81 protein-coding genes (1 of these 81 cut by a window edge) are annotated in these 90,409 nt (G+C 53.3%); 57 read left to right on the plus strand and 24 right to left on the minus strand.

Annotated features, from left to right (window positions below; translation table 11 throughout):
* Together CLV58_RS11380 and CLV58_RS11385 are read left to right on the plus strand one after the other, a co-directional pair.
* Positions 1-1,691 carry the 3' portion of a glycosyltransferase gene (locus tag CLV58_RS11380; protein WP_106137935.1) on the plus strand. 169 nt of this gene lie to the left of the window's left edge, so only the last 1,691 of its 1,860 coding nucleotides appear in the window; its start codon lies off the left edge, out of view; it ends in the stop codon at positions 1,689-1,691.
* Positions 1,688-3,283, plus strand: coding sequence for a hypothetical protein (locus CLV58_RS11385; protein WP_106137936.1), 1,596 nt, complete (start codon positions 1,688-1,690; stop codon positions 3,281-3,283). The genes CLV58_RS11380 and CLV58_RS11385 overlap by 4 nt, the downstream gene beginning before the upstream one ends.
* 14 nt (positions 3,284-3,297) lie before the next feature.
* Here the strand turns inward: CLV58_RS11385 and CLV58_RS11390 are convergent, their stop codons facing one another.
* Positions 3,298-4,092: an NUDIX hydrolase gene (locus CLV58_RS11390; RefSeq protein WP_106138007.1), complete on the minus strand. Its 795-nt coding sequence runs from the start codon at positions 4,090-4,092 to the stop codon at positions 3,298-3,300.
* Positions 4,093-4,183: 91 nt separating this feature from the next.
* Between CLV58_RS11390 and CLV58_RS11395 the strand changes: the two genes are divergently transcribed.
* The 3 genes from CLV58_RS11395 to CLV58_RS11405 all read left to right on the plus strand — a co-directional run bounded on the left by CLV58_RS11395 (position 4,184) and on the right by CLV58_RS11405 (position 8,297).
* Positions 4,184-6,943 (plus strand): PQQ-dependent sugar dehydrogenase, encoded by a 2,760-nt coding sequence (locus CLV58_RS11395; RefSeq protein WP_170108684.1) that lies wholly within the window; start codon positions 4,184-4,186, stop codon positions 6,941-6,943.
* Positions 6,944-7,019: 76 nt separating this feature from the next.
* Complete coding sequence (locus CLV58_RS11400; protein ID WP_106137937.1) at positions 7,020-7,871, plus strand: ThuA domain-containing protein; 852 nt, start codon at positions 7,020-7,022, stop codon at positions 7,869-7,871.
* A gap of 54 nt (positions 7,872-7,925) precedes the next feature.
* Positions 7,926-8,297, plus strand: a complete 372-nt coding sequence (locus CLV58_RS11405) for a DUF3471 domain-containing protein (protein ID WP_106137938.1) — start codon at positions 7,926-7,928, stop codon at positions 8,295-8,297.
* A gap of 147 nt (positions 8,298-8,444) precedes the next feature.
* On the opposite strand, the gene CLV58_RS11410 is transcribed toward CLV58_RS11405, so the two are convergent.
* The gene (locus CLV58_RS11410; RefSeq protein ID WP_106137939.1) at positions 8,445-11,384 is read right to left on the minus strand and encodes a glycosyl hydrolase; all 2,940 of its coding nucleotides are present in this window, start codon (positions 11,382-11,384) and stop codon (positions 8,445-8,447) included.
* Positions 11,381-12,508, minus strand: coding sequence for a glycoside hydrolase family 88/105 protein (locus CLV58_RS11415; RefSeq protein ID WP_106137940.1), 1,128 nt, complete (start codon positions 12,506-12,508; stop codon positions 11,381-11,383). The genes CLV58_RS11410 and CLV58_RS11415 overlap by 4 nt, the downstream gene beginning before the upstream one ends.
* 392 nt (positions 12,509-12,900) lie before the next feature.
* Here CLV58_RS11415 and CLV58_RS11420 point away from each other — a divergent pair, with 392 nt between their 5' ends.
* Entirely contained in the window at positions 12,901-13,197 is a 297-nt protein-coding gene (locus tag CLV58_RS11420; protein WP_146141417.1) for a hypothetical protein, read from the plus strand.
* Between the two features lie 72 nt (positions 13,198-13,269).
* A complete protein-coding gene (locus CLV58_RS11425) occupies positions 13,270-13,845 on the plus strand; it encodes a DUF3109 family protein (RefSeq protein WP_106137942.1) in 576 nt (191 codons plus the stop codon).
* Positions 13,846-13,989: 144 nt separating this feature from the next.
* On the opposite strand, the gene CLV58_RS11430 is transcribed toward CLV58_RS11425, so the two are convergent.
* The 3 genes from CLV58_RS11430 to CLV58_RS11440 form a co-directional block, all read right to left on the minus strand.
* Positions 13,990-14,382, minus strand: a complete 393-nt coding sequence (locus tag CLV58_RS11430; RefSeq protein ID WP_146141418.1) for a hypothetical protein — start codon at positions 14,380-14,382, stop codon at positions 13,990-13,992.
* A gap of 30 nt (positions 14,383-14,412) precedes the next feature.
* Entirely contained in the window at positions 14,413-14,622 is a 210-nt protein-coding gene (locus CLV58_RS11435) for a hypothetical protein (protein WP_106137944.1), read from the minus strand.
* Positions 14,623-14,742: 120 nt separating this feature from the next.
* Positions 14,743-14,985 carry a helix-turn-helix domain-containing protein gene (locus CLV58_RS11440; RefSeq protein WP_106137945.1) on the minus strand — a complete coding sequence of 81 codons (243 nt, stop codon included), beginning with the start codon at positions 14,983-14,985 and terminating at the stop codon, positions 14,743-14,745.
* Between the two features lie 148 nt (positions 14,986-15,133).
* On the opposite strand from CLV58_RS11440, the gene CLV58_RS11445 reads away from it, so the two are divergent.
* The 20 genes from CLV58_RS11445 to CLV58_RS11520 all read left to right on the plus strand — a co-directional run bounded on the left by CLV58_RS11445 (position 15,134) and on the right by CLV58_RS11520 (position 33,783).
* Positions 15,134-15,907, plus strand: a complete 774-nt coding sequence (locus CLV58_RS11445) for a LytR/AlgR family response regulator transcription factor (protein WP_106137946.1) — start codon at positions 15,134-15,136, stop codon at positions 15,905-15,907.
* A 368-nt stretch (positions 15,908-16,275) separates the two neighbouring features.
* Complete coding sequence (locus CLV58_RS11450) at positions 16,276-17,187, plus strand: sensor histidine kinase (RefSeq protein ID WP_170108685.1); 912 nt, start codon at positions 16,276-16,278, stop codon at positions 17,185-17,187.
* 15 nt (positions 17,188-17,202) lie between these two features.
* On the plus strand, positions 17,203-18,384 hold the full coding sequence (locus CLV58_RS28640) for a sensor histidine kinase (protein WP_106137948.1): 1,182 nt from the start codon (positions 17,203-17,205) through the stop codon (positions 18,382-18,384).
* 650 nt (positions 18,385-19,034) lie between these two features.
* Positions 19,035-22,151: a lantibiotic dehydratase gene (locus tag CLV58_RS11460; RefSeq protein WP_106137949.1), complete on the plus strand. Its 3,117-nt coding sequence runs from the start codon at positions 19,035-19,037 to the stop codon at positions 22,149-22,151.
* 242 nt (positions 22,152-22,393) lie between these two features.
* Positions 22,394-22,609, plus strand: a complete 216-nt coding sequence (locus tag CLV58_RS11465; protein ID WP_106137950.1) for a hypothetical protein — start codon at positions 22,394-22,396, stop codon at positions 22,607-22,609.
* 139 nt (positions 22,610-22,748) lie between these two features.
* Positions 22,749-22,904, plus strand: a complete 156-nt coding sequence (locus CLV58_RS28340; RefSeq protein ID WP_211300847.1) for a hypothetical protein — start codon at positions 22,749-22,751, stop codon at positions 22,902-22,904.
* Between the two features lie 24 nt (positions 22,905-22,928).
* Complete coding sequence (locus CLV58_RS11470; RefSeq protein ID WP_106137951.1) at positions 22,929-23,138, plus strand: hypothetical protein; 210 nt, start codon at positions 22,929-22,931, stop codon at positions 23,136-23,138.
* Positions 23,139-23,413: 275 nt separating this feature from the next.
* Positions 23,414-23,644 carry a hypothetical protein gene (locus CLV58_RS11475; RefSeq protein ID WP_106137952.1) on the plus strand — a complete coding sequence of 77 codons (231 nt, stop codon included), beginning with the start codon at positions 23,414-23,416 and terminating at the stop codon, positions 23,642-23,644.
* Between the two features lie 21 nt (positions 23,645-23,665).
* Positions 23,666-23,827: a hypothetical protein gene (locus CLV58_RS28345; protein ID WP_170108688.1), complete on the plus strand. Its 162-nt coding sequence runs from the start codon at positions 23,666-23,668 to the stop codon at positions 23,825-23,827.
* Positions 23,828-23,864: 37 nt separating this feature from the next.
* On the plus strand, positions 23,865-23,993 hold the full coding sequence (locus CLV58_RS28965) for a hypothetical protein (protein ID WP_281257903.1): 129 nt from the start codon (positions 23,865-23,867) through the stop codon (positions 23,991-23,993).
* Positions 23,994-24,241: 248 nt separating this feature from the next.
* Positions 24,242-24,367, plus strand: coding sequence for a hypothetical protein (locus CLV58_RS28970; protein ID WP_281257904.1), 126 nt, complete (start codon positions 24,242-24,244; stop codon positions 24,365-24,367).
* A gap of 52 nt (positions 24,368-24,419) precedes the next feature.
* Positions 24,420-24,596, plus strand: a complete 177-nt coding sequence (locus tag CLV58_RS28350) for a hypothetical protein (RefSeq protein WP_170108689.1) — start codon at positions 24,420-24,422, stop codon at positions 24,594-24,596.
* 672 nt (positions 24,597-25,268) lie between these two features.
* Positions 25,269-25,514: a hypothetical protein gene (locus tag CLV58_RS11485; RefSeq protein ID WP_211300848.1), complete on the plus strand. Its 246-nt coding sequence runs from the start codon at positions 25,269-25,271 to the stop codon at positions 25,512-25,514.
* Between the two features lie 850 nt (positions 25,515-26,364).
* Positions 26,365-27,003: a CPBP family glutamic-type intramembrane protease gene (locus tag CLV58_RS29135; RefSeq protein ID WP_425443510.1), complete on the plus strand. Its 639-nt coding sequence runs from the start codon at positions 26,365-26,367 to the stop codon at positions 27,001-27,003.
* 75 nt (positions 27,004-27,078) lie between these two features.
* Positions 27,079-27,432, plus strand: a complete 354-nt coding sequence (locus CLV58_RS11495) for a hypothetical protein (RefSeq protein ID WP_106137955.1) — start codon at positions 27,079-27,081, stop codon at positions 27,430-27,432.
* Between the two features lie 116 nt (positions 27,433-27,548).
* Entirely contained in the window at positions 27,549-28,097 is a 549-nt protein-coding gene (locus CLV58_RS11500; protein ID WP_170108690.1) for a DUF3267 domain-containing protein, read from the plus strand.
* Positions 28,098-28,286: 189 nt separating this feature from the next.
* Positions 28,287-29,465 (plus strand): HlyD family secretion protein, encoded by a 1,179-nt coding sequence (locus tag CLV58_RS11505; RefSeq protein ID WP_106137957.1) that lies wholly within the window; start codon positions 28,287-28,289, stop codon positions 29,463-29,465.
* Positions 29,466-29,587: 122 nt separating this feature from the next.
* Positions 29,588-31,849 carry a peptidase domain-containing ABC transporter gene (locus CLV58_RS11510; RefSeq protein WP_106137958.1) on the plus strand — a complete coding sequence of 754 codons (2,262 nt, stop codon included), beginning with the start codon at positions 29,588-29,590 and terminating at the stop codon, positions 31,847-31,849.
* Positions 31,846-33,312, plus strand: a complete 1,467-nt coding sequence (locus CLV58_RS11515) for a TolC family protein (protein WP_106137959.1) — start codon at positions 31,846-31,848, stop codon at positions 33,310-33,312. The genes CLV58_RS11510 and CLV58_RS11515 overlap by 4 nt, the downstream gene beginning before the upstream one ends.
* 138 nt (positions 33,313-33,450) lie before the next feature.
* Positions 33,451-33,783 carry an MGMT family protein gene (locus CLV58_RS11520; protein ID WP_106137960.1) on the plus strand — a complete coding sequence of 111 codons (333 nt, stop codon included), beginning with the start codon at positions 33,451-33,453 and terminating at the stop codon, positions 33,781-33,783.
* Positions 33,784-33,888: 105 nt separating this feature from the next.
* On the opposite strand, the gene CLV58_RS11525 is transcribed toward CLV58_RS11520, so the two are convergent.
* The 7 genes from CLV58_RS11525 to CLV58_RS11555 form a co-directional block, all read right to left on the minus strand.
* Complete coding sequence (locus tag CLV58_RS11525) at positions 33,889-35,310, minus strand: glycoside hydrolase family 125 protein (RefSeq protein WP_106137961.1); 1,422 nt, start codon at positions 35,308-35,310, stop codon at positions 33,889-33,891.
* A 147-nt stretch (positions 35,311-35,457) separates the two neighbouring features.
* Entirely contained in the window at positions 35,458-36,318 is an 861-nt protein-coding gene (gene mtgA / locus CLV58_RS11530; RefSeq protein WP_245882304.1) for a monofunctional biosynthetic peptidoglycan transglycosylase, read from the minus strand.
* A 92-nt stretch (positions 36,319-36,410) separates the two neighbouring features.
* Positions 36,411-37,538 carry a radical SAM family heme chaperone HemW gene (gene hemW, locus CLV58_RS11535; RefSeq protein WP_106137962.1) on the minus strand — a complete coding sequence of 376 codons (1,128 nt, stop codon included), beginning with the start codon at positions 37,536-37,538 and terminating at the stop codon, positions 36,411-36,413.
* Between the two features lie 54 nt (positions 37,539-37,592).
* Positions 37,593-38,045 (minus strand): GNAT family N-acetyltransferase, encoded by a 453-nt coding sequence (locus CLV58_RS11540; protein WP_106137963.1) that lies wholly within the window; start codon positions 38,043-38,045, stop codon positions 37,593-37,595.
* Positions 38,046-38,392: 347 nt separating this feature from the next.
* On the minus strand, positions 38,393-39,196 hold the full coding sequence (locus CLV58_RS11545; RefSeq protein ID WP_106137964.1) for a PhzF family phenazine biosynthesis protein: 804 nt from the start codon (positions 39,194-39,196) through the stop codon (positions 38,393-38,395).
* A gap of 31 nt (positions 39,197-39,227) precedes the next feature.
* Positions 39,228-39,917 (minus strand): hexitol phosphatase HxpB, encoded by a 690-nt coding sequence (hxpB, locus tag CLV58_RS11550; protein WP_106137965.1) that lies wholly within the window; start codon positions 39,915-39,917, stop codon positions 39,228-39,230.
* Positions 39,918-40,011: 94 nt separating this feature from the next.
* On the minus strand, positions 40,012-40,299 hold the full coding sequence (locus tag CLV58_RS11555; protein ID WP_106137966.1) for a YciI family protein: 288 nt from the start codon (positions 40,297-40,299) through the stop codon (positions 40,012-40,014).
* Positions 40,300-40,485: 186 nt separating this feature from the next.
* On the opposite strand from CLV58_RS11555, the gene CLV58_RS11560 reads away from it, so the two are divergent.
* Complete coding sequence (locus tag CLV58_RS11560) at positions 40,486-42,879, plus strand: S9 family peptidase (protein WP_106137967.1); 2,394 nt, start codon at positions 40,486-40,488, stop codon at positions 42,877-42,879.
* Positions 42,880-42,968: 89 nt separating this feature from the next.
* Here CLV58_RS11560 and CLV58_RS11565 read toward each other — a convergent pair whose 3' ends face one another.
* From CLV58_RS11565 to CLV58_RS11575, 3 genes are all read right to left on the minus strand, one after another.
* A complete protein-coding gene (locus CLV58_RS11565) occupies positions 42,969-44,186 on the minus strand; it encodes an alpha/beta hydrolase (protein ID WP_106138010.1) in 1,218 nt (405 codons plus the stop codon).
* 161 nt (positions 44,187-44,347) lie between these two features.
* On the minus strand, positions 44,348-45,436 hold the full coding sequence (locus CLV58_RS11570) for a DegT/DnrJ/EryC1/StrS family aminotransferase (RefSeq protein WP_106137968.1): 1,089 nt from the start codon (positions 45,434-45,436) through the stop codon (positions 44,348-44,350).
* On the minus strand, positions 45,433-45,840 hold the full coding sequence (locus tag CLV58_RS11575) for a sugar 3,4-ketoisomerase (RefSeq protein ID WP_106137969.1): 408 nt from the start codon (positions 45,838-45,840) through the stop codon (positions 45,433-45,435). The genes CLV58_RS11570 and CLV58_RS11575 overlap by 4 nt, the downstream gene beginning before the upstream one ends.
* Positions 45,841-46,054: 214 nt before the next feature.
* Here CLV58_RS11575 and CLV58_RS11580 point away from each other — a divergent pair, with 214 nt between their 5' ends.
* The 10 genes from CLV58_RS11580 (at position 46,055) to CLV58_RS11625 (ending at position 58,255) form a co-directional block, all read left to right on the plus strand.
* Positions 46,055-46,717 (plus strand): DUF1684 domain-containing protein, encoded by a 663-nt coding sequence (locus tag CLV58_RS11580; RefSeq protein WP_106137970.1) that lies wholly within the window; start codon positions 46,055-46,057, stop codon positions 46,715-46,717.
* Positions 46,718-46,864: 147 nt separating this feature from the next.
* Positions 46,865-49,309 carry a phenylalanine--tRNA ligase subunit beta gene (gene pheT / locus CLV58_RS11585; RefSeq protein ID WP_106137971.1) on the plus strand — a complete coding sequence of 815 codons (2,445 nt, stop codon included), beginning with the start codon at positions 46,865-46,867 and terminating at the stop codon, positions 49,307-49,309.
* A 59-nt stretch (positions 49,310-49,368) separates the two neighbouring features.
* Entirely contained in the window at positions 49,369-49,719 is a 351-nt protein-coding gene (locus tag CLV58_RS11590; protein WP_106137972.1) for a hypothetical protein, read from the plus strand.
* A 20-nt stretch (positions 49,720-49,739) separates the two neighbouring features.
* The gene (gene zapA / locus CLV58_RS11595) at positions 49,740-50,042 is read left to right on the plus strand and encodes a cell division protein ZapA (protein ID WP_245882306.1); all 303 of its coding nucleotides are present in this window, start codon (positions 49,740-49,742) and stop codon (positions 50,040-50,042) included.
* A 213-nt stretch (positions 50,043-50,255) separates the two neighbouring features.
* Positions 50,256-51,866, plus strand: a complete 1,611-nt coding sequence (rny, locus tag CLV58_RS11600) for a ribonuclease Y (RefSeq protein ID WP_211300849.1) — start codon at positions 50,256-50,258, stop codon at positions 51,864-51,866.
* Between the two features lie 102 nt (positions 51,867-51,968).
* The gene (locus tag CLV58_RS11605) at positions 51,969-52,646 is read left to right on the plus strand and encodes a DUF4230 domain-containing protein (protein ID WP_106137973.1); all 678 of its coding nucleotides are present in this window, start codon (positions 51,969-51,971) and stop codon (positions 52,644-52,646) included.
* A 25-nt stretch (positions 52,647-52,671) separates the two neighbouring features.
* Positions 52,672-54,699 (plus strand): M1 family aminopeptidase, encoded by a 2,028-nt coding sequence (locus tag CLV58_RS11610; RefSeq protein WP_245882307.1) that lies wholly within the window; start codon positions 52,672-52,674, stop codon positions 54,697-54,699.
* Between the two features lie 14 nt (positions 54,700-54,713).
* The gene (locus CLV58_RS11615) at positions 54,714-55,160 is read left to right on the plus strand and encodes a VOC family protein (protein ID WP_106137974.1); all 447 of its coding nucleotides are present in this window, start codon (positions 54,714-54,716) and stop codon (positions 55,158-55,160) included.
* Between the two features lie 145 nt (positions 55,161-55,305).
* Positions 55,306-56,907 (plus strand): sensor histidine kinase, encoded by a 1,602-nt coding sequence (locus CLV58_RS11620; RefSeq protein ID WP_106137975.1) that lies wholly within the window; start codon positions 55,306-55,308, stop codon positions 56,905-56,907.
* A 154-nt stretch (positions 56,908-57,061) separates the two neighbouring features.
* A complete protein-coding gene (locus tag CLV58_RS11625) occupies positions 57,062-58,255 on the plus strand; it encodes a glycosyltransferase family 1 protein (RefSeq protein WP_106137976.1) in 1,194 nt (397 codons plus the stop codon).
* 62 nt (positions 58,256-58,317) lie between these two features.
* On the opposite strand, the gene CLV58_RS11630 is transcribed toward CLV58_RS11625, so the two are convergent.
* Positions 58,318-59,961, minus strand: a complete 1,644-nt coding sequence (locus tag CLV58_RS11630; protein ID WP_106137977.1) for an NFACT RNA binding domain-containing protein — start codon at positions 59,959-59,961, stop codon at positions 58,318-58,320.
* A 494-nt stretch (positions 59,962-60,455) separates the two neighbouring features.
* On the opposite strand from CLV58_RS11630, the gene CLV58_RS11635 reads away from it, so the two are divergent.
* From CLV58_RS11635 to CLV58_RS11645, 3 genes are all read left to right on the plus strand, one after another.
* Positions 60,456-63,752, plus strand: coding sequence for a SusC/RagA family TonB-linked outer membrane protein (locus CLV58_RS11635; RefSeq protein WP_106137978.1), 3,297 nt, complete (start codon positions 60,456-60,458; stop codon positions 63,750-63,752).
* 76 nt (positions 63,753-63,828) lie between these two features.
* On the plus strand, positions 63,829-65,571 hold the full coding sequence (locus CLV58_RS11640) for a RagB/SusD family nutrient uptake outer membrane protein (RefSeq protein WP_106137979.1): 1,743 nt from the start codon (positions 63,829-63,831) through the stop codon (positions 65,569-65,571).
* 119 nt (positions 65,572-65,690) lie between these two features.
* A complete protein-coding gene (locus CLV58_RS11645; RefSeq protein ID WP_106137980.1) occupies positions 65,691-65,870 on the plus strand; it encodes a hypothetical protein in 180 nt (59 codons plus the stop codon).
* Positions 65,871-65,992: 122 nt separating this feature from the next.
* Here the strand turns inward: CLV58_RS11645 and CLV58_RS28645 are convergent, their stop codons facing one another.
* Complete coding sequence (locus CLV58_RS28645) at positions 65,993-66,205, minus strand: hypothetical protein (protein WP_211300850.1); 213 nt, start codon at positions 66,203-66,205, stop codon at positions 65,993-65,995.
* 141 nt (positions 66,206-66,346) lie between these two features.
* On the opposite strand from CLV58_RS28645, the gene CLV58_RS11655 reads away from it, so the two are divergent.
* From CLV58_RS11655 to CLV58_RS11675, 5 genes are all read left to right on the plus strand, one after another.
* Positions 66,347-66,913 carry an RNA polymerase sigma factor gene (locus tag CLV58_RS11655; protein ID WP_106137982.1) on the plus strand — a complete coding sequence of 189 codons (567 nt, stop codon included), beginning with the start codon at positions 66,347-66,349 and terminating at the stop codon, positions 66,911-66,913.
* A gap of 5 nt (positions 66,914-66,918) precedes the next feature.
* Positions 66,919-67,941 carry a S1C family serine protease gene (locus CLV58_RS11660; RefSeq protein WP_106137983.1) on the plus strand — a complete coding sequence of 341 codons (1,023 nt, stop codon included), beginning with the start codon at positions 66,919-66,921 and terminating at the stop codon, positions 67,939-67,941.
* A gap of 63 nt (positions 67,942-68,004) precedes the next feature.
* Positions 68,005-68,352, plus strand: a complete 348-nt coding sequence (locus CLV58_RS11665; protein ID WP_106137984.1) for a hypothetical protein — start codon at positions 68,005-68,007, stop codon at positions 68,350-68,352.
* A 124-nt stretch (positions 68,353-68,476) separates the two neighbouring features.
* Positions 68,477-68,725, plus strand: a complete 249-nt coding sequence (locus CLV58_RS11670) for a MoaD/ThiS family protein (protein ID WP_106137985.1) — start codon at positions 68,477-68,479, stop codon at positions 68,723-68,725.
* A gap of 42 nt (positions 68,726-68,767) precedes the next feature.
* On the plus strand, positions 68,768-69,178 hold the full coding sequence (locus CLV58_RS11675; RefSeq protein ID WP_106137986.1) for a molybdenum cofactor biosynthesis protein MoaE: 411 nt from the start codon (positions 68,768-68,770) through the stop codon (positions 69,176-69,178).
* A gap of 13 nt (positions 69,179-69,191) precedes the next feature.
* On the opposite strand, the gene CLV58_RS11680 is transcribed toward CLV58_RS11675, so the two are convergent.
* Positions 69,192-70,310, minus strand: coding sequence for an endonuclease/exonuclease/phosphatase family protein (locus CLV58_RS11680; RefSeq protein WP_106137987.1), 1,119 nt, complete (start codon positions 70,308-70,310; stop codon positions 69,192-69,194).
* 192 nt (positions 70,311-70,502) lie between these two features.
* On the opposite strand from CLV58_RS11680, the gene CLV58_RS11685 reads away from it, so the two are divergent.
* The 5 genes from CLV58_RS11685 to CLV58_RS11705 all read left to right on the plus strand — a co-directional run bounded on the left by CLV58_RS11685 (position 70,503) and on the right by CLV58_RS11705 (position 78,833).
* Positions 70,503-71,012 (plus strand): ribosome maturation factor RimP, encoded by a 510-nt coding sequence (locus tag CLV58_RS11685; protein WP_106137988.1) that lies wholly within the window; start codon positions 70,503-70,505, stop codon positions 71,010-71,012.
* Positions 71,013-71,067: 55 nt separating this feature from the next.
* Entirely contained in the window at positions 71,068-72,312 is a 1,245-nt protein-coding gene (nusA, locus tag CLV58_RS11690; protein ID WP_106137989.1) for a transcription termination factor NusA, read from the plus strand.
* 148 nt (positions 72,313-72,460) lie between these two features.
* On the plus strand, positions 72,461-75,745 hold the full coding sequence (gene infB / locus CLV58_RS11695) for a translation initiation factor IF-2 (RefSeq protein ID WP_106137990.1): 3,285 nt from the start codon (positions 72,461-72,463) through the stop codon (positions 75,743-75,745).
* Positions 75,746-75,984: 239 nt separating this feature from the next.
* The gene (locus CLV58_RS11700; protein WP_106137991.1) at positions 75,985-76,686 is read left to right on the plus strand and encodes a metallophosphoesterase; all 702 of its coding nucleotides are present in this window, start codon (positions 75,985-75,987) and stop codon (positions 76,684-76,686) included.
* A gap of 71 nt (positions 76,687-76,757) precedes the next feature.
* Positions 76,758-78,833, plus strand: a complete 2,076-nt coding sequence (locus tag CLV58_RS11705; RefSeq protein WP_106137992.1) for a BatA domain-containing protein — start codon at positions 76,758-76,760, stop codon at positions 78,831-78,833.
* 86 nt (positions 78,834-78,919) lie between these two features.
* Here the strand turns inward: CLV58_RS11705 and CLV58_RS11710 are convergent, their stop codons facing one another.
* Positions 78,920-79,342 carry a DUF2141 domain-containing protein gene (locus CLV58_RS11710; protein ID WP_106137993.1) on the minus strand — a complete coding sequence of 141 codons (423 nt, stop codon included), beginning with the start codon at positions 79,340-79,342 and terminating at the stop codon, positions 78,920-78,922.
* A 40-nt stretch (positions 79,343-79,382) separates the two neighbouring features.
* On the opposite strand from CLV58_RS11710, the gene recJ reads away from it, so the two are divergent.
* Positions 79,383-81,128, plus strand: coding sequence for a single-stranded-DNA-specific exonuclease RecJ (gene recJ, locus CLV58_RS11715; RefSeq protein WP_106137994.1), 1,746 nt, complete (start codon positions 79,383-79,385; stop codon positions 81,126-81,128).
* A gap of 45 nt (positions 81,129-81,173) precedes the next feature.
* Here recJ and CLV58_RS11720 read toward each other — a convergent pair whose 3' ends face one another.
* A complete protein-coding gene (locus CLV58_RS11720; RefSeq protein ID WP_106137995.1) occupies positions 81,174-82,400 on the minus strand; it encodes a DUF2252 domain-containing protein in 1,227 nt (408 codons plus the stop codon).
* A gap of 139 nt (positions 82,401-82,539) precedes the next feature.
* Between CLV58_RS11720 and lptB the strand changes: the two genes are divergently transcribed.
* Positions 82,540-83,271: an LPS export ABC transporter ATP-binding protein gene (gene lptB, locus CLV58_RS11725; RefSeq protein WP_106137996.1), complete on the plus strand. Its 732-nt coding sequence runs from the start codon at positions 82,540-82,542 to the stop codon at positions 83,269-83,271.
* Here lptB and CLV58_RS11730 read toward each other — a convergent pair.
* Both CLV58_RS11730 and recO read right to left on the minus strand, forming a co-directional pair.
* Positions 83,268-83,621, minus strand: coding sequence for a DUF1493 family protein (locus CLV58_RS11730; RefSeq protein WP_106137997.1), 354 nt, complete (start codon positions 83,619-83,621; stop codon positions 83,268-83,270). The genes lptB and CLV58_RS11730 overlap by 4 nt on opposite strands.
* A gap of 15 nt (positions 83,622-83,636) precedes the next feature.
* The gene (gene recO, locus CLV58_RS11735) at positions 83,637-84,329 is read right to left on the minus strand and encodes a DNA repair protein RecO (RefSeq protein WP_106137998.1); all 693 of its coding nucleotides are present in this window, start codon (positions 84,327-84,329) and stop codon (positions 83,637-83,639) included.
* A gap of 262 nt (positions 84,330-84,591) precedes the next feature.
* Between recO and CLV58_RS11740 the strand changes: the two genes are divergently transcribed.
* From CLV58_RS11740 to CLV58_RS11755, 4 genes are all read left to right on the plus strand, one after another.
* The gene (locus tag CLV58_RS11740; protein WP_106137999.1) at positions 84,592-85,413 is read left to right on the plus strand and encodes a fumarylacetoacetate hydrolase family protein; all 822 of its coding nucleotides are present in this window, start codon (positions 84,592-84,594) and stop codon (positions 85,411-85,413) included.
* Positions 85,414-85,457: 44 nt separating this feature from the next.
* Positions 85,458-86,558, plus strand: a complete 1,101-nt coding sequence (locus CLV58_RS11745) for a Nif3-like dinuclear metal center hexameric protein (protein ID WP_106138000.1) — start codon at positions 85,458-85,460, stop codon at positions 86,556-86,558.
* Between the two features lie 38 nt (positions 86,559-86,596).
* On the plus strand, positions 86,597-87,352 hold the full coding sequence (locus CLV58_RS11750; protein ID WP_106138001.1) for a zinc ribbon domain-containing protein: 756 nt from the start codon (positions 86,597-86,599) through the stop codon (positions 87,350-87,352).
* 67 nt (positions 87,353-87,419) lie between these two features.
* Positions 87,420-88,895: a tetratricopeptide repeat protein gene (locus tag CLV58_RS11755; protein WP_106138002.1), complete on the plus strand. Its 1,476-nt coding sequence runs from the start codon at positions 87,420-87,422 to the stop codon at positions 88,893-88,895.
* Between the two features lie 88 nt (positions 88,896-88,983).
* Here the strand turns inward: CLV58_RS11755 and CLV58_RS11760 are convergent, their stop codons facing one another.
* Positions 88,984-90,303, minus strand: a complete 1,320-nt coding sequence (locus CLV58_RS11760) for a caspase family protein (protein ID WP_106138003.1) — start codon at positions 90,301-90,303, stop codon at positions 88,984-88,986.
* Positions 90,304-90,409: the final 106 nt, after the last annotated feature.

Raw genomic sequence — 90,409 nt, forward strand, 5'->3', positions numbered from 1 at the left:
GCGTGCTGGCGACGAACGGCCACACGCTGGTAGCGATTCGGGAGGAAGCCTATACCATGGACGTGGTCAGTCAGCTCGATCTGCGCGTGGCCGACCGCTTTCTGGGCATGCCGCTGCGCATCGAAAACGGGCACGTCGTGGTGGCGATGGCCGACCCAACCGACGAAACGTACATCGCGCTCGTTCGCGATACATTCAACCTGCCGCTAACCATTCTGCCCGCGTCGGACCTCGACATTATCTGGCTGAGCCATAAGTTGCTGGGCGAACCGTACGTCAAGAAAGCCGTCTTCGACCTGGTGCAGCGCGACCCGGAAAGCTCGGCGCTGGTAACGTTTACCAACAGTCAGTTGGTCGTCATTTTCAGCCTGATCGCCGTCGTCGTCACCCTGCTCTGCCTGAATTTCGTCGATACGTCAATCACGATCAACGTGCTGATGAGTACGTTCTTTCTGATTTCGATCGGCTTCAAGCTGTTTCTGGCCCTGGTCGGTTCGCGGTTCGAGTTGTTTCAGGCCGTTACGAAAGAGGAAGTCGCGCAGGTACGCAACGAGGACTTACCGGTCTACACCATTCAGTTGCCGGTTTACAAGGAAGACAAGCTGATTCGGAAACTGATCTGGAACCTGCAGAACCTCGACTATCCCAGTGAAAAACTGGACATCAAACTGCTAATCGAGGAAGACGATGACAAGACGCTCAATGCCGTCCGGGCACTTGATTTTCCGGCCAATTTCGAGGTAATCGTGGTTCCCTTCCACATGCCGAAGACCAAGCCCAAAGCCTGTAACTACGGCCTGCATTTTTCGCGCGGGGAGTTCCTGACCATCTACGACGCCGAAGATATACCCGACGCCGATCAGCTTAAAAAGACGGTCTTTCTGTTCAACAAGCTGCCCAAGAAGTTTATCTGCCTGCAAGGGGCACTGAACTACTTCAACCGCAACGAGAACATGCTCACACGGATGTTCACGCTCGAATACAGCTACTGGTTCGACTACATGCTGCCGGGCCTGGGAACGCTCGACATTCCCATTCCGCTGGGTGGTACGAGCAATCATTTCAAGCTCGATATCCTGCGCGAACTGGGCGGCTGGGACCCGTTCAACGTTACTGAAGATGCCGATCTGGGCGTGCGCGCCTTTGCCAAAGGCTATAAGGTGGCCATCGTCAACTCGACCACTTACGAGGAAGCCAATAACGAACCGTTCAACTGGATTCGGCAGCGGTCGCGGTGGATCAAAGGGTACATGCAGACGTACCTCGTTCACATGCGCAACCCGCGTCGACTGGTGCAGAAGATCGGCTGGAAAGGCTTTATCGGCTTTAACTTCTTTATCGGCGCGACGTCGATGACCTTTCTGCTGTACCCGATCCTACTGGCCTTTTTTCTGGCTTACCTCGTGTTCGATCTGAAAGCCATCCGCCCGCTTTTCCCCGACTGGGTGCTGTACATCTCGACCTTCAACCTGATCGCGGGGAATATGCTGATGATTTATATCAACATGCTGGCCGTGTTCAAGCGCCGGTTCTACGAACTAATCTGGTTTGCCCTGCTCAATCCGGTATACTGGCTCATGCACTCGATTGCGGCTTATAAAGGACTCTGGCAGTTGATTACCAAACCGTTCTACTGGGAAAAAACCAACCACGGCCTGAGCAAAACCAACGCCGTAACCGCCAAATCATGACCGCGTACTCCCAGCGTCCGCTGCTCGGGGCAACCCTGCTGCTCGCGGCCTATTACGTCTTACTGGCACTCAATGGGCAACGGCTGGGCTTTCACACGCCCGAAGCCTTGTTTCTGAGCGAAAAGTCGCTGATTATCTGGCAGGGTGTGGGCGACAAGGTAGCCGTGCTGGGGCTTACGTTTCCGGTCGTTCCGTTTTTTGTCAGCCTGCCGTTCTGTGCGTTGTTTCCGCTGGCGGGGCCGGTCATCGCGTCGTCGCTGGGGATGGCGCTGCTCTTCTTTCTGATTCTCGACGATCAGCGACGGCTGACCATGCCCCTACTGGTTCAGGTCGGTACGGCGCTGTCGTTTGTGGCGCATCCGGGGCTACTGTTTTCAGCAACGTCGGGGCAGGGTACCTATACCGTACTGCTGTTCGGCTACCTGTTTTTTCGCAGCCTGCTGACGTACTACCAGTCGAACACAACCTATCACGTATCGATGGCCAGCCTGTTTCTATTGGGACTGGTATTCAGCGAAGTCGACTTCAGCTGGCTGTGTCTGTTTCTGCTGCCGCTCGTGCTGTTCATTTCGTTGCAAAGCCTGTCGCTGCGGGGTGAAGACACCTTATCGCGGCTGGGACTGGCGTTCAACAACGTCTCGCTTCGCCGTAAGCTGATCAACAAATCGCTGGCGCTGGTCATTCTGTTGTTTATGCTGCCGCTGGCCAGCCTGTTCATTTTCAGTCTGCTCAACAGCGTGTATGCCGGCGATCCGCAGTACTTTCTCGATAACCCGTATGCCAATGCCAGTGTCGTAACGAGTCAACTATTTCGCCAGCAATTTGCCAACTATACCGCCGATCTCGTACAAACGGATACGTCGGTGCTTATCTCGATCCGACGGCTGCTCTATGCCCCGTTGATCCTACTAAGTCTGCTCAGCGTTCGCGGACGCTCTTACCAGTTACTGACCCTGCTTAGCCCACTGTTGCTGGTGGAGTTTCTGCACGTGAAAGACCCGTCGGTACCGACGCAGATTGAATTTTACCAGATTTTTCTGGTGCTCGGCTGGGCGGGCCTGACCGTTATTCCGGTGCCCCGGCTACGGGCGGTGAACGGATTGGCCTTTACACTGCTACTCGTTCAGATCGGCGTCAGTGGCTTTCGACTGCTCAATTCGTCATACCCCATCGAACGCTCCTTCCTGCGCGACGTGCTGGTGCTAAACCCCAGCCGACAACCGGAAGCGCCTGACGACGACAAACTCGTTCAGTTTGTCCGGCAACTGCCAGAAACCACCCGCATCCTGACCGACGACGCGACGGCCTATTCGTTCATTGCCCGCACCGAACGGGTTCGTCCGTTTCTGCTTGCCTATCAGCAGAGCTACCTGTCGGCCTACGACAATCCGGCGCCTTTCGTCCAATACATTCTGGCCCACAACACGGCCAACGATCCGCAAGCCCAGTTTTCCATGACCAACACCCGGTACGTCGATGCCATTCAGCGCCGGACGGGCCGACGTCTGTCACTGGTCATGAAAAGCACCGACTGGTCGATCTACGCGCTCACGCCCAACCGCACGGCAGCCGCTTCGCTAGCGGCCAAATAACACATGCTGGCGTATCAGCCAATCCAGAAGTCTTCGCTGTCGAGCAGTTGCTCGTACCGTTCCCTGTTGAAGCGATACAGATACGGTGCTTTGCTGGACGGAATCGTCGGGCGTTTGTCGAGCCGGTCCAGCACGTTGTAGTTCATCAGCTGCTTGTAGAAGTTGCGTCGGTCCAGACTACGCCCCAGAATGGTTTCGTACAGGCGTTGCAGTTCCGACATGGTAAACGAGTCGGGCAGCAGGTTATAGCCGATTGGCTGATAGCTCAGTTGCCGACGCAGGGTTTTGAGCGCCATCCGAATCATGGCGTTATGATCGAACAATAACTGGGGCACCTGATCGATGTCCCACCAGCGGCACTCGTCGGTCAGCAGGTCGGGCGTCGGGCTAACCTGCGTGTAGTCGACCAGCGCGTAGAAGCCGACCGACACGTCGCGGTGGTTTTTCAGGGCGCTGTCGCCCTCCAGCAGTCGAGCCGCCATCTCCTTCATTCCCAGCCGGGACAGGGTTTCGTGCCAGGAAAAATAAGTCAGCCGGTTCAGGTTGCCGAAGGTGTGAAACTGCTGTAGAAACAGGCGGTCCAGTCCCGTCCGCTCCCGCAGCGACCGATAGGCCGCATCGTCCAGATTCTCCCGGTTTCCCACGCGCCCGCCCGGCAGCAGCCAGTCTTCCGACTCCTTGAAGCGCAGCAGCAATACCTTTAGCTGCCCTTCGTGAAAGCCAAAAATCACCAGATCGAGCGACACCGACGGCAGAAAGTTAACCAGATGATCATCGACCCACCGTTGTACTACTTCACTGAAATTCATAACAAAAAATAGTTTGTGCGTCATTAATACACACAGAAAATTCGTAGTATTGCGTCAAATGTACGCACACAAAAACAAGTTCGCTGAGTAAATGAAACCAACTCGTTTACTATATCGCCCGTATCAAGTCGCCATCGGTTTGTCCGTAGCAGCCATTGGGTTATGGGCCTACACCGCCGGTCCGATTCAACCAGCCGATACGACCCGCCCCGACGAGAATCGGTTCACCAAAGTGGTGTTAGCCGAAAAGCTGAACGAACCGCTCGAAATGACCATACTGCCCGACGAGCGTGTATTGCTCGTGGAGCGACACGGAGCCGTTCGCCTGTATTCGCCAGCTACCCGACAGTTGCAAACGATTGCCACCATCCCCGTCAGCACGAAATATACCGACAAAGAGGGTAACGTGACGGAAGCGGAAGATGGGTTGCTTGGCGTCAACATCGACCCGAATTTCGCGCAGAACCATTGGGTTTACCTGTATTACTCCGACCCCGACGCTCCCCGCAACGTACTCACCCGCTACGAACTGCGGGGCGATGAACTGGTACTGTCGTCGAAAAAAGTCGTACTCGACGTGCCTACGCAGCGCGAACAGTGCTGCCATACCGGCGGCTCGATCGACTGGGACCGGGCGGGGAATCTGTACCTGTCTACCGGCGACAACACCAGCCCCCGCGCCACCCTGTACGCACCGATCGACGAGCGGGACGGCCGCAGTCCGTGGGATGCGCAGAAATCGTCGGGCAACACCAACGACCTGCGGGGCAAGATTCTGCGGATTCATCCCGAAGCCGACGGTACCTACACCATCCCCGACGGCAACCTGTTCGCCAGGGGTACCCCCAAAACCCGGCCGGAAATTTACACCATGGGGCACCGGAACCCCTACCGCATTGCCGTCGACAAACATACGGGCAACCTGTACTGGGGTGATGTCGGCCCCGACGCGGGTACGGATTCAGCAGGCGTCGGGCCGATGGCCGAAGATGAGTACAACGTAGCACAGCGGCCCGGCAACTTCGGCTGGCCGTATTTCGTCGGTACCAACAAAGCGTACAACGACGTCGACTTCGCAACGAATACCAAAGGCGCACCGTTTGATCCGGCGCACCCAGTCAACGATTCGCCCAACAACACTGGTCTGCGCGATCTTCCCCCCGCCCAGCCGGCGCTGATTTCGTACCCGGCTTCGGAAAGCAAAAAATTCCCGATCATGGGCTCGGGTGGACGCAGCGCCATGGCCGGTCCGACGTACTACAAAGCCGACTTTACCGGAGCGAAACGGTCGTTCCCGGATTACTACGACGGCAAGGTCTTCTTCTACGAATGGATGCGCGACATGATTCTGGCGGTCACCATCAACGACAAGGGCGAGCAAACGGGCATCGAACGATTCCTGCCGAACATGCCGTTCAGCCATCCGATCGATATGGCGTTCGGCCCGAACGGTGACCTGTACGTGCTGGAATACGGCACGGGCTGGTTTGTCCAGAACGATGATTCGCGGCTGGTCCGGATCGAGTACAATGCCGGTAACCGCAAACCGATGGTGCAGGCGACGGCCAGTCAGACAGCCGGGGCCGTGCCGATGAAGGTAGCCTTTTCGTCGGCCGGCACTAAGGACTTCGACGGCGACGCGCTGACCTACGAGTGGAAAGTGTACAACAAAGCGGGCGGTCAGCCAACCGTTCTGACCGGGGCCAACCCCAACTTTACGTTCCAGAAAGCTGGACAGTACAAAGCGGTGCTGACCGTGAAAGACGACAAAGGCATGAGCGACACCCGCGACATAGCGCTTGTCGCAGGCAACCAGCCGCCGGTCGTAACGCTCACGACTACGAACCGGAATACGTCGTTTTATTTTCCCGGCCAGCCGGTAGCGTATCAAGTCAGCGTCGCCGATAAGGAAGATGGCAGCCTGGCATCGGGTAAGATTATGCCGAAGCAGGTACAGGTGCGTAGCCTGTATCAGCAGGCCGGTGCCAGCCCGGACGCGGGCCACCAGTTTGCCGAAACCAGCTACCTGGGTACCGGCAAAACGCTGATTGACGGCAGCGACTGCAAAGGCTGCCATTTCACAGACAAGAAGTCGATTGGTCCCGCTTTCGTTGATGTAAGCAAACGCTACAAAGGTGATCCGAATGCCGTGGCCAGTCTGTCCGGCAAAATAATCAAAGGGGGCGGTGGTGTCTGGGGTGATGCCATCATGACGGCGCACCCGCAGCTGAGTACGTCGGATGCGCAGGAAATGGTCAAGTACATTCTGACGCTGGCCAACAAGCCCGCCGTCGCGCCGTCGCTCCCAATAAAAGGAACGATTACGCCTGGCAAAGACGAAACCGGCAGTCTGGTGCTGCGGGCGTCGTATAAGGACAAAGGGGCAAACGGGTTACCGGCCCAAACGACCGAGCAGACGCTGCTGCTACGCAATCCGACCCTACTCATGGGTGGCAGCGACAGTCAGTCGAAAGGCGTCATGCTGTACAAAATGGGACAAGTACCCGTCGCGATCGTCATGGCATCGGGCACCTACGTGCAATTCAACAAACTCGACCTGACCGGTATCAAGGCGATGGAATTTGCCGTGTCCGTTCCGAAACAGCAGCTACAGGCCGTCGGTGGGCGGATCGAGGTCCGGCTGGATTCCCCAACGGGCCAGCTACTAGGGCAAACCGACGAGTTGCTTCCCGTCGAGGCCAAAAATGCGGCCGACGTATTCAAGCCCGCCACCACGACCGCCACGCTGACGCCCGCAACCGGTGTACACGATCTGTATTTCGTCTTCAAAAACGAAAAGGCAGGTAAAGCTCCGCTCTTCGTCCCCGTTACGGCTCGTTTGCTCAATTGATCGTCGTTTCCGTCACTCTCCGTGCCGACCAGCCCTTCTGGCGCTGATCGGCACGGCTTCTTCCCCATTCATTCTTGTGAAAAAAGTCCTGAAAATCGTTTTCTGGAGCCTGTTGGGTATCGTCGTGTTCCTGTTTGCAGCCGGTAGCCTATTCGTCTACAAAGTCAAAAATGGCTTCCCGGTCAGCTACGAAACCGACCGGCCAGCGATCAACTTCCCCGCCGACAAACCCGCGATCCTGCTGTTCTCGAAGACGACCGGTTTTCGGCATGGCGAGTCGATCGACGCGTCGAAATCGGTGTTCCGACAACTGGCGCAGCGCAACGGCTGGTTTGTCTACGAAACTGAAGAAGGCGGGGTTTTCAATCCCGATCAGCTGAAGCAGTTCAAGGCCGTTGTCTTCGATAATTCGACCGGGCGGGTGTTGAACGATGAGCAGCAGCAGGCCCTCAGCCAATACGTCGAAGCGGGCGGGGCGCTGGTGGGTATTCACGGTTCCGGCGACGATTCGCACCATTGGCCCTGGTACCAGACCAACCTGATCGGCACTACCTTTTCCCATCATCCGCTTAACCCGCAACTGCAACAGGCCAAGGTGCAGGTCGACGCCAACGTCGATTCGACGCTGACAGATCAGTTACCGGCCTCGTGGACGCACACGGATGAATGGTACGTTTTCCTGACCCAGCCCAAGGGCGTTCGGGTGGTGTCGCACATCGACGGTGACAAGATCATCCCCAACGGCAACATGCTATTTATCAACGGCAAAAACTTCGGCATGGGCAAGTACCACCCGGTAGCTTGGTACCGGACGGTCGGTCAGGGCAAAACGTTTTACACATCGATGGGCCACAGTGCTGCTGTCTGGCAGGATACCCACTTTGTCCGGCTGTTGGAAAATGCCCTGCGCTGGACATTGACCAACTGATTCGCTAGCTTACAAGCCATTTCTCATATACGTTTCCCCTTAACCAGTTACCCGATGAAAACCCTTGTGTTTACCCTTGCCTGCACCCTGTCGTTGTCAACCCTGTACGCAGCCTCGACGCCGGCACCAGCCGAAGCAACCGTGCAGGTAGCCGTAGCGGACTCCGTCGACCTGAATCAGTATGTTGGCAAGTACAAGTTTGAAGGTTTGCCGTTCGAGTTCGTCACCATCGCCGTGAAAGACGGTAAGCTGACCATCGATACGGGTTCGGAAAGTGGCGCGATGACCGCCGTCAAGGATGCGGCCGACACCTTCGATGCGGCTGGTCGGGCCACGCTGAAGTTCAAACGCGACGACACTAAAAAGGTGACAGGCGTAACCCTCGACGCGCAGGGCATGAGCTTCGAGGGTAAAAAAGAAGGATGATGTACTGAGAAGAAAGAAAAAAGATGTGAGCGGTTAGAAGAAAGAGAAAAGATATGAGAGGAAAGACCAGCGCGTCAACCTCTTTCGTCTTTTCTCTTTCTTCTTTTTTCTAGCATCTCCTGTCTTTTCTCTTTTTTCTAAACCTCCCTACCGCAGCGGGGTCATCGTGACGGGGCCAAACAAACCTGACGGGCGCGGTTGCCAGTGTTCGGCGGTAAACAGACCGTCGGGTCCGCGATTTTCCTTCAGCCGGGCCGACATATTGATGTTGTAAAATTTCTTCCAGCCAACACCGCGCTTATCCAGGTCGCGCATGCGGTTGGCCATGCCGTTCGAGACGATGACGGTTAATTCATTCCGGTCGCGAAGCAGATTGCCGGGGATGGTTAGCTGATACGTCGGGCCGAGCAGCGTTGCCAGATCACGCCCGTTTAACTGGACGCGGGCGCTTTCAGCCACCTTGCCCAGATCGAGCAGCCAGGTCGGTGCCGTACCGGCAGGACGCGGAAAGGTGATGACGTAGGCCGCACTACCCGAAAAGGCCTGCACACCCGGCTCGTTCAGTTCCGTCCACGACGTCAATACGGGCATGTTAACGGGTTTCGGTACTTGCGGACCGCCCGTCAGGAAGGTCAGTTGCCAGGGGCCGGTTAGCGGTTGAGCGGGACCATCGGGCGTTTGATAGGTGTAGGCGTTGCTGCGCTCAGGCTGATTGGTCGCGACGATCATCGACTCGCCGGGCTGTAGCTGCAACCGGATTTCCGTCGCTCCGTCCGCCGTCTGCCGCATTTCGGCCTGCCCGGCCTGCTCGGTCATCGGATTATACAGTGTAGCCCGTTGCGTCGTCGTAGCGGGCGCGACCCAGCCGTCGAACGGTTTTTTTGTCGTGTTGACGACAAAGTACGTGTGCTGTCCCGTACCGTTGCGACGCCGGACAAACGACACACCCACATCGACCATCGCTTCGCGCCGGATACGACTGTAGCGGAGAACAGCTTCTGCCGTTGCACCAACAAGCACCCGCCCCTTACCAACTGTTGCCTGTCGAATACCGGGTTCTGCATTCGTGAAATGAAGCTGGCTTTGTAAGGTGCGGAAGGTAGTGCGTCGGCCGGCCAGATTCCCCAGCCCCGGTACATCAGCAGGTAGTTGCCCGACCATCAGAATCGTAGCGCCGTTCCGGGCCAGCGACAGCAATTGACCGAACGTTTCCAGCGGCATCAGCTTTGCGTCGGGAACGAGCAGCGTCTGGTAGTCGACACCGCCGGTTTGCAGTCGGTTTTCGGCAACGCGAAGCCCGTTGATCTGCCGATCGGAGACGTAATCGAAACCGTAGCCCCGGTCGACCAACTGTTGGGCGATCTGTTCGACCGGTAGTCCCTTGAAACCGTGTTCGATCCCGTCGAAATGCTGAAGCAGCACCTTGCCGGGCCGGATGTAAGCGTCGTAAATCGGCAGGTACAACAACACGTCGTTGTCGGGTTTACCTTGCTGCAGGAACGATTGCACCCGCGCCCCGTACTGGTTCAGCTTGCCGAAATCAGGCCAGAACGAATTGTTGGGGTTCACGTGTACAGCCGCGTAGAACAGCCAGCCCGGCCACTCCACCTGCTGCGGAGAATAATTGGTACCGTGGTAAAATACGTGGTTGACGCCCCCCAGCCAGAACAGGTCGAGGTCTTTCTTAACGTCGCCCAGCGTCGACAGGAAATGCTCGTTATCCCAGGTTGCCGACTCCGACGAGATGAGCGGCTTCCCCGTTACGTTGGCCGCCGACGACGCGAACTTGATTCGCAGCAGCTCGGTGCCTTCGATTTCAGGGATGTCGGTTGCCGCGTACAGATCGAGAATGTTGGCGGGTGAGCCGTGCGCCTGATTCCGAATCTGTTTTCCGTGTTTGCCTGCCCAGTCGTGCCAGGTGCGCGTGTAGTTATCGAGCAGCAGGTCAGACAGGGTTTCGCGGTAGTCGCTCAACACCCGAAAGCCAGTACTGTCGGCAGGTCGAACGCCCGCCGATGCATCCGCATCCTGACCAGCTGTTCCGGGACTAACGGCTACGTTTCCGTTCGGGACCCGCTCCTGTCCCGGTCGGGCTTGGTCCAGCAGCGCAGGCAGGTAATTCCGCAGGTCGTAGCCCCGCCGTTTCTGAAACTCGGTCAGCAATGCCGGGGTCCAGTTGCCTTCACCCTGCGCGTCATCGACTTCGTACGAGTCGTTGAAAAAAGCGCGTAGCCCCGCCAGTGAATGACCCCGAAACGCCGAGTCGAAGCGGTTCAGGTAGTGGTCGGTAGCCGTTTTGGAGAAATGATCGATCACGTCGCCCTCGCCACCCGGACCAGCCCGTTCGACCTGTTTGCCGTGCCAGCCCATAAACAGGGCATACAGCGTCCAGTTACCCGCCGGGGCCGTCCAGTTCAGCTTACCCTGCCCATCGACACGGCTAGTCAGGTCAACCCGTTGACCTTTGTCGCCGTAGGCCATCAGCGTTTGTAAGGGCAGCGGCTTCTCGAACCGCACCTGATCGAAGGCATGTCGTTGCAGATCGGGATTGGTCGCAATGGGGTCGCGTACTTGCCGGATGTCGATTGGTTCACCCACCGTCCGGACGAGGGGCTTTTGCCGGTACTGCACCGGTTCAGTCAGTGATTGTCCCGCCCGGAGCACATACGTCTGGTAGGCGACATACCGGCAGGCATCAGCGGGCGTCACCCACGGTCCGCCAAACGGCCAACCCGATGCCTGCGCCAGATCGACACCCAGCCCCAACCGCCCCGCTTCGGTCAGCGTATAATCGAACCGCTGCATCCAGGTGGGCGACAGAAACGGAATAAACTGCGATTCAGTCCCTTTCACGCCGTAGATGGGCGTTATCTCGACGCCCCCCAGTCCCGCGTCACGGTATTGTGTCAGCAGGTGAGTCAGGTTGGCATTATCGACGGCGCTACCCATCCACCACCAGCGCGTCCAGGGGCGGGTCTGCTGCGTGATAGCGGGCCACCTGGGCTGAACGGCGGACGCTGACTGCGCCAGAACGGGGCCGGTAACGGTAGCCAGCAGACTGGCTAATAACGTACATACGATTTTCATTTCATGCGGTATACTTCGCTTCCCGCCAGCAGGAAACAGCCCAGACCGTAGTCTTCAAAATCAGGTTTACTGTCGTAGGTAACGGGTTGCCCGTCTTTCGGCTCTTTACCCGTTCCCTGCACGTAGCCCAGAAAACCATCGGGGTGAAGGGCATCGGTGACCATCGCCTGCCACGCCCGGACGATGCGCGGTCGGTACGTCTTTTTGTCCAGCAAGCCTTTGTTGACACCCCATGCCATACCGTACGCAAACAGCGCCGTTCCCGTCGTTTCTTTCCCATCGAAATGGGTTGAATCGTGTAGGCTAACGTTCCAGAAACCATCGGGTCGTTGTAAGGGTGCCAGAGCCGCCATCATCGTCTGGTACATCTGCTCGTATTCAGCGCGGTGCGGAGCCGTTTTGGGTATGATGTCGAGCACGCGAACCAGGGCCGCTACTACCCAGCCGTTGCCCCGTGACCAGTAACAATCCTGCCCGTTTGGTTCCTGGTACGGTGCCACGAAATCCTTGTCGCGCCACCACAGCCCGTCGGCGGGATTGAATAGGCCTTTTCCGCCCTCCACGGTCTTGCTGTGGTTGTAAAGCTGGAATAGCTTCTCGTAATAACCGTTGGCTACCGCAGGCTGATCGGCATAGAGTACCCCCAGCTTGGCGTAGACGGGCATCGCCATTTGCAGCGCGTCGATCCAGGTCCAGTCGCTGTTGTCGGGGCTGGCAACCCGATTGTCAATGCAGGTTTTTATCGCCCGTATTCGCTCCGGTTGCCGGTCGAGCTGATACAGGTCGAGGTACGTTTGGCCACAGCACTGATCGTCGGCGTTTTTCGTCTGCACCCCCGATCGTAGCCCCCACTGATGCTGCTGCCCCCAGTCGACGGCGTAGTCGCGGTAGCGGGCCTGCGGATCGATACCGTACAGCGCCATCAGGCCCTCGTAATAGACAGCCCGCGTCCAGATATGGCTGGGGCGGGTTTTGTTGGTGACGATTTCCTTACCGGTATCCGGCCATTTAGCCATGAAGTAATCGTTGGCGCGGGCCATACTACGCAGTATGCCCGTCTTGTCAAGGGTGGATTGTGCGTGGCTTTGCAGGCTACAGACCAGCAGCAGAAGCAGATAACGCATAGGCTCGTGTAGGAGGAAGAACGTGTTAGCCTAAAACCGGAATCAGCCGTTGGCATACTTATGTACACGGTATCCGCAACGTATTTCCCGGTTTGAACGTACGGAAAATACGGAGCCTGCACCATGCGAATACCAGGGGAATCGCTTGCATTTTTCGCCGATTCGCTGACATATGAGTATTACTTTTTGTACTATTCTACTATTTGAAAACTTTTCAGTAGAAAGGACGGGTTTTATGCTTGTAGATACAGGAAGTCTAAACAGGCTCAAATCTGTTTGATACTAAACAAATTACACAAAACATGGAACTGTCACAGGTAGTAAGACACGACAATCGGCTGGAAGCCACCTGGACTAGTGTTTGTACTTTTCTTCGTCAATATAGTTCAGGAATGAGTAAACGATACACCCCCATCTTCGAGTCGCTCGCGCGATTGGCTACCCCCTTCGGTGGCAACGTGCTGGCGGGTGCTCAGGAGCAGGCGCGCACCCGCATGTTCTTATCCCAGCAGGAAGTTCGCGAACAGGTAGACCGGCTGACGCGCGAGATTGCCCGCCTAAATATGCAGGTGTCGGCATCAGGCCGTTTCGATAAACCGGCGGAGGGACGCCCAACACCATCGACCGATCCGCAACCCATCGGCCTGGATCGCTTTCGGCAGGAAACACCCAACACGCCAGCCGCCTGATAACTCGGATAAGCGACCAGAGCGTCGTACCTTTACGTAGCGAATGGGCTAAAGCGCCTGCTCGACCGACGCATGATTCTGATTGAAAATACCTGTATCAGCGACGACGTTGCTGAGAAATTTTTTGTCTGTAACCTCGACAAGTGCAAGGGTGCCTGCTGCGTAGAGGGCGACATGGGCGCTCCGCTCGAAGGCGACGAGCCGGCCATCCTCGACCGGATTTATCCCGACATCAAACCGTTTCTGTCGCCCGAAGGCATTGCCGAAATCGAGCGACGGGGTGGTGGTTACGAACCCGATGGTGAGGGTGGCTACGTCACCAACACCATCAACAACCGGGAGTGTGTATACGCCACCTGGGACGAGCGTGGTATTCTGAAATGCGGCATCGAAGAAGCCTACAACCATGGTAAGGTGGATTGGAAAAAACCAATCTCCTGCCACCTGTACCCCATTCGGGTTACCAAGTACGAGTCGTTCCACGCGCTCAACTACGACCGGTGGCCCATCTGTAGTCCGGCCTGCGGGTTCGGCGAACAGCTTAACGTTCCGATATACAAGTTTGTCCGGGAAGCACTAGTCCGAGCTTACGGTGAAGAGTGGTACGGGCAGCTGACGAAAGCGATTGAAGAGAAAGAAGGTAAATAAACAACATGGGGCCGATCAGCATGATCGGCCCCATGTTGTTTACTTTGGTAGAGACGCAATCCTTTGCGTCTCACCGCCGGACGGTTTATGTTGGCGTAGGCGACTGGCGCGGGATGAGACGTTAAGGCCAGTTCGATCGCGTTTCTACACTGTCGTTGCCTGTATCCGTACGTTTCGCACTACCTCGTCGCAGCTGGCGCAGGCACGGGCTCCCTCCTGATGATACCACCGGCAGTTTGTTCGGATAGCGCAGGCTACCAACGTTTCCGCTGCCTTCCGGTTCATGGCGTCGACCACTTTACCAACCAGGCTGCACCCAGACTGCCCGGAATCCCAGTGCCCGCAACCCGATTTGGCGCAGTTGCTGGCGAAGCGAAACCGTTCCTCCGGTGCGCGTCCCTGCCGGGCCTTGTCGACAAATGTTTGATCGACGACGATGGGTTGGTCAAGATACTCGATTTGGCCGGTGGCAGTCTGCACACCGAACAGAGCGGCTCCGGGTTTGGCAATGGAGCTGGGACAGAGGAGGGAAGACATCAGCAGAGACAATGATTAGTGATGAACGGACTAAAAGGGCTGGGTGGTGGTGGGATCGAGCCACAGGCCCAGTACCGGGAACGGAAGCTGATTCACGCCGACACCACCGTTTACCTGATCCAGCAGTTCCGGGTTGGCCTGCCCCTGCTCATCCAGCTGCGCCAGTTGATTCATAAACTCTTCCTGACTGGTAGCCTGATTTTTCAGCGCGTCGATCTTGGTAGTAACCTGATTTTTCATGACTGATGTTCGTTATTTGGTTTGTCTTTGTTTGCGAATCAAAGGTCCGGCGAGGATCGCTCGTAAGCCATAACAACCCGTTGTATCCGAGTCGATTAGCGACTGACTTAGTCGATTTGGTTATACGCTCTGCTGACGCAGGGCCGTAATCAGCAGATCGGGCAGCGCCATGTCGATCAGGTCGACAAGGGCTATTTTGTAGAGCGACGATAACTGTTGCAGAACCGACAGCGACAGTTCGGTTCGGCCGGTTTCCTTTTTACTGTAAGCGGCCTGACTGACACCAAGGTGAAAAGCAACGTATTCCTGCGGGTAACCATGGATTTCGCGCAGCTTGCGGAGTTTAGTCGATATAGGGTGCATGGTTTTGGTAGAAGAAGTGAGCTATTCGTGATTGATTGATACAAATGAATACATCGAGTGAGCGGATGGGAATTTATTTCGACCAATGCGTCACAACTTTCGACCAATGCGGGCTATCTGACGCTATATTTAGCCAACAGTACTCCCTATGAACCACGTATTATCCTGCTACCTGCTCGACGACGAGTCGCCGGCTCATATCATCCTGTCGAAATACATCAGTCGATTACCGTACCTCACACTCGCCGGTCAGAGCTACGATCCGTTTGAGGGACTCGATCAGATACAGACTCTTAAGCCCGATATACTCTTTCTGGACGTTGAGATGCCGTTTATGACCGGTGTCGAGTTTCTGAAGGCCCTGCCGCAGCCCCATCCCGTGGTGGTTATGGTTACGGCATCGCCCCAGTTTGCCGCTGATACGTATAATTTCGACGCCGTCACCCACTACCTGCTCAAGCCGGTGGGCTTCGACAAGTTTCTGGAAGCGGTTAATCGCGTAACCAAGCGGCTTGGCTTTACCCCCAGCACGACGGACCCACTACCCCAGCCCGAGCGTAAACCGACCCCTGCCCCCCCAGCCGTCGACAGCCGCGAGACAGTGCCGTATTTTCTGATTAAGGAAGACAAAAAGCTGATTCGGGTAGCCCCGGAAGACATTGTCTTTGCGGAAGGCATGAAGGATTACATCAAACTTCACCTGACCACCCGCGTGCTGATTACGCACATGACGATGAGCAAGCTGGAAGATATGCTGCCGCCGTCTCAGTTTCTGCGTATCAACCGGTCGTATCTAATTCGGCGACAGGCCATCAAGGAGATCGACGGCAACACGATCACGACGCTCGATGGCAAGCAGGTAACAATTGGTGTTACCTATCGGGACCGCGTCATGGACGCCCTGAAGCAAAATATACTGTAGTCTACGGGGATACCTGCGACTGATTACCTGTTGGTTCACTGCACTTTGTCACCGCACCGACCGGTCGACAATCTGATGCTCTTTTCATGAACTCTCCTACTATTGCCCCGCCCCGGCTAACTCTCTTTATCCAACGTCACTGGGATTGGATTCGCATCACACTGCATATACTATTATGGATAGTGACCTTTGGATTGGCCTTTTACACTACGTCAATTCTAGCACCGAATGATCTATTTGTTAGAAGTGTATTTGCGCCAGGCATCGCACTACTTACGCTAGCTTTTTTTTACATATCGGGCTATATCATATTCCCCAAATACCTTTATTCTTTTCGTTCTTTTCCTTTATTTACCAGTCTTATACTTTTGTTTTACATCATTCACCTGTTTACTTACACCTTACTTTATTACTTACACAACTACAACCCAATCAACAATCAGTACATAGATACTCGTTGGCATTTATTTGAAAGTGCAGGTTTATTGGGTTGTTTTACTAGTCCGCGTGTTGCACTCATTAACGTTGTCTTTACTAGTAATGTAGCACTTATCTATCTAGTCCCCAAAGTAGCTAAAGACCTGGTTGTCATCCTGTCCCGGTCACTACAACTCGAAGGCGATAAACTCCGGCTCGAACGCGACAACCTCGACCTGGAACTGAACTTCCTCAAGGCGCAGGTCAACCCCCACTTCCTGCTCAACACCCTCAACAGCGTCTACGCCCGCATCTTCGAGGCCGACCAGCAGGCCGCCGACCTGGTCCTGCACCTCTCTGAGCTGATGCGCTACAACCTCTACGAGACTGACCAGCCTCGCATCAGCCTCGACAAAGAACTCGCCTACATTCAGCACTACCTCGACCTGGAACGAAGCCGACTTGCCCACCAACCCGTGCTCATCGACTATGAGCAGAGCGGCCAGCCAGCCCACTACCAGATTGCCCCCCTGCTGCTGATTGCCTTTGTGGAGAACGCTTTCAAGCACGGGGTGAAGGGGGCCACCCAGCCGGCCTACGTGCAGGTCCGGGCTGACGTTGACACCAATGGCCACTTTACCTTCACCGTTGAGAACAGCCTGCCCGATAGTAAGCCATCGGCTAGCCGCCCCGAAGCGCGTTCAGGCGGTGTAGGGCTGGTCAACGTGCGTCGTCGGCTGGAAGCCCTCTACGCGGGGCTCTATACACTCGACGCCACCGCCGACCGACCTACTTACACGGTCACCCTGACGATGGAACTAGAACAAGTCAGCCACCCAATGCCAACCGTTGCGCTAGCTTAGCCAATTCATCCGTTTATGCACTCCCCTACCATTACCCCGCCCCGGTTGATTGCTTTTACCCAGCGTTACTGGACTTGGATTCGCCCGCTATTGCACATTATGTTCTGGGTGTTACTGTACTTACTACTGTTACGCCCGACGGCTCCAAGAGTTTTCAATGATAACGCGCTTGTTATCAAAACAGTAATAATTACGAGTTTGGTGGAGACTATTGTCATTCATTACTTTGTCAGCCTAGTTGTATTTCCCAAGTTTCTCTACAGGCAAGCCTATCTGAAATCAGCTGCTATATTCTTGTTGCTTTTCTTTATAGTTTATCAGACTAATACTATCTTATTTACTTATCTATCTACAATCAGCGATCAGGTAGGTACCGACCATAAACTAAAATACGCGGTCGCTACCGCTCATATGGTTCAACAAGCTGGCTTCTGGGGTTGCTTTACCGATTTACGTGCAGCACTGTGGAATCTATCCTTTGGTCTATTTCTACCTATTTTAACGCTCATTACTCAAGGCTTTAATGATTTGATTCGCTATCAGAGACGCCTTGTTGAAGCTGAACGAGTCAGGCTTAGGCTTGAGGTTGACTTTCTAAAAGCCCAGGTTAATCCTCACTTTCTCTTCAACACCCTCAACAGCGTCTACGCCCGCATCTTCGAGGCCGACCAGCAGGCCGCCGACCTGGTCCTCCACCTCTCTGAGCTGATGCGCTACAACCTCTACGAGACCGACCAGCCACGCATCAGCCTCGACAAGGAACTCGCCTACATTCAGCACTACCTCGACCTGGAACGGAACCGACTTGCCCACCAACCCGTGCTCATCGACTATGAGCAGAGCGGCCAGCCAGCCCACTACCAGATTGCCCCCCTGCTGCTGATTGCCTTTGTGGAGAACGCCTTCAAGCACGGGGTGAAGGGGGCCACCCAGCCGGCCTACGTGCAGGTCCGGGCTGACGTTGACACCAATGGCCACTTTACCTTCACCGTTGAGAACAGCCTGCCCGATAGTAAGCCATCGGCTAGCCGCCCAGAAGCGCGTTCAGGTGGTGTAGGGCTGGTCAACGTGCGTCGTCGGTTGGAGGCCCTCTACGCGGGGCTCTATACACTCGACGCCACCGCCGACCAACAAGCTTACACGGTCACCTTGACGGTGCAACTGGAACCAACGACCGCTTCTATACAAGTGTACTAAACTGGTCGATCAAATTCCGGCATTGGTCGAAATCTCCCTGGTAATTGGTCTAAAGTAATTGAAGCGGCCCTGGGGAGTTCGCTACATTTGAATCGTCAACCGACACGAACTACATCCATCTCCCTAAAGCATCTGAAGCCATGAAAAACGTAACTGCTACCACCGCCCCCCGTCTGACGTTAAAAAAAGAGCGTATCGTTTGTCTTAACTCAACTATTATAACAACTACAAATCACGGGAAATCAGGTTGGCCTTGTGGCCTTCTCACACTCACGCAATGCTAGTTTGCATAATCCTTTTCCGCAGCTAAATAGGAAAGATTAGCTCTTGAATCATTATACCAGGACTTTTTTGAAGACCCGGATTATTGCCAACCAATTACTGATGCCCTGTTCAGAATATAATTTCAAGTTGCAACTACATACGCCTGTAAGTACCTGATCTACACGTCGATTGTTCTCAACAGCATAACGGCCCGAGCATCTCGATGCTCGGGCCGTTATTGTAATGCCCTGACTAACCGAACTTGGTGATTGGCGTTAAGCCTAATTTAATGGTAGTCATTGGTCGAAAAAGCGCCTGTTTCGTTGGCCTGCCCTATCGCAAGCGGTAAATTAGTACACTCCTTCCTCACTAGTTTACTTTAGTTCATGCTCCAACGCCATGCCTTCTTCGTACTACGGCAACCAACCTTCCCGATCAGTACATTAATCCGTTTTTACGATCAACTCACCACGCATTCTTTCGAAGACCTTCTCCGGCAACATTACCAACAGCCACTGGCGCAGGAAGCCTTATTTGTAGCCTCTCCCATCTTATACGAGCGTTTCCAGCGATGGCTGTCCGGCGAACAACTGCCCGAACAGCCAAAACTGCTGCTGACATTACACAAATACCTGATCCGCATGTGTAGTCGGGCGACGCCCTATGGCCTGTTTGCCGGCTGCACAACCGGCACGTTCGGCGAACAAACCAGTTTCCGTGCCAGTACCGCTACCGCCCCCCGTACGCATACCCGTATCGATATGGACGGCCTGCTGGCGATTGGGCGATGGCTAACTACCCTACCCCACATCCGTAGTCAGCTTCGTTTGTTCCCTAACACGTCGATCTACGCAGCAGGGCCATCCTTACGCTATGTCGAACAACAGTGGGATATCGATCACCGCAACTACTTTATCAGTGCCGTCGAGGTCGATCAGTACCTGACGACTATTCTTCAGGCAGCGCGCACAGGAGCGACCATCGGCGAGTTAACGACCTGCCTGACAGCCCTCCACACTAATGCCGACGAAGCCACCGACTTCATCGACCAGTTGATCGACAGCCAGCTACTGGTCTTTGAGACCGAGCCAACCGTCACGGGACGGCCCTATCTCAACTGGCTAACAGAGCGCCTGGCGTCGCTGACCGACACAGACGAAGAAGTTGCCGCCCTGCAACAACTAACTGCCGGCTTACAGCAGCCCGACAAACGACAAACGTACAGACACATTCGTCAATGGATGCGCGACCGACAGATCGGTCCGCCCACGACTGATATCATGCAGGTTGATTCGTATGTCGATAACCCGAGCCTGCAACTGGGCGAGCGGACCATGCAGCACCTGGAACGCAGTCTCGAAAAGCTGCTGCTACTCAATCAGCCTAATGTCTGTCCCGATCTGGACGAGTTCAAACGGCGATTTTATAATCGGTACGAAGACGAGGAAATCCCGCTGACGCTCGCACTCGATCAGGAAGTCGGCGTTGGGTATGGCTCCGGCTCTACACTGGGCGTCGGTTACGCACCCCTCATCGACGACCTCACCTTCGCCAGTAGTGCAGCCCCCCAAACCACCACCTGGGACTGGTGGCAAACGTTTGTGATGGACAAATACGCGTCGGCACTTCGCAGCCGACGCGCCACCAGTGATATCGACGAGATTGTCCTGACCGACGACGATCTGACTTACATCGCTCAGCAGCGCCCTATGACGGATAGCATGCCGGATACCTTTTATGCCTTCGGTTCGTTCCTGGCTTCGTCGGCAAAAGCGCTCGATGAAGGTAATTTCCGGTTTACGCTGCTCGCCTACCGGGGACCATCGGCGGTGAATCTTTTGAGCCGGTTTGGCGAAGGTGATCCGGCGCTGGCCCAGCACATTCGGCACTGCGCTGCCGAAGAAGAAATTCGACAGCCCGACGTGATCCTCGCGGAAGTCGTTCACCTGCCCGAAAACCGGGTCGGCAATATTCTGACTCGCCCAACGATTCATCCGTACGAGATTCCGTACATGGGGCATTCATCGGCCGATACCGATCATCAGATCGACTTGTCGGACCTTGTCGTATCGGTGCGCAATAATCAGGTTATTCTGCGGTCGAAGCGACTTAATCAACGCGTAATTCCCCGGCAGACCACCGCCCATAATTTTACGCGTGGTCTGCCGATTTACCGGTTCCTGTGTGATCTTCAGGCCCAGGATGCGCACCTCAACGTGGTCTGGAACTGGGGTGTATTGCGCACGCAGGTTTACCTGCCCCGCGTACGCTACCAGAACGTAATCGTCAGTCGGGCTACCTGGCAACTTCCGCCCCGGCAGCTCACCCCCGACAATCCGCTGCGACTGGTGGCCCAACTGACGGCGGCTGGTTTGCCTGACCAGTTTCTGCTAGCCCAGGGCGACAATGAGTTACTGATCAACCTGCACATTCCCGAATCACTGGCGCTGCTATCGGCAGAAATCCACCGCTTGCTGGCCACAGCGACGCCGGGCAGCGATCCCAGCCCGCTCCGCCTGGTCGAATTTCTGGCCAAACCCGATCAGTGCCCCTTCACCAATCGACGCGATGTGTTCACGCATGAGGTAATCATACCCTTCAGCAGCAATCATAACCGCCCGTTACCGGGGCTACAGCAAACCAGCAAGCAATTACCACAACGCAAGTTCTCGGTCGGGAGCGAATGGTTTTACCTGAAAGTGTACACCGGTGAAAAGACCTCTGATGCCTTGCTGATGCAAACCATTTACCCGGTTGTGCAGCAACTGCTGAAGACGCAGACCATTCAGGAATTTTTCTTTATTCGTTACAAAGACACCGATCCACACCTGCGGCTGCGTTTCCGGGGCAACCCACACCTGGAATTCTATCACCATGTCGTGCGGGCTATGGAGAAGGCGTTACACGATTCAGTTGAGGTCGGTATCGTCCACCGGGTACAGGTCGATACGTATCAGCGCGAGTTCGAGCGGTACGGTATGGAGCATATCGGCCTGTGCGAAACACTGTTCCACTGCGACAGTTTGTCGACGCTGTCGTTTCTGGCGCATACCGGCGATACATTTAACGAGGACTTACGCTTTGCCTTCGCCGTTTGTAAGATCGACCGCTTATTGACCGATACGGGTCTGACAGCTACCGACTGCCGGGCAATTCTCAACGCCTTGAAAGAAAGCTTTTTTCAGGAGTTCGGTGGCAATGCAGCCCTGCGGCACCAGCTCAACGAGAAATACCGGACCTACCGCCCCCTGATGAACCAGGCGCTTAGTAGTAATTTTCCGGGCTTGGCTACTGACGACTGGAGCGACACACAGACCCGGCTGCTTCGCCAGTTAGCTAATACATTCGCCGACACCGATGCGTTGTTCGGTATCCTTTCCAGTCTGATTCACATGATTGTCAACCGCCTGTTTCCGTCCAAGCAGCGGGCGTACGAGCTGGTACTTTACCATTGTCTGGCCCGCCATTATGATTCCGTACGGGCTAGACAGGCTGTCTCCTGACGTCACTAAACTATGCTTATCTAAACGTCTCAGACCGGTCCTCGACCGGTCTTTTTTTAGCCTAAACCGGCCATTATAACGCAACTGACTACACTATAGGCAACGGGCATAAACCACAACGAACCGTTGTTGAAAAGGCATTTCAAACCATACACCTTTGAATCAACAAAACGCCGAATACTACCGGCCATCTCCATTGACGAATAACGCAATCGATTCACCCAATTCAACCGCAAAAACGTATGCAACCACGAAGCAGCCGCCCCCGGACCAGCACAGCCCACCACCCCGCTGATTTTACCTTCGAAACGTGGATTAATGATCAGGATGAGTGCCTCCTTGACGACGACCTCAGTTCGTTCGACACCAACTGGATCATATCAGCAACAGACCTGTTCGGCACCCTGGAACTCCCCATCGGCGACGAGCAGCAGGACCAGTACGACGAAGCCGCCTGACCAAGGTATACACTATAACCTGAATGACTATATTATAATAATAAGTTTTTGATTGTCAAATCAATACATCGAAAATTTGCAACATCAATCAGGTCAACACGATACAGGTCGAACTACTAAAACAATGACAAACGAAGACATGGATCACCCAGAAAACCAGTCGTTACGACAAGACGAACTTGAGCAGATCGACGGGGGACGTCCAGGCGGGCAACCGGTTCAGGATATGCCTGTGCCAAAGGTACCCGTCTGGTACACCGACCCGGAGACAGGTCTTGGTTTCTGGCTGTATTAATCACCCTCGACTAACCAGACAAGTATGAAAACACTCGATCAATTTATTCCAGCTATTGGCAGCGAGTTAGATGCCGCGAGCCAACAGCAAACAGGTGGTGGTTTCGATGATGTATCGTTTGCCCGGTTGCCGATTGCGTTTCCCCGACCACTCCCACCCATTGATTGGCCAATCAGATTACCACCAATTAATTTACCGATACAGTTGCCGATTCCTTTTGCCACGGATTACTAGCCCCCTATTGATACGTAATAGATAATAGTTATCGATACGACGACGCATTCATAGTAGACAACCGGGCGGACACGTACGGAAAGCAATTCAAAAAACTATGCAGGTGAATGGGATGTACAGAGCAATTTTCCCGCTCTAGATAGCGGGAAAATTCTTACCTAAAAAAACACCCACACCTTATAACCTGATCGAATAAAGTACAACAACAGGTTGTTGAAAAACGTAAAATATCACCTGACCTTTGTACCATACCAGCAAGCAAAAACAGCAAGAAAATGACCACAAAAAATCTATTGGTAGCGGCCGGACTTTTGTTCCTGGCTACCGCCTGTAAAGAAAGCAACACCATTGCTCCAGCATCGACGACTGTTCAAAAAGAATCGCCTGCCCCCAAACTACAGGGTGACCCCCTTGACGACACGATCGACAATCCGAAAGGCAAGCCAGCGCGAATAAGAGATCTTACGCCAGAAAGACCTTCCCCCATCACGGAATTGCCGAATTAGACTTACTTATTTTCTAAAATTATGCACACGGATATTCAGGAAATTTCACAGACTGAAGCGGCAGACATTACAGGCGGGAACTGGTTTATCCAACTGGCAGCGCGCCTTGCTGATACGCTCTGCGATTTGAGCGATGATTTCGAAGCAAACGGATCGAACAGACCTTACCAGCAGTACGAATAATTCAGTTTATTTTTTCACGTATATGTTCAACACAGCTATGCAAGTAGACTATCAGGAGATTACCCAGGAAGAAGCAAAAGACATCACGGGTGGCAACTGGCTATCTGACGCTCTCGTCGATGCAGCCGCGGACCTGCTCCGCCGACTAATGGGCCCCAACGTTTAAATTACCCTCTTTGCAATACCTGATCGCTTCGTTGCTGATTCGTCAGCGGAAGATAATTGATAGCGATTCCAAAACGCCCTGACACAGATCGGCGAAACTCAGCCAATTAGCGGACCCTATCGACAACAGGCATCAGGAAACTACTCATACACAGTGCGCGTACCGTTTGCTGTGAGTTTGGCATCCGGGCTAAGTCCAGAACGCAGTGAACAAAATCAATTTTTATAACTATTTAACAATCAAACACAATGTCTAATTTCAACCTCGATCAGGCCGAAGTAGTAGAAATGAATGCATTCGACATGAATCAGGTAGACGGTGGTGACGCGCTGCACTACATGCTGGCGGCTGCTATTCTACTTTTGTTACTGTAACCTGTCACAAGTGTTATTACAAATCTATTAATCAACTAATTTTACACAAAAAATGAACACATTCAATTTTTATCAAGCCGAGGTAGTAGAAATGAATTCCGAGGATTTACAAATTGTGGAGGGTGGTATATTCGGATGGGATGATGTTGCTATCGCCGTAGTTGCATATGTTGCCTGCGAAGTAATTGATGGGATAGCACGTTATGCAAATGGCGAACGTTCACGGTAATATATAATCACTTAATTAACTACAAAATTCGTAAGAAATCATGTTCAATCAATTTGATAGCCTCTCGGAAAATGAAATGAGTTTTATCATCGGTGGTGGTGGTATATCGGACTTGACTGTTAGAGTCTTGACTTGGATTGGTGATAATTTCCATAGATTGCAGGTTGAAGACCCTTCACTCTATATGTAATCTTTCTGAGTAATGTAATAGAAATGATCTGTGTAACCAGTAGACAATTGGTTACACAGATCATTTCTGTTGCACGACATATGGCTAAGCAAGCAAGAATATTAGTTGGCGCATAAATCTGCCATGAATATTGATTCTATATACACGATTATTATTACATGCAATAGTGCTCTTCTTCAAATTATCCTCCAAGAAAACTTTACCAATATTTCCATTAAAAAAACCTGCAACAATTTACAAGTAAAATCATAGCCCATTTACATATCTTGTTCGAACACTTTACATACAACAATATGCATTATTATGCAGCAAAAAAGTTTCTTAGATAAATATTATCGACAACTTTGTACTTGCAAAACAGATATCCTATTCCGGCGGGCTATAGAGTACAACACACTGTTATTGAGCCCCGTATAGTATCTACTGACCTTTGGTATACAAAACTGGTACGCCGGTAGCCAGTATCCCAAACGCCAGAAACGATGCAAAAACAATTTCACCCACCTACCGTCATTGAGCATACGACGGAGGCTTACCTGCCCCAGGTTACGGTTCGGGGGCAGCTCATCTATTGCTCGGTCGCGCTCGCCATTGTGGCGGCTCTGGTAGCCCTTCCTTTCATTCGTACCGCTGTATCGGTGCAGAGCGCGGGCATCATCCGCCCGGTTGCCGAACGTAATGACCTTCGCCCGCTGGTAGCCGGTACGGTGGCTACCACTGTTTGGTGATAACTCTGTTGTTTGGCGACTACAAAGTTAATCCCGTTATCAGTTCTTTTCAATTTTCCGACACGCCCTTAGCGTAATTGATAATTGGTTAACAACTCCAGGCCCGAAAATTCATTTTCACCATATTTAATGTTGACCATTTAAGTAAATTGCTAGCTCGTCATACTTTTGATAAGCTAGCAATTTATAATACTATAATGTTATATGTCAAATCGTATATTATTTGTTCTTTCCTGCGACACAATTGCTCTATCAGATCAGTTGTATATAAGACCATTATCAATGGACATAGATCCTATTATAGATATTGTATTAGGAAGTTTGCCAAACTTCCTGGCTGTAATTGCACTGTCATTATTATTCTTACACATTACAATAAGGCACAAATTTAATTCTTTCAACCCAAAGAGTTTAATTTCAATATTCGTAACTTTAGGTGTTGTGTCATACGAACTATTCCCTCATTATACTATCAACAAATCATTTGGGGAAACTTTTGATTATTAAGACATAATAGCCTCTATATCAGGTGACATAATTTCGTACTTAGTAGAAGAGAAATGACTCTCTAAATAGACAATGTGGCACTAAAGCTAATTACCTATTCCAGAGTTTTCTTATAAAACTCGTCCGTGTTTCATCAAGTCAATCAGTCCTTTCACTCTTTTCGATAATTATTATATTTGTATAAGCACGAAATTCCTGGCGAACAACTAAAAAGCAAGCCAGTTACATTCGATGTGACTGGCTTGCGCTATAGATTATGAAACAGATTATAGCAGAAATAACTAATTTTACACAAGGGTCTAGTCTCCTTCAAAGAGACATTCAGGCAAGTAGTTCCGTTAAAATGGTATTTATTTTAAAAGCATTCCTACTACTCTTATTGATTAAGCTATTAGTAGGTTCGACATGTGTAATTCTTAGTAAATACGGGTTTATTAATTCTGTAAAAAATGGCGATAACTTAACAAGTTGGTTATCAGAGGTATCTACTATCAGGTTTTTCGTAGAAGTAGTCATACTCGCTCCATTACTAGAAGAGTTTTGTTTCAGAGGCATTACCCAATCGAATAGTACTGTATTAATTTACTCTTCTATAACTTTTCTATATCTTTTTTCCTGTAGATTAAATGGAGTCAATTTTTACGAATTTCATTTAAAATCAATACTAATACTGTTAGTAAGCGTGACACTATGCATCATTTTTAAAGATGAAATTATAAGCACATTCTTAACGATTAACGCATCTACAATTTCAAGAATCTTCTTAGTTTATCTCAGTTCTATATTCTTTGCGCTATGGCACTACAATAACTACAATTTTGCAAATGTCAATTTTCAAACTAAAGTACTTACCTTGTTACCGCATTTCTTATCCGGTCTCATTTTCAGCTGGTTTGCCATAAAGTATGGAATAAAGTGGAGTTTATCTGCACATATATTTAATAACTTTATAGCTGTTATAATTACGTTAATTATAGCATAATAACCTATTTTATTCGTTCATCAAAAACCAATAAAATCACCATACAAATTATTACCTTTTAAACAATCACTTAATATGAAAGCGAGAATTTTAGTTACACTAGTTTTTGTAATCATTGTTCAAATAATTACCATTGAAACATCAAAAGCTCAGGCATTTTCTACTGAAAATGAGATAGCCAGAAACAAAATCATATTGACTTACGATAACGATAATTTATATCGCTCCGATTCTACTGTAACGCTGAAGCAGGCAAAAACGGGTCGGCTGTTTCTCATGCTAACGTTACCGCTAATTGCCGGATCAATATTAGCCAACCAAAATAATCAAAAAGGGCTAGCAGTCGGGCTGGCTTCTGGAGCGATAGCTACCTCCGGCTTTTCTCTGTATCTATCGCTAAAATCCAACAGCCACAAGAATAAAAAATAGTGGCTACCCGTGCTGATGAGCGTGATCCATATACATATTCACAGTACTTATCGATGACACTATTCTCTTCGAAGTGGCTACTATCTCTCGGAATAAACATGCCGCAACCGCTTACTATGTCCACTGCAAAGGCGCAGCTTTACGGTGGATTGGCCTTTTTGGTCGGTGCCCCAATACTAGCCTGGCCTTTCTATCAGTTCTGGGGCTTCTCCATGAAAGCCGTCCTTGATTCGGGTGTCAGGCCAATACTAGGGTTTATTGCAGCCATGTTCGTCGGTATTGTCGCGCATGAACTAATTCATGGGTACACAGCGATCTGGTACGGCGGTATCCGGCGACAGGACGCTAAGTTCGGTGTACAGTGGCAAACGCTGACGCCATATTTTCACAGCACCGTTCCCCTATCCGTTCAGAAGTACCGATGGGTCGTTGGTATGCCGCTCCTTGTATTGGGGGCTATCCCCTATCTGGTGGCCCTGGCAACGGGTAATCTCTGGTTAACCGTCTTTGGTATCTTCTTTACGCTGGCGGCATCGGGCGATATGCTGATCCTTTGGCTCATGCGACACCTGCCCCTTACGGCAAGGGTGCAGGATCACCCCAAAAAGGCAGGTCTGATCGTACTTCCCGACGAGTCGACACATAATCCTGGTATCGCTGACTGATGCCCACAAACTACATACAGGCCAATGCATCAGGTCGTCCATATCGGGCGACCTTTTGGGTTAGCCGCATAACCTAGTCGGGTAAGTTATAGAGTACAACGGGCTGTTATTGAGCCGCGCACGGCAGCTGCGGACCTTTGGTATACAAAACCGGCATGCCGGTAGCCAGTATCCCAAACGCCAGAAGCAATGCAGAATCAGTTACACCCGCCCACCGTCATTGAGCATACGACGGAGGCTTACCTGCCCCAGGTTACGGTTCGGGGGCAGCTCATCTATTGCTCGGTCGCGTTCGCCATTATCGCGGCTCTGGTAGCCCTTCCCTTCATTCGTACCGACGTGTCGGTGCAGAGCGCGGGCATCATCCGCCCGGTCGCCGAACGCAACGACCTTCGCCCGCTGGTAGCCGGTACGGTCGCGCAGGTGCTGGTACGCGACAATCAGCCGGTCAGGCGGGGGCAACCCATGATCCGGCTGCAAACGGACGTACTCGACACCAAACTGCGGCTCAACCGTTCGCAGCAGGCAGAGAAACTGCTTAACATTCACGATCTCGATCGACTCGTCCGGGCGACGCGTCACGACCTGCTGACTATCGCTGGACTGCAATCGCCCCTGATCCGGCAGCAGTATGAGCAATTTCGGTTTTTGCTGACGGAGAATGTGCAGACGCAGGAAAAGCGGAAGCACGAACTCGACGTCACGCAACAGCTCTATCAGGACAAAGTACTGGCGCGGCAGGAATTTGAAGACAAGGAGTTTGCGCACAAAACGGTTGTCGCGCAGTATGCCGCGCAGGTGGAGCGGCAGGTAAGCGACTGGCAGGCGAACCTGACGCAGCATCAGCTTGCCCTCGATGAGTTACGGGCGCAGGAACGGCAGCTCCTGAACGAACGCGACCTGCACACGATCAAAGCGCCCGTCGATGGAACGGTGAGTCAACTGGCGGGCCGCTATCCGGGCAGCTATGTACAGCCGGGCGAGGTGCTGGGTGTGATCTCACCGGATTCCAACCTGCTGGTCGAGTGCTACGTCTCGCCCAAAGACATTGGCCTGCTGCGCCCCGGCATGACCGCCCGGATGCAGGTCGACGCCTTCGACTACAACCAGTGGGGGCTGGTACAAGCCAAAGTCGCCGAAGTATCCAATGATGTCGTCGTCGTCAACGAACAGCCGGTCTTTAAAGTCCGCTGTCAGCTGGCGCGGAACTTTCTGACGCTGAAAGAAGGCTACAAAGGCTACCTGAAAAAAGGCATGACGCTGCGGGCCCGGTTCGTCGTTACCGAACGCAGCCTGTTCGACCTTCTCTACGACAACGCCGACGACTGGCTCAACCCCACACAGTCGCATACGCTGGCAAAAAACTAAACGTATCTCCCGGTCTAGGGTATACGGTTTTCAGCTCACGGTAGCCATCATATAGCATCCGTCGACGAGCATATCCGTAAACCGTATACCGAAAACTGAACACCAACATTTCCTCCCTCACCATGGCCAACCATACGATTATCAAACAGCACGATATTACCGATTGCGGGGCGGCTTGCCTGGCGTCGATATCGGCTCACTATAAGTTGATGATGCCCATTGCCCGCATCCGGCAAATGGCGTCGACCGATCAGAAAGGCACCAACGTACTCGGCATGATCGAAGCCGCTACCCGCTTGGGCTTTCAGGCAAAGGGGGTACGGGGTACGTTCGAAAGCCTGACCAAGATTCCCAAACCGGCTATTGCTCACGTCGTCGTCAAGGAAGTGCTGCACCATTTTGTGGTCATTTACGACGTCACCGACAAGCACATCGTCGTGATGGACCCCGGACCGGGCAAACTCATCAAACACACGCACGAAGAGTTCAAGAAAATCTGGACGGGCGTGCTGATTCTGCTCCTGCCCGACGAGCAGTTCGAAGCGGGCAACGAAAAAGTGTCGGCCATGCAGCGGTTCTGGCAACTGATCCGGCCACACCGCAGCGTGATGATACAGGCCCTGTTCGGCGCGCTGATTTACACCGTACTCGGCCTGTCGACGTCGATTTACGTGCAGAAAATCGTCGACAACGTGATCGTGGAAGGCAACCGAAACCTGCTCAATCTGCTCAGCGTCGTCATGATTCTGATTCTGGCTTTGCAGCTGTTTATCGGTACGCTCAAAAGCATGTTCGCGCTCAAGACCGGGCAACAGATCGACGCGCGGCTGATTCTGGGGTATTACAAACACCTGATGAAACTGCCGCAACAGTTCTTCGATACCATGCGCGTTGGGGAGATCATCTCGCGGATCAACGACGCCGTCAAGATTCGGGCGTTCATCAACGATGCCGCTACCAGCTTGGTTGTCAACGTATTCATTGTCCTGTTTTCGTTCGGCATGATGTTTACCTACGACTGGAAACTGGCGCTGATTATGCTGGCCGTCATTCCGTTCTACGCGGGTATCTACGTTGTCGTCAACCGGCTGAACAAGAAGCACCAGCGGACGCTGATGGAAGACGCGGCCGAACTGGAATCGCAACTGGTCGAGTCGCTCAACGCCATGGGTACGATCAAGCGATTCGGTCTGGAGTCGTTCGCCAACATTAAAACGGAGACGCGTTTCGTCAAATTACTGAAAACCATTTTCACCTCGGCCCGCAACTCGGTATGGTCGGGTAACGCGACGGAGATTGTGTCGCGGCTGTTTACGATTATCCTGTTGTGGGTCGGCGCGGGCTTTGTCATCGACAATCAGATCACGCCCGGCGAACTGCTGTCGTTCTACGCACTGATCGGCTACTTCACCGGCCCGGCCAGTCAGCTGATCGGCGCAAACCGTACCGTACAGGACGCGCTGATTGCCGCCGACCGTCTGTTCGAGATCATGGACCTGGAGCGGGAAGCCACCGAGAACAAGATCGAGCTACAACCGGAGATGCTGGGCGACATCCGCTTCACCGACGTGTCGTTTCGCTACGGCACCCGTACCCAGGTATTCGACAAGCTGACGCTGGTCGTACCGCAGGGCAAGATTACGGCCGTTGTGGGTGAAAGCGGCTCGGGCAAATCGACCATGCTGTCGCTGCTGCAAAACATTTATCCGCTGCAACATGGCAGTATTCACATCGGCGATTACGACATCAAACACATCAGCAACGACAGCATCCGCCGGCGGGTAAGCGTGGTCCCGCAGAAAATCGACCTGTTTGCGGGTAATGTCATCGACAACATCGCCGTGGGCGACTACCAGCCGAACATGCAGCGTATCATATCCATCTGCCAGCGACTCGGCATCACCGATTTTATTGAGAAACTGCCCAACGGTTTTCATACGTACCTCGGTGAAAACGGAGCCAGTTTATCGGGGGGGCAGAAGCAGCGAATTGCCATTGCCCGCGCCCTATACCAGAATCCTGACGTGCTGATTCTGGACGAAGCGACCTCCTCGCTCGACTCCGTTTCGGAGCAGTGTGTGCAGGAAACCATTCGCCACCTGCGCGAACACAACAAGACGGTAATTCTGATTGCGCACCGGCTCAGCACGGTGATGCACGCCGACAAAATCGTCGTAATCGAGCAGGGTAAACTTATCGAAGAAGGTACCCATACGGAGCTGCTGATGCGGGAAGGCGCGTATTACAAGCTGTGGGCGTCGCAGATGCCGCTAACCATTTCAGCACACCCGGCAACGACACTTAACCTGATGCAGATCAGCGCCAACGGCGATCAGTCGGCGGCTTCCGAATCGGCTATCACACCAGCCACCCTGACCGTATGAACCGCTTCCTCTACACCGCACTGCTGACGGGCTGGCTTGGATCAGCTTACGCGCAGCCGCTCCACACAGCCGGACAAGTTCCTGCCACAGACGAGCCTATTTCCGTCACAATGACGCTTGACCAATGCATCGCGCTGGCGATCGATAACCAGCCATCGATCCGGCAGGCGCAGCTTCAGCAACAACTGGCCGACAACACCGTCGAGCAGACACGCAAGAGCCAATTGCCGGTTGTGTCGGCGTTCACCAACCAGGGACAGAATTTTGGCCGCAACGTCGATCCGTACACCAATTCGATCACCAATTCGCAGATTGCCACCAGCACCCTGGGCGTCGGTGCCAGTTGGACGGTGTTCAACGGTTTTCAGCTAAAAAATACGCTTGCTCAACAAAACCTGACGGCTCAGGCCAGTCAGTTTGAGCTGGCAGCCACCAAAAATGCGGTGACGTTCAACGTGTTGCTGGCATATCTACAGGTCCTGACGGCGCAGGACCTCGACCGGGCCAGTATGATGCAGGTACAGGTCTCGCAGGCTCTGGTTGACCGCACCGAAAAGCTGGTGAAGGCCGGCACGACTGCCCCGTACAACCTGTATGACGCCCGGAGTCAACTGGCTAATGACCAGATTCAGCACGTACAAACCGAAACGAACCGTAAGACAGCCCTGCTGACATTACTTCAGTTGCTGAACCTGCCCGCCACGACCCAGTTGGTACTCGATCATATCAATGATCCCAGTACGGTAACGCCCCCAAGCCCTGGCAATGCCTATCAGGTATACAGTCAGGCCCAGACGTTTATGCCCGATGTGTTAGCCGCCAACTTGCGTACGAAGGCCAGTCAGCTTGGCCTCAAACTGGCAAAAGGATTAGCTTACCCGAGCGTCACGCTGAATGCCAGTTGGGGAACCTCCTACTCCAGTGCCGCCCGACGCAGTGTCATGACCGGCGATATGGTCGAGCAAACAACGACGGGCTTTGTCGACGTATCCGGGCAATCGTATCCGGTACGGGTGCTGACGCCCGTAACCGGCGCGGAGGACATCGCTTATTTCCAGCAGCTGACCAATAATCAGTACAAAAGCCTGACGCTGAGTATCCGTATTCCGATTCTCAACGGCTTTCAGGTTCGCTACCGCACGACCAACGCCCGCCTGCAACAGCAGCTCGCGGAATCGCAGGCCGAAAGTACCCGGCGGAATCTGCGACAAACCATCGATCAGTCGGTGACGCAGCAACAAAACGCCTACGATCGGTACACAGCCCTGTCGGCTCAGGTCACCACACTGACGCAATCATTTCAGGCGGCTGAAGCCCGGTACAACGCCGGTCTGCTCCCCGCCGTCGATTACAACCTGGCGAAAAGTAACCTCGACAAGGCAACCATCAGTCTGATTCAGGCGCGTTACGAACGTATCCTGCGCGACAGGATCGTTCACTTCTACCAAAGTGGCGCGCTATGATTTTTCAACACAGCGTACACAAAGGTTTCGCCATTCCTGGCCAGTGAGCAGCAGTAAGAACGCGGGAAACTGAATACAACCTTTGTGTTCCCTGTGCCTCTGCGTTGAAAAAATAATCGCGCTACCTTTATCCCCATTATGGCTGAACAGCACGATTATTTTGAGGATGTGTATCAGGTTGTCCGACAGGTGCCCCACGGGCGCGTGACAACTTACGGCGCAATTGCCCGCTATCTGAGCCTGCGGGCGGGAGCGCGGATGGTCGGCTGGGCCATGAACAGTTCGCACGGCCACAACGTACCCGCCCATCGGGTTGTCAACAGTGCGGGGGTTCTGTCGGGTAAGCACTTCTTCGGCGGCCCAACCATCATGCAGCAGCTACTTGAAGACGAAGGCGTACAAATCGTCGACGACCGCGTTGTCGACTTCCAGACCAAACTGTGGGACCCGTCGGTTGAACTGGCGCTGTAATTTTTCAAAGCTTCTGTCATCCCGACGCCAGGAGGGATCTTCTGTAACAGGCGATATTTTCAGCTAATCACCGAAGATCCCTCCTGGCGTCGGGATGACAAAAATCTACGCCAGCAGCGATTTTTTCTCGTTATACAGCTTCCAGACCAGTTCGCCGAACAGCGTATTGGCCCAGGCAAACCACTTGCGGGTAAACTTCGTCGGGTCGTTTTTGTGGAACGACTCGTGCATGAAGCCCGTGTTGGCATGGCAACGCTGAAGCATGTTCAGGCAGGTTTTAATTTCGCGATCGTCAGTGCTCGTCAGGGCGCGCAGGATGATGCTCATCGGCCAGATCATGTCCATACCCGCGTGCGGTCCGCCGATGCCTTCGCCCGCCGTTCCTTTGAAGAAAAACGGATTTTCTGCGCTCAACACGTACCGGCGTGTATTCTGGTAAATCGGGTCACTGACCGGCACTGAACCCAGATACGGCATCGCCAGCAGACTCGGCACGTTGGCGTCGTCCATCAGGTTATAACTGCCGAAACCGTTCACCTCGTAGGCGTAGATTTTGCCGAACTGCGGATGCGTTACAATGGCATGCGCTTTCAAAGCCGCTTCGACTTCGCTAGCCAACGACGTACAGGCGTCGGCAGCGGCTTTGTCCTTGTGAATGGCCTGAAGCATCTCAGCCGCCTGCCGCAGCGACACGACCGCAAAGAAGTTTGACGGAACCAGATACGGGTAAATCGTCGCGTCGTCGCTGGGGCGGAACATCGAGCAGATCAGTCCGTTGGGTTTAGCCGGGTAGCCGTAGCCACCCAGCGGCACGCCATCGGTTGCCCAGGTCGTCCGTCGTTCGAACTTGTACGGCCCATGCCCGTTTTTACGCTGCTGCTCACGGAACGTTTTGACGGTCAGCGCAACAGACTCCCGCCAGTCCTGATCGAAGGGCGTGGTATCGCCGGTACGCTTCCAGTATTGGTACGCCAGACGAACGGGGTAGCACAGACTGTCGATCTCCCACTTACGTTCGTGCAAACCGGGCTGCATGTCGGTTACGTCGTCTTTCCACTCGCTGACCTTGCTGGCATCCTTGTAAAACGCGTTGGCGTACGGATCTTTCCGGATGCACTGCACCTGCCGGTTGATCACCCCCGCGATCAGTTGCCGCAGTTTATCGTCGGTCTTGATCAGCGACAGATAGGGCGTTACCTGTGCCGTTGAATCGCGCAGCCACATCGCGTCGATATCGCCGGTGATAACATAGGTATCGGGCTTCCCGTTAGCGGTTGAAAAGTCGACGGTCGTATCGAGTGTATTCGGAAAACAGTTGCCAAACAGCCAGGCCAGTTCAGGATTTATCTTGCTTTGACTGACAGTCTGAATCGCCTTCTCCACGGCCGGACTCGTGAAGTTGCGGTCTTTCTCAGCCACGCGCACGACGGGAAAATCGGCACCGCCAGCGGCAAGGCTAAACGCCGGTCGGGCCAATACGCCAGCGGTTGCCAGCGAACTCTGTTGTATAAAATGACGACGGTTCATATCAGGTTAGTTTTCGGTTTACAGTATACAGTTTTCGGTTTGCAGAGGTCGCTCATTACCGTTCGGCTCCTCGAGCGACGAACCTCGCCACGATAGCCGCCGTGTGACGGACCATCGAAAACCGTGAACTGGATACCGTAAACCCATTTACAGGTTGCGTATGTATTTTTGCCCGCCCAGCGCGCGCATCTGCCGGGCAATCTGCCGGGTCCGACGCTGTACGTAGTTGGATGGGTTACGAATGGAAAGCAGAATAGGATTGGGCAGCACGGCAGCGATGCGGGCAGCCTCGTTTCGCGACAGTTCAGCCGCCGAATGATGGTAAAATCGCTGGGAGGCCGCTTCGACACCAAACGTCATCGGTCCAGTTTCGGCGACGTTCAGATAGACTTCCAGGATACGTCGTTTGCCCCAGATCAATTCGATCAGTACGGTGAAATAAACCTCCAGCCCCTTGCGCACATAGCTTCGCCCGCTCCAGAGAAACACGTTTTTGGCCACCTGCTGCGTAATCGTACTGGCACCACGGGGGCGTTTACGGTGTTGATTCTCCCGGATAGCATCCTGAATTTCATCGAAATCGAAGCCCCAGTGTCTCGGAAACGCCTGATCCTCCGAAGCTATCACGGCCAGAGCCGCTTCCTTGCTGATGTCGTCGTACGAGCGCCATTTTTTGTAGACGTGGCTACTTTCGTCGGTTCCGAACGTATCGATCCAGCGCGAGACAACCAGGGGTGTTACCCAGATCGGCACGTATTTGAGCACGACCACCGCACCAAACGACGTGATGAGCAGAAACACCACCACCCGCACCAGTAGCCAGTACAGCTGCGCCAGCACCGGTCGTTGGTGCATGAACTGCCGCACCTGCTGCCACCGTCCCGACGAGATTCGCTTACTCGATCCAGAGTAGTTCTTTCCAGAGCGGTTCTCGCCAGCCTGTCCCGCCTTCGGGCGGGGCTTCTGAACCGGTTTCAGGGGATTATCGTCTGGACTGCGAGGACTCATACACTAGTGGCGGAACTGCGAAAATGGGCATTTTTCGGCTAGACTCGGCAGCGACCAGCCAAATTTTCTCCTGAACCGGCACGGTCAGCAACTCACTCCTCAACAAACAGCGTAGCGGCTACCCGGTCGGCAAAGAGTTTACCAGCGGGGGTCAGTCGTAACCGATCGCCATCGCGCAGGAGCCAGCCGGTTTGGTACAGATTTGTCAGTTCACGCTGTAGCTGACCGGAAAAGTCGTTACCGAGCAGCGTATCGAGTTCGGCGATAGAACAGCCCCACTGTGTACGCAGGCCCGTCAGCAGATACTCATTTACCTGGTCGGCGACGGTCAACTCTTCAACAGTGGCGGGCAGTACACCCTGCCGAATATCAGCGATATAACGAGCGTTGTTGGCGATATTGTACTGCCGACTCACCCCATTGTATGAGTGCGCGCTCGGTCCGACACCCAGATACGGCCGGCGCTGCCAGTAGGCTGTATTGTGACGAGCATACTGGCCAGGTTTGGCGAAGTTCGATATTTCGTAATGCTCGTAACCCGCGTCGATCAGCGCGGCTGTCAATTGCTCAAACTGCGTAGCGGCCAGTTGTTCATCGATGGGCGTCAGCTTACCGCTTCGCTCCCACCGCCCAAAAGCCGTGTCAGGCTCGATCGTCAGCGCATAGGCCGACAGGTGTGGTACATCCAGCGCCAGCATGGTCGTCAGATCCGTTTCCCAGCTCGCATCGGTCCGGTTCGGAATCCCGTAGATCAGGTCAACACTTAGATTTGAGAAACCGGCCTGCCGCGCCCGGTCGACACTGGCCAGTGCTTCCTGCGCATTGTGCGCCCGGTTCATCCAGCGCAAACTTGTTTCATCAAACGTCTGAATGCCGATACTTAATCGATTGACGTAGCGCCGTAACATCGTTAGTTTGACGGCGTCAGTCAGATCATCAGGATTCGCTTCGAGGGTGATTTCAGCGCCGGTCGCAACGCTATACTGCTCGTGGATGGTCACGAGCAGGCGATCCAGTTCGGTCTCAGTGAGTAACGAGGGGGTTCCTCCGCCAAAATAGATGGTTTCGAGCGGCTGACTGGGCAGGTAAGCCTGCTGCAACCTGATCTCCGCACAGATCGCATCGACCAGGTCGGCCTTGCGACTCAGATTGGTACTGAAATGAAAATCGCAGTAATGACAGGCTTGCTTGCAGAACGGAATATGGATGTACAGGTGCATTGTACCCGTATGACAACGCACAGCGGCAATCAGTTCAGCGGCTTGCGTGGCGGTCTACAGCGACTTTTCCAGCACGATTTTCAGCCCGTATCGCCCTGGCTCGGTTTCGACGATCGCAAAACCTGACCGAATGTTCAGCAGCAACATACTCCGCCACTGATTGTAGGTTTTGGTTTGAACCGTTTTGTACCCCTGTGCCCGGCACCAGTCGTGCTGTTGGCGCATCAATTCAGCTGCGATGCCTTGCCCACGAAAATTCGAATCGACGCAGCCTAACCAGCTGTAAAATAAGCCCGGCTCACGTTCATAGCCGAGTTTGCAACCAATGATGCGGTTTGCTGAGCAGGCAAGCTGAACAAGCAGGACGGGGTAGTTTGCCGCAGCCAGCAGATCATCCCGAATGGCGTCGGGCGTCTGATTGGTGAATACGGCAGCAAGCAGGCCAATCAGTTCAGTAAACTGAGGCTCTGGCGGTAAGGTGGTAGCGGTTTCGTACTGAATGGTCACAAGACGAAGCTACGCGGTATGTGATGAAATGTAGCAGGTAAGGTCCACTCAATCCGGGCACTTTTTGCAGCGCTTACCTTTCTTGTACTTCTTGCAGCATGACTTCAGTACGCACTCAGTACCCATAAATGGGTTAGCCTTAACTGCCTGCCTGACCGAGGTGGTCAGCGTGTACTCGTCAACTGATACGACTTCCGTGTTCATTATACTAACTCGTTACGGAAGCAAAAGTAAGCTTATTTAGAACAAGTAAAAATTAAAATTTCAATTGTAGAGACGCGACCCTTCGCGTCTCAGCTGACGGATGGTACTGCCTGACGGATGATGAGACGCGAAGGGTCGCGTCTCTACAGTTGCCTGATTTCGGCGGTCATGTATAACTGCACTTCGCCACTGATGTAAACCCGATCGCCGTCAAGTTCGCAGCGCAGATAGCCACCACGGGGCGAAATCTGACGGGCGGTCATCGTGTTGCGCCCTAGCTTTTCGGCCCAATATGGAATCAGGGTTGTGTGCGCGGAGCCGGTAACCGGGTCTTCATCGACACCCGACTGCGGACCGAAAAAGCGGGATACAAAATCGACACTGGAGTCAGGGCCGGCGGGAGCCGTTACGATGATGCCCCGAGCCGGAATGCTGCTCATCTCCCGGAAATCGGGGTTGAGCCCTTTAACGGTCGCTTCGGAGTCATAGACGACCATATAATCAGACCGGCCTTTCAGCACGTCGACGGGCTTCACACCCAGACTGGCCATCAATGCCGGTGGTAGCACGTTTGCTTTATGGACGGGATCGGCGGGAAAGTCGAGCGTCAGCCAGTTATCGTCGGTACGGCTAACGTTCAGTCGGCCACTACGCGACTCAAAACTGATCGTATCCGTGGTCGCCTGTTTTTCCAGAAAAAACACGACGTAGCTGGTTGCCAGCGTTGCATGTCCACACAGATCGACCTCCACCGTGGGGGTAAACCAGCGGATGTGGAAGTTATTGTCGCCTTCCGTTTTGACGTAAAACGCCGTTTCCGCCAGGTTATTCTCAGCGGCAATTTTCTGCATCCGTTCGTCGGGCAGCCAGTCGGTAAGCGGGACTACAGCAGCCGGATTTCCGCAAAACAGCTGATCGGTGAACGCATCGAGTTGGTAGAGACGCATGGGGTTCAGGCGTTACGTGACGTAAAAAAGGTTAGTCAACAGGGTTAGAATTATACGTTTTCAACTCGGCAAATAACTCCGCCGACCAATCCGTCAGGGCGTCAAGCTTTCTGTCGGCAATAGCAAACTTCGGATCATCACGTTCGAAATCGGCTGGTACCGCTATGGTAATTGTTCCGGCGGAATGCGCCGACAGCACACCACTGCCCGAATCTTCAAACGCAATGCAATCGGTCGGGGAAACGCCAAGCCGACGGGCCGCGCCCAGGTAGACGTCGGGTGCCGGTTTGTTATTTGCTTCCAGTGTAGCCGAATGCCAGAGCGTCAGCCGATCGCGAATGCCCAGCCGGTCGATAACGACTTCGATCAGACTCATGGGCGACGCCGACGCGATGGCAACGGGAATCCCCCGTTCGTTGAAAAACGTCAGCGCGTCAATCGCACCGGGCATCGGGCCAGCATAGGCACCGATCCGCTCGTGCGCTCCTTCGGTGATCCGGTGAGCAATTTCCGCCAGCGTCGCGCCCGGCTCCTGCACCCACGGATGCCGTTGGTACCAGTAGTTTACCACGGCCGGAATAGGCATGCCCGTCGTTTGTTTACACTGATCGTCGGTTAGAAATAACCCGACCGTGTCAAACACAGCTCGTTCGGCCGCCCGCCAGTGGGGTTCAGAATCCACCAGTAGCCCGTCCATATCAAATAAAGCAGCGTGTATCAAAATAGCAGTTTTCAGTTTTCGGTAGCCAGTTTTCGGTATCTGCTCCGGAACAGGCTCATCGCCGTAAACCGCATGCAGAAGACCGTCAACCGGATTATAATTTTGCCGGCATGAAGGGACGGGTATCGACTTTGTCCCAGACCTGTTGTACAACGTAGGGATCACCCGCCAGATACGTCGCCAACTCCGCTTCCGACTCCAGATCGAGTACCAGCATCGAGCCAATCATACGGCCGGTCGGGTCAAGCAGCGCGCCCCCGATAACGAACTTCCCCAGCGCATTAAATTGCCTGACATAATCGAAGTGAGCCGCTCGTGCCGCCATCCGCCGGGTCAGTGCGTCGGCGTCGGTATGGTCATAAGCATGAATAACGTACTGCATACTGAACTGGGTTTAATAGGGGAAAGATACCAGAAGTTACCCCATGAATCAACAGGTAAGGTAGCCAGACACGCATCGGCCCGGCTGCGCTCCCGGTTTCCTGCGGAATCGCATGGCCAATCGAGAAAATCGGCCGTTTCTGCGTATTTTCCGGCTTCTATGCTTTTTTAGCCACTTTTTCAGCGAATGAATCGACTGCTTTACAGCCTGTTGCCGCTGCTTCCGCTCGTCTCCCTGGCCCAGTCCGGCCCGAGCCCCCAGCGCCCCGCCCTGACCATTGAATCGATCATGCAGGACCCTAAAATTAGCGTGGGCACCACCCCGTCTGCCCCATTTTGGTCCGATGATTCCCGAACAATTTATTTTAACTGGAATCCCGACCGCGCCAAAAACGATTCACTGTACAAGATTACCCTATCGGGAACCAGAACGCTGAGCCCGTCGAAACCGCAGAAAGTCAGCCCCGCCGAGCGCCTGGCCCTGCGTACTGATCCCAGCCCTATCTATAATCGTGCCCGTACACAACGCGTGTTCGAGTCACAGGGCGATCTGTTCTGGATCGACACGAAAACCGGTCGTATCCGGCAACTAACCAATACCGTCGACGCCGAAACCGAACCCCGTTTTAGTGGCGACGAAAAGCGGGTTACGTTCCGGCGTAGCGGCTCAAATTTATTCAGCATCGACCTGACGACCGGTGAACTCGTCCAACTGACCGACTTCCGACCCGGTGCGAAAAAGAGCGAACCAAAGCAAAATGACGAAGAAGCGTTTTTGAAAGCCGAGCAGCTGCGCCTGTCGACAGTCGTAACGGAACGCAAGGAGCGAAAGGACGAGGCCGAACGACTCAGCAAGCGCAATCGCCCGAAACGCCCGAAAGAGATTTACCTCGACGACAAGCAACTGGTTGGTCAGCAGCTTAGCCCCGACGGACAGTACGTCACCTACCGGGCCATCAAAAGTGCGTCGGGAGCTAAGATCGCGCAGGTTCCCAATTACGTGACCGAGTCTGGCTTTACCGAAGACATTCCAACCCGCGTTAAGGTAGGTGCTCCCCAGTCGACGCAGGAGTTTTTCGTGTACGACGTTGCGAAAGATACTGTCCGAACGCTCAGTGTCAAATCGCTGATCGGCATCACGGATCGTCCGGCTTACCTGGCCGACTACCCAAAAGCGAAAGCCGATACGGCGAAGAAGCCACGACCCGTTACGTACAGCAACGTCGTCTGGTCGGAAGACGGTAAAGTCGCCGTGGTCGTCATCCGGTCGGGCGACAACAAAGACCGCTGGATCACGCGGCTCGACCCTGCGACGCTAACGCTGACGGTTCTGGATCGGCAACACGATGACGCCTGGATTGGCGGACCGGGTATCGGCGGGTCGTTTTCGCCGGGCAGCATGGGTTTTCTGGCCGATAACCATACCCTCTGGTTTCAATCGGAAGCCGACGGGTATTCGCATCTCTACACCGTCGACGCGCTAAATCCCGGTACGAAAAAGCAGCTGACATCGGGTAAATTCGAAGTACAGGAAGTCCGGCTGTCCAACGATAAGCGGTCGTTCTTTCTGCAAACCAACGAAGTACACCCCGGCGAACAGCATTGGTACCGGATGGCCGTAACGGGTGGTAATCGTACCCGATTAACGACCATGCCGGGCGCAAACGACGCGCTGTTGTCTCCCGACGAAACTCACATGGTCATTCGGTATTCATCGGCTACAAAACCGTGGGAGTTTTACCTGAGTCCCGTTGCAAGTACAGCCTCGCCGATTCGCCTGACCGATTCGCAGACGGAAACGTTTAAAAGCTACAGCTGGCGCGAACCGACGTATGTGACGATTCAGGCCCGCGACAACCAGCCAATCTACGCCCGGCTGTATAAACCGTCACAACCAACCGGAAAGGCCGTCGTATTCGTCCACGGTGCGGGTTATTTGCAGAATGCACACAAGTGGTGGAGTCAGTATTTCCGCGAGTACATGTTCCATAACCTGCTGGTCGACAAGGGCTACACGGTACTCGACATCGATTATCGGGGTAGTGCGGGCTACGGTCATGACTGGCGAACGGGGATCTACCGGCACATGGGCGGCAAAGACCTGACCGACCACGTTGACGCCGTGCAGTGGCTGGCTAAAACGCAGGGCGTCGACGCCGGAAAAGTAGGCATTTACGGCGGCTCATACGGTGGCTTCATCACGCTGATGGCCATGTTCACGACACCCGACGCGTTCAAAGCCGGCGCTGCCCTGCGCCCTGTTACCGACTGGGCTGCCTATAACCATCCGTACACGGCCAACATCCTGAACGAACCGCAGAACGATTCGCTGGCTTATCGCCGATCGTCGCCGATCAATTTCGCCGAAGGCCTAAAAGGAAACCTCCTGATCTGCCACGGCATGGTCGATGTCAACGTGCATTTTCAGGATGCGGTCCGACTGTCGCAGCGCCTGATCGAGCTAAAAAAAGAGAATTGGGAACTGGCCCCCTACCCCGTCGAAGACCACGGCTTTATCGAACCGACCAGTTGGATGGACGAGTACAAGCGTATCCTGAAACTATTCGAAGAGCGATTGTAAGTCAGAAGTAGAGGAAAGAGAAAAGACACAAGAAGAAAGATACGTTTTGTGGCGTCTTTCTTCTTGTGTCTTTTCTCTTTCCTCTTCAGCTAATTCTTTGTTTTCATCGACTCGAACAACTCCAGCGACCGACGCATGAACAGTACCTCCGATGGAACATGCTTCAGTTTTTTCAGCGTCACCAGACTGATCTGACTGGCCCCCTGCTTCTGCATTCGTGCGCAGGTTTGCTGTGAAATGAAGTACGGAATCACCTCATCTTCATCACTATGAATCAGATAGGTCCGACCCTGAGCTGCCCAGTTGGTCAGATCGTTGGTTAGCAGGGCCTTACCAAACGTAGACGTCGAATTGCGCACATCAGCCCGAAACTGGTCGGTACAAAGCTGATCGAAGCTGACGGTGAACGACCGGGCACTGTCGAGCGACGTGGTGAGTTGTTCGGCGTAGGGCGACTTAAAGTAGTAGTTAAGCGGCTTGTTACCGTTGTACAGCTTGTTATACACCATCGTCTGCCAGACGTACAGGTAATTGACCACCCCGGCACTTGGGGTTGTCTGATGGGTAATGTAGTCGAAAAACGACGCCATAGCGTACGGACCCGATCCACAACTGGTGCTGGTCAGGGGCAGCTGGTCAGCATACTGTTGTTCGATCAATTGCTGCGCCGACAAGGTAGCGTAACCACCTTCCGAAAATCCCGCCAGAAATAGTTGGCCGTTCCACAGTTTGGTTGCGCCGGCCTGGCTGGCGTTAGCCTGATCGGTCCGCTGCTGAAGCCACTCCTTCGTTGCCCGCAGCATATCGACACTCGCGTGGGCCAATGATGCCCGGTTTTCGTAGGGATGCGCAATACCACTGGCGTCGCCATAGCCTACATAGTCGGGACAGGCTACGATATAGCCGTGCGTGGCAAAGTAGATCGGATACGAAAACGTGGGGGTCGCATAGTCATAGCCCGACGGAACCTCTGTGTTGGAGAATGCCGTCGGATGCTGGTAGCCCAGCAGGGGCATAGACTGACCTCCTGTTGCCTGAGTCGGCAGATACACCACACCCGATGCCGTAACGCGGGTGCCATCTTCCAGGGTTGTGTAGTACGTCAGCCGCTGCATAACCAGGCTATATGAACCGGGGGTGTACACCAGCGAATCGTTGGGCGCTTTCAGCGTCTTCAGCACCGCATTCGAATAGGACGCCATCGGTGCGCTTTGGATCAGAACCGGGTCGGGTTTCACGTCATCCGGCTGACAGGCAGCGACGATAAATATGAAAAGAACGGCAATCAGGCAAACAAAACGATTCATAAACAGCCGCATAAGCACGGCAACAAACGGTGGTAAACTACTTGGTATGGATTAAGACAATCCACTGCCAGTACGCTCCAAGTCATCAGATTCGTGGCATTCATCCGCTGGGTAATCGACGGAATGGCTCAGAACATAAGACTTAACCGGCAACAGGCGCGTCACGCAAACGCGTTAATCGCCACGCAAATTTGCTCAATTTCGGTCAATTTCACAGCTGAGTTGAGCGGTAAGCTTAGCACCTCGCGGTGTAACTGTTCCGAGATTGGAAAGGACAGCGTGTTCAGTGACGCGTAGGCGCGTTGCCGATGGGGCGGCACGGGGTAATGCACGTCGGTGCCGATTCCGTGATTCTGTAGCCAAGTACGGAGGTTATCCCGCCGGGGGTGTCGAATGACAAACAGATGCCACGCATCCTGATCAATCTGATCGGCCGGGGGCAGTTGTACGTCCGGTTGGTGGATGTTCGTCAGATAATACCGGGCCAGCATCCGGCGGTGCTCGTTCTCCGACGGTAGCGACAGCAACTTTACCGACAGCACAGCCGCCTGAAGTTCGTCGAGTCGGCTGTTTTGCCCAATACAGTCATTGACGTAGCGTTGGGTAGAACCGTAGTTGCGGAGCGCCCGCAGCCGGTCGGCCAGCGCGTCGTCGTCGGTGGTAATGGCTCCGGCATCGCCCAATGCCCCCAGATTTTTACTGGGATAAAAGCTCCAGGCAGCCGCGTCGCCCAGTTGCCCGGCCCGGCGCTCGCCATAGCGTGCCCCGTGCGCCTGTGCGGCATCTTCCAGTATCCGCAGGTCGTACCGCTCGGCCAGTTGCCAGATCGGCGTCATCAGGCAACAACGCCCATATAGATGCACGGGCAGAATCGCCCTTGTCCGACTCGTAATGGCTTCCTCAATTCGGCTGGTGTCCAGCAGATACGTCTGCGGATCGGGTTCAACCAGTATCGGAACCAGTCCGGCCTGACTGATGCTCAGGATGGACGCGATGTATGTATTCGCCGGCACGATCACCTCACTACCAGCCGGAAAATTCCAGGCCATCAACGCTAGTGTTAATGCATCGAGTCCGTTGGCAACACCAATGCAATGCCGGGTACCCACCGTCTGCGCAAAGGCACGCTCAAACGCCTGCACTTCGGGGCCCATCACGTACCAGCCCGATGCAACAACCCGATTGACGGCAGTCTGCACGGCGGCCTCATGCGGCAGATTAACGAGTTTCAGGTCAAGAAACGGAATCATCGGGTACACAACAGCACTGGCTCATCCACCAGACGGCTACCTGGATACGGCTCGTAGATATAATCGGCGGGATCGTAAGGATGATTCGATACGACGAGCAGGACTGCATCGTTGGTAAATTCGTCCATGATGTGCCAGTCTTCCGGGTCCAGGACCAGACACTGCTGCGGATCGGCCAGATAGTAGGTTGTTTCCTGCTTACCGTTATGGTTGTAGACTCGACAGCTTCCGTTCAGGCAGATCAGCGCATTGACGGTCTGTACGTGCCGGTGGCCGGCGCGCGGCTGTACACCGGCACCGTAAATGTAAAAAACACGCTTTATCCCACCCGGCAGTATGTCGTCGAAGACAGTCAAATGGCCAGATTCGGATGAGTAGGTCTTTAACTGGTACAATTTTGCCATGCCGTGCGGGTAAGTAATTTCCTAGTAGATAGATTATATACGCGTAGTAGATTATACTACCTTTTTAGAACGACGTCAAATATATTCATTTATCGGTTTCGGACTGATACGCCAGTGTTAACCTTAGTCAGCGCGCACTTCTTTGCAGATAAAGCGTCTCAAACGTGATGAATTGGCACGAACCGGCTTATTTCGCCTTATAATTCCCCGTCGTATGACAACCCGAACCATCCTGTTGACCCTACTAGGATTAGGACTACTTGCTTTCCTTTACGTTACCTTTTTCAGTGAATCGACCAGCGCCGACGCGTCGGTCGATCCGGTTCGCTACCGGCAGGAACTCCTGGACAAGCGGACGAAAAAAGACGAGGACTTTCGCAGTGACTCCGACTCGCCCGTTCCCGACAAGGCAACATTTAACGGACTCTCCTACTTTGCACCCGATCCGGCCTACCGGGTAACAGCGCGGCTGGAACCCTTTGCCGACAAGACACAGAAGCTGGTTGTCCGGATGAGCGACGGTAGCGAAGAGGTGTACGAAAAATTTGCCCACGCCGTCTTCCGGCTGAATGGCGAAACGTGCCGGCTGCTGATCGTCAAAGTCGATGATACCTATTCGATCCTGTTCCGCGACCTGACTTCGGGCCAGGAAACGTACGGCGGGGGGCGCTATCTGGAACTCGATCCAAAGCAGTTGACCGATACGCAGGCAATACTGGACTTCAACACAGCCTATAATCCCTACTGCGCGTACAATCCGGGGTACGCCTGCCCGTTGCCGCCCGCTGAAAACAAACTTCCTGTAGCCGTAAAAGCCGGCGAACGCTACACGCACCAGCCTGAAACAGCACGTATGCCCGACAGCAGCCGGAAATAACGTACTGATGAGCGAACCGGACCCGTGTTCTGTCCGAAACCAGCCATCCGACGGCTTTACCACCAATGAACCCGTCGCTTTCTGCGTTCTTCCTTTCGCTGGTCTGCTCTTCTCCTTACCTTTGCATTTTTATCGCAATGCCGCCGTATGGAGATTTCCTATAAATGGTTACAAACGTTCATTGATTTACCCGAGTCGCCCGAGGAAGTTGGCAAACGACTGACCGGAACGGGTCTCGAAGTCGAAGGTGTCGAGCGGTTCGACGCGGTGCCGGGTGGGCTCGACGGGCTGGTCGTGGGCGAGGTGCTGACCTGTACCAAACACCCTGATGCGGATGCACTCAGCCTGACCACCGTCGACGCAGGCGATGCGGAACCGCTGTCTATTGTCTGTGGTGCGCCCAATGTAGCTGCTGGTCAGAAAGTTATCGTAGCGAAAGTGGGGGCGACGCTTTACCCGGCGGGTGGTCAGCCGTTTACGATCAAGAAAGCAAAGATTCGCGGAGCCGCGTCGGAAGGCATGCTCTGTGCCGAAGACGAAATTGGCCTTGGGCAGTCGCACGCGGGTATCCTGGTGCTCGACACCCCACTGCCAAACGGCACCCCGGCTGCCCGCTATTTCAACCTCGAAGCCGACTATCAGATCATCATCGGCCTGACGCCAAACCGCATCGATGCCGCTTCGCACCTGGGTACCGCCCGTGACCTTCACGCGGTACTGAACCGGCCGTTGCGGTTGCCCGACGTCAGTGCCTTCGCCGTCGACAACACCGACTTTACGCTGGATGTGCGCGTCGAAAACGTCGACGCCTGTCCTCGCTATACCGGTCTGACCATCAGCAACCTGACCGTCGGTGAATCGCCCGACTGGCTCAAACAGCGCCTGCGGACCATCGGTATCAACCCGATCAACAACGTTGTCGACATTACCAACTTTGTTTGTCACGATCTGGGACAGCCGTTGCATGCCTTCGACGCTGATAAGATTACGGGCAATCAGGTAATCGTAAAAACGGTACCCGCCGGTACGCCGTTCGTCACCCTCGACGGTACCGAGCGCAGCCTGACCGACACCGACCTGATGATCTGCAACGCCGAAGGACCAATGTGCATCGCGGGTGTATTCGGTGGGAAGGAATCGGGCGTTACCGAGCAGACGACCCGTATCTTCCTGGAGTCGGCATACTTCTCGGCCCAGTCAGTGCGCAAAACGGCGCAGCATCACCGGCTCAAAACCGACGCGTCGTTTCGCTTCGAGCGGGGCACCGATCCGAATATGCCGGTGTTCGCCCTGAAACGAGCCGCCCTGCTGATTCAGGAAGTCGCCGGTGGTCAGATTACGTCCGACATTACCGATCTGTATCCCAGCCCGGTTGAGCCGTTCCGGGTGCCAGTGCGCTACCGCAATATCGACCGGCTGATCGGGATTCAGATTGCGCACGACGAAATTAAGCGCATTCTGACCGCGCTGGACATCGAACAGGCCGACGAAACGACGGATGGCTTCACCGCCGTGGTCCCCCCCTACCGGGTCGACGTGACGCGCGAGGCTGATGTGATCGAAGAGATTCTGCGCATCTACGGCCTCGACAACATTCCGCTGTCAACAAACCTGTCGGCCGAATCGCTGACGGAGTTTCCGAAAAACGACGTCAATCAGTGGCAGAACCGGGTCGGCCAGCAATTGACGGCGGGTGGTTTCTTTGAGATTCTGACGCTCTCGCTGACGCGCCCGGCTTACCACGAAGCCATTCGCACCAGCTTACCCGGCACCGACGTCACGCTGCTCAACCCGTTGAGCGAAGAACTGTCGGTAATGCGGCAGAGTATGTTATTCTCGGCCCTCGAAACGCTGGCTTATAACCTCAACCGGCGGCAAAAGGATCTGCGCCTGTTTGAGTTCGGTAAAGTCTATTTCCAGACGACTACCGACGAAGGCACGACCAAATATACCGAGCGTATGCGGCTCAGCCTGACCATGCTGGGGAACCAGCAGGCGGAAAGCTGGCAGCAGAAAAGTCAGCCGGTGGCGTACACCGATCTGGCTGCGGCCGTCCAGCGCGTCCTGAATCTGTTCCGCATCGGCCCCGACCAGGACCGTAAAACCGATACGCAACCCGCCGACCCAACCCTGTTTCAGTACGGCCTGACATACCTGCTTAATAAAAAACCGGTCGTGAGTCTGGGGCTTGTCCAGCCACGGCTGACGAAGCTGACGGACCTGAAACAACCCGTTTTCTACGCGGATTTCGACTGGGACTATCTGATGAAACTGGGTAGCCCGAAAGTCCGTTACCAGGAAGTACCCCGCTTCCCCAGCGTCCGGCGCGACCTGTCGCTAGTACTCGACAAGAGTATCGCGTTCGAACAGATCGACCGGCTGGCGCATCAGACCGAGCGCAAGTTGCTACAGGGCGTCAACGTGTTTGACGTATTCGAGGGGGAATCGCTCGGTACCGACCGGAAAGCGTACTCTGTCAGCTTTGTTCTCCAGGACCCGTCGCAAACCCTGACCGACGCCAGCATCGATAAAACGATGCAGCGCCTGATGAGTGCGTTTGAGCGGGAATTGGGTGCCGTGATTCGCAAATAAATGACCCGTCGGTCGGTAATGCCAGGGGGCATTACCGACCTCTACTTCTCCCCACCACGATGAACCCGAATGGAATCAACGAGTTTCAGTTATGGGCGCTGATCGATCAGTTGCAGGGCAACATCGTCCAGTTGAAGGAAGAAGTCAGGACCGCGCAGCGATCGATCGAGAAACTTCAGCGGGAGCGACGGGAAGCAAAGGGCGAGTTGGTACTTAAGGAGCGGGAAATAAAAAAGCTGGAGAAAAAGCTGGCTGATTCAAAGAAAAAACCATCAAAGTCGAAAGAATTTGGTAAGATTGTAAGTAACAATCTGTCTGCGACAGATCCGAATACCGAACTAAAGCAGCAACTCGACGAATACATTCGGACTTTAGACCGATGTATAACGCACTGGAGTAATTTGTCATAACTAATAACTGTTCCTGGCTAATGTCAACCAAGCCGACCTCAGCCATAGAAGAAAGACCTGTAAACGTCAAAATTGCCGGCATAGGCTACAAAATTCTTGTAGAGCCGGAAACGGAGGCATTTGTCAGAAATGCCGCTGAACGCTTGCAGCAATTACTGGATGAATTGCGGGACGAGGGCATTGACAATCCCCACGAGGCTATGATGCGCGTAGCATTCGACGGGCTGGTCAATAAATTCAGAAGCGAACAACAGGGGCAGCAATTACAACAAATGTTATACAAGCGAATCGCACACCTGGATAACGTCGTCACGTCGGCGTAGTCAGACAGGCTCGTGTACTTGCTTGTATACGTCGATATAATTCATCACCGAATCAACTAAACAAAGCCGATTAGAGACGCTGTATATGGTAAAGTAGACCCGTCTTTCAGCTGATTTTTTTGTTGGTTTGTTCGTGATGAACATACTGTATTCGGTAGTCGTATCGCAGCAGGTTGGTTAACTATTTTTGTCAACCTTAACGATATACTTCCAATGGATATTCCAGTTTGGATTGCCATTCTGGCTTTACTGGCCGGGGGCGGACTGGGGCTCGTGATTGGCCGGCGCTCAATGGCCGATACCCACGCGAGACGTGAGCAGGAGGCTGAAGAAAAAGCAGCCGCTATCCTGAAAAATGCCGAACAGCAGGCCGAGACCATCAAGAAAGAACGGATGCTCGAAGCCAAAGACAAATACATCCGCCTGAAAGCCGAGTTTGAAGAAACGACAAGTCAAAAGCGAAATCTGCTTCAGCAGAACGAAAACAAACTCAAGCAGCGCGAACAACAGCTGGCCCAGCAGGCCGATCAGCAGCGCACCCGCGATCAGGAACTGAATCAGCAGCGGAACGAGATCAATCAGCAGCGAAATACCCTGACGCAGCAAAACGACGCGCTGGCCAAACGGCGGGAAGACGTCGACCGGCGGCAGCAGGAAGCCGAGCGTATGCTGGCAGAACAGGTGGCTCAGCTGGAACGCATCGCCGGTCTCTCGGCCGATCAGGCGCGGGAACAGCTCATCGACACGCTGAAAGCCGAAGCCGAAACACGGGCCTCGTCGTACGTCAAAAACATCATCGAAGAAGCCAAGCTGACCGCCACGAAGGAAGCCAAAAAGGTAGTCATCGAAACCATTCAGCGCACGGCTACCGAACACGCCATCGAGAACTGCGTGTCGGTATTCAACATCGAATCCGACGACGTCAAAGGCAAGGTGATCGGGCGCGAAGGACGTAATATTCGGGCGCTGGAAGCCGCAACCGGTGTGGAGATTATCGTCGACGATACGCCGGAAGCGATCATTATTTCGGGCTTCGACCCGGTACGACGTGAGATTGCCCGCCTGTCGCTGCATCGGCTCGTGCAGGACGGCCGGATTCACCCCGCCCGCATCGAAGAGATCGTTGCCAAAACGCGCAAGAACATTGAAGACGAGATTGTCGAGATCGGCGAACGAACGGTGATCGATCTGGGTATCCACGGTCTGCATCCCGAACTAATCAAGATGGTCGGCCGGATGCGTTTCCGGTCCAGTTACGGGCAGAATCTGCTGCAACACTCGCGTGAGGTGGCCAAGCTTTGCGCGACGATGGCTGCTGAACTGGGACTCAACGCCAAGCTGGCCAAACGGGCGGGTCTACTCCATGATATTGGTAAAGTATGGCCCGAAGAAGCCGAACTCCCCCACGCCATTCTGGGTATGGAGCTGGCCAAGAAATACAAGGAGAATCCGGAAGTAATCAATGCGATCGGCGCTCACCACGACGAGATCGAGATGACGAGCATGCTCTCGCCGATCATCCAGGTTTGTGATGCCGTATCCGGTTCACGGCCCGGCGCTCGTCGGGAAATGATGGAGTCGTACATCAAGCGGCTGAAAGACCTCGAAGCCCTGGCAGGCAGCTTCCCCGGCGTGACAAAATGCTACGCCATTCAGGCCGGGCGCGAGCTTCGCATCATGGTCGATGCCGACCACGTATCCGATGACCGGGCGGGTGCGCTTTCGTACGAGATCTCGCAGAAGATCGAAAAAGAAATGCAGTATCCGGGTCAAATCAAGGTTACCGTCATTCGGGAGATGCGCTCAGTCGCTTACGCGAAATAACGCCAGTCTCCCCCCGATAAAGTGCACTGCACAACAGTTGATTCGCTGTTTTGCAGTGCACTTTTTTTTGACTGGCAAATTCCGCTATTTTTATCCTTACATATGGATTTTCTGACTACCGTACTGCTACTGCTTGTCGGGGCCGGCGGAGGAGTAGCAGCCGCCAACGTGCTGCGCAAACGCACTGGCCTGACCGACGTGCGCCATGAATCGACGCTGTTGCTGGAGCGCATCGAAAAAGTGTTCAAGGTGGTGATGGCGGAAGGCTATTTCTCCGAAATCTATAATTACCAGGATCAGAAAAAGATCCTGTACCTGCTCAACGACCCTAAGAAGGCAATGGTCATTGCCAAGTCGAAAGTGTTGGTCGGCTTCGACTTTGCCAAAGTGCGGTTTCAACTTCCCGACGCAGCAAACCGGACGTTAGTCATCGAAGCCTTCCCGGAACCGGAAGTGCTGTCGATCGACACCGACTACCGGTTCTACGACATTCAGGCCGGTATCCTCAATCACTTCAACGGTACAGACTACACGCAGATTCTGAGTGAAGCCAAACAGGTAATGAACGAGCGGGCCATGCAAAGCGACCTACCCAAGATCGCCAACAACCAGATTCAGTACATGATGTATCAGCTATCGTCGTCGATGGGCTGGCATCTGGAACTGCCGGAAGCCGACCAGCGTCGACTCGATGCCCTGAAAGCCAAGGCCGAGCACGACGAATTACCAATCAAAGCTGTACTCCCGACTAGTAACGAGTCCGGTCGTTCACAGTCATAACCGTAACTCCTTTTCTTACTAGTCCATGTCGCTATTCAACCGGCAGTTCGATGCTATGCGACTGCTAACCGGTCTTTTTTGCCTGTTCTGCTCCGTGAGTCTGGCGCAACTCAATCCCGACAGCGATGGCGGACAGTACTGCCGGGACGGAAAAATTCACGCGCTGATGCGTCAGGCTGCTGCCCCCAAAGCCAGGGTGGCTTATCCCGGCGACGATAATATCGACGTTAATTATTACGGTCTCGACCTTAACATAACCTACAGTCCCCGGTACCTGCGTGGTGCGGTGACGGTCAAGCTCAAATGTACAGCCGCCCGACTATCCTCTTTTTTTCTGGACCTTACCTCGGCAACCACGACTACCGGGCAGGGGCTCCGGGTCGATTCGGTAAAAGCCGGGGGGCAGAAACTAGCCTACCAGTTTACGCAAAACCGGCTGACGATTACACCAGCGCAGCCCCTAACCAATAGTCAGTTGTATGCCGTGACAGTGTACTATCAAGGCATACCGAATGGGCAGACACAAGGTAGTTTTGTATTCGGCACCCACGAACGCACTAACGATCCGGTGATCTGGAGTCTGAGCGAGCCTTATGGCACGCCCGACTGGTTTCCCTGCAAAGACACACCCGCCGACAAAGCCGATTCGTCTGACGTGCGCATAACAGCCCCGTCCGTATTCGTGTCGGTGTCCAACGGCACGCTGGCCAGCACGACGGTCAACAACAACGGCACCACCACCTACTACTGGCGCAGCCGGCACCCCATCGCGCACTACCTGATTTCGATCGCCATGTCGAACTACACGCGCTACGATACACCATTCACGTCAAATGGGCAGACGATGCCCGTTACGCATTATATATACCCCGAGATTCTATCGTCGGTAAAAGCCAACCTCGATCTGACGCCCAGGATGCTGCAACTCTTCAGTAGCCAGTTTGGCCCCTACCCTTTTTCACAGGAGAAGTACGGCCACGCGCAGTTTGGCCGGGGCAACGGCGGGATGGAGCACCAGACGATCAGTTCCATGGAAGCCGGTGCCTTTACCCCCGCCGTCATCGCCCATGAGCTGGCCCATCAGTGGTTTGGCGACAAGATTACCTGCCGCAACTGGCAGAATATCTGGCTCAACGAAGGCTTTGCCTCCTACGCCGAGGCACTTTATGCCGAATCGGTTGGGGGGCGTTCGAGCTATGCGACGACGATGAGTAGTTTCCTGACGAGCGCCCGCACGGCGCGGGGCAGCATTTACGTGCAGGACATCAGCAATTTCGCCAACATCTTCGATGGTGCCCGCAGCTACGCCAAAGGAGCCACGGTACTGCACATGCTTCGAGGTATCGTCGGCGACGACACCTTCTTTCGGATTCTGCGCACCTATACCAACACGCTGTCACTGGCTTACCAGACTGCCGTCACCGAAGATTTTCAGGCGATTGCCGAACAGGTATCGGGTCAGAAGCTGGATTACTTTTTCAAGCAGTGGATTTACGGCGAAGGCTATCCGACGTACCGCTACCTGATTACCGGTACACCCACGGCGAAAACCGTAACGGTACAATTGACGCAGCGTAACGCCGTCGCCAGCAATCCGAGTTCGTTCACCATGCCGATACAGCTTAAAGTACAATCGTCGGCGGGCGACACAACGGTAACGGTTACCAACAATGCCTTCAGCCAGACATTCACATTACCCGCCAAAGGAACGGTTACGGGTATTGTCATTGATCCGAACAACTGGATTTTGAAAGCGACCGAAGCGGGTAATGTCGTGACGGCAGTAGCAGAACCCGCTGCCGGCTCCCTGACCGTTTTTCCCAACCCGGCATCTGACCAGGTATCGTTCCGCTTTTCGACGACAATGCCGGGCACTTTGTCGGTTAGCCTCACCAGTCTGACGGGACAGGTCAGCGCCCATCTGACGGAGCCGATACTCCCCCCCGGTGATCATACCCGACAGCTTTCGCTGAAAGGACTAGCCGCCGGTTCGTACATACTAACCGTCGCCACGGCATCCGGCCAGGAACGTCAGGTAGTTTTGGTGCATTGACCGCTTTCGCCTGTATGAACCGTCTTCTCTACGCGCTGCTTTTACTGCCAACGCTGGTACTGGGTCAGGACAATCTGGGCATTGTCCGGCATAATCATCTCGGTATTCACGTCAAAGATATTCCAACGAGCGCGGCTTTTTACCGGGACGTGATGGGGCTCAAGCCGGCACCCGTCCCCGACAATCTGAAAGCCACCCGCGCCTGGTTCGACCTGGGTAACGGCCAAATGATTCACCTGCTCAATGGCCGTTCCGAACAGGTAAACCATGATCGGAACGGTAGTCATTATGCCTTGTACGTGGCCGATATTGCAAAATCGGAAGCGTATCTGAAGGCCAAGCAGTTGCCCTATCACCGGCAGGTCCGCTTCGACGGTGTCGTTCAGCTTTACTTTTCCGATCCCGATGGCTATTTATTTGAACTGAATCAGGTACCGGCAACAGACGGCAAATCGCAGTAAACAAAGCCGTTACAGCCAGTCAATACCGTACACTAACTCAATTGACCGTTCACCCCGTTTTTCAGTTGCTGAATCGTTTTTAATCGAAACTTGCCGTTGCGCGTTATATACAATCGTATCATCTGACGGGCCAACAGCGTTTTGTATGTCTCCCTTTATTCCAACTGAAATAACCCCGCCTGAAGCACTGTCGAACGTACCTCTTCCCGAAGTATTCAATCCGCTTTGGCACTCGCTTCTCAGTCATAGCACAGGCGGTATCGTCGGTCTGGTAGCCGTACGGGACACGGAACAGGCAGACAAACCCATTGTCGATTTTCGGTACCAGTTCCTGAACGAAGTAGCCCGGCGGGATACCCGAAATCAACAGCCGGATTCGACAGCGTCAATCATCGGTGCGTTGTTGAGCGATTTTTTTCCGTCGATCCGGCAGACAACGCTCTGGACGACGTATCTGGATGTAATCAGTACTGGTCAGCCGCGCCGGGTGGAACAACGTTACCAGATCGGCAAGCGGGATATTCAGGTTGTGCAGTCCGTTGCGCCCACCGGAACCGACGGTCTGTTGCTTACCTACGCCGATTCCAGCGACCTGCAACTACTTACCCGCCGACTGGCGCATCAAACCATTCTTCTCAACGGCGTACTCAATTCGTCGCCCAATGCGATTCTGGTTTTCGATGCCCAGCGGGATGTTCAGCAGGAAATCATCGACTTTCAGCTGACGCTGACCAATCGGCAGGGCCTGCAATTGACAGGCTTATCCGATGCGCAGCTGTTAGGTTACCCACTGTCGCTGCTTTATCCCCTTACCTCCGACCAGTTCGACCGCCTACGGCAGCTTGTTAAAACGGGGGGTAGCCTGGTCGTCGAAAAGTACGTTCCCCGCTGCACATGCTGGCTGTCCATTTCGATCACTACGTTGAACGACGGTTTTGTGGCCACCGTGCAGGACGTGAGCGCCGATCGGCAGATGCGTAGGCAGTTGGAGCAAACGGTACAGGAACTTCATCAGTCGAACCAAAGCCTGGAACAGTTCGCGTATATCGCCAGCCATGACCTCCAGGAACCGCTGCGTAAAATCGTGTCGTTCAGTGACGTTCTGAGAACGCAATTTGCGGGCGACATCAGCGAAGCCGCTTCTGATATCGTCCAGCGGATGCAGCAGTCAGCCAGTCGGATGCGTGATCTGGTCAGTGATCTGCTCAACTACGCCCGCCTGTCGGGAACACGTATGGCCTTCCAGCCAGTCGATCTCAACCAGTTGCTGGAGCATGTGGTGGATGATCTGGAATTTATGATTCACGACCAGCAGGCGAAGGTTGTCGTTGGCGAGCTGCCCACTGTCCAGGGCGACGCCGTTCTCCTCCACCAGCTGTTTCAAAATCTGGTTACCAACGCGCTGAAATTTCATTCCGGGATGCCCGGTACCCCCACGCCGGTCATACAGATAAACGGTAGTCTGCCCGATTCAACGTCACTCCCCCAACCGATACAGAAGTCGGAAAACCCGCCCCAGTCCTACGCGCTGCTGACGGTTGCCGACAATGGGATCGGTTTCGATGAAAAGTATACGGATCAAATTTTCACCATCTTTCAGCGGCTGCACGGGCGGTCGCAATACACCGGTACCGGTATGGGGCTGGCCATTTGCAAGAAGGTAGTCGACATTCACGGTGGCTACATCACGGCGACCAGCCAGGAAGGAAACGGTGCGACGTTTCACATCTATCTGCCGGTTACCTGACCATTACATCACATATCTGGCTGCGCAGACAGATAAAAACTGGAAATCTCAACTTTTTGTCGTTACATGCGGTTTGTTAAGTCAGGCACGCAGTCGATTGTTACTGTATACTATTGATTAGCCGGCCGGGCGTCTCTTTCTCTACCTGTACCGCATGAACACAACTGACTCAACGTCTCCTTCTGTTGAGGGAAAATCCAGTGCCCATTCGCCGGCAAAATCCGGTTCGTCCACGATCAATACGATAACTGATCTGCTTTGCTTCTCTCACCTGCGCTGGAACTTCGTTTATCAGCGTCCCCAGCACTTACTGAGCCGGGCAGCCGCCGGATACCGGGTTTGGTTCCTGGAAGAACCTGTCCGGTCGAATGAGACCAAGATGGGCAGCTACCAGCCGCTTGAGGGCGTTACCGTACTGACCCCACATATTCCGCATCATACACCCGCCGACGAAGCTGTACGGCTTCAGCGCCAGCTGCTTGATGCATTTTTGCAACAACAACAGCTGACCAACTTCATCGCATGGTACTACACGCCAATGGCGTTGTTGTTCAGTGATCACCTGAAGCCCCGGCTGACGGTGTATGACTGCATGGATGAGTTGTCGGCATTCTGGGGTGCGCCCCCGCAATTGCTGCAACAGGAGCAGCGCTTACTCGACCGGTCGGCCATTGTCTTTACCGGCGGTATCAGCCTGTTTGAAGCCAAACAAAACCGGCATCCGCAGGTGATGGCTTTCCCGAGCAGCATCGATTTTACTCATTTTTCGCAGGCCCGTCAGTCCTTGCCTGACCCAGCCGATCAGGCAGCTATTGCTAAACCGCGCATCGGGTTCAGTGGTGTGATCGACGAGCGGTTCGACTATGAACTGGTTGGCAAACTGGCCGAACAGCACCCCGACTGGCAGTTCGTCCTGATCGGACCAATTGTTAAGATCGATCGGAAACTGCTGCCGAAAGCGGCTAACGTGCACTACCCAGGCATGAAGGATTATAAAGAGCTGCCAGCTTACTTCAGCAACTGGGACGTCGCTATCCTGCCGTTCGCCCTCAACGAATCGACCCGGTTCATCAGCCCGACCAAGACGCCGGAATACCTGGCAGCCGGCTTGCCAGTCGTGTCTACGCCGATACGCGATGTCGTCAGGACGTACGGAAACGAAGATTTTGTGCAGATCGCCGACACAGCCGACGAATTTGGTAAAGCTATTGAGCGGGCGCTAGCAGGTCGTCACCCCGAAAACTGGGAACAGATTGACCGCTTCCTCACCGAGAATTCATGGGACCATACCTGGCAGGAGATGAACCGACTGATTCTGGCCAACGCTAAACTGGCTGTCGAGCAGTAGCCTGAGCTACGATATAGAAAAAGGGTTGCCTGTCAGCACGGTGCTGAACAGGCAACCCTTTTTTATTCTCCTTTGGGCACGACCATTACCACGCTTTCTTTCTCGATCAGCACTTGCCCCTCGGCTAATCCTTTGGGTTTACGCACGTACTTTCGGGGCGTTACCGTAACGGGGCAAAGACTGTCTGTACGCCGTTTCGAGTACCAGGCGGCCAATTCAGCCGCCCGCTCGATCACGTTGCGGGGAAACGGCCTACCGGCCCGGTACTTGATCAGTACGTGCGAGCCAGTTACGTCGCGGGCGTGTAACCACAGATCTTCCTTGTAGGCAAATCGTTGCGTAAGTAAGTCGTTGTTGCGCGCGTTGCGTCCGATTAGAATCCGGAAGCCATCGACGTCGACCTCCTTGAAAAGTTGATCGGCGGTGAGCGGACCTGCTGTCTGCTCGTTGGTCAGTCCCTGCTGTTTTACGTACCGACGCAGCTCTTTCAGATTTGTCAGTTCCGCTAAAGCCTGGCGCTGTTCGTCAATTTTCACGAGTTCGGCTTCCTGCGCCGTTACTTGTGCCGTCAGATGCTCCTCCTCAATTTTTTCGTTTTTTGCTTTCCGATAAAAGTTCTCCGCGTTTCGTTGCGGGCTCAAATCGGGCTTGAGTTTCAGCGTTGTCGGTTGTTCGTGGTACAAATCGTATACAGTCAACCGTTCCGGCGATTTCATACCCGGTGGCACATCGATGGCGTGCAGATTCGCCAGCAGTAGATGCCCCATCTGCTCATGACTCAGCCCTTCGTCGCGGCTCATCAGCCGTTCCATAGCGGCATCGATCAACGCACCGGCCCGCTTCTTCCGTTTGTCGAGCAACCGTAACCAGCTTCCTCGCTCGCGTTCGAACGTATTCTGACCGTTGAAACTGACAAAAAACCGATTGGCTGCTTCGATAGGGTTGTCCGTTTCCCACTGAACCTCCCCGATCGGCAGCAGGCTCAGCGTAGGTTGGTGGTGCCAAAGGGTCAGATAGAATCGGGACGCATTCAGCAGCGCCAGCGTATCCTGAATTAATAGCCATTGATCGACGCCAGCTAACTGACCGTTACTTTTCTCGGTCAGCCATTCGTTTACTTCTTTCCCAAACGTTGGAAACAGTGCCCGGTGGTTGTAGCCTGACGCCACGTATGCTTCGTAGGATTGGTCGAGTGGTCGATCAAGCTGATTCAGTTGCAAGTCGTTATCACTGGTCAGGCGGTGGTTAAACAAGTCAACGACGGTGTCGTGATCGAAGGCAATCAGGTTGGGGCGATTACCGAAAAACTTGAAAACCAGTGTGTAGCCGTCCGTCAATTCAATACCCAGGCACCGCTCGTTCAGAAACGAGCGAACACCCGTGACCAACCGCCCCGGACGGTTAGCCGGCGTTGAATCGTTTCCTGCCGATCCCGTGGTATCGACCTCAATCAATTTAGTAAACAGGTCGACACTGTTCGTACGCGCCCGACGTACGGTCTCGGCAAAAAATAGCCCGGAGAAGTCGGGACGTAGCGTTGCCTTAATGAAAAACGGCCGGTAATAGCTCAGCGGGCCCTTGGCTTCTGCAAACACCAGTACAATCTCATCCCGATCCTGACTGAAGCATTCCATCAGCCGAAGCCCGACCAATTGCGTGGCCAGAGCAGGTCCCAGCTGACGCAGGAAATAATAGTTGGTATGCATACAAGGGCAAAGGTAGCGTAGTTGGCTATCTGATCCATTTACCTGGTTTCGTTCCAGTCGGTGCCACTCATCAGGCATAGCGAGCCCAGCCCGGACAGTACCGTATTATTTCCCCGTATAAATACCAATTATCGAATGTGTCGGCTTGACAGTATGGACTGGTTAAGCGGATTCTGATTAACCAGTGTTCGACAAAAACAGAGAACATACTGCTTACTTCGATGTATCCGATTTATGCAATCTTCCAAAATAGACAAAGTATAGATTAAATATAAATTAACAGAACAGCCGTCTACTTACAGCATAAAGTGCTTTTAATCAGTAGCATAGCATGGTGCAAACAAGGCTCCAAATACCATTTTATAACATTATGACTAGATACTTAAATATTAATAAGATAGTCATCTTGTAAAATGCACAGATAGCTATAATATTTGTACAAATAATGCCTTTGGTTTTTCACTAACTATTTCCAAATCTTTACTACAACCTTTATGAGAACATCGTTCTACAGGGTGCTGCAGACCACACTCGTGGCTGCGGTTATGCTGTTGTGGAGTCTTCATGTCTCTGCGCAGGACCGTCGTCTGACGGGTAAAATTACGGGCCCGGATGGCCCTTTACCCGGCGCTAACGTCGTACTGAAAGGTACCCAAACAGGTACATCGACTGACGCTGAAGGGAATTACTCATTACCGATACGAGGGGCTAACCCGATCATTGTTATTTCGGCAATCGGTTACAAGACGAAAGAAGTAGAGATTGGCAATCGTTCGACGGCCGACGTTCAGGTCGACGAGGATGCAACGGCCCTGAGCGAAGTAGTCGTAACGGGGTACACCACGGAAAACCGCCGGGATGTAACGGGTGCCGTATCGACGGTGCAGCCGGCTCAACTGCGGGTTGTTCCATCAACCAACGTCGAGCAACAGTTGCAGGGCCGCGTCGCCGGGGTTACCGTTATTACTAACGGTCAGCCAGGTACGAGCAGTCAGGTACGTGTACGGGGATTTGGCTCATTTGGTGGTAACCAACCGCTGTATGTTGTCGATGGTGTGCCAACACAAAACATCAGCTTTATTCCCCCGGACGATATTGAAAGTACGACGGTACTGAAAGACGCGGCTTCTGCTTCGATTTATGGAGCGCGGGCTGCTTCGGGCGTAATCGTAATCACCACAAAACGTGGTCAGCGCCGGGCTCAGAAACTGAGTGTTAGCTACGACGGTCTGTATGGCGTGACCGATCCTGGCCATGGCCCTAAACTCCTGAATCCACAGCAGCAGGCGGACTGGACGTGGCAAGCTCGTAAGAACGATATTTACCAAGCTGGTGGCACCGTTGGTCCAGACAGTTTTACAGGTCTGGCAGGTGGCCAGTATGGAACAGGGCCAACGCCAGTTCTGCCTGATTATCTGCTGGTAGGTAATCGTTCGGGCTTGTCAGCTTCGCAGGTCGATCTATCGTCAGAAGCATCAAAGTACAATGTCAATTCGACAAACGGTGCTATCTATAACGTTATTCCGGCTAATAAAGAAGGTACCGATTGGTATAAGGCCATTACACGGGTAGCGCCATTAACCCGTCATACACTGGGCTTTTCAGGTGGTACGGAGTATAGCCGCTTCTACGTCAGTTTAGGCATGCAAAACCAGCAAGGTATTGTACTGAATAACAACTATTCTCGCTACACCCTGCGGGCCAATACAGAGTTCGATTTAAGCAAAAAGCTCCGAATTGGTGAAAACTTCCAGGTTGCGTACATCCGTAACGTTGGTGTTCTAGGTGGCGTAGGTAGTCAATTGGGTAATGGTACAAACAATAACTCCAGTGTATCGAATGACGAGAACGACGTGTTGACAGCCTTCCGCATTGCTCCAATCATTCCGATCTATAACTCGTTTGGTGGCTACGCTGGCACGTCTGCTCCGGGTTTTAACAACCCAAACAACCCGGTAGCCAACCGGCAGGCGCAGGCGAACAATGGCAATTTCAACATCTACGGCTTTGGTAACGCGTATGTAGAATATGATGTCATCCCCGACCTGACGCTACGGAGCAGCATTGGTGGCACGTACTACTCGAACTACTTTAATAACTATGGACGGGTACAGTACGAGAACTCTGAAAACAACACTACGTATACGTACAGCGAAGGGTCGAGCTACGGCCTGTCTTGGACATTTACCAACACGGCCAACTACAAGCATACGTTCGGCAGAAGCGATGTCTCTGTACTGGCCGGTATTGAGTCGCTCAACACGGGTTTGGGACGGGGTGTAAATGGATCGGGTATCAATCCGTTTACGACTGATCCAAACTACGTAACGATCTCAACAACGACGCCGGGCGCGACGCGACAGGTAGGCAGTTTTTACGGTCCGGGCAACAAATTTTTCTCGGTATTCGGACAGGCTCGCTACATCTACAATCAGAAGTATATCTTGACGGGTGTGATTCGTCGCGATGGTTCATCGCAGTTTGCCCCTAGTAACCGATACGGGGTGTTCCCAGCTGTATCGGCCGCGTGGCGTATCTCTTCGGAAGAATTCATGAAGAATCTTCCTTGGATTACCGATCTGAAAATTCGCGGAGGATACGGTATTATGGGTAACTCCAACTACCTAAGTTCTACAAACCAGTACAACCTCTTTGCATCTAATGCCGGTAATGGCTACGATATAAGCGGTACTAACAATGCCGTAGCGGCAGGTTTCTATCGCAGTCAAATCGGCAATGCTGATGCAAAATGGGAAAGTAGTATTACATCGAACATTGGTTTTGACGGGTCGTTCTTTAATAATAAACTAGAAGTAGTACTCGACTTCTGGCGTAAAGACACCCGTGATCTATTGTTTCAGCTGAGCCTACCAGGCGTTGTTGGCGTACGAGCATCAGCTCCGTATTCAAATATCGCTAGCATGCGCAACCAAGGTATTGACTTGTTAGTAACCAATCGAGGCAATATAACACGCGACTTGGGTTATGAAGTAACGCTGATTGGGGGCTTGCTGCAAAACAAAATTACCTCCCTAGCCCCGGGCGTACCTTATTTTACTGTGCCCAACGTCACGCAACGGTTAAGCACTCCAGTAGTTCGTAACGAACCCGGACAAGCACTGTCGTCATTCTACGGCTACAAAGTAGTTGGTCTGTTCAATTCGAAGGAGGAAGTAGCTGGCGCGCCACCGCAGGATGGTGCTGCACCAGGTCGTTTCCGGTATGCTGACACAAATGGCGATGGCAAAATCAGCGACGATGACCGGCAGTATCTGGGTAGCCCGATTCCGAAATTTACGGGTAGTATCACGCTAGGGTTAAAATACAAAGGCTTTGACCTTAACACCAACCTGTATACATCGCTAGGCGGGCAGATCTTTAATTATTCTAAGTGGTACACCGACTTTTATCCGTCGTTCACAGGGGCTGCTGTCAACGCCCGGGTACTTGATTCGTGGTTGCCTTCACACACTAACACGAGTGTTCCCATCTACGAAAGCACGTCTAATTTCAGCACTAACACACAGGCTAACTCATACTACGTTGAAAACGGATCGTATGCTCGCCTTCAGTACCTGACGCTGGGTTACACGTTCCCTTCGGTGATTCTCAACAAAGTCAACTTCAACCGCCTTCGCGTCTACGTATCGGCAACAAACTTGTTCACGATCACTAAATACTCAGGGCTGGACCCCAGCGTGGGTGGTTCTGCTGACACAAGCTTTGGTATCGATGTAGGTAACTATCCCATCACTCGGGCCTATAACGTAGGTGTAAGCTTCGGCCTGTAGTCGTAATCTGGGCAGGATGACGTAAGTGATCCTGCCCACTCCGAATGTACGTTTATTACAAAAGCATACTATTCTTATGAAATACAATACAGTGAAAGGTATGGTCGTCACAGCGATGCTGGTGAGCGTTACCATCGCCTGCAACGACAAATTTCTGAACGTTCCAGCGACGGGTCAGCTTGCTAGCAATCAGCTAACTTCACGGGCTGGTATCGATGGCTTACTTATCTCGTCCTATGCTCAGCTTAATGCACGGGGCTTTACTCAGACCGCCAGCTCCTACAACTGGATGCGTGGTAGTATCTCGGGAGGGGATGCCAATAAAGGCTCCAACTCAGGCGACTTTAACGCCATTACTCCTTATGAAACCTACCAGATCCTGCCAACCAGTAGCGAAGCTAACGGTAAGTGGAACGCTATGTACGAAGGCATTGCCCGGGCAAACTCGGCGCTACGGGCACTGTCAACTGCCGGCTCAGACGTAACGAGCAGTGATAAGCAGCGGATCTCGGGCGAAGCCCGCTTCCTTCGTGGTCACTACTACTTTGAACTGAAGCGCGCCTTCAACATGGTGCCCTACGTGGACGAAACGGTAGACTACGGTACGGGTATCGATAAAGTACCTAACAACGCGGATATCTGGTCGAAAATTGAAGCGGACTTCCAGTATGCATACGACAATCTGCCAGCTACACAAACGGCTGTCGGCCGGGCGAACAAATGGGCGGCTGCCGCTTACCTGGCAAAGACGTACATGTACGAAAAGAAATATTCGAATGCGAAAACACTTTTCGACCTAATCATCGCTAGCGGTACGACAAGTGGCGGAACGAAATATGCGCTGGTAGCTAACTACACCGATATTTTCAACGCAGCTACGGAAACCAACTCGGAATCGGTATTTGCTTCGCAGGCAGCCGCTAATACAGGTAGCTCTGACAATGCCAACCCTGATCTGGTTCTCAACTTCCCGTATAACACGGGCTCGAACGGTCCAGCCGGTTGCTGCGGCTTCTTCGCACCAAGCTTCGAACTAGCGAACTCATTCCGTACGTCGTCGAATGGTCTACCGCTGCTCGATGGCTCGTACAACTCAGGCGCTAATCAATTAAAAACCGACCAGGGTATTGCTTCCAGCGCGTCGTTCACGCCAGACGCAGGTCCAGTTGACCCCCGTCTCGACTGGTCGATCGGCCGCCGGGGTATCCCCTACCTCGACTGGCAAAACCACCCCGGTCTCGACTGGATTCGTGACCAGGGTTTCGCCGGTCCGTACTCGCCGAAGAAATTTGTCTTCTACAAGTCGCAGGACAAAACGCTCACCGATGGTAGCTCGTGGACCGATGGTTATTCAGCGATCAACTATCAGATCATTCGCTTTGCCGACGTGCTATTAATGGCTGCTGAAGCAGAGATCGAAGTTGGTAGTCTGGAAACAGCACGTACCTACATCAATCAGGTGCGGTCACGGGCAGCCAATTCAACCTACTGGGTTAAAGCCTACTCGGGCGGCAATGCGGCAAACTACGTCATCAGCACGTACACAACAGCGTTTGCTAGTAAAGATGCAGCGCGTACGGCGGTTCAATTCGAACGTAAACTGGAACTGTCAGGTGAAGGTCACCGCTTCTTCGACCTTGTTCGTTGGGGTATAGCCTCTACCGTTCTAAACAACTTCTTGGCTTATGAAAGCGCACGTTTACCGGTCGCTTACGCAGGGGGTAAGTTCACGGCAGGAAAGGATGAGTATATGCCTATTCCACAACTACAAATTGATTACCAAGGCAAATCTGTCCTGACACAGAACCCCGGTTACTAAGCCGATTTTGCAAAAGCCAATTCGTAAAAGCGCCCCGATGCATACCGCGTCGGGGCGCTTTTGTGTCCGAACAATATGATCGGGTAACCGTTTATTCGGTAACAAACTGAATCAACGCTATGAGCAAAGGAGCCCCACAACCAACCGTCCGGGATACGGCCGACGAAACCAAGAAGTACGAACTAAATACCAATCTGCCCGACGAGAACCAAGGCAAGACGTCGCGTGGCAAACACAAGAGCAAACAAAGCACGGAAGACGAGCACGACGCAACTGGCTCCGTCGAAAAAGAAGACTAGCCTAAACAGGCTGATAATTTGGCTCTTGCAAAAAATGAAAAGGCTCACTGACGCGTCAGTGAGCCTTTTATACGTTTATAGCGTTGTCGGTAAAAGATACCGGCAGTTGTGCCTTAGTACGATTACTTCGCGCTATCAGCCGACATCATCGTCGAAGCCGAATCCGTAGCCATCGTCGAAGCCGAATCGCCCATCATCGTCGAAGCTGAGTCACCAGCCATCGTCGATGTTTCGGTCGAGGTCGTTTCGGTCGATTCGGTCTTTTTCGAGCTGCACGAGGTGGCAAGGGCGATCATGGCCATGAAAAAGAAGGCAGATTTCGTGATTGCTTTCATAGTTTTATCGGAGTATTTTGTTTAAGTGAAACAGATCAATGTCGCTGTTAATACAGGTAAGTCGGAAAGGTAACCCAACATTTTTCATCTTTTTTTTGGGTTACGTTTTTCACCGCGCCGTATTAATCAATGAGCAACGTAATGAAGGAAAGTAGACGTACGACCCTGACTGACGATGAGTTGTTACTAGGCCTGGCCGACGGATCGGACTCGGCCCTGCAACAGCTGTATCGCCAGTACTTCCCGATGGTGCTGCACTTCGTCACCAGCAACAGCGGTAGTGAGGATGACGCCAAGGATATTTATCAGGAAGCCCTCATCGTCGTATACGAGAAGGTACGGGCCGGATCGCTTGAGTTACAGTGCCAGCTAAAAACGTATCTATACTCGGTTGGCCGGCGGCTGTGGCTGAAGCAACTGGCACAACGGGGCCGCTACATTGTCAGCGATACGGAGCAGTCGGTACGCGTTGACGACGACATGACGGACCATGAAGAACGGGACCGGCAGTTTGAGTTGATGGCAGAATCGCTCGACCGGTTAGGCGAACCCTGCCGGACGTTGCTCGAAGATTTTTACATCCGGCACCTGAGTATGCAGGCGATCACGGACAAATTTGGGTATACCAACTCAGACAATGCCAAGACGCAGAAATACAAGTGCCTGATGCGGTTGAAACGGTTGTTTTTTGCAGAGTATAAACAGTAACGATAATGGGAACGAACGACGAGCAGGAAATAGAAAACGCCCTCCGCGCCTATGGCGACCGGGTTCGGTTGCGCCAGAAGCTGGCAGCCGTGCAGGCTGCTGTCGATATGGATGCTATGCGTCAGCAGGCCGACGACCTTCGCTCGGAACCCACCCCCATGCGTTCGTGGTGGACGAATTATCGTACGACACTGGCCGTAGCCGCTTCGGTTGCCGTCGTGACGACGTTCACGTCCATTTTCGTTTATCGTTCCTATCAGAACGGTCACCAGCAACAGCAGCAGCAGTATAGCCAGTTGAGCAAGGAAATTCAGGCGGTGAAATCATCGCAGCGAAGAATCCTGAACGATCTGGATGGCCGTGGCCGGGCACTCAACGCAGCCGTTGCGTCGGCGCAGATTGCAGGGACCGGCTTTATGCTGACCGCTGACGGCTACCTGGTCACCAGTAACCACACGGTTCGTGATGCAGATTCGGTGTATGTACAGAGTCAGCAGGGGGCCGTTTATAAAGCAAGGGTCGTTTATAACGACCAACCCCACGATCTGGCAATTCTTCAGTTGTGCGACGATTCGGCCTTCCGGCAGGCGTCGACTGCTGTGCCGTACGGTATAGACCCTCGGCCATCCGATTTGGGTGAGCGGGTTTTCACACTCGGTTACCCCCGCGACGAGATCGTTTACGGTGAAGGCTATCTGAGCTCATCCACGGGCTATCAGGGCGATTCAACAGCGTACCAGGTAGCGATTGGCGTTAACCCGGGTAACTCGGGGGGGCCACTCCTGAATGAAAAAGGAAATCTGATCGGTATCATCAGTGGCAAGCAAACCACTGCTGAAGGGGTAAGCTTCGCGGTCAAAACCGATTACCTGCTGAAAACTATCAACAGCATTCCCACCGATTCGCTGAAGGGCCAACCGCTTCGCCTGAACAAAAAGAATACGCTCACGACCTTACCGCGTAAGCAGCAGATCAAGCGGATGATGGCCTGCGTGTATCAGGTGAGCGTATTCAAGCACAGGCAATAGCACGAAGACAAACATTTCCGTCGGTAGCTGGTTCTAAGCACGTACTATCGAACCGACAACGAGATGAAAAAAGTAATGATGCTGGCTTTCTCGCTGGCGCTGACCGTAGCTGCGGCTTCGGCACAGGATACGAAGCAGAACGCGAAGGAAACGGCCAAACAGGCTGGTCGTACGGCAGACGCTGCTATGGACAAAGCGGGTCGCGAAACGAAAAAAGCGGGCCGGGCCGTAGCAAACGAAACGAAGGAGTCGGTCAACGCTGCCAAACGCGGTGCAAAAAGCGTAGGTAACAAAATGTCGAACGCGGCTTCTAATGCGAAAGAGGACATGAAAGACGGCACCAATAAAGCGTTGAACAAAGCCGACCGGGGTATGAAAAAAGCAGAACGCAAACTGGATAACTCCAAGTAAGTCGTTCCGGAATAGTAGATGAAAAAGCCGCTTCCCGAAGGAAGTGGCTTTTTCATTGCGGTAGAATCCTGGTTAGCGACAACGCGTACTGGCTTCCCTTGCAAATACTGTGTAATTTTAGGTGATGAACACACAAATTTCCGTTTTACTGTTCGGTATTACCCGCGACCTGACCGGTCAATCGGCCGTAACCCTGCCCCTTACTGAAGGAGCCCGCGTAAGCGACTTACTGGAATCCATACACGCGCAATTTCCTGATTTAGCCCGTATTCGGTCGATGATGGTTGCAGTGAACGGTGAATACGCCGAACCTGATCTAGCCCTTTCTTCGTCCGATGAAGTTGCCCTGATTCCGCCGGTTAGTGGCGGCTAGTCGTAGCGGCCTTTCTTATTTCTCCCTCTTCCTTTCTCCCCTATGGTTAGTATTACCTCCGATCCCATCGACGTATCATCGGCGCTTACGCTGTTACAATCCGATCAGGCAGGAGCCATTGATTTTTTCCTGGGTATGGTACGCGACAATACCCAGCAGCGGTCCGTCGACCATCTCGAATACGAAGCCTACGACCGGATGGCGATCAGTGAGATGCGCAAGATCGTTGAGCAGGCCCGCGAACAATGGACCATCCTGAAATGCGTTGTCGTGCACCGGAAAGGCACGCTTCGGGTCGGCGAGATCGCGGTGCTGATCGGCGTATCGACCCCCCACCGCGCGGACTCGTTCGATGCCTGTCGGTACATTATCGATACCATAAAACAGACGGTACCGATCTGGAAAAAGGAAGTATTTACCGACGGCGAAACGTGGGTAAATGCCCACCCCTGATCATCCCTGGTGCTTATTTTCCGGGTAAGGCGTACGTACCAGCCAGAGGATAATGGTCCGAATAACGTACGGTGTTGATCGTTTCCAGATTCAACACGGGCAGGCGCGGGTCGTGAAACTGGTTGTCGATGCGGATGTAACCCGGCAGACGGTTGTAGGTGAAGCCAAAACCATGGCCTTTGTCTTCAAAGCTGCTGGGTAGCGTCCGACGCATGCGTTCGTAGACGACGCTGTACGGCGTGTCGTTAAAATCACCGGCGACCAGCACAGGGAACTCACTTTCCTGAATATGCCGCTCGACATGCCGTACCTGCCACTGGCGCTCAATAAATCCGGTTCGCAAGGCGCTCAGCACACCGTGCGTTTCGTGCTTCACCCCCGCTATCTCCTGCTGTTTCAGCACCTTACCAACCCGAATACCCATCGAATGCAGGTGAACGTTAATGACCCGTATAGTATCGTTACCAATCTTGATGTTAGCCCACAAAATACCGTTATGTGGCCCAAAACTTTCCCGGTCTGAGTGGATGATCGGGTATTTTGAATAGATCGCCATAGCCGGGTTCCCAGATTCTTTATCCAATTCGGTCGGATTCAGGATAACCGAGTATTTATAACCGGCCTTCAGCATCCGCTGCTTTATATTGTAAGCAGGAATGGACTGAACGGTCGTCAGTTCCTGTAGGCATTTAATCGGTGCATCGTAGTTGACGACGTAATCAACGGCATTAACTACCTGCGGAATTAGTTTTGAGCGGTCAAACTGATTATCGACGTAAAACGACTGGACGTTGTAGTTGAACAGTTTTACCGATGCGGTCGTCGCCGGTTCAGGCGAATGCCACGAGAACGTGCGTTTGCCGAACAAAATAACGCCAATGAGCACCACGATTGCTGATAGCCAAACCCGCCACGGCCGGGTAAAGGCCCACACAAGTAGCACCGCCAGATTAATCAGCCATACCACCGGTATCGAGATCATCAGCATACCGGCCAGCCAATGTTCGATACTGAGTGTGTAAAGCAGCCAGTAAGCCAGCAAGGTGTAGAATGCCAGCAGGATGTTGATAGACCAGAATATTGATCGAAAAAAAAACGTGATCAACTGACTGGCCCGCGTACGTGTAGACATAGAATGATCACAGCAGTCAGCGTGCCGTTTCGTGTATAGGCCAAAAATAAGGGTAAACGGTTATATACGACTTTACGACGGGCCTGTAGGTTTGTAAATCGTGGAAAAATGCACTACCTTTGCCGAGCAAATACCGTATGGCAATGTGTAGAAAAAGGGAGTCGGGACTCCCTTTTTTGTTAGCCTTACTTTATGAACGACAACGAACAAATCATAAACCTGTTACAGCCCTACCTCAACAACGATCAGTTTTATATCGTTGATTGTCAGGTAGCCGGACGCCGGGGTGGTCGCATCAAAGTGACAATCCTGCTTGATAGTGACACGGGCATCAGTATCGATGAATGCGCCACGATCAGCCGTCAACTGGGCAACGATATGGAGGAGCATCACTTATTTGACGATGCGCCGTTTACGCTCGAAGTCTCCTCGCCGGGGGTCGATTTTCCGCTGACGTTTGCGCGTCAGTATAAACGAAACATCGGCCGTCAGCTGGTAGTCACGCTGGTTAGCGGGGAACAACATCGGGGTACACTGCTGTCGGCCGATGAGACGGGCTTTGTGCTCGACATCGTTCCGGAAGCACTGTCGAAGACAAAACAAAAGAAAGAAGCGGAAGCAGGGATCGTCAGGCTGAGTGGCCCCACGCCCCTACCGTACGAGCAGGTCAAAAAAGCAACGGTAGAGATTGTATTCAGTTAGGTAACCGTTTACCTAGCCCATACATACTACCGACTATAAACTACACAATACAACTATGACCAGTGGATTATTAATCGAATCGTTTGCCGATTTCGCCCGGTCGAAAAATATTGATCGGCCCACTATGATCGCCATTCTGGAAGAAGTCTTCCGGACAATGATTCGCAAGAAATACGGGACCGACGAAAATTTCGACGTAATCATCAACGCGGAAAGCGGTGATCTAGAAATGTGGCGGACACGCGAAATCGTAGATGACGATTCGGAAGACATCTGGGATTATGACAAAATCCCCCTCGCCGAAGCCCGCAAAATTCAGGATGACTTCGAAATTGGGGAGCAGGTCGCCGAGGAAGTAAAGCTGGAGGATTTCGGCCGGCGGGTTGTGCAGACAGCCCGACAGACGCTCATCCAGCGCATCAAGGACATGGAGAAGGAACTCCTGTACCAGAAATACAAAGATCAGGTTGGTGATTTGGTCGGTGCCGAGGTGTATCAGATGCTGAAGCACGAGATCATCCTGACCGACCCGGAAGGTAACGAGCTAAGCCTGCCCCGCACGGAGCAGATTCCCAAAGATCGGTACCGCAAAGGAGACGCCGTCAAAGCCGTTATCAGCCGGGTCGACATGAACAACGGGACGCCCAAGATTATCCTGTCGCGTACGTCGCCCGTATTCCTGGAGCGGCTGTTTGAAATCGAAGTACCCGAAATCTACGACGGTCTCATTTCGATCCGCAAAATCGTGCGGGAGCCGGGTGAGCGGGCAAAGGTAGCCGTTGAATCGTACGACGACCGGATCGATCCGGTGGGTGCCTGCGTTGGTATGAAGGGGTCACGGATTCACGGTATCGTACGTGAACTGGGCAACGAAAACATCGACGTCATCAACTATACCGAGAATCTTGAGCTGCTCATCAGCCGCGCGCTGAGTCCGGCGAAGGTTAGCTCGATGACCATCGACAGGGAAGCCAAACGGGTCTCCGTCTTTCTGAAACCCGATCAGGTGTCGCTCGCCATTGGTAAAGGTGGTCAGAACATCAAACTGGCAGGTCGGTTGGTCGACATGGAAATCGACGTGTTCCGCGACAACGAAGGACAGGAAGACGACGAGGACGTCGATCTGATGGAGTTCTCCGATGAGATCGATAGCTGGATGATCGAAGAGTTACGGAAAGTGGGTCTCGACACCGCGAAAAGCGTGCTGGCCCTTAGCCCGGAAGAGCTTATCCGCCGAACCGATCTGGAAGAAGATACCGTTGTCGAGATTCTGAATATTCTCAAACAAGAGTTCGAATAGGCCGTAGAAAAGGTACCCGGCAAAGCAGAAAGTCGTTACGTGCGGGTGTCATTCCGGTCCATTATTCGCAAAACGGGATTTATATTGTACGATCTCGTGTTCATACCATATCAGCAACCATTAAATTTGCCGAATATAGTCCGATAATATGGCAGAAGATAAGTCAATGCGCCTAAGCCAAGTGGCAAAAATTCTCAACAAAGGCTTGTCCTCTGTTGCGAGTAGTCTGTCTGCCAAAGGGTTTAAGGTGGAAATTAATCCTAACACCAAAATCAACACAGAGCAGTTGGAGGTGTTAGCGAAAGAGTATAAATCAACGGAACTCCTGAACGGAACGCGCCGACCCGAAACGCCCGCACCTGCTGCGGTTGCGGAGTCGCCACGTCGCCAGGAGGATGATGTCGTTTTGTACCGTCGTGATGACGCGCGCCGTTCTGACGCAGAAGCGAAACCGGCTACACCGGTTGCCGCCCCAGCCCCTCAGAAACCAGCTACCGAGACCGCTCCCACGGGCCTGCCCGGCCTTACGGTCATTGGTAAAATCGATTTGAATGCCCGGCCTGGCGAGACCCGGCCCAGCGAGGCTCGACCTTCTGCGCAGCCCGCTCCAGCGGCAAAAGCGCCGGTTGAGCCGGCAAAACCTGTTGCTGAACCAGCCAAACCCGTCGTTGATACGCCAAAGCCTGTTCAATCGGCACCAGCGCCAGCAGCGCCCGTTTCGGAAACGCCGAAGCCGGTTGCGGCACCCGTAGAGCCAGTCCCGGCGAAAGTAGAGCCGAAGCCAGCGACGCCCCAACCAACTCCGGTAGTGGCTGAAACACCAAAGCCCAAACCTGTCGAAACAGCTCCGGCTCCACAGCCGGCAGCCCCCGTGGTTCAGGCACCGAAAGTCGAAGCAACACCAGCTCCGGCTGCTCAACCGGCCACGCCATCGACAACACCGGTAGCTGCACCGGCACCGGTAGCAAAAACAGAATCGGTACCAGCTCCGGCTTCAACACCTGCTCCTGCCGCAACGCTAGCGTCGCAACCGCAGGCTCCCGCTGCTACGACGCCAGCGGCCGACCAGCCTACCGAAACAATCCGGGCAGCAGGTAGCCATCAGCTGGGTGGGTTGAAGATTCTGGGTAAGATTGAACTACCAGTGAATAACCCCCGTCAGGGCGGTGGTGGTAGTAACGCTGATAAAAAGAAACGGAAACGTATTCGTGGCCGCGACGGCGTTGTCGGCGGTACAGCAGCACCCGGTGGTAACCAACCACAAGGTCAGGGTAACGCCAACGTTCGAAACGACAGAGCCCCACGCGACGGACAGAGTAATGACCGGCCAGCTCGTGATGGCAATCGGAATTCGGGACAACCCACATCCGGTGGTCAGAACCAGAACGCAGGCACGAATAATAATACCAACGCAAACCGGGGCGGTCAGAATCAGAACAACGCCAATGCTAACCGGGGCGGTGGTCGTAATAATACGGGTAACAATGCTGGCGGCAACAACAACCGGAACAACCGCCGGGAAGCGCCGTCGCAAGCTGACGTTCGGAAGTCGATTCAACAGACAAACGCCCGGATGCAGGGCAACCAGCCCAACCGGGGTGCCGACCGTCGTCGTGACCGCCGGAATCAGCGGGAAGAAGATCGCCGTCTGTTGAACGAACAGGAGGAGCTGGAAGCAAAAATCCTGAAAGTAACCGAGTTCGTATCGGCCAACGACCTTGCCTCGCTGATGGACGTGTCGATCAACGAAGTGATCTCGGTCTGTTTGAACCTCGGTATGTTCGTGTCGATAAACCAACGACTCGACGCCGAAGCGATTACGGTTATTGCCGATGAATTTGGATTCGACGTACAATTCGTATCCGCCGAAGACGAAACCGAAGCGGGTGTCGATGTAGAAGCCGATGCACCGGAAGATCTGTCGCCCCGTGCGCCGATCGTCACGATCATGGGGCACGTCGACCACGGTAAAACATCGCTGCTCGATTACATTCGTCGGGCGAAAGTAGCTGCCGGTGAGGCCGGTGGTATCACGCAGCACATCGGTGCGTACAGCGTTAAAACAGCCGACGACCGGAAGATTACTTTCCTCGATACACCGGGTCACGAAGCCTTTACGGCCATGCGTGCTCGTGGTGCGAAGGTAACCGACGTCGTTATCATCGTAATCGCGGCCGACGACAGCGTCATGCCACAAACCCGCGAGGCCATTAACCACGCGCAGGTAGCGGGTGTACCCATTGTATTCGCTTTCTCGAAAGTCGATAAGCCGGGTGCCGATTCGGAGAAGATCCGTACCGAACTGGCGTCGATGAACCTGCTCGTTGAAGAATGGGGCGGTAAATACCAGGCGCAGGAGATTTCGTCGAAGTCTGGTATGGGCGTCGACGACCTGCTGGAAAAAGTCCTGCTGGAAGCCGAACTGCTTGAACTGAAAGCTAACGCAGACCGCCGGGCACTGGGTACGGTTATCGAAGCCTCACTCGACAAGGGCCGGGGCTACGTATCGACCGTGCTGGTCGAAAACGGCACGCTGCGTCAGGGCGACGTAATGCTCGTTGGCGCACACTACGGTCGTATTCGGGCCATGACCAATGATCGGGGCGAACGGATTAAAGAAGCAGGTCCGGCACAACCGGTTCAGATTCTTGGTCTGCCGGGCGCACCGCAGGCTGGCGACAAGTTCAACGTGATGGAAACGGAGCGTGAAGCCCGTGAGATTGCGAACAAACGGGAGCAACTGTTGCGTGAACAGACGCTGCGTACCCGCAAACACATCACGCTCGAAGAGATTGGCCGCCGGAAAGCGATCGGTACCTTCAAAGAGCTGAACGTGATTGTAAAAGGAGACGTGGACGGTTCGGTCGAAGCCCTTTCCGATTCGTTGCTGCAACTGTCAACCGAAGAAGTACAGGTCAACATCATCCACAAGGCAGTCGGTCAGATTTCTGAATCGGACGTTCTGCTGGCGTCGGCGTCGGATGCGGTTATCGTCGGCTTCCAAGTTCGTCCATCAGCCAGCGCGCGGAAACTAGCCGAGCAGGAACAGATCGAAATTCGGATGTACTCGATCATCTACGACGCCATCAACGAAGTGAAGGATGCCATGGAAGGTCTGTTGGCACCGACTGTTGAGGAAGTGATCGTCGGTAACATCGAAGTACGTGAAGTCTTCAAGATCAGCAAAGTTGGTACGGTAGCCGGTTGCTACGTCACTGACGGTCTGATCAAACGTAATAACAAGATCCGTATCATCCGCGACTTCATCGTGGTTCATACGGGCGAAATCAGCGCCCTCAAACGCTTCAAAGACGACGTCAGCGAAGTACGTTCGGGTTACGAATGTGGTTTGAGCATCAAAAACTTCAACGACATTGAAGTGGGCGATGTACTCGAAAGCTTCGAACTGAAAGAAGTGAAACGGACACTTTAGTCTGGACCACTGATTCGTCTGATTTATTGATTTCCCAGATTTAAAAAGACCGTTGAGCAGTGGCCCAACGGTCTTTTTATTTGCTATGTTCTGAGTCAATGCATCTTGTTACGAAAGTCAACGTTATCTCTTTCGGCTATAGCTTAAGCAATCAGTGCAATCATACTAGTCAGCAGAATCAGTGGTTCAGACTACAATCACCATTCAGAACATCCACACAAACCAGTACGTATAGACCAGTGAACATTCTTAGTATCAGCGATATTCATGGGCGTTATGTATGGCGAAATGCGCCATTAGACGACGCTGACCACGTCATTTTCCTCGGTGACTACGTCGATAGTATGCTCTATGACGACGATGAGGTTATATCTAACCTGGAAGCCATCATCCGGTACAAAAAGAAAAACGAGGATCGGGTAACGCTGCTGGTCGGCAATCACGACATTCAGTATCTCTACTACCCGTTGTATCCTTGCTCCGGTTTTAACCCGGCGGTACAACCAACGCTAAGCAAACTTTTTCGGGAGAACCAGGCCCTGTTTCAAATTGCCTATCAGCAGGGTACTCTTTTATATACCCATGCCGGCGTGTCGGCTACGTGGCTATCCCGGCTGCTCAGTCATACAGGGCAATCAGAACGAGTGCTCGGCCCGACCGACGACATGGCCGGCTTTTTGAACGATCTCTACCAGCATGCAATCATGCGCGAGTATTTGTTCGAGGTGGGCCCGAAACGGGGTGGATCGTCGCCGGTCGGGGGGCCGGTATGGGCCGATCGAACCGAAACGTCTGTTGATTTGCTGGCTGGCTTTCATCAGGTTGTTGGGCATACGCCTACGCCTGCTTTTCAAACCATTGGCAATGAGACGGCGTCGATTACGTATACCGATGTACTGGGCGCAAAAACAGACTTTTTCCGGCTGACAATTCCGACGTAAATTACCTGTCCTAAACCAAACGCTTACCCCGCTTCGTTACTACGGGTAGACGTCTGCCGAAAGCAACCTGAATGAATTTCCTATATCCTTCCTTCCTGATCGGTTTATCAGCCGTGGCATTGCCCATTGCGATTCACCTGTTTAACTTTCGACGCACCCGACGGGTCTATTTTTCCAATATCGAGCTACTGCGCGCGGTACAGACCGAAACAAAGTCGTTTCGCCGGCTCAAACACTGGCTGGTGCTGGCCTGCCGCTGTCTGTTCGTAATATGTCTGGTGCTGGCCTTCGCTCAACCGTTCATTCCAAGCAAAAATCGGATGGGTTTATCGCGACAGGGCGTCACGAGTTTGTACGTCGATAATTCATACAGCATGCAGAACGAGCGTAGCGAAAAACGCTACCTCGACATCGCCATCAGCAAGCTGGATGAACTGCTCACGCTGTTCCGCAACGCGACTTCGCTCCAACTGCTAACCAATGATTTTTCAGCCGCAGAACAGCAACCCGCGACGGCCGAAGCGATACGTGACCGCGTTACGTCGATCCGGTTTGCGCACACGCCCCGCTCGCTGGAATCGGTCTATCGGCGGCAGCGCAACCTGCTCCGTAGCATCAATGCAAACGCCCGGAATCAGCTGTTCTGGTTTTCCGATTTCCAGAAAAGTACAGCCGGCGATTTATCAAAACTGCGCATCGACACGACCGACCGCTTATTCATCGTTCCGCTCGACGCGCAGGCAACCAAGAACGTGTTTGTGGATTCGGTCTGGCTGGCGACACCGTTCATCCGCGAACTACAAAACAACAGCCTGAACGTAACGTTGACAAATAGCGGACAGGAAGCTGTCAAAAACCTGCCCGTGCGCCTGTACCTGGATGACGCGCAAACCTCGACTGTATCGGCCACCTTACCTCCCGGCGGATCGGCTACGGTTTCGCTGAATATCAACGTCACATCGAAAGGCTATCACCGGGGCCGGATCGTATTCGATGATTACCCGATTACGTTCGACAATCAGTATTTTTTCGTGATTGAAGCGTCGCCCGCCGTCCGGGTGTTGCACTTGTCCGGCACAGCTACCGGCCGCGATTATATCAATACGGTCTACGCCAACGACAGTCTGTTTGTCCGGCGCAGCTACAATGCGCAGAATTTCGACGTAGGTCAGCTGAAAGAAACAGATCTTGTGGTGCTGGAAGGTGTTGAACAGGTGTCGGGTACGTTGCGCACCGAGTTGCAGCGCTTCGTGCAACAGGGCGGGAGTCTGACCATTATTCCACCTGACAAGCCGGATGCGGCTGTGTACGGTCCTTTTTTGAGCGCTTTGGGTATCGGTGGTGTGCAGCCCATTGCCAGTCAGCCGGGCATTGCCGTGCCCACCGTTCCACTGGCTGAGCCGGATCGCCGGATACCATTTTTTCAGGATGTCTTTCAACGCAGTTACCAGTCGGAACCGCTGAACATGCCCTCGGCCGCACCCGTCTGGCGATGGAGTGCCGGTAACCGACTACTTGCCCTGCGCGACGGTCGACCAATGCTGACGCAGTCGCGGGCGGGGGCGGGTACGGTCTACATGCTGGCTTCTCCCCTCTCGGCAACGTACGGGAATCTGGCTGAACATGCGCTGTTCGTACCGGTCATGTACAAAATGGCCGCGTTGAGTGTACGGGCGCAGCGAACGGCTTATTCATTCGATGAAGGGCTGATCACAATCCCCGTCAAGAACACATCAGAACGGGCGGTGTATCGCCTGAAGCACGACAAACTGGACATCATTCCGGTACAGCGGCTCACCGGTAATCAACTCCAACTGGAATTACCCAAGAGCAGCGAACTGGCGGAGGGCCAAACGATCGAAGGCGGTTATTATCAGTTGCAGGACAGTCAGAGCCGTACCGAACGCCTGCTGGCTTTCAACCCCGGTCGGCAGGAGTCGAACCTGGCTTTTTATTCGGCCAGCGAGCTTCGACAGGCATTTGCCAGTCAGCCCAATGTCGAGGTGTTCGACAGTATACAGGACGGCGATTTCGTGCAGGTACTGGAACGCGAAAATCTGGGGCAGAGTCTCTGGAAGTATTTTCTCATAGCCGCACTTGGCTTCCTGCTCCTGGAAATCGGGCTGGTCCGGTTGATGAGGGAATAAATAAGAGGAAAGAGAAAAGACGTAAGAAAAAAGACTGGTGTTCGCCCACTTCTTTCTTCTTACGTCTTTTCTCTTTCTTCTAAAAATCAAATCAGCTTGATATTGATTGTCTTCTCCGCTCCGCCGACGGTAATCTGACAGTCACTGAATGTTGGCTTCGACATTTTGGGTTTGAAATTCGTGCTAAAACCATACGGCTCCTTTGGAATACCCAGCATGTTTTTATCCATCTTGTTGTTACTGTTCACGTCGTGAAAGAGCGCGACAGCATACTGCCCCGGTTCGAGCGGAATGGTCGCCGTTGCAGTTGACCCCGTGATACTCACCTTTTTCGCTTCAACCGGCTTGCCTTCAGGAAATTCTTCGCCCGGTTTAAACACGGCAATAAGAATGCTGCCTTTTTGCTGCTCGATGTTGCTGATCTCAATTTTCAGGTTGGTTTTGGGCGCATGGTCAACCGGCGTAACAGCAGTCATCAACCAGGGAAGCGTAAGCAGTAAGCGAATCATAGACATCGGGTTTTTGTAAAAACGGAATTATCTTGCGTATATGATAACACAGCTTCCGCCACCACCGGCTAAACGATGGCTCGTTAAACCAGTCCCCGATTCTGTTGCCGACCGTTCGGCTATCGAATCGTTAACGGCGTCGCTTGGCGTAAGCCCATTTCTGGCTGGTTTGCTGGTGCAGCGTGGTATCACAACGTTTGATGAAGCCCGTCTGTTTTTCCGGCCTGAATTTACGCACCTGCACGATCCGTTCGCAATGCGCGACATGGACCGGGCCGTGGCACGTCTGAAAAAAGCACTGCAACGTCCGCAGCCGGAGAAAATTCTGATCTATGGCGACTACGATGTCGACGGAACAACGTCGGTTGCCCTCGTGTACAGTTTTCTGAGCCGGTACCACGATCAGCTCGACTTCTACATTCCCGACCGCTATAAGGAAGGCTACGGCATCTCGAAACAGGGTATTGAATGGGCCGCCGAAAATGGGTTTACGCTTATCATCGCCCTCGACTGCGGCATTAAATCGGTGGATCGGGTAGCGGAAGCCAAGGCACTGGGTGTTGATTTTATCATCTGCGACCACCACCGCCCTGGCGACGAACTACCCGATGCCGCTGCCGTACTCGACCCCAAGCGCAGCGACTGCCAGTATCCATACAAAGAGCTGAGTGGGTGTGGCGTTGGGTTCAAGCTGTTGCAGGCCTTCTGTCTGGATCAGGGTATTGATCTCGACACGCTTTACCCCAGCCTTGATCTGGTCGCGGTCAGTATCGCGTCAGACATTGTTCCACTGACGGGTGAAAACCGGGTTATGGCCTATTATGGGCTAAAGCAGATCAACAGTCAGCCACGAACGGGATTGAAGGCCCTGATTAAGGTAGCGGGCTTCCGGAACGCCCTCGACCTGACCAACCTCGTCTTTGGTCTGGGCCCCCGTATCAACGCGGCAGGTCGCATCAAACACGCCAAAGCAGCCGTTCAACTGCTGCTCGCCGAGTCGGACGACGAAGCCGACGATTTCGCCTTTGCCATCAACAAACACAATAGCGACCGGCGCGTGTTCGACAGTACCATGACCGAACAGGCCCTGTCGATGATCCGGCAGGACGAAACGCTGCTCCGGGCTAAATCGACGGTGTTGTTTGATGCCGGCTGGCACAAGGGCGTTATCGGCATTGTCGCGTCGCGCTGCATCGAGCACTTCCACCGACCAACCATTATTCTGACGCAGTCGAACGATAAAGTGGCTGGGTCGGCTCGCTCGGTACCGGGTTTCGATGTGTACGAAGCCATTGAGGAATGCGCCGACCTACTCGAACAGTTTGGCGGACACACCTTTGCCGCTGGTATGACGCTGCCCGTCGACAACGTCGATGCATTCCGCAAGAAGTTTGAAACCGTGGTCTCGCAACGTATCCGGGAGGAGCACCTGACTCCGCTGATCGACATCGACCTGCCGCTCGACTTTAGCGAGATTACGGACAAACTATACCGCATTGTGAAGCAGATGGGTCCCTTTGGGCCGCACAACATGCAGCCGGTTTTCGTCACGGAGGATGTGTACCTGGTTACCGAGCCGACGATCATGAAGGAGAAGCATTTGAAAATTCAGGTGCAGCAGGAGCGTACTGGTCATCAGTTTACGGCTATCGGTTTTGGTATGGCTCACTACGCGCAACTCCTCCAACCCCGCAAGCCATTTGCCATCTGTTACCAGGTCGACCAGAATACGTTCAACGGTACGGTGTCGCTACAGCTGATGCTGAAAGACATCAAGTGCGAGTAATGCTAATAGACCTAAACGGTTTTTTAAAACCGTTTAGGTCTGGGATTACGCTATCAAATCTGGGCGGAAAAAGCCCTGATCGTACGCTTCGCAATACGCCCGATAATCGGCGGTAACCTGCTGTGCATAGTCCCACGCGTACTCGATAAGCGGCTGTTGCCAACGATCCGACTCCTGCCCAAACGCAATCAATTCATCAGCAGTGGCCGAGCCCTGCCGCCCACTGGCGCGCAAATGCCCCCAGCCGCATAGCTGACCCATCGTCGTCATCAGGCTGATCTGTTTACGGGGCTTGCCAACCAGACCCGCCAGGGCAATACGGTCTTCGACGGGCTGCAACTCACGCAGTACATACGATGTACCATCGGGGAAGATGAGCGGATGCAGCAAAGCCGGCGAGGCTGCCTGTATTCGTTTCTGCACCTCCACAATTCGCTGTGCGTCGCTGGACCATGCTGGCTGGTACTCAGCCAGCTGATTCTGTAGCGATGATGGCATAGCCTGCTTTAAGTCAAGCAGGTACTCCTTTCCTCGTTTACCCCACCCCCTGACAAGTAGTATGTACCGATCGATTCCCAGGCTACCTGTTCCGGCCAGCCGGTGTGCTACGTCCAGTACGTCGAAAAACGTTGGATCGGGTTGCGTCTGCGCCCACACGTGTACGGCCAACTCAACAGCCCGGCGGGTCTCTGCATCGACCGGGCTGGTGCGCGGGTCATGCTTCCGAAAGCGAACTCCATGCTTTTTGTAGTGCAACCGACTTTTCAAGAAGGACCGGCGCTTCCGAAACTCGACCTTCCGCAGAAACTGACCGACAATGCCCCTGGCCGTATCCTGCTCCAGCGACCGGATGTAGCCTTTCGCCAGGGTCTGCGCGTAGGTGTCAGTCAGTGTTCTGACCAGTTGCCCGACCTCAGCTTCGTTCAGTTCCAGCGTACTTCCCGCCACAAACAGGCTACAGGTGATGCGGGCCAGATCGGCCAGGTTAGGTGCCAGTATACTCTCGTCGAAATCGTTCAGATCGAAGTAGGCGACACGGTTGTCGGCTTTGAACGAGCCAAAGTTTTCGATGTGCAGGTCGCCGACGTTCCAGGTTCGGGGGGCCTGCCCGATAAGCGGCTCTGCGCCGAGATCGTCGTTGAACAGATGGCTGGTACCGCGAAAGAAGCGAAACACGTTTTCGCGCATGGCGGCATATTTGTACGTCACGAACCGGGGATTACGGTCGGCATTGTACAGGCGGATGCGGTCGGGAACTGATAAGCGATTCATAAGATTTGTTAATTAACGGCGGCCGGGTGATACTGTTCGGCCGATGGACTGGTAAACCCCGCCGATAAATCGGAACTTTGTGCCTAACAAGCTAGCAATTGGTACTGACTTATACCGCTACTAGCCGGCTGCTATATAAATGATTCTACGAACCGAACATCTGGTTAAAAAATACGGCTCCCGCTACGTCAACAACGATGTATCGTATCAGGTGGCGCAGGGCGAAATCGTGGGTCTGCTGGGTCCGAACGGAGCCGGTAAAACGACCTCGTTCTACATGGCTGTGGGCCTGGTGAAACCCAACAGCGGGAAAGTGTATATCGATCAAACCGACGTTACCGACCTGCCCATGTACAAGCGGGCCCGGCTGGGGCTGGGGTATCTGGCGCAGGAGGCCTCGGTATTTCGCGATCTGACCGTTGAGGAAAACGTGTTGGCCGTGTTGCAGATGACAAACCTGCCCAAGAGCGAACAGCGGGATAAGGTTGAAGAACTGCTCAACGAGTTCAGCCTGACACACGTCCGTAAAAACAAAGGCAAGGTGTTATCAGGGGGTGAGCGTCGCCGGACGGAGATCGCCCGCGCCCTGGCTGTCGACCCGAAATTCATCCTGCTCGACGAACCCTTCGCCGGTGTCGACCCGATTGCGGTAGAAGACATTCAGAGCATTGTCGCCAAGCTGAAACACCGGAACATCGGTATTCTGATTACGGACCACAACGTGAACGAGACATTGTCGATCACCGACCGGGCTTACCTGCTGTTTGAAGGTAAAATTCTCAAACAGGGTACTGCCGAAGAACTGGCCAGCGATGAACAGGTTCGCCGGCTGTATCTGGGTCAGAGTTTCGAGTTGAAACGCAAGATTTAAGCCCGCATCGTCCGACAGACAACCGCGTACAGTTCACCGACCGTCAGTGGGCGGATGATCGGTTTTCGGCCGATTCCAAGCCACCATAGCGGAAATAAGCCGAAGCCCTCGGGGCCAAACAGGTATTCGTCGGGTTTCAGGTTAAATACGGCTCGAAAATCTGTCCAGTCTGTGTTGAACCGTTTCTCCGTCGCTTCCAGCAGGTCGACACCATCGTCGCCCGTAACGCCCATATCGTTTTCGAACAGCGTTTCGGGCGTTACTGCCTTCCGGTTCGGGTAGCCGACGACCTCACGAATAAATAGCGTAAACTCGTCAAACGTGGGTCGTTGTACAGGTTCTTCGTGCATGTGCTGTGACAAGATTTAGCCCAGTACTTCGCGCAAGACAGGTAGTGATTTGACTTCACCAAGTGAGTCGATATGAACGTGGTAATAGGCAACGAGCGCATCGAGCAGTTCATTGCGGGCAGCCCGGCTTAGTTCGACGGGGGTACCAATGGGGTGCCGCAGGATGCTGTTCAGGGCTTTCTCCGTTGTCTCGTCGGGCAGGAACGGTACCGAATGCTCGCGCAGCTGGTTTTCAAACTCCCGCGCCGACTCCGGGCCGAACCCAAGAAAAAACGAGAGTTTGAGCAGAAACGACAGGTGAAAGTTCTCGTAATTGGTACGGGCTTCTTCCAGAAACAGCACCGCATTGACCAGAAACTGAAACAGCGTCGGGCTGCCCGCTTCTTCCTTCAGCACCTTGTTCAGCATCTCGGTCACGAAGAGCGCAATCGTCGATTTTGTAACCTCAAACGGCAGACTTTGAAAGGGGTGGCTGATTTTCACTTCCGACAACCGATGCAACTCCCGGTCGGCTTTGTAGTACACGACCATATCGAGCAATGTCAGCGGCTGAAACAGCGCAATGCGGTTGCTCTTGCTTTTCGCCGACCGCACCCCGTTGACAATATAGCTTTGAAGCCCGAAGTCTTCGGTATACACACGGGAGATAATGGACGTTTCGCGGTAACGGATATAACTGAGGGCAATTCCCCGTGTCTTTTGCAGCATTGGTACTCGGCAGGATTACAGGACAACTGATAAGCAGATAACACCAATGAAGCCGCTTTTGCTTTCTCTTGATCCGCTTCGACTACGTTGTATCACGCATCATTCTCCTTTACTAAGATACACATTGCTAAAGAAAATTCCGGCGATACGTGCGGATTTCGGGTTAACCGATTGCGTGTATTTTCAATAGAACCTGCTTTGTAAGCAATTTGTCAAGTAAACGTACGGACCCGTCTTCTTTTCTAAGGGCAAACGTATTCGTATGAAACTGTATAAAACGCCCTCCGGCCTTGTCCTCGAAGCAAATCAGCAATTTTTTCAGATTGACGCCGACTGGGATAAGCTGATCAACCGCGACGATCTCCACGCTTACCTGATCCAGCTGACTACTACTGCATCAATTACGGCTGAACCGACGCAGCGGATGGCCCCTGTCGGGCGGCAGGAGGTATGGGCAGCGGGCGTTACCTACCTGCGGAGCCGCGACGCCCGCATGGAAGAATCGAAGAAGGCCGGTGCCGACAACTTTTACGATCGGGTTTACGATGCCGAACGGCCCGAATTGTTCTTTAAATCGACCGCCGAGCGGGTAGTTGGTCCCGGCGCTCCAGTACGTATCCGGCGCGATTCGACCTGGAACGTACCCGAACCGGAACTGACCCTGTTTATCACCTCGTCGGGGCGGATTGTGGGCTACACCTGCGGCAACGACATGAGTTCGCGGAGCATCGAAGGCGAAAATCCGTTGTACCTGCCCCAGGCCAAAACCTACGACGGTAGTGCCGCCCTTGGCCCCTGCCTGTACGTTCCCGAGCAACCCATCGACCCTGATACGCTGATGCACCTGACCATCGAACGGGCGGGCGAAACCGTATTTTCGGGTGACCTGACGATCAGTCAGATGAAGCGACAGCATACCGAACTGGTCTCGTTTCTGTACCGCGAATGCTCCTTCCCCAACGGCTGCTTCCTCATGACCGGCACCGGACTGGTCCCACCTGATTCGTTTACGCTGCAACCGGGCGATCAGGTCAACATCAGCATCGACGGCATTGGTACGCTGTCGAATCCGGTACAGCAATAACAACCGGGAATGTGCATTTTTGCACGTCACCATACGCGCTCCCTATGCCAACCATTCGCCACGTAACCGCTTTTCTTGAATCGTTCGCGCCCCTCGCCTATCAGGAATCGTACGACAATGCCGGACTGCTTGTCGGTGATCCCGATACGGCCGTTACGGGTATTCTGGCTACGCTCGACTGTACGGAAGCCGTTGTCGCCGAAGCCGTTGCGAAAGGCTGTAACCTGATCGTAGCCCACCATCCGATCGTATTCAAAGGGCTGAAGAAGCTGAACGGTAGCAATTATGTCGAACGCACGGTTATCAGCGCGATCAAGAACGACGTAGCGATTTACGCGACACACACCAACCTCGACAGCGTGACGGGGGGTGTCAACTTCATGATTGCGGAGAAACTGGGCTTGCAGAACGTGCGCATTCTGGCTCCGAAAACGAAGACCCTGATGAAGCTAGCCACGTTTGTACCGGTAGCCGATACACAGCGCGTACTCGATGCGCTGCACGAAGCCGGGGCCGGCAACATTGGCAACTACAGCCGGGCTAGTTTTCGGGTTGAAGGAACGGGTGCTTATCAGGCGGGCGACGGTGCCAACCCGGTACTCGGTTCGATCGGTGACTACCACCGCGAGCCCGAACACCGCATCGAAGTCATCTTTCCGGCCCATCAGCAGCGGACAATACTGGCGGCCCTGCGCAAAGCGCACCCATACGAGGAAATTGCCTACGATCTCTACGCGCTCGAAAACGCCGATCAGACGGTTGGATCGGGGGTTGTCGGTGAACTCCCTCAATCGGTATCAGACCAAAACTGGCTGGCATACCTGAAGGAACGCATGAACCTGCCCCTGATTCGGCACACGGCCCTGCTGGGTCGACCGGTGCAGCGTGTTGCGGTGTGCGGGGGGGCGGGCGGCTTTCTGCTCAACGATGCCGTCCGGGCGAGCGCCGACGTGTTCGTCACCGCCGATTACAAGTACCACGAGTTCTTCGACGCCGACGGCCGGATCGTCATCTGCGACATTGGTCATTACGAGAGCGAAGTATTCACGAAAGACTTATTAATCCGCCGTTTAGCCGAAAAATTCACTACTTTTGCGGTAATTTTTTCCGAAACGGACACAAATCCCGTACGGTACTACGTCTGACCCCGGTCAGCCACTATATACTTTAACAAACGCTCCGAATGGAACTAACGATTGCGCAAAAACTGGACGCTCTGCTGCACCTGCAATCTCTCGACTCGCAACTCGATGAACTCATAAAAATCCGCGGTGGTCTGCCCGAGGAAGTGCGTGACCTCGAAGACGATATCGCTGGTTTTGAGACCCGGATCGGCAAATTCCAAGGCGAAATCAAGGCGCTGGAGGAAGAAATCGAGCGGAACCGGTCGGCAAAGAAAGACGCCGAAAAGCTGATTACCAAGTACAAGGATCAGCAGATGAACGTGCGCAACAACCGCGAATTCGACGCGATCTCGAAAGAGGTTGAGTTGCAGTCGCTGGAAATCGAACTTGCCGACAAGCGGATCAGCGAAGCCCAATTCCGGGCCCGTGGTAAAGACGAAGAAATCAAAAACACGCAGAGCCTGCTGAACGAGCGGAAAGAAGACCTGAAAGCGAAAAAGCAGGAACTCGATCAGATCAACGAAGAAAGTCAGGAGGAAGAGAAAGAGATCATCCGGCAGCGCGACGAGCAGGCTACCGGGGTTGAACCGCGCCTGCTGAACTCGTACCGTAAAATCCGTGGCAACGCCCTCAACGGCCTGGCTGTCGTGATGGTGAAACGCGGTGCGTGTGGTGGCTGCTTCAACGTGGTACCACCACAGCGACAGGCCGACATCAAAGACAAAAAGAAGATCATCGTCTGCGAACACTGCGGCCGGATTTTCGCCGACGTAGAAGGTGTTCCCGAGCCAGCAACGACGGGCCGTGGCCGGTAGTCGTCCAGGCCAGTTTTTTTGTATGCTCAGAAGGTCGCCCGGTGGCGGCCTTCGCTTTTTTCAACCTATGCGGCTGGTCGTTTTTTTTGTATTGATTGCCCGATTGGCGCAGGCGCAGGATTTCGCCTGGACACCCGGCCTGCAACGTGCCTTCGCGCAGATGCAACAGTTGCAGGTGCAACCGGCCCGCCAGACGATAGCGCGCGAACCGGCTACGCAGTCACCCGGCATCCAGCTTTTTCTGGACGACTACGCCGACATGCTGACGCTGACAACGTCGGACAATGACGCGCTCTTCGCCGAACTCAGCAAGCGGGAAGAAGAACGGCTCGACGCCCTGAAAAAACTACCGGACTCGTCGCCCTGGCAACGGGTGATGCAGGCCGAAGTGCGGCTTCACTGGGCCTTCTGCAAACTGAAATTTGGCCGGGAGATGAGCGCCAGTTGGGACGTCATCAAAGCGTACCGGCTCCTCGGCGAAAACCGGAAACTGTTCCCCGACTTCCTGCCGACCTACAAATCGCTGGGTACGCTCTACGTGATGATTGGGTCGGTACCGGAATCGTATGCGTGGGTAGCGCGGCTCCTGGGCCTGCGGGGCAGTATCGCGGATGGCCAACAGATGCTCGTCCGTGCCCGACAGGACCCCGTCTTTGGCCTGGAAGCGCAGCTTATCGATCTGATGGTTCGGGCTTATGTACTTACGTTTACCCCCGCCGACGAGCAGGCGCTCCGTCAGCTCATCGCCCGTTCACCCGACAATCTGCTGCTGCATTTCTTCGGCGCGACGATCGAGCAGAAAAGCGGGAATAGTGAACAAGCGCTGCTGTATTTGACCAGCCGCCCCACCGGCCCGGCCTATCTTCCCCTTCCCATCGTCAGTAACATTCTGGGTGACATTTACCTGCAAAAAGGCCAGTACGCTACCGCCGATGCGCACTTCGCCCGCTTTCTAACAGAATACAAAGGACAAAACTTTCGCAAGGATTCGCAGTACAAACGATTTCTGTGTCATTGGCTGGCGGGCTACCCGGATAGTCAAAGCCGGCCATTTCTGGAACGGGTAGTCAGCAGCGGACGCACCACGGTGGAATCGGACAAGGCGGCCCAACGGTTTGCGGAGATTTATCTGAAGCGTGGCGCTACCCCCAATCAACCCGTCCTAATGCGGGCGCGACTTGCCAGCGACGGCGGCTTTCTCGACAGTGCCCTCGCCTACCTACGCCCGTACACCGAAGCCCGGTTTGTGGGCTTACCCGAAAAATCCGAGTTCAACTACCGCATGGGCCGAATCCTGCAACGCCGGAATCAGGCCAACGCAGCAATCCCTTACTTCGTGCGGGCCTTAGCCCTAAGCGATGCCTACGACGAAGCCCCCCTTTCCTTCGGCGCATCCTCAGCCCTGCAATTGGGCTACATCTACAAACAAAAAAACGACCGCACCACAGCACGGTCGTTCTTCCAGAGAGCCCTCGCCCAGAAAAATCACGAATACAAAAACAGCATTGATAACAAAGCTAGAGCGGGGCTGAGTGGGTTGTAAAATATTTTCAATAGTAGCATTAATTTTCCAGGATAAATAGACCTGTCTAAATCACAATTACGTCCTTCACCAAATTCATATGCTATTACTAAAAATCATCTTCTAAGTCCTTCGAAATCATTATTTTTTTCAGTCCTATATTTGAATGTATATGGATCAATTCAGCGGGAGCAGTCAAAAAATTTCCTAATATTTCTTTTAAATATAAATCATCCTTACCTCGGACATTATATTTGTAGATATCATTCAAAATATCGACTGAATTAAATGTTAGTCTGCTTATAACTTGATATTCAATTTCTTTCCCCGAAGCACTCGTCACTGTTTCAACATTTGCAATAACGTCGATATCGATTATTTCATCTATAGAACCAGGTATATATATCAAGTTGTAGTCAACAGTATGAAGCAAATTAGATAAAAAAGAGAACGACTTATAAAAAGTTTCATCTTTACGTAAATTCAATATTTTATCTATAAAATACTTTTTAGTATTACTTTTTCTAAATTCCCCTCGAGAATCAAAGTAAATCTCAAAAAGAATTCCATTCAGCACATGATTTTCTCCATCTATTTGATATTTCCTTAGACTGGATGGCAATGAATTCATAAAAATCTTCGCTTCGTTTGCCGCCCCACTAGCTTGCAATATATTTCTACCTAATACAAACTGCTGGTTTTTATCCAGTTTAGACAGTTTAATCCGAAGGACTTCTAAAATAGCAGGATTCTGAATATTCCAGTCGTATGATTTTATTTTAGCTATAAGGCATCCGAAATCATCATTTTTAGAATATTTTGCATCTTTTACAACTTCCTCAGAATAGGGAATCATTTGCGAATGAGTTAATTGACCTGTATTAAAATAAAAATCTCCAATCAACGAAGTATGTTCCCAGCTTGTTTGTTTCCCCCCACTAACATTGTAAACTGTTTTTCTTACTTTTTTAAAGAGTTCCTCTACTGATAAATGTTCTCTTCCCACATAGTTTAAAAGAGCTCCAGTAAAAATGCTATGACCTTCAAATCCAACATCGCTGGCTCCCTCATTAGGAGACGTAGAAAAGGCAATCAAAGACCCTCTAGGGGCCTGAATAGGGCTATTGGCAATAATCCCACCTCTTTCAAAACTTTTTCTACAAGCATCTATTATAGCAATATTTACTTTATCAGGATTTTTTTTATAAATCTTTAATAAGTCTGTTAACTGAATACAAGTTTGTCGACAATGATACTCATTCAAACTATCAATTTGACACTCTGTGAAAGCTAAATAGTTTTCACCCTTTACTTCAAAGCCATGACCAGCAAAATAAAAAATACTGGCGTCATATCCTTTTATTCGTTCGTCAAATTCAGTAAGTAAATCTGTTATACTTTCAGAATTACCATTTATTTTAAAGATAATGTGGTATCCTTAGAGTGTGTTGGGGAATCTAAAAAGCTGGTAGTCAGGTCAACTTTGTAGCGACCAAGCAACAAAAACATGACCTCTCAGTGGCAACCACTGACTG

Origin of the sequence: Spirosoma oryzae (genome assembly GCF_003002825.1) — a bacterium.
Taxonomy (GTDB): domain Bacteria; phylum Bacteroidota; class Bacteroidia; order Cytophagales; family Spirosomataceae; genus Spirosoma; species Spirosoma oryzae.

Excerpts from the sequence above, each read along its gene's own strand:
- CLV58_RS11385 (WP_106137936.1), top strand. The coding sequence starts at position 1,688 with ATGACCGCGTACTCCCAGCGTCCGCTGCTCGGGGCAACCCTGCTGCTC.
- CLV58_RS11390 (WP_106138007.1), bottom strand. The coding sequence starts at position 4,092 with ATGAATTTCAGTGAAGTAGTACAACGGTGGGTCGATGATCATCTGGTT.
- CLV58_RS11395 (WP_170108684.1), top strand. The coding sequence starts at position 4,184 with ATGAAACCAACTCGTTTACTATATCGCCCGTATCAAGTCGCCATCGGT.
- CLV58_RS11405 (WP_106137938.1), top strand. The coding sequence starts at position 7,926 with ATGAAAACCCTTGTGTTTACCCTTGCCTGCACCCTGTCGTTGTCAACC.
- CLV58_RS11410 (WP_106137939.1), bottom strand. The coding sequence starts at position 11,384 with ATGAAAATCGTATGTACGTTATTAGCCAGTCTGCTGGCTACCGTTACC.
- CLV58_RS11415 (WP_106137940.1), bottom strand. The coding sequence starts at position 12,508 with ATGCGTTATCTGCTTCTGCTGCTGGTCTGTAGCCTGCAAAGCCACGCA.
- CLV58_RS11420 (WP_146141417.1), top strand. The coding sequence starts at position 12,901 with ATGAGTAAACGATACACCCCCATCTTCGAGTCGCTCGCGCGATTGGCT.
- CLV58_RS11425 (WP_106137942.1), top strand. The coding sequence starts at position 13,270 with ATGATTCTGATTGAAAATACCTGTATCAGCGACGACGTTGCTGAGAAA.
- CLV58_RS11430 (WP_146141418.1), bottom strand. The coding sequence starts at position 14,382 with ATGTCTTCCCTCCTCTGTCCCAGCTCCATTGCCAAACCCGGAGCCGCT.
- CLV58_RS11435 (WP_106137944.1), bottom strand. The coding sequence starts at position 14,622 with ATGAAAAATCAGGTTACTACCAAGATCGACGCGCTGAAAAATCAGGCT.
- CLV58_RS11440 (WP_106137945.1), bottom strand. The coding sequence starts at position 14,985 with ATGCACCCTATATCGACTAAACTCCGCAAGCTGCGCGAAATCCATGGT.
- CLV58_RS11445 (WP_106137946.1), top strand. The coding sequence starts at position 15,134 with ATGAACCACGTATTATCCTGCTACCTGCTCGACGACGAGTCGCCGGCT.
- CLV58_RS28640 (WP_106137948.1), top strand. The coding sequence starts at position 17,203 with ATGCACTCCCCTACCATTACCCCGCCCCGGTTGATTGCTTTTACCCAG.
- CLV58_RS11460 (WP_106137949.1), top strand. The coding sequence starts at position 19,035 with ATGCTCCAACGCCATGCCTTCTTCGTACTACGGCAACCAACCTTCCCG.
- CLV58_RS11465 (WP_106137950.1), top strand. The coding sequence starts at position 22,394 with ATGCAACCACGAAGCAGCCGCCCCCGGACCAGCACAGCCCACCACCCC.
- CLV58_RS28340 (WP_211300847.1), top strand. The coding sequence starts at position 22,749 with ATGGATCACCCAGAAAACCAGTCGTTACGACAAGACGAACTTGAGCAG.
- CLV58_RS11470 (WP_106137951.1), top strand. The coding sequence starts at position 22,929 with ATGAAAACACTCGATCAATTTATTCCAGCTATTGGCAGCGAGTTAGAT.
- CLV58_RS11475 (WP_106137952.1), top strand. The coding sequence starts at position 23,414 with ATGACCACAAAAAATCTATTGGTAGCGGCCGGACTTTTGTTCCTGGCT.
- CLV58_RS28345 (WP_170108688.1), top strand. The coding sequence starts at position 23,666 with ATGCACACGGATATTCAGGAAATTTCACAGACTGAAGCGGCAGACATT.
- CLV58_RS28965 (WP_281257903.1), top strand. The coding sequence starts at position 23,865 with ATGCAAGTAGACTATCAGGAGATTACCCAGGAAGAAGCAAAAGACATC.
- CLV58_RS28970 (WP_281257904.1), top strand. The coding sequence starts at position 24,242 with ATGTCTAATTTCAACCTCGATCAGGCCGAAGTAGTAGAAATGAATGCA.
- CLV58_RS28350 (WP_170108689.1), top strand. The coding sequence starts at position 24,420 with ATGAACACATTCAATTTTTATCAAGCCGAGGTAGTAGAAATGAATTCC.
- CLV58_RS11485 (WP_211300848.1), top strand. The coding sequence starts at position 25,269 with ATGCAAAAACAATTTCACCCACCTACCGTCATTGAGCATACGACGGAG.
- CLV58_RS29135 (WP_425443510.1), top strand. The coding sequence starts at position 26,365 with ATGGTATTTATTTTAAAAGCATTCCTACTACTCTTATTGATTAAGCTA.
- CLV58_RS11495 (WP_106137955.1), top strand. The coding sequence starts at position 27,079 with ATGAAAGCGAGAATTTTAGTTACACTAGTTTTTGTAATCATTGTTCAA.
- CLV58_RS11500 (WP_170108690.1), top strand. The coding sequence starts at position 27,549 with ATGTCCACTGCAAAGGCGCAGCTTTACGGTGGATTGGCCTTTTTGGTC.
- CLV58_RS11505 (WP_106137957.1), top strand. The coding sequence starts at position 28,287 with ATGCAGAATCAGTTACACCCGCCCACCGTCATTGAGCATACGACGGAG.
- CLV58_RS11510 (WP_106137958.1), top strand. The coding sequence starts at position 29,588 with ATGGCCAACCATACGATTATCAAACAGCACGATATTACCGATTGCGGG.
- CLV58_RS11515 (WP_106137959.1), top strand. The coding sequence starts at position 31,846 with ATGAACCGCTTCCTCTACACCGCACTGCTGACGGGCTGGCTTGGATCA.
- CLV58_RS11520 (WP_106137960.1), top strand. The coding sequence starts at position 33,451 with ATGGCTGAACAGCACGATTATTTTGAGGATGTGTATCAGGTTGTCCGA.
- CLV58_RS11525 (WP_106137961.1), bottom strand. The coding sequence starts at position 35,310 with ATGAACCGTCGTCATTTTATACAACAGAGTTCGCTGGCAACCGCTGGC.
- mtgA (WP_245882304.1), bottom strand. The coding sequence starts at position 36,318 with ATGAGTCCTCGCAGTCCAGACGATAATCCCCTGAAACCGGTTCAGAAG.
- hemW (WP_106137962.1), bottom strand. The coding sequence starts at position 37,538 with ATGCACCTGTACATCCATATTCCGTTCTGCAAGCAAGCCTGTCATTAC.
- CLV58_RS11545 (WP_106137964.1), bottom strand. The coding sequence starts at position 39,196 with ATGCGTCTCTACCAACTCGATGCGTTCACCGATCAGCTGTTTTGCGGA.
- CLV58_RS11555 (WP_106137966.1), bottom strand. The coding sequence starts at position 40,299 with ATGCAGTACGTTATTCATGCTTATGACCATACCGACGCCGACGCACTG.
- CLV58_RS11560 (WP_106137967.1), top strand. The coding sequence starts at position 40,486 with ATGAATCGACTGCTTTACAGCCTGTTGCCGCTGCTTCCGCTCGTCTCC.
- CLV58_RS11565 (WP_106138010.1), bottom strand. The coding sequence starts at position 44,186 with ATGAATCGTTTTGTTTGCCTGATTGCCGTTCTTTTCATATTTATCGTC.
- CLV58_RS11570 (WP_106137968.1), bottom strand. The coding sequence starts at position 45,436 with ATGATTCCGTTTCTTGACCTGAAACTCGTTAATCTGCCGCATGAGGCC.
- CLV58_RS11575 (WP_106137969.1), bottom strand. The coding sequence starts at position 45,840 with ATGGCAAAATTGTACCAGTTAAAGACCTACTCATCCGAATCTGGCCAT.
- CLV58_RS11580 (WP_106137970.1), top strand. The coding sequence starts at position 46,055 with ATGACAACCCGAACCATCCTGTTGACCCTACTAGGATTAGGACTACTT.
- pheT (WP_106137971.1), top strand. The coding sequence starts at position 46,865 with ATGGAGATTTCCTATAAATGGTTACAAACGTTCATTGATTTACCCGAG.
- CLV58_RS11590 (WP_106137972.1), top strand. The coding sequence starts at position 49,369 with ATGAACCCGAATGGAATCAACGAGTTTCAGTTATGGGCGCTGATCGAT.
- zapA (WP_245882306.1), top strand. The coding sequence starts at position 49,740 with ATGTCAACCAAGCCGACCTCAGCCATAGAAGAAAGACCTGTAAACGTC.
- rny (WP_211300849.1), top strand. The coding sequence starts at position 50,256 with ATGGATATTCCAGTTTGGATTGCCATTCTGGCTTTACTGGCCGGGGGC.
- CLV58_RS11605 (WP_106137973.1), top strand. The coding sequence starts at position 51,969 with ATGGATTTTCTGACTACCGTACTGCTACTGCTTGTCGGGGCCGGCGGA.
- CLV58_RS11610 (WP_245882307.1), top strand. The coding sequence starts at position 52,672 with ATGTCGCTATTCAACCGGCAGTTCGATGCTATGCGACTGCTAACCGGT.
- CLV58_RS11615 (WP_106137974.1), top strand. The coding sequence starts at position 54,714 with ATGAACCGTCTTCTCTACGCGCTGCTTTTACTGCCAACGCTGGTACTG.
- CLV58_RS11620 (WP_106137975.1), top strand. The coding sequence starts at position 55,306 with ATGTCTCCCTTTATTCCAACTGAAATAACCCCGCCTGAAGCACTGTCG.
- CLV58_RS11625 (WP_106137976.1), top strand. The coding sequence starts at position 57,062 with ATGAACACAACTGACTCAACGTCTCCTTCTGTTGAGGGAAAATCCAGT.
- CLV58_RS11630 (WP_106137977.1), bottom strand. The coding sequence starts at position 59,961 with ATGCATACCAACTATTATTTCCTGCGTCAGCTGGGACCTGCTCTGGCC.
- CLV58_RS11635 (WP_106137978.1), top strand. The coding sequence starts at position 60,456 with ATGAGAACATCGTTCTACAGGGTGCTGCAGACCACACTCGTGGCTGCG.
- CLV58_RS11640 (WP_106137979.1), top strand. The coding sequence starts at position 63,829 with ATGAAATACAATACAGTGAAAGGTATGGTCGTCACAGCGATGCTGGTG.
- CLV58_RS11645 (WP_106137980.1), top strand. The coding sequence starts at position 65,691 with ATGAGCAAAGGAGCCCCACAACCAACCGTCCGGGATACGGCCGACGAA.
- CLV58_RS28645 (WP_211300850.1), bottom strand. The coding sequence starts at position 66,205 with ATGAAAGCAATCACGAAATCTGCCTTCTTTTTCATGGCCATGATCGCC.
- CLV58_RS11655 (WP_106137982.1), top strand. The coding sequence starts at position 66,347 with ATGAAGGAAAGTAGACGTACGACCCTGACTGACGATGAGTTGTTACTA.
- CLV58_RS11660 (WP_106137983.1), top strand. The coding sequence starts at position 66,919 with ATGGGAACGAACGACGAGCAGGAAATAGAAAACGCCCTCCGCGCCTAT.
- CLV58_RS11665 (WP_106137984.1), top strand. The coding sequence starts at position 68,005 with ATGAAAAAAGTAATGATGCTGGCTTTCTCGCTGGCGCTGACCGTAGCT.
- CLV58_RS11670 (WP_106137985.1), top strand. The coding sequence starts at position 68,477 with ATGAACACACAAATTTCCGTTTTACTGTTCGGTATTACCCGCGACCTG.
- CLV58_RS11675 (WP_106137986.1), top strand. The coding sequence starts at position 68,768 with ATGGTTAGTATTACCTCCGATCCCATCGACGTATCATCGGCGCTTACG.
- CLV58_RS11680 (WP_106137987.1), bottom strand. The coding sequence starts at position 70,310 with ATGTCTACACGTACGCGGGCCAGTCAGTTGATCACGTTTTTTTTTCGA.
- CLV58_RS11685 (WP_106137988.1), top strand. The coding sequence starts at position 70,503 with ATGAACGACAACGAACAAATCATAAACCTGTTACAGCCCTACCTCAAC.
- nusA (WP_106137989.1), top strand. The coding sequence starts at position 71,068 with ATGACCAGTGGATTATTAATCGAATCGTTTGCCGATTTCGCCCGGTCG.
- infB (WP_106137990.1), top strand. The coding sequence starts at position 72,461 with ATGGCAGAAGATAAGTCAATGCGCCTAAGCCAAGTGGCAAAAATTCTC.
- CLV58_RS11705 (WP_106137992.1), top strand. The coding sequence starts at position 76,758 with ATGAATTTCCTATATCCTTCCTTCCTGATCGGTTTATCAGCCGTGGCA.
- CLV58_RS11710 (WP_106137993.1), bottom strand. The coding sequence starts at position 79,342 with ATGATTCGCTTACTGCTTACGCTTCCCTGGTTGATGACTGCTGTTACG.
- recJ (WP_106137994.1), top strand. The coding sequence starts at position 79,383 with ATGATAACACAGCTTCCGCCACCACCGGCTAAACGATGGCTCGTTAAA.
- CLV58_RS11720 (WP_106137995.1), bottom strand. The coding sequence starts at position 82,400 with ATGAATCGCTTATCAGTTCCCGACCGCATCCGCCTGTACAATGCCGAC.
- lptB (WP_106137996.1), top strand. The coding sequence starts at position 82,540 with ATGATTCTACGAACCGAACATCTGGTTAAAAAATACGGCTCCCGCTAC.
- CLV58_RS11730 (WP_106137997.1), bottom strand. The coding sequence starts at position 83,621 with ATGCACGAAGAACCTGTACAACGACCCACGTTTGACGAGTTTACGCTA.
- recO (WP_106137998.1), bottom strand. The coding sequence starts at position 84,329 with ATGCTGCAAAAGACACGGGGAATTGCCCTCAGTTATATCCGTTACCGC.
- CLV58_RS11740 (WP_106137999.1), top strand. The coding sequence starts at position 84,592 with ATGAAACTGTATAAAACGCCCTCCGGCCTTGTCCTCGAAGCAAATCAG.
- CLV58_RS11745 (WP_106138000.1), top strand. The coding sequence starts at position 85,458 with ATGCCAACCATTCGCCACGTAACCGCTTTTCTTGAATCGTTCGCGCCC.
- CLV58_RS11750 (WP_106138001.1), top strand. The coding sequence starts at position 86,597 with ATGGAACTAACGATTGCGCAAAAACTGGACGCTCTGCTGCACCTGCAA.
- CLV58_RS11755 (WP_106138002.1), top strand. The coding sequence starts at position 87,420 with ATGCGGCTGGTCGTTTTTTTTGTATTGATTGCCCGATTGGCGCAGGCG.